Annotated in this window: 116 protein-coding genes and 1 tRNA gene (2 of these 117 running past the window's edge); 46 read left to right on the top strand and 71 right to left on the bottom strand. The window is 34.0% G+C overall.

Annotated features, from left to right (window positions below; translation table 11 throughout):
* The 5 genes from KWG70_RS14080 to KWG70_RS14060 form a co-directional block, all read right to left on the bottom strand.
* On the bottom strand, positions 1–793 hold the 5' end (the start) of the coding sequence (locus KWG70_RS14080; RefSeq protein ID WP_394801636.1) for a BamA/OMP85 family outer membrane protein. Its footprint begins 1,796 nt before the window's first position; 793 of the gene's 2,589 nt are visible here — the first part of the coding sequence; it begins with the start codon at positions 791–793; its stop codon lies off the left edge, out of view.
* Complete coding sequence (locus KWG70_RS14075) at positions 765–1,505, bottom strand: isoprenyl transferase (RefSeq protein ID WP_230936681.1); 741 nt, start codon at positions 1,503–1,505, stop codon at positions 765–767. The genes KWG70_RS14080 and KWG70_RS14075 overlap by 29 nt, the downstream gene beginning before the upstream one ends.
* On the bottom strand, positions 1,506–2,195 hold the full coding sequence (porG, locus tag KWG70_RS14070) for a type IX secretion system protein PorG (RefSeq protein WP_230936680.1): 690 nt from the start codon (positions 2,193–2,195) through the stop codon (positions 1,506–1,508). It abuts the gene before it with no gap.
* 98 nt (positions 2,196–2,293) lie between these two features.
* Entirely contained in the window at positions 2,294–3,169 is an 876-nt protein-coding gene (locus KWG70_RS14065; protein WP_230936679.1) for an NAD kinase, read from the bottom strand.
* Position 3,170: 1 nt separating this feature from the next.
* Positions 3,171–3,827 (bottom strand): CBS domain-containing protein, encoded by a 657-nt coding sequence (locus tag KWG70_RS14060; protein WP_230936678.1) that lies wholly within the window; start codon positions 3,825–3,827, stop codon positions 3,171–3,173.
* An 89-nt stretch (positions 3,828–3,916) separates the two neighbouring features.
* Between KWG70_RS14060 and KWG70_RS14055 the strand changes: the two genes are divergently transcribed.
* The 6 genes from KWG70_RS14055 to clpX all read left to right on the top strand — a co-directional run bounded on the left by KWG70_RS14055 (position 3,917) and on the right by clpX (position 9,564).
* Positions 3,917–4,630, top strand: a complete 714-nt coding sequence (locus KWG70_RS14055; RefSeq protein ID WP_230936677.1) for a pyridoxine 5'-phosphate synthase — start codon at positions 3,917–3,919, stop codon at positions 4,628–4,630.
* Positions 4,631–4,847: 217 nt separating this feature from the next.
* Positions 4,848–5,615: an alpha/beta fold hydrolase gene (locus KWG70_RS14050; protein WP_230936676.1), complete on the top strand. Its 768-nt coding sequence runs from the start codon at positions 4,848–4,850 to the stop codon at positions 5,613–5,615.
* A gap of 17 nt (positions 5,616–5,632) precedes the next feature.
* A complete protein-coding gene (locus KWG70_RS14045; protein WP_230936675.1) occupies positions 5,633–5,980 on the top strand; it encodes a phage holin family protein in 348 nt (115 codons plus the stop codon).
* 128 nt (positions 5,981–6,108) lie between these two features.
* Positions 6,109–7,431, top strand: a complete 1,323-nt coding sequence (gene tig / locus KWG70_RS14040) for a trigger factor (RefSeq protein ID WP_230936674.1) — start codon at positions 6,109–6,111, stop codon at positions 7,429–7,431.
* 172 nt (positions 7,432–7,603) lie between these two features.
* A complete protein-coding gene (clpP, locus tag KWG70_RS14035; RefSeq protein ID WP_230936673.1) occupies positions 7,604–8,278 on the top strand; it encodes an ATP-dependent Clp endopeptidase proteolytic subunit ClpP in 675 nt (224 codons plus the stop codon).
* Positions 8,279–8,331: 53 nt separating this feature from the next.
* Positions 8,332–9,564, top strand: coding sequence for an ATP-dependent Clp protease ATP-binding subunit ClpX (clpX, locus tag KWG70_RS14030; RefSeq protein WP_230936672.1), 1,233 nt, complete (start codon positions 8,332–8,334; stop codon positions 9,562–9,564).
* Positions 9,565–9,840: 276 nt separating this feature from the next.
* On the opposite strand, the gene KWG70_RS14025 is transcribed toward clpX, so the two are convergent.
* The gene (locus tag KWG70_RS14025) at positions 9,841–11,070 is read right to left on the bottom strand and encodes a hypothetical protein (protein WP_230936671.1); all 1,230 of its coding nucleotides are present in this window, start codon (positions 11,068–11,070) and stop codon (positions 9,841–9,843) included.
* Between the two features lie 136 nt (positions 11,071–11,206).
* A complete protein-coding gene (locus KWG70_RS14020; protein ID WP_230936670.1) occupies positions 11,207–12,727 on the bottom strand; it encodes a GH3 auxin-responsive promoter family protein in 1,521 nt (506 codons plus the stop codon).
* 41 nt (positions 12,728–12,768) lie between these two features.
* Here KWG70_RS14020 and KWG70_RS14015 point away from each other — a divergent pair, with 41 nt between their 5' ends.
* Together KWG70_RS14015 and KWG70_RS14010 are read left to right on the top strand one after the other, a co-directional pair.
* Positions 12,769–13,563 (top strand): DUF2797 domain-containing protein, encoded by a 795-nt coding sequence (locus KWG70_RS14015; RefSeq protein ID WP_230936669.1) that lies wholly within the window; start codon positions 12,769–12,771, stop codon positions 13,561–13,563.
* A gap of 72 nt (positions 13,564–13,635) precedes the next feature.
* Positions 13,636–13,869, top strand: coding sequence for a hypothetical protein (locus tag KWG70_RS14010; protein WP_230936668.1), 234 nt, complete (start codon positions 13,636–13,638; stop codon positions 13,867–13,869).
* A gap of 7 nt (positions 13,870–13,876) precedes the next feature.
* Here the strand turns inward: KWG70_RS14010 and KWG70_RS14005 are convergent, their stop codons facing one another.
* The 3 genes from KWG70_RS14005 to pruA form a co-directional block, all read right to left on the bottom strand.
* The gene (locus KWG70_RS14005; RefSeq protein ID WP_230936667.1) at positions 13,877–14,497 is read right to left on the bottom strand and encodes a LysE family transporter; all 621 of its coding nucleotides are present in this window, start codon (positions 14,495–14,497) and stop codon (positions 13,877–13,879) included.
* A 94-nt stretch (positions 14,498–14,591) separates the two neighbouring features.
* Complete coding sequence (locus KWG70_RS14000) at positions 14,592–16,406, bottom strand: T9SS type A sorting domain-containing protein (protein WP_230936666.1); 1,815 nt, start codon at positions 16,404–16,406, stop codon at positions 14,592–14,594.
* 144 nt (positions 16,407–16,550) lie between these two features.
* Entirely contained in the window at positions 16,551–18,176 is a 1,626-nt protein-coding gene (gene pruA, locus KWG70_RS13995) for an L-glutamate gamma-semialdehyde dehydrogenase (RefSeq protein WP_230936665.1), read from the bottom strand.
* Between the two features lie 139 nt (positions 18,177–18,315).
* On the opposite strand from pruA, the gene KWG70_RS13990 reads away from it, so the two are divergent.
* Positions 18,316–19,320, top strand: a complete 1,005-nt coding sequence (locus KWG70_RS13990) for a DUF6695 family protein (protein ID WP_230936664.1) — start codon at positions 18,316–18,318, stop codon at positions 19,318–19,320.
* Here the strand turns inward: KWG70_RS13990 and apaG are convergent.
* Together apaG and KWG70_RS13980 are read right to left on the bottom strand one after the other, a co-directional pair.
* Positions 19,317–19,703: a Co2+/Mg2+ efflux protein ApaG gene (apaG, locus tag KWG70_RS13985; RefSeq protein ID WP_230936663.1), complete on the bottom strand. Its 387-nt coding sequence runs from the start codon at positions 19,701–19,703 to the stop codon at positions 19,317–19,319. The two genes, KWG70_RS13990 and apaG, sit on opposite strands and share 4 nt — an antisense overlap.
* Before the next feature lie 113 nt (positions 19,704–19,816).
* A complete protein-coding gene (locus KWG70_RS13980; protein ID WP_230936662.1) occupies positions 19,817–21,178 on the bottom strand; it encodes a pyridoxal phosphate-dependent decarboxylase family protein in 1,362 nt (453 codons plus the stop codon).
* A 92-nt stretch (positions 21,179–21,270) separates the two neighbouring features.
* Here KWG70_RS13980 and KWG70_RS13975 point away from each other — a divergent pair, with 92 nt between their 5' ends.
* A complete protein-coding gene (locus KWG70_RS13975; protein WP_230936661.1) occupies positions 21,271–21,798 on the top strand; it encodes a cysteine dioxygenase in 528 nt (175 codons plus the stop codon).
* On the opposite strand, the gene KWG70_RS13970 is transcribed toward KWG70_RS13975, so the two are convergent.
* Entirely contained in the window at positions 21,795–23,051 is a 1,257-nt protein-coding gene (locus KWG70_RS13970) for a type IX secretion system plug protein (protein ID WP_230936660.1), read from the bottom strand. The two genes, KWG70_RS13975 and KWG70_RS13970, sit on opposite strands and share 4 nt — an antisense overlap.
* A gap of 166 nt (positions 23,052–23,217) precedes the next feature.
* Here KWG70_RS13970 and KWG70_RS13965 point away from each other — a divergent pair, with 166 nt between their 5' ends.
* From KWG70_RS13965 to nqrF, 6 genes are read left to right on the top strand one after another with little or no spacing between them, the layout of a single operon-like run.
* Positions 23,218–24,567 (top strand): Na(+)-translocating NADH-quinone reductase subunit A, encoded by a 1,350-nt coding sequence (locus KWG70_RS13965; RefSeq protein WP_230936659.1) that lies wholly within the window; start codon positions 23,218–23,220, stop codon positions 24,565–24,567.
* 38 nt (positions 24,568–24,605) lie between these two features.
* Positions 24,606–25,853 (top strand): NADH:ubiquinone reductase (Na(+)-transporting) subunit B, encoded by a 1,248-nt coding sequence (locus KWG70_RS13960; protein ID WP_230936658.1) that lies wholly within the window; start codon positions 24,606–24,608, stop codon positions 25,851–25,853.
* A gap of 2 nt (positions 25,854–25,855) precedes the next feature.
* Positions 25,856–26,605, top strand: coding sequence for a Na(+)-translocating NADH-quinone reductase subunit C (locus KWG70_RS13955; RefSeq protein WP_230936657.1), 750 nt, complete (start codon positions 25,856–25,858; stop codon positions 26,603–26,605).
* A gap of 4 nt (positions 26,606–26,609) precedes the next feature.
* Positions 26,610–27,254: an NADH:ubiquinone reductase (Na(+)-transporting) subunit D gene (locus tag KWG70_RS13950; RefSeq protein ID WP_230936656.1), complete on the top strand. Its 645-nt coding sequence runs from the start codon at positions 26,610–26,612 to the stop codon at positions 27,252–27,254.
* A gap of 42 nt (positions 27,255–27,296) precedes the next feature.
* Positions 27,297–28,013 (top strand): NADH:ubiquinone reductase (Na(+)-transporting) subunit E, encoded by a 717-nt coding sequence (nqrE, locus tag KWG70_RS13945; RefSeq protein ID WP_230936655.1) that lies wholly within the window; start codon positions 27,297–27,299, stop codon positions 28,011–28,013.
* Position 28,014: 1 nt separating this feature from the next.
* Positions 28,015–29,325, top strand: coding sequence for an NADH:ubiquinone reductase (Na(+)-transporting) subunit F (gene nqrF, locus KWG70_RS13940; RefSeq protein WP_230936654.1), 1,311 nt, complete (start codon positions 28,015–28,017; stop codon positions 29,323–29,325).
* A 96-nt stretch (positions 29,326–29,421) separates the two neighbouring features.
* Here the strand turns inward: nqrF and KWG70_RS17885 are convergent, their stop codons facing one another.
* The 5 genes from KWG70_RS17885 to KWG70_RS13920 form a co-directional block, all read right to left on the bottom strand.
* The gene (locus KWG70_RS17885; protein WP_262910635.1) at positions 29,422–29,550 is read right to left on the bottom strand and encodes a hypothetical protein; all 129 of its coding nucleotides are present in this window, start codon (positions 29,548–29,550) and stop codon (positions 29,422–29,424) included.
* A gap of 3 nt (positions 29,551–29,553) precedes the next feature.
* Positions 29,554–29,955 (bottom strand): cupin domain-containing protein, encoded by a 402-nt coding sequence (locus KWG70_RS13935; protein WP_230936653.1) that lies wholly within the window; start codon positions 29,953–29,955, stop codon positions 29,554–29,556.
* Positions 29,956–29,958: 3 nt separating this feature from the next.
* Positions 29,959–33,075 carry a S41 family peptidase gene (locus KWG70_RS13930; RefSeq protein WP_394801637.1) on the bottom strand — a complete coding sequence of 1,039 codons (3,117 nt, stop codon included), beginning with the start codon at positions 33,073–33,075 and terminating at the stop codon, positions 29,959–29,961.
* 147 nt (positions 33,076–33,222) lie between these two features.
* A complete protein-coding gene (locus KWG70_RS13925; protein WP_230936652.1) occupies positions 33,223–35,517 on the bottom strand; it encodes an FdhF/YdeP family oxidoreductase in 2,295 nt (764 codons plus the stop codon).
* Positions 35,518–35,607: 90 nt separating this feature from the next.
* A complete protein-coding gene (locus KWG70_RS13920) occupies positions 35,608–37,092 on the bottom strand; it encodes a M28 family peptidase (protein WP_230936651.1) in 1,485 nt (494 codons plus the stop codon).
* 187 nt (positions 37,093–37,279) lie between these two features.
* On the opposite strand from KWG70_RS13920, the gene KWG70_RS13915 reads away from it, so the two are divergent.
* From KWG70_RS13915 to KWG70_RS13905, 3 genes are read left to right on the top strand one after another with little or no spacing between them, the layout of a single operon-like run.
* Entirely contained in the window at positions 37,280–38,149 is an 870-nt protein-coding gene (locus tag KWG70_RS13915; RefSeq protein ID WP_230936650.1) for a DUF4846 domain-containing protein, read from the top strand.
* Positions 38,150–38,169: 20 nt separating this feature from the next.
* A complete protein-coding gene (locus KWG70_RS13910; protein WP_230936649.1) occupies positions 38,170–38,547 on the top strand; it encodes a Na(+)-translocating NADH-quinone reductase subunit F in 378 nt (125 codons plus the stop codon).
* Positions 38,548–39,582 (top strand): FAD:protein FMN transferase, encoded by a 1,035-nt coding sequence (locus KWG70_RS13905; protein ID WP_230936648.1) that lies wholly within the window; start codon positions 38,548–38,550, stop codon positions 39,580–39,582. It abuts the gene before it with no gap.
* Here the strand turns inward: KWG70_RS13905 and KWG70_RS13900 are convergent.
* Genes KWG70_RS13900 through map form a run of 3 tightly spaced genes read right to left on the bottom strand, consistent with a single transcriptional unit; the run spans position 39,579 to position 41,481 of the window.
* Positions 39,579–40,346 (bottom strand): class I SAM-dependent methyltransferase, encoded by a 768-nt coding sequence (locus KWG70_RS13900; protein ID WP_230936647.1) that lies wholly within the window; start codon positions 40,344–40,346, stop codon positions 39,579–39,581. The two genes, KWG70_RS13905 and KWG70_RS13900, sit on opposite strands and share 4 nt — an antisense overlap.
* Complete coding sequence (locus KWG70_RS13895; RefSeq protein WP_230936646.1) at positions 40,346–40,663, bottom strand: cupin domain-containing protein; 318 nt, start codon at positions 40,661–40,663, stop codon at positions 40,346–40,348. The genes KWG70_RS13900 and KWG70_RS13895 overlap by 1 nt, the downstream gene beginning before the upstream one ends.
* Positions 40,663–41,481: a type I methionyl aminopeptidase gene (gene map, locus KWG70_RS13890; RefSeq protein WP_230936645.1), complete on the bottom strand. Its 819-nt coding sequence runs from the start codon at positions 41,479–41,481 to the stop codon at positions 40,663–40,665. Before map ends, KWG70_RS13895 begins: the two co-directional genes overlap by 1 nt.
* A gap of 127 nt (positions 41,482–41,608) precedes the next feature.
* Here map and KWG70_RS13885 point away from each other — a divergent pair, with 127 nt between their 5' ends.
* Entirely contained in the window at positions 41,609–42,895 is a 1,287-nt protein-coding gene (locus KWG70_RS13885) for an acetyl-CoA hydrolase/transferase family protein (RefSeq protein WP_230936644.1), read from the top strand.
* Here KWG70_RS13885 and KWG70_RS13880 read toward each other — a convergent pair.
* A complete protein-coding gene (locus KWG70_RS13880) occupies positions 42,884–43,297 on the bottom strand; it encodes a BT0820 family HAD-type phosphatase (protein WP_230936643.1) in 414 nt (137 codons plus the stop codon). The genes KWG70_RS13885 and KWG70_RS13880 overlap by 12 nt on opposite strands.
* A gap of 46 nt (positions 43,298–43,343) precedes the next feature.
* Positions 43,344–44,861: a 2,3-bisphosphoglycerate-independent phosphoglycerate mutase gene (gpmI, locus tag KWG70_RS13875; protein ID WP_230936642.1), complete on the bottom strand. Its 1,518-nt coding sequence runs from the start codon at positions 44,859–44,861 to the stop codon at positions 43,344–43,346.
* Between the two features lie 266 nt (positions 44,862–45,127).
* On the opposite strand from gpmI, the gene KWG70_RS13870 reads away from it, so the two are divergent.
* The gene (locus KWG70_RS13870; RefSeq protein WP_230936641.1) at positions 45,128–45,514 is read left to right on the top strand and encodes an ankyrin repeat domain-containing protein; all 387 of its coding nucleotides are present in this window, start codon (positions 45,128–45,130) and stop codon (positions 45,512–45,514) included.
* 67 nt (positions 45,515–45,581) lie between these two features.
* Here KWG70_RS13870 and KWG70_RS13865 read toward each other — a convergent pair whose 3' ends face one another.
* Both KWG70_RS13865 and KWG70_RS13860 read right to left on the bottom strand, forming a co-directional pair.
* Positions 45,582–46,352, bottom strand: a complete 771-nt coding sequence (locus KWG70_RS13865) for a M48 family metalloprotease (protein ID WP_230936640.1) — start codon at positions 46,350–46,352, stop codon at positions 45,582–45,584.
* 26 nt (positions 46,353–46,378) lie between these two features.
* A complete protein-coding gene (locus tag KWG70_RS13860; protein WP_230936639.1) occupies positions 46,379–47,113 on the bottom strand; it encodes a M15 family metallopeptidase in 735 nt (244 codons plus the stop codon).
* Positions 47,114–47,277: 164 nt separating this feature from the next.
* On the opposite strand from KWG70_RS13860, the gene KWG70_RS13855 reads away from it, so the two are divergent.
* Together KWG70_RS13855 and KWG70_RS13850 are read left to right on the top strand one after the other, a co-directional pair.
* The gene (locus KWG70_RS13855) at positions 47,278–47,703 is read left to right on the top strand and encodes a GNAT family N-acetyltransferase (protein ID WP_230936638.1); all 426 of its coding nucleotides are present in this window, start codon (positions 47,278–47,280) and stop codon (positions 47,701–47,703) included.
* A 48-nt stretch (positions 47,704–47,751) separates the two neighbouring features.
* Positions 47,752–47,827 (top strand) — tRNA-Gly (locus KWG70_RS13850).
* Between the two features lie 27 nt (positions 47,828–47,854).
* On the opposite strand, the gene pepE is transcribed toward KWG70_RS13850, so the two are convergent.
* A complete protein-coding gene (pepE, locus tag KWG70_RS13845) occupies positions 47,855–48,562 on the bottom strand; it encodes a dipeptidase PepE (RefSeq protein ID WP_230936637.1) in 708 nt (235 codons plus the stop codon).
* A gap of 114 nt (positions 48,563–48,676) precedes the next feature.
* Here pepE and KWG70_RS13840 point away from each other — a divergent pair, with 114 nt between their 5' ends.
* The 8 genes from KWG70_RS13840 (at position 48,677) to KWG70_RS13805 (ending at position 58,449) form a co-directional block, all read left to right on the top strand.
* On the top strand, positions 48,677–49,489 hold the full coding sequence (locus KWG70_RS13840; RefSeq protein WP_230936636.1) for a carboxypeptidase-like regulatory domain-containing protein: 813 nt from the start codon (positions 48,677–48,679) through the stop codon (positions 49,487–49,489).
* Positions 49,490–49,514: 25 nt separating this feature from the next.
* On the top strand, positions 49,515–50,243 hold the full coding sequence (locus tag KWG70_RS13835; protein WP_230936635.1) for a carboxypeptidase-like regulatory domain-containing protein: 729 nt from the start codon (positions 49,515–49,517) through the stop codon (positions 50,241–50,243).
* Positions 50,230–51,030, top strand: coding sequence for a carboxypeptidase-like regulatory domain-containing protein (locus KWG70_RS13830; RefSeq protein ID WP_230936634.1), 801 nt, complete (start codon positions 50,230–50,232; stop codon positions 51,028–51,030). The genes KWG70_RS13835 and KWG70_RS13830 overlap by 14 nt, the downstream gene beginning before the upstream one ends.
* An 86-nt stretch (positions 51,031–51,116) precedes the next feature.
* Positions 51,117–51,617, top strand: coding sequence for a DUF6702 family protein (locus tag KWG70_RS13825; protein ID WP_230936633.1), 501 nt, complete (start codon positions 51,117–51,119; stop codon positions 51,615–51,617).
* Between the two features lie 23 nt (positions 51,618–51,640).
* Entirely contained in the window at positions 51,641–53,938 is a 2,298-nt protein-coding gene (locus KWG70_RS13820; RefSeq protein ID WP_230936632.1) for a M1 family metallopeptidase, read from the top strand.
* A gap of 110 nt (positions 53,939–54,048) precedes the next feature.
* A complete protein-coding gene (locus KWG70_RS13815) occupies positions 54,049–54,336 on the top strand; it encodes a Sec-independent protein translocase subunit TatA/TatB (protein WP_230936631.1) in 288 nt (95 codons plus the stop codon).
* A gap of 115 nt (positions 54,337–54,451) precedes the next feature.
* Positions 54,452–55,960, top strand: a complete 1,509-nt coding sequence (locus tag KWG70_RS13810) for a S8 family peptidase (protein ID WP_230936630.1) — start codon at positions 54,452–54,454, stop codon at positions 55,958–55,960.
* A gap of 203 nt (positions 55,961–56,163) precedes the next feature.
* Entirely contained in the window at positions 56,164–58,449 is a 2,286-nt protein-coding gene (locus KWG70_RS13805) for an ATP-binding protein (RefSeq protein WP_230936629.1), read from the top strand.
* A 2-nt stretch (positions 58,450–58,451) separates the two neighbouring features.
* On the opposite strand, the gene KWG70_RS13800 is transcribed toward KWG70_RS13805, so the two are convergent.
* The 12 genes from KWG70_RS13800 to kynU all read right to left on the bottom strand — a co-directional run bounded on the left by KWG70_RS13800 (position 58,452) and on the right by kynU (position 68,798).
* Complete coding sequence (locus KWG70_RS13800) at positions 58,452–59,093, bottom strand: O-methyltransferase (protein ID WP_230936628.1); 642 nt, start codon at positions 59,091–59,093, stop codon at positions 58,452–58,454.
* Positions 59,093–60,175 (bottom strand): amidohydrolase family protein, encoded by a 1,083-nt coding sequence (locus KWG70_RS13795; protein ID WP_230936627.1) that lies wholly within the window; start codon positions 60,173–60,175, stop codon positions 59,093–59,095. Before KWG70_RS13795 ends, KWG70_RS13800 begins: the two co-directional genes overlap by 1 nt.
* A complete protein-coding gene (locus tag KWG70_RS13790; protein WP_230936626.1) occupies positions 60,176–60,541 on the bottom strand; it encodes a PaaI family thioesterase in 366 nt (121 codons plus the stop codon).
* Positions 60,542–60,589: 48 nt separating this feature from the next.
* Positions 60,590–61,123, bottom strand: a complete 534-nt coding sequence (locus KWG70_RS13785) for a 3-hydroxyanthranilate 3,4-dioxygenase (RefSeq protein ID WP_230936625.1) — start codon at positions 61,121–61,123, stop codon at positions 60,590–60,592.
* A gap of 162 nt (positions 61,124–61,285) precedes the next feature.
* A complete protein-coding gene (locus tag KWG70_RS13780; protein WP_230936624.1) occupies positions 61,286–62,068 on the bottom strand; it encodes an SDR family oxidoreductase in 783 nt (260 codons plus the stop codon).
* Entirely contained in the window at positions 62,069–62,566 is a 498-nt protein-coding gene (locus KWG70_RS13775) for a PsbP-related protein (RefSeq protein ID WP_230936623.1), read from the bottom strand.
* 52 nt (positions 62,567–62,618) lie between these two features.
* On the bottom strand, positions 62,619–63,455 hold the full coding sequence (locus tag KWG70_RS13770) for a hypothetical protein (protein WP_230936622.1): 837 nt from the start codon (positions 63,453–63,455) through the stop codon (positions 62,619–62,621).
* Between the two features lie 33 nt (positions 63,456–63,488).
* A complete protein-coding gene (locus KWG70_RS13765) occupies positions 63,489–64,928 on the bottom strand; it encodes an aldehyde dehydrogenase (RefSeq protein WP_230936621.1) in 1,440 nt (479 codons plus the stop codon).
* Positions 64,929–64,981: 53 nt separating this feature from the next.
* A complete protein-coding gene (locus KWG70_RS13760; protein WP_230936620.1) occupies positions 64,982–65,710 on the bottom strand; it encodes a DUF6090 family protein in 729 nt (242 codons plus the stop codon).
* 3 nt (positions 65,711–65,713) lie between these two features.
* On the bottom strand, positions 65,714–66,118 hold the full coding sequence (locus KWG70_RS13755) for a RidA family protein (protein WP_230936619.1): 405 nt from the start codon (positions 66,116–66,118) through the stop codon (positions 65,714–65,716).
* Positions 66,119–66,127: 9 nt separating this feature from the next.
* Entirely contained in the window at positions 66,128–67,528 is a 1,401-nt protein-coding gene (locus KWG70_RS13750; protein WP_230936618.1) for an FAD-dependent oxidoreductase, read from the bottom strand.
* Between the two features lies 1 nt (position 67,529).
* Entirely contained in the window at positions 67,530–68,798 is a 1,269-nt protein-coding gene (gene kynU / locus KWG70_RS13745) for a kynureninase (RefSeq protein WP_230936617.1), read from the bottom strand.
* Positions 68,799–68,923: 125 nt separating this feature from the next.
* On the opposite strand from kynU, the gene KWG70_RS13740 reads away from it, so the two are divergent.
* Complete coding sequence (locus KWG70_RS13740) at positions 68,924–69,343, top strand: (4Fe-4S)-binding protein (RefSeq protein ID WP_230936616.1); 420 nt, start codon at positions 68,924–68,926, stop codon at positions 69,341–69,343.
* A 159-nt stretch (positions 69,344–69,502) separates the two neighbouring features.
* On the opposite strand, the gene KWG70_RS13735 is transcribed toward KWG70_RS13740, so the two are convergent.
* Complete coding sequence (locus KWG70_RS13735) at positions 69,503–70,195, bottom strand: hypothetical protein (RefSeq protein ID WP_230936615.1); 693 nt, start codon at positions 70,193–70,195, stop codon at positions 69,503–69,505.
* 75 nt (positions 70,196–70,270) lie between these two features.
* On the opposite strand from KWG70_RS13735, the gene KWG70_RS13730 reads away from it, so the two are divergent.
* Positions 70,271–71,065 carry a class I SAM-dependent methyltransferase gene (locus KWG70_RS13730; protein WP_230936614.1) on the top strand — a complete coding sequence of 265 codons (795 nt, stop codon included), beginning with the start codon at positions 70,271–70,273 and terminating at the stop codon, positions 71,063–71,065.
* Here KWG70_RS13730 and KWG70_RS13725 read toward each other — a convergent pair.
* The 4 genes from KWG70_RS13725 to KWG70_RS13710 all read right to left on the bottom strand — a co-directional run bounded on the left by KWG70_RS13725 (position 71,062) and on the right by KWG70_RS13710 (position 75,411).
* Positions 71,062–72,642, bottom strand: a complete 1,581-nt coding sequence (locus KWG70_RS13725; protein ID WP_230936613.1) for a T9SS type A sorting domain-containing protein — start codon at positions 72,640–72,642, stop codon at positions 71,062–71,064. The genes KWG70_RS13730 and KWG70_RS13725 overlap by 4 nt on opposite strands.
* 98 nt (positions 72,643–72,740) lie before the next feature.
* Positions 72,741–73,403 (bottom strand): peptide-methionine (S)-S-oxide reductase MsrA, encoded by a 663-nt coding sequence (gene msrA / locus KWG70_RS13720; protein ID WP_230936612.1) that lies wholly within the window; start codon positions 73,401–73,403, stop codon positions 72,741–72,743.
* A gap of 131 nt (positions 73,404–73,534) precedes the next feature.
* The gene (locus tag KWG70_RS13715; RefSeq protein WP_230936611.1) at positions 73,535–74,314 is read right to left on the bottom strand and encodes a zinc ribbon domain-containing protein; all 780 of its coding nucleotides are present in this window, start codon (positions 74,312–74,314) and stop codon (positions 73,535–73,537) included.
* 2 nt (positions 74,315–74,316) lie between these two features.
* Positions 74,317–75,411, bottom strand: a complete 1,095-nt coding sequence (locus tag KWG70_RS13710; protein ID WP_230936610.1) for a Nif3-like dinuclear metal center hexameric protein — start codon at positions 75,409–75,411, stop codon at positions 74,317–74,319.
* A gap of 53 nt (positions 75,412–75,464) precedes the next feature.
* Between KWG70_RS13710 and lpxK the strand changes: the two genes are divergently transcribed.
* A complete protein-coding gene (gene lpxK, locus KWG70_RS13705; RefSeq protein ID WP_230936609.1) occupies positions 75,465–76,481 on the top strand; it encodes a tetraacyldisaccharide 4'-kinase in 1,017 nt (338 codons plus the stop codon).
* Here lpxK and KWG70_RS13700 read toward each other — a convergent pair.
* The 7 genes from KWG70_RS13700 to KWG70_RS13670 are packed head-to-tail and all read right to left on the bottom strand — an operon-like array spanning position 76,478 to position 83,803.
* Positions 76,478–78,709: an ATP-binding protein gene (locus tag KWG70_RS13700; RefSeq protein WP_230936608.1), complete on the bottom strand. Its 2,232-nt coding sequence runs from the start codon at positions 78,707–78,709 to the stop codon at positions 76,478–76,480. The two genes, lpxK and KWG70_RS13700, sit on opposite strands and share 4 nt — an antisense overlap.
* A 51-nt stretch (positions 78,710–78,760) precedes the next feature.
* Positions 78,761–79,756: a type I glyceraldehyde-3-phosphate dehydrogenase gene (gene gap, locus KWG70_RS13695; RefSeq protein ID WP_230936607.1), complete on the bottom strand. Its 996-nt coding sequence runs from the start codon at positions 79,754–79,756 to the stop codon at positions 78,761–78,763.
* Positions 79,756–80,634: a lipoyl synthase gene (lipA, locus tag KWG70_RS13690; protein ID WP_230936606.1), complete on the bottom strand. Its 879-nt coding sequence runs from the start codon at positions 80,632–80,634 to the stop codon at positions 79,756–79,758. Before lipA ends, gap begins: the two co-directional genes overlap by 1 nt.
* A 51-nt stretch (positions 80,635–80,685) precedes the next feature.
* Positions 80,686–81,942 carry an Nramp family divalent metal transporter gene (locus tag KWG70_RS13685; protein WP_230936605.1) on the bottom strand — a complete coding sequence of 419 codons (1,257 nt, stop codon included), beginning with the start codon at positions 81,940–81,942 and terminating at the stop codon, positions 80,686–80,688.
* Entirely contained in the window at positions 81,942–82,490 is a 549-nt protein-coding gene (locus tag KWG70_RS13680) for an RNA polymerase sigma factor (RefSeq protein WP_230936604.1), read from the bottom strand. The genes KWG70_RS13685 and KWG70_RS13680 overlap by 1 nt, the downstream gene beginning before the upstream one ends.
* On the bottom strand, positions 82,481–83,593 hold the full coding sequence (locus KWG70_RS13675; protein WP_230936698.1) for a glycosyltransferase: 1,113 nt from the start codon (positions 83,591–83,593) through the stop codon (positions 82,481–82,483). Before KWG70_RS13675 ends, KWG70_RS13680 begins: the two co-directional genes overlap by 10 nt.
* A 6-nt stretch (positions 83,594–83,599) precedes the next feature.
* The gene (locus KWG70_RS13670) at positions 83,600–83,803 is read right to left on the bottom strand and encodes a membrane or secreted protein (RefSeq protein ID WP_230936603.1); all 204 of its coding nucleotides are present in this window, start codon (positions 83,801–83,803) and stop codon (positions 83,600–83,602) included.
* A gap of 167 nt (positions 83,804–83,970) precedes the next feature.
* Between KWG70_RS13670 and aqpZ the strand changes: the two genes are divergently transcribed.
* Positions 83,971–84,657, top strand: coding sequence for an aquaporin Z (gene aqpZ, locus KWG70_RS13665; protein WP_230936602.1), 687 nt, complete (start codon positions 83,971–83,973; stop codon positions 84,655–84,657).
* A gap of 68 nt (positions 84,658–84,725) precedes the next feature.
* On the opposite strand, the gene KWG70_RS13660 is transcribed toward aqpZ, so the two are convergent.
* The 4 genes from KWG70_RS13660 to KWG70_RS13645 all read right to left on the bottom strand — a co-directional run bounded on the left by KWG70_RS13660 (position 84,726) and on the right by KWG70_RS13645 (position 88,507).
* Positions 84,726–85,520: an anti-sigma factor gene (locus KWG70_RS13660; RefSeq protein WP_230936601.1), complete on the bottom strand. Its 795-nt coding sequence runs from the start codon at positions 85,518–85,520 to the stop codon at positions 84,726–84,728.
* Positions 85,521–85,523: 3 nt separating this feature from the next.
* Complete coding sequence (locus KWG70_RS13655; RefSeq protein ID WP_230936600.1) at positions 85,524–86,063, bottom strand: RNA polymerase sigma factor; 540 nt, start codon at positions 86,061–86,063, stop codon at positions 85,524–85,526.
* A gap of 240 nt (positions 86,064–86,303) precedes the next feature.
* The gene (gene murB / locus KWG70_RS13650; protein WP_230936599.1) at positions 86,304–87,317 is read right to left on the bottom strand and encodes a UDP-N-acetylmuramate dehydrogenase; all 1,014 of its coding nucleotides are present in this window, start codon (positions 87,315–87,317) and stop codon (positions 86,304–86,306) included.
* Complete coding sequence (locus tag KWG70_RS13645; RefSeq protein WP_230936598.1) at positions 87,317–88,507, bottom strand: pyridoxal phosphate-dependent aminotransferase; 1,191 nt, start codon at positions 88,505–88,507, stop codon at positions 87,317–87,319. Before KWG70_RS13645 ends, murB begins: the two co-directional genes overlap by 1 nt.
* A gap of 109 nt (positions 88,508–88,616) precedes the next feature.
* Between KWG70_RS13645 and KWG70_RS13640 the strand changes: the two genes are divergently transcribed.
* Entirely contained in the window at positions 88,617–89,972 is a 1,356-nt protein-coding gene (locus KWG70_RS13640; RefSeq protein ID WP_230936597.1) for an aspartyl protease family protein, read from the top strand.
* Positions 89,973–90,005: 33 nt separating this feature from the next.
* Here the strand turns inward: KWG70_RS13640 and KWG70_RS13635 are convergent, their stop codons facing one another.
* On the bottom strand, positions 90,006–90,431 hold the full coding sequence (locus KWG70_RS13635; protein ID WP_230936596.1) for a DUF1573 domain-containing protein: 426 nt from the start codon (positions 90,429–90,431) through the stop codon (positions 90,006–90,008).
* 187 nt (positions 90,432–90,618) lie between these two features.
* Between KWG70_RS13635 and KWG70_RS13630 the strand changes: the two genes are divergently transcribed.
* The gene (locus KWG70_RS13630; RefSeq protein ID WP_230936595.1) at positions 90,619–93,246 is read left to right on the top strand and encodes a valine--tRNA ligase; all 2,628 of its coding nucleotides are present in this window, start codon (positions 90,619–90,621) and stop codon (positions 93,244–93,246) included.
* A 451-nt stretch (positions 93,247–93,697) separates the two neighbouring features.
* Here the strand turns inward: KWG70_RS13630 and rodA are convergent, their stop codons facing one another.
* The 6 genes from rodA to purH form a co-directional block, all read right to left on the bottom strand.
* Positions 93,698–94,978: a rod shape-determining protein RodA gene (gene rodA, locus KWG70_RS13625; protein ID WP_230936594.1), complete on the bottom strand. Its 1,281-nt coding sequence runs from the start codon at positions 94,976–94,978 to the stop codon at positions 93,698–93,700.
* Positions 94,978–96,948, bottom strand: a complete 1,971-nt coding sequence (mrdA, locus tag KWG70_RS13620) for a penicillin-binding protein 2 (protein ID WP_230936593.1) — start codon at positions 96,946–96,948, stop codon at positions 94,978–94,980. Before mrdA ends, rodA begins: the two co-directional genes overlap by 1 nt.
* A complete protein-coding gene (locus KWG70_RS13615) occupies positions 96,945–97,451 on the bottom strand; it encodes a rod shape-determining protein MreD (protein WP_230936592.1) in 507 nt (168 codons plus the stop codon). The genes mrdA and KWG70_RS13615 overlap by 4 nt, the downstream gene beginning before the upstream one ends.
* Positions 97,444–98,265 carry a rod shape-determining protein MreC gene (gene mreC, locus KWG70_RS13610; RefSeq protein WP_230936591.1) on the bottom strand — a complete coding sequence of 274 codons (822 nt, stop codon included), beginning with the start codon at positions 98,263–98,265 and terminating at the stop codon, positions 97,444–97,446. Before mreC ends, KWG70_RS13615 begins: the two co-directional genes overlap by 8 nt.
* 19 nt (positions 98,266–98,284) lie before the next feature.
* Positions 98,285–99,313: a rod shape-determining protein gene (locus KWG70_RS13605; protein WP_230936590.1), complete on the bottom strand. Its 1,029-nt coding sequence runs from the start codon at positions 99,311–99,313 to the stop codon at positions 98,285–98,287.
* 66 nt (positions 99,314–99,379) lie between these two features.
* Complete coding sequence (purH, locus tag KWG70_RS13600; protein WP_230936589.1) at positions 99,380–100,912, bottom strand: bifunctional phosphoribosylaminoimidazolecarboxamide formyltransferase/IMP cyclohydrolase; 1,533 nt, start codon at positions 100,910–100,912, stop codon at positions 99,380–99,382.
* A 177-nt stretch (positions 100,913–101,089) separates the two neighbouring features.
* Here purH and KWG70_RS13595 point away from each other — a divergent pair, with 177 nt between their 5' ends.
* The 4 genes from KWG70_RS13595 (at position 101,090) to KWG70_RS13580 (ending at position 104,348) form a co-directional block, all read left to right on the top strand.
* Complete coding sequence (locus KWG70_RS13595; RefSeq protein ID WP_230936588.1) at positions 101,090–102,343, top strand: ABC transporter permease; 1,254 nt, start codon at positions 101,090–101,092, stop codon at positions 102,341–102,343.
* Positions 102,344–102,433: 90 nt separating this feature from the next.
* Positions 102,434–103,681, top strand: a complete 1,248-nt coding sequence (locus KWG70_RS13590; RefSeq protein ID WP_230936587.1) for an ABC transporter permease — start codon at positions 102,434–102,436, stop codon at positions 103,679–103,681.
* A gap of 15 nt (positions 103,682–103,696) precedes the next feature.
* Entirely contained in the window at positions 103,697–103,948 is a 252-nt protein-coding gene (locus tag KWG70_RS13585; protein WP_230936586.1) for a hypothetical protein, read from the top strand.
* A gap of 1 nt (position 103,949) precedes the next feature.
* Entirely contained in the window at positions 103,950–104,348 is a 399-nt protein-coding gene (locus KWG70_RS13580; RefSeq protein WP_230936585.1) for a hypothetical protein, read from the top strand.
* Here KWG70_RS13580 and KWG70_RS13575 read toward each other — a convergent pair.
* Positions 104,345–104,800, bottom strand: coding sequence for a GAF domain-containing protein (locus KWG70_RS13575; protein WP_230936584.1), 456 nt, complete (start codon positions 104,798–104,800; stop codon positions 104,345–104,347). The two genes, KWG70_RS13580 and KWG70_RS13575, sit on opposite strands and share 4 nt — an antisense overlap.
* Before the next feature lie 73 nt (positions 104,801–104,873).
* On the opposite strand from KWG70_RS13575, the gene xrtF reads away from it, so the two are divergent.
* From xrtF to KWG70_RS13550, 5 genes are all read left to right on the top strand, one after another.
* Positions 104,874–105,425: an exosortase family protein XrtF gene (gene xrtF, locus KWG70_RS13570; protein WP_230936583.1), complete on the top strand. Its 552-nt coding sequence runs from the start codon at positions 104,874–104,876 to the stop codon at positions 105,423–105,425.
* Positions 105,418–105,846, top strand: a complete 429-nt coding sequence (locus tag KWG70_RS13565) for an exosortase F system-associated membrane protein (RefSeq protein WP_230936582.1) — start codon at positions 105,418–105,420, stop codon at positions 105,844–105,846. Before xrtF ends, KWG70_RS13565 begins: the two co-directional genes overlap by 8 nt.
* A gap of 57 nt (positions 105,847–105,903) precedes the next feature.
* Positions 105,904–106,317, top strand: coding sequence for an HYC_CC_PP family protein (locus KWG70_RS13560; protein WP_230936581.1), 414 nt, complete (start codon positions 105,904–105,906; stop codon positions 106,315–106,317).
* 73 nt (positions 106,318–106,390) lie between these two features.
* Positions 106,391–108,631, top strand: a complete 2,241-nt coding sequence (locus KWG70_RS13555) for a TonB-dependent receptor (protein WP_230936580.1) — start codon at positions 106,391–106,393, stop codon at positions 108,629–108,631.
* A gap of 8 nt (positions 108,632–108,639) precedes the next feature.
* Positions 108,640–108,993 (top strand): heavy-metal-associated domain-containing protein, encoded by a 354-nt coding sequence (locus tag KWG70_RS13550; RefSeq protein ID WP_230936579.1) that lies wholly within the window; start codon positions 108,640–108,642, stop codon positions 108,991–108,993.
* Positions 108,994–109,026: 33 nt separating this feature from the next.
* Here the strand turns inward: KWG70_RS13550 and KWG70_RS13545 are convergent, their stop codons facing one another.
* The 9 genes from KWG70_RS13545 to KWG70_RS13505 all read right to left on the bottom strand — a co-directional run.
* Positions 109,027–109,665 (bottom strand): DUF6090 family protein, encoded by a 639-nt coding sequence (locus KWG70_RS13545; protein WP_230936578.1) that lies wholly within the window; start codon positions 109,663–109,665, stop codon positions 109,027–109,029.
* A 170-nt stretch (positions 109,666–109,835) separates the two neighbouring features.
* A complete protein-coding gene (groL, locus tag KWG70_RS13540) occupies positions 109,836–111,473 on the bottom strand; it encodes a chaperonin GroEL (protein ID WP_230936577.1) in 1,638 nt (545 codons plus the stop codon).
* 25 nt (positions 111,474–111,498) lie between these two features.
* Positions 111,499–111,774, bottom strand: a complete 276-nt coding sequence (gene groES, locus KWG70_RS13535) for a co-chaperone GroES (protein ID WP_230936576.1) — start codon at positions 111,772–111,774, stop codon at positions 111,499–111,501.
* 150 nt (positions 111,775–111,924) lie between these two features.
* Positions 111,925–112,281 carry a preprotein translocase subunit SecG gene (secG, locus tag KWG70_RS13530; protein ID WP_230936575.1) on the bottom strand — a complete coding sequence of 119 codons (357 nt, stop codon included), beginning with the start codon at positions 112,279–112,281 and terminating at the stop codon, positions 111,925–111,927.
* A 5-nt stretch (positions 112,282–112,286) separates the two neighbouring features.
* A complete protein-coding gene (locus tag KWG70_RS13525; protein ID WP_230936574.1) occupies positions 112,287–113,237 on the bottom strand; it encodes a hypothetical protein in 951 nt (316 codons plus the stop codon).
* A complete protein-coding gene (locus KWG70_RS13520) occupies positions 113,238–113,738 on the bottom strand; it encodes an LptE family protein (RefSeq protein ID WP_230936573.1) in 501 nt (166 codons plus the stop codon).
* Between the two features lie 3 nt (positions 113,739–113,741).
* Positions 113,742–113,939, bottom strand: a complete 198-nt coding sequence (locus KWG70_RS13515; RefSeq protein ID WP_230936572.1) for a hypothetical protein — start codon at positions 113,937–113,939, stop codon at positions 113,742–113,744.
* A gap of 97 nt (positions 113,940–114,036) precedes the next feature.
* Entirely contained in the window at positions 114,037–115,302 is a 1,266-nt protein-coding gene (locus tag KWG70_RS13510; protein WP_230936571.1) for a sigma-54 interaction domain-containing protein, read from the bottom strand.
* Positions 115,303–115,311: 9 nt separating this feature from the next.
* Positions 115,312–115,343, bottom strand: the final stretch of a protein-coding gene (locus KWG70_RS13505; protein WP_230936570.1) for a hypothetical protein. 931 nt of this gene lie beyond the right edge of the window; only the last 32 of its 963 coding nucleotides appear in the window; its start codon lies off the right edge, out of view; its stop codon occupies positions 115,312–115,314.

Here is a 115,343-nt window from a genome sequence, read left to right as displayed (position 1 = left end):
TCTCTTTATAAGCATCAATAAGTGTGATTAAATCCTCTTCATACTTGTCTTTGATATATTTAGAGCGTTTTAAAATACGAATTGGATTCTTTTGCTTTGTATTCTTCATGGCTTTTCTCAGTTTCTTGTCAGAAACTTTATCATTACCATTAAAGATGATTTTATTAATTTTTACTTTTTCACCTTTGTCAATGTAAATCAACATATCTACTTGACTCTTTTCTATAGAATCATTCTCTACAGCTTTTGTATTAACGGTTACTTTCGTATTTAAATACCCTTTCTTTTTGTATTTATTAGTAATGTAATTACGTGTAGTTGTGATTAAGTTTTCGGTAACTTTAGAAACACCTTTAGATAGGTTGTTTTCTTTTTTTAGCTCTTCTATCTTACCTTTCTTTACACCCTGAATATCAATATTATTTAACTCGGGAAGATCAATAAGGTTGATTTCTAAAAAGGCTTTATTGCCTTCTGTTTTTGCTAAATAGACATCAATACTACTAAAGAGGTTAGAATCCCATAGCTTTTTAATAGCGTTACTAATTTGTTCACCAGGAATGACGATTTCCTCACCAATCTTTAGTCTAGAAAATGAGACAATAGTTCCAGGGTTATAACTCGTATTTCCTGTTACAGTAACTTCCTCTAAGATATATTTTTTACCTTGGTTAAAATCTGATTGTTGCGCAACTACTATATTAGAAGTAATAAAAATAAATGCTAGGAGTAGTGGCTTAATATATGTTTTCAAAAGTAAGTAATTAGCTAAGTTGTTCACTTGTTTTTCCAAATCGTCGTTCTCTATTTTGATAATTTATCAAAGCTTCATAAAGGTCCTTCTTCTTAAAATCAGGCCAAAGAATGTCTGTAAAATATAATTCGGCATAAGCAATTTGCCATAACAAAAAGTTGCTTATCCTTTGTTCACCGCTAGTTCTTATTAACAAGTCTACGTCTGGTAAATTATGCGTGTAAAGATGCTTATTTATAATTGATTCATCAATACTTTCAACAGAAATTATATTATTTTTAACTTTATCTGTTAATTCTTTTATAACCTTAACAATCTCTTCTCTAGAGCCGTAACTTAGGGCTAGAGTGAGTGTCATGTGTGTATTATTTTTGGTTTTATCTATAACTTCTAACAGCTCCTGATGTGCTTTTTTTGGTAAATCTTTAAGATTTCCAATAGCTAAAAGGCGAATGTTATTGTCTTGAAGTGTTTTGATTTCCCTTTTTAATGATTTAACTAGAAGTTTCATAAGTGTTTGAACTTCCAGTTTAGGGCGTTTCCAATTTTCAGTAGAAAAAGCGTATAGCGTTAAATTTTTAATTCCAATTTCGGCACTAGCTTCTACAACATCTCTTACAGACTTCGTCCCATTTTCGTGACCTATTACCCTTAGCATCCCTTTTTGTTTGGCCCAACGGCCATTACCATCCATTATTATGGCGACATGATTAGGAAGTTTATCGGTTAATATTTGATCTTTCAAATTCATTTAAAAATTGCAATAACAAGGTCTTTGACCAAATGTATAAGTTAATGTAAAACCAGTAAATACATACCAGTCGTTACTATTTGTATTACCAAAGGAAAATACCTCTAATTCTTTTGCATCAGGAACACTGCCATCTATTTCATCTGAAAAGGTATAACGTGCGCCAACCTCAAAACCTAAAATTAAATGATTAGTGATGTTACTTTTAATACCAAGTGTCATAGGTATTCCAAAAGCCCAGCTATCTGTTCCTTCGGCTGTATACTCACCTGCCGCATTGAAAAAATAGTTTGGGTGTTTTGCTGTAGATATTCCTGAATATATATATGGTGTTACTTTTAAATCTCCTTGGTGTAAATCAAAATCCCAAAAGGTGAACTCCATACCTGCAGAAATCTCCAGTAAATTAGTATCGAAGAAATAATCACGTTCTATACGTCTAGGGTCATCAGATTTTTCATCGTAGCCTTTTAAATCAGAATAAATAATTGAAACTCTCCATGAATGTCTCGGGCTGCGATTCCATTTTAAAAGTAAGCCTAGTGTAGCCGTATTAGGGTTGATGTAGTTCGTACGACCTACATCACCAATAAAATTACTTCCACCAGCAAATACACCAACTTCATAGATTTGAGCCTGGCTTTTTTGCGCGAAACATATACCCAATAAAAATAAGATTAAATACCTCATAAATTTTTAAAAGTTTGCAAATATAATAAATATGAATTGCCTACGGTAATTTGTGGCAAATAGTCTTACAGAAAACAGATTTTATAAGGTTTTATTGTTTAATTACGTTTGTCTTCGCCCCAGAGCATTTTCTTTCTGAGCGTATCAATAAAGCTTTCATCTAAAAGCTCTACCATTTTAACTTTAAAGTTGGCTTTCTTTATGGTGATTAGGGTAGCGTTTGATAAAGTGACTATTCGTGAGTCTAATGACATTAAATGTTGATCTTCTCGACCATCTACTCTTAATTGAATAGTGGTATCATCTGGAATAACTAAAGGTCTTGCATTTAAGTTGTGAGGCGCAATAGGTGTTAGGACAAAACTATTGGCTTCCGGTGTTATTACTGGTCCTCCACAACTTAAAGAGTATCCTGTAGAACCAGTTGGTGTGGCCACTATGAGTCCATCTGCCCAATACGATGTCAAATATTCATCGTTTAAATGGGTTTCTACGGTAATCATCGAGGTTGTATTTTTCCGACTTACAGCAATTTCATTAAGCGCAAAATTGGTGACTTTTAAGTCCTCATTCCCTGGATTAGTTTCTACACTCAACAATGTGCGTTCTGAGGTTTTATAATTTCCATTTAAAATATGCGTAATGGCAACTTCAATATCATCGGTTTGAATGGTGGCTAAAAAACCAAGCCGACCTGTATTGATGCCAACAATTGGAATAGAAAGATCTCTTACATAAGTAATAGCCCGTAAAATCGTACCATCTCCACCAACACTAATCAAAAGATTGTAACTATTGTCCAATTCGGTGAATTTTTTAACAGCTGGATTTTGTTTTATACCATCATTTAATTCGTTAAAAAATGATGCTTCTATATGAATGGAAACTTGATTCTTGTGAAGTACATCGATAAGATCTTCAAATGATTTTAAAGGTTTCTCTGGATAATACTGACTGTAAACGGCTACCTTCATACTATATGTCTAAGTATTTTTTTAGGTATTCTGAGCGATCCTTGAGGTTTTCAAGGTGTGTGTCTTCCTCATGACCCGAAATAATATTATAACTATAGCGTCTAAAGGTTTGAATCACATCATTGAGTCCAGAATTACCAATTTTTAAAGTAATTTGGACAACGCCACTGTCCATTCGAGATACAAAAGCACCTAAAATTTTTGCGTCGTTTGATTCAACGATCTGGCTAATTTCACTAAAGGAATAATCCTGAATGCCTTTTTCAACAATAAGAATACCTCCAGGCTCGGCAAAGAAAGGCGTTTCATTAAATAAACCTATAATATCATTAAGTTCGTAATAGCCCAGATAATTATTATGCTTATCTAGAACTGGCATGATATTACAAGAATTTTGTGCAAATGTTTCCAGTACATCCAACCAGTTGGTGTCAGATCTCACAAAGAAACCATCTAGAGCATAATTACAATCAGCAATCGTTTTTTGAGACTCAAAACAATGGGCATCAGTTTCAGATATACAACCTTGATACGTACGATTATTCTCAACAGGAATATGGGAATAGGTCAATTCATTAAAAATCAATTGAACATCACTCACCTTATCATTTATATTGAGTGGTTTTATATCGTTAATAATATATTCTCGTAATGGCATAGTCTTGTAAAATTCTAATCAAAATTAATTAAAAATAACCACAATTAAGGTTGAAGGACTTTGTATTTTTGTAATCAAATTACAAAGTTATGACCAAGTTAAGTGTAAATATCAATAAGATAGCAACCTTGAGAAATTCTCGTGGTGGAAACACACCAAACGTTGTTCAATTTGCCAAAGATGTGCAGCGATTTGGAGCCGAAGGTGTTACTGTGCACCCAAGACCAGATGAACGCCATATAAAATACCAAGATACACGCGATCTAAAGCCAGAAGTTTATACCGAATTTAATGTGGAAGGAAATCCAATACAATCCTTTATGGATTTGGTGCTCGAAGTAAAACCAACACAAGTTACTTTGGTTCCAGATGCTGTAGATGCCTTAACATCTAATGCTGGTTGGGACACTATAAATCATAAAGCGTTTTTGACCGAAGTCATTTCAGAATTTAAATCCAATGGCATTCGTACGTCCATATTTGTAGATCCTGTTTTGGAAATGATAGAAGGAGCTAAAGCTACAGGAACTGATCGTATCGAATTATATACTGAAACCTTTGCGCATCAATATGGTTTAGGAAATGAAAGCGCGATTGAACCGTTTACAAAAGCTGCTGAATTATCTAATAATATAGGATTAGGTGTTAATGCTGGGCATGACTTGTCATTAGATAACATTAAATTTTTTAAACAGAACATTCCTGGTTTATTAGAAGTATCTATTGGTCATGCTTTGATTTCTGAAAGTTTATATTTAGGTATTGAAAACGTAGTACAAATGTATTTAGAGCGACTTAAATAAGCGAGATATTAGTATTATAACGCTGTAAATACGAGTTCTGGGATATCAATCCGAAGAATAAATGAAGAAAAGCTTCGGAAATAGGAGAACTGTGTTCGACGCGAAGTTTTCAAATTGGTTTTTAGTTGTAAACTGAAAAATTCCTTGGCTTGAAAATGTCTTTTTTGGTTCGTTTTTTGGACAAGCAAAAAATGAACGTAAAAACTTAAACTTTTAAATGAATCTACACTCAAAAATTATAGGACAAGGACAGCCTTTCGTTATTCTTCATGGTTTTTTAGGGATGTCCGACAATTGGAAAACACTAGGCAATAAATTTGCTGAAGCCGGTTTTGAAATGCATCTGGTAGATCAACGTAATCATGGACGTAGCTTTCATAATGACGAATTTAATTACGAGGTTTTATCTGAAGATCTTAAGCGTTATTCTGATGTGCATCAACTCGAAAATATGACCTTACTAGGTCATTCTATGGGCGGAAAAACAGCAATGCTTTTTGCGTCAGAATATCCAGACTTGGTCTCAAAATTAATGGTGGCAGATATTAGTCCGCGCTTTTATCCTGTACATCACGATGCTATTTTAGCCGGATTGAGTGCCTTAGATTTTAATGACATTAAAAGCAGAGGTGCTGCAGATACATTCCTTTCACAATATGTTTCCGAACCTGGTGTGCGCATGTTCTTGCTTAAAAACTTGTATTGGATAGAAAAGGGGCAACTCGGACTTAGAATTAACCTTGATGTTTTAAAAGAGAATGTCACCGAAGTTGGAGAAGCCTTACCTATACATTCTAAATTTGAAAACCCGACACTCTTTTTGAGAGGTGACAAAAGTGAGTATGTGATGTCAACAGATGAGAAGCTTATCAAGCAGCATTTTCCGCTTGCAGCTATTGAAACCATAACCAATGCTGGTCATTGGTTGCATGCCGAAAACCCAAAAGACTTTTACGAAGCCGTTATAAATTTTGTAACTTCATAAACGTAAATCAAGATCTTATGAACCTTATTATTAGAATATTACTCACCGCTGGTATCGTAATGATTTTAGCTCATTTTCTACCAGGTGTTGGGCTTCAAGGCTATCAATCGGCCATTATCGTAGCTGTAGTTTTAGCATTATTAAATGCTGTTGTAAAACCTATACTTATCATTTTAACTTTACCTATTACCATTCTTACTTTAGGCTTGTTTCTATTTGTGATTAATGCGTGCATTATTCTACTAGCGGATAAATTTATAGATGGTTTTGGAGTGAATGGGTTTTGGACAGCCTTGCTGTTTAGTATCTTATTATCTATCTCACAATCTATTGCCTATTCCTTTTTAAAAGAGAAGAAAAAGTAGACACAAAATCAGTTACTTAAACTATTGTTGGGTTGCAAAAAATATCGTATTTTTGCAGCCCTTTTTAATACCTCGTGTGTATTAAAAACATAAAATGTAAATACCCTTTTGGGTTTAGAGTAGATACAATGAATATTACAAGAGAAAACATCGATGCATTAAATGCAGTGGTAAAAGTAGACATCGCTAAAGAAGATTATAGCGATAAAGTAGAAAAAATATTAAGCGATTACCGTAAATCGGCTAATATCCCAGGTTTTAGAAAAGGTCATGTACCAATGACTTTAGTGAAAAAGCAATATGGTAAAGCGGTTTTAGTTGATGAGGTAAACAAGCTTTTACAAGATGCTTTGGGTAAATATTTAACCGAAGAAAAATTAGACGTTTTAGGTAACCCGTTACCAAAACCTCAAGATGATTTAGATTGGGATTCTGATGCCTTTTCTTTTGAGTTCGAATTAGGACTTGCGCCTGATTTTGAGGTAAACTTAAAAGGTAAAAAAGCCATCACTCATTACAACATCGTTGCCGATGATAAAATGTTAGATAATCAAGTAGAGCATATTAGAAAACAATATGGTAAAATTGTTTCTGAAACAGAAGTAGCTAAAGACTCTGAAATTACTGGTGTTTTTGCAAATGAGGAAAAAGAGATCAATAATTCTACAATGATCACTTTAGATAAGTTTAAAGGAAAAACGACAGAAAAGAAATTTATTGGTGCTAAAGTTGGAGATGTCATCACACTAAAAACTAAGGGGTTGTTTAATGACGATCATGATCTTATGACATTCTTAAAGGTGTCTCATGATGATGCTCATGGTTTAGAGATTGAAGTGACATTTACAATCAATGAGATCAACTCAAGAGAATTAGCTGATTTGGACCAAGAATTATTTGATAAATTATTCGGACCAAAAGCAGTGACGTCTGTAACAGAATTGAAAGCTAAAATCAAAGAAGATTCTGAAAAGCAATTTGCACAACAAGGTGATCAAAAACTATTAAATGACGTTACTGAATATTTAGTTGAAAACACAAAATTTGATTTGCCAGCAGAATTCTTACAGAAGTGGATGCAAACTGCAGGAGAAGAAGTAATGGATGCAGAGCAAGCTAAAGAAGAATACGAAAAGTCTGAAAAAAGCATGCGCTACCAATTAATTGAAGGTAAAATCATTGAAAAGCATGACCTTCAAGTGTCTTTTGATGATCTTAAAGATCATGCTAAAGAAATGATCAAAGTACAAATGGCGCAATTTGGACAAACAGGTTCTAGTGATGAAGAGTTAGAAGGTATTGCTGCAAGAATCTTATCAAATAAAGATGAGGTAAAGCGCTTATCTGAGCAATTGATGAGCACTAAATTGTTAAATCTTTACAAAGCCGAAGCAAATCTTAAGACAAAAGAAATAACTTACGACGATTTTGTAAAAGAGTTTTATAGCTAAACCCATAATGGGTATTATGCTAAAAGAAGTAAGAGCCAAGATTTGATATTTGAGTATAGGCTAATGCTATTTTGTTAAATAGAAGAAATAATATTATAAATTAGTATCTTTGAGCGTAAGACTTCACCGTCTTACGCTTTTTGTTTACATTAAAAAAATTTGAAAACTATATATGGATTACGGAAAAGAATTTGAAAAATTCGCAATAAAAGATCAAGGTATTAGCAGCACATATTACAATAAAATCATTAGTAGTATGTATCCAACAGCATTAACGCCTAATATCATTGAAGAACGTCAGATGAACATCGCTATTTTTGATGTATTCTCTCGTTTAATGATGGATCGTATTATTTTTATGGGTACAGCGATCAATGATCAAGTAGCCAATATCATTCAAGCACAATTACTGTTTTTAGAAAGTACAGATGCATCTAAAGACATTCAAATATATATCAATTCACCAGGAGGAAGTGTTTACGCAGGTTTAGGTATCTATGACACAATGCAGTTAATTAAACCAGATGTAGCTACTATTTGTACAGGTATGGCAGCGTCTATGGGAGCTGTGTTATTATGTGCTGGTGAAAAAGGAAAGCGTAGCGGATTAACACATTCACGTGTGATGATTCACCAACCGTTAGGAGGTGCGCAAGGTCAAGCCAGTGATATCGAAATTACGGCTCGTGAAATATTAACCCTTAAAGAGGAGTTATATAAAATCATTAGTAAGCATTCAGGTCAGGATTACGACAAAATCTACGAAGATAGCGATCGTGATTATTGGATGAAAGCTGATAAAGCTAAAGAATACGGAATGATAGACGAAGTACTATCAAGAGGATAAAAAGAACAAATGCTTGATGTTTCCGTTGGAAATGTGAGGCTTTAAAATGATTTATGGCAAAGGAAGAATTAGAATGTTCGTTTTGTGGACGAAAAAAACCGGAAACCAATCTGTTGATTGCTGGTTTAGATGCACACATTTGTGATCGATGCATCGAACAAGCACACGGTATTGTTCTAGAAGAATCTAAGCAGTCTGATAATGCAGAGTTGTCATCAGAGTTAATGCTTAAAAAACCACAGCAGATTAAAGCTTTTCTTGACGAGTATATTATTGGCCAAGAACACACCAAAAAAGTGATGTCTGTTGCAGTTTATAATCACTACAAACGTTTATTGCAACCACCAACAGATGATGATATTGAAATTCAGAAGTCAAATATCATTATGGTAGGACAAACAGGAACAGGTAAAACCTTAATGGCAAAAACTGTGGCAAGAATGCTTAATGTACCTCTTGCTATTGTAGATGCTACTGTTTTAACCGAAGCAGGTTATGTTGGAGAAGATGTTGAAAGTATTTTAACACGTTTATTACAAGCAGCAGATTACAACCTAGAAAAAGCCGAGCGTGGTATTGTGTTTATTGATGAGATCGATAAAATTGCTCGTAAGAGTGATAATCCATCTATTACTAGAGACGTTTCAGGCGAAGGTGTGCAACAAGCCTTATTAAAGTTGCTTGAAGGTACTGTTGTTAATGTGCCACCAAAAGGAGGGCGTAAACATCCAGACCAAAAATTTATTGAAGTTAATACAGAGCATATTTTATTTATTGCTGGTGGAGCGTTTGATGGTATAGAGCGTGTGATCTCTAAGCGATTAAATATGGCTGCTATTGGTTATAAAGCATCTCATGATGATGAAATAGCCGATCCCGATAATATGTTGCAGTATATCATTCCTAAGGATTTAAAAGACTTTGGATTGATACCTGAAATTATTGGTCGACTTCCAGTACTTACTTATATGGATCCGTTAGATGGAAATACATTAAGAGCCATTTTAACCGAGCCTAAAAATGCCATCATCAAGCAGTATAAAAAATTGTTTGCTATGGATGATATTGAATTTGCTATTACCGAAGGTGCTTTAGAATTTATCGTGAATAAAGCTATAGAGTATAAGTTGGGAGCAAGAGGTTTGCGTTCGCTTTGTGAAGAAATCTTGACCGATGCGATGTTTGAAATGCCAAGTTCAAATGATAAAAAACTTAATGTGACTAAGTCTTATGCAGAAACCAAGCTTACCAAGACGAAGCTTAAAAAGCTAAAAGCGGTCTCATAAATAATAGATTTCAGAATAATATAAAAAGAAACCACTCTTTCCCGAGAGTGGTTTTTTTATTAGGATTTAAAAACTAATATTGCTAAACAATATTTTGAATATTTTTTTACAATTTTAAGTCCTTTTCAAAAAGTTTTTTTCTTAAAGACTTCGTAAATATAACTGCAATAACTTCAGAATAAAAACGACTTTACTTGCTTTTGGATGAACATCAATAATACTCGTTGTTCGGGAAAAAATAGTGTTGTTCGTCGATGTTTTAAAAGTTAGAGATGACTAGTCATTGCTAACAGCCGATATTTTTGTCGATAATTTTAAAGTCTCTTTATAGATAATAGCATCGGTTTTATAAGATGAAAATCTAGACTCAAATTTTTCGAAACCATTTTTTAATACTTTAATAGAGTAACGCTCGTAAGCTTTCACTTTAAAACTATAAAAGGCATCAATCTCTGTAACCTGTCGTTCGATCTCATTTCCGTCTACATCAAATAATACAACAGTTGAATTAGGAATAGGTTTATTGTTTTCATTCACAACCACACCTTGTAACTGTTGGTAAATAACATTAGCTTTGAAACGATACATATCAAAACTACCTTTCCCTTGTTTTTTATTCGAAGCGAAAAATCCTTTGTCTTCGGTTGTAAACATAAAGGCAATTTCATCGAATTCGGAGTTTACATTTTTTCCTAAATTTCGTGGCGTTTTAATATCTTCTGAAATAGAACTTACAAAAATGTCAAAACCACCAATACTCTCATGTCCTTTAGATGAAAAGAATAATTTTTTCCCATCTTTTGATAGATGCGGAAATTTATCATCAAACCTTGTATTTATTTTTGGTCCCAAATTAACAGGATCATTTAAAGTTCCATCTGGATTAATTTGAGCGACATATAAATCGAAACCACCAAAAGAGCCTGGCATATTTGATGAAAAATATAATTCGGTTCCATCAAATGAGACATGCGGGTTTTCGATAGAGTAGTTGAGGTCGCTAATGGCTAGCTCTTGCTCATTTATCCAATTACCATTGGAGTCTTTTTCTAAAAAAGCTTTATATAATTGGTAATTCTGAGAGTTTTCACGTTTACTTCTTGTGAAGTACATGGTTTGTTCATCAGGAGAAAAGGCAACTTGACCTTCATTATCTTTTGTGTTGATAATTCTCGAAAAGAACAAAGGGTTCTTTACCGAGCCGTAAGCATCAACATCAAGACAGAATAACTCTAAGTACGGTTCGTTGGTATGTTTATCTATACCATTTCCTAGTCCGCCAATTTTTTTAGAAGACACCATAATCAATTTGTTTTTGAATACAGCTGAAGGAATCTCAGAATATTTTGTGTTTACTTTTGAAGTATAGACATAAAATTCAAGTCCGCTTCTATTGAGTTCATCAAAATGTTTAGGATCGTTACGATTACCATCTAAGTTTGAGATCGTAGGTGAAGATACCATACAAAATAATATGGTAAACACCGTGAGGATAGGCGTTTTCATTGTGAGGGTTTTGGGATTAATTACATTTAAAATTATAGTCAAAAATATAAAAAATCTTTTTTTATGACATTTATTAGATAAAACTATGCGTAAATCCGACAAATTTAGAGGCTGTGCGAATTTTACCGATGAATGACTATGAGGTAGTATTAAGGCTCAATAATTCGTCGATATACTCTCTACTGTTAGATAATCTAGGAATTTTATGCTGACCACCCAATTTATCATGCCGCTTGAGCCAATCATAAAATAGACGTTCTCTAGCCATATGAACTGTTGGCATATTTAAGGTCATATTATTGAGGCGTTTAGCTTCATAATCTGAATTAAGTGATTTTAGTTTGGTATCTAGAAGTTCGTTAAATGCCTTGAGGTCTTCAGGTGGTGTTTTAAATTCAATGAGCCATTCGTGTGATCCTTTATCTTTTCCATTCATAAAAATAGGAGCAGCCGTGTAATCAACTATTTCAGCATTAGTTGAAAAGCAAACCTCTCTTAGGGCATCTTCGGCATTTTCAATAATCAATTCTTCTCCAAAGGCATTAATGTGGTGTTTTGTTCTACCAGAAACTTTTATACGATACGGACTTATAGATGTAAATCTTACCGTGTCACCAATTTTATAACGCCAAAGTCCAGCATTAGTTGTAATGATAACGGCGTAATTCTTACCAATTTCAACTGCACTCAAAGGAATAATCTTTTGATTAGCTGTTCCGTAGGTATCCATAGGAATGAATTCATAGAAAATTCCATAATCCAACATCAAGAGTAACTCACTGCTATTATTTTGATCTTGGATTGCGAAGAAGCCTTCAGAAGCATTATAAATTTCGTAGTATTTAAAATCAGGTTTAGGTAAAATAGCCTTGTATTGATCAACATAAGGTACAAAACTCACACCACCATGAAAATAGACTTCTAAATTTGGCCATATATCAAACAGGTTGTCTTTTCCGGTTGTTTCTAAAATAGTATTGAGTAGCACAAGCATCCAAGAAGGAACACCAGCCAAACTGGTTACGTTTTCATTTCGGGTTTCTTCAACAATGGCTTTCATCTTTACTTCCCAATCACTCATTAAAGATACTTTACTGCTAGGTGTGCTACTAAACTCAGCCCAAAAAGGCATATTATCTATAAGTATAGCTGATAGATCGCCAAATACGGTTCCGTTCTCTTTGTATAGTTCTTTACTGCCTCCTAAGCGTAAACTTTTTCCAGTGAACAATTGCGAATCTTCATTATTATTGAGATACATACAGAGTAAATCTTTACTTGCAGCGTAATGACAATCTTCTAATGATTCTGTACTTACAGGTATGAATTTGCTTTTAGCATTAGTTGTCCCACTAGATTTTGCAAACCACTTGATTGGGTTGGGCCAAAAGATATTGTGTTCTCCTCGGCGAGACCGTTCAATCATATCTTGACAATCTTCATATGAAGAAATAGGAATGCGTTCACAAAAGGTGTCATAAGTGGAAATAGATGCAAAGTCATACTTTTTGCCAATTTCAGTATCCTTTGCGGTTGAAAGGAGCTGAAAGAGTAATTCGTTTTGCACTTCATTTGGGTATTTTAGGAACAATTCAATTTGATGGAATCGTTTTTTTAAAAACCAGGAAGCAATAGAATTTACTAATGGAATCGGCATTTTTATAGTATCTTTAAGTTTTAAAAATAATACTTTTTTTTATGTTTTATCAAGGTGTTTTAACAAAAATGCAAACAGAGCTAGCTGAGCCAATTCAATATTATTTGATATTAGAAAATGATTTCCTGAATATGAATCAGTTATTGAATAAAACCATTACAATGGAGTTTGTAAAACATCAATGTTTAAAATGCGGATTAGATAAACCTATTTATCGCCAAGGGTTTTGCAAAGAAGATTTTTTTGATATTCCGCAAGCGGGAGATTGGATTATGCGACCAGAATTAAGCACTGCGCATCTAGGTAAAGAAGATCGTGATTTAGAATATGAGAAGAAAGTTCAATTACAACCTCATATTGTATATCTTGCCAATTCTAGTAATGTAAAAGTTGGTGTGACCAGAAAAACTCAAGTACCAACACGTTGGATAGATCAAGGTGCACATGAGGCTATTGAAATTGTAGAGGTGCCTAATAGATATCTTGCTGGAATTACTGAAGTAGCATTAAAAGACCATGTTGCAGATAAAACCAATTGGCGAAAAATGCTTAAAAATGATAATGAAGATGAAAATTTAGTCGAATGGAGAGAGCGCTTAAAAAAATATATTCCTCAAGAAGTTAAAGATTATTTTATTGCTTCAAATACCGAAACAAATCTTGAGTTTCCAGTGCATAAATACCCAGAAAAACCTAAAAGCCTTAATATCGAAAAAGTAGGAACATATACAGGGAAGTTGGTAGGTGTTAAGGGGCAGTATCTTATTTTTGAAGATAATACTGTTTTTAATGTTCGTGCTAATGAAGGCTTAGTTGTTAAGTTCGTTATGCACTAAAGATTAACGTAATTTTATAAAGCTATTTTTGTTTCAAAGGCCTGTTGTTTAGTATCTTGTAAATAAAACAACATGAAATTCCCAGTACTATTTTATGTCGTAGTTACCACATTGTTGTTAGTGACAATCACAATTGCAGCAGCAATGGATATGCCTTTAAATTGGGTGTTCTTTTTAACATGTATAGGTCAGGTTTTTGTTGTAATAATGGTCTACAAAGTATTAAGAGATAATTATACAACCGAAAAAACTTTTAAAGATTTTTATGAAGATTACCCTATTGGTGATGTTGACAATTACAGATAAAGCAATTTTATAAACTCAATTTTATAGCTTGAGCGATACCGATAACAATTAATAATATACCTGTTACTTTATTAATTACCAAGGTGATATTTTGAACTTTGTTTTTTATGGCGATACTAAATTTACTATAGAGATATAATGTTAGTAGCTTGCCTAAGTATACTCCTGCAAAAAACAGAAATAATACAAATAGAGGAGAACCTAATGATAACATAAGATCATTATTGTTAATTATTCCGAAGGCAACAATCCAATAAATCAAAACCGGAGGGTTTAAAATTCCTAGAAGAAATCCAGTAGCATATTTAGATGATGTTAGTCTCTTCTTTCTAGACGATTTTTCCTTATTCTTTTTAAAAATTAAAAAGCTGCCTACTGCCATTAAGATTACAACAATTACAATTTGAATCCACATATTTTGATCAAAGAAATCTCTAACAATCATATTACAGTGTAACGCATAATAAGAAAGAATGACTTCAGCAATGCCAGCTGCTATTGCTATTTTAAAAGCCTGTTTAGCATTTTGCTTAATGGTTGTATTAATTACAGCAATATTGGATGCACCCAAAGGTAATGCGCCAATTACACTTGCTAAAACACCAATTATGAAGTATATAAATATCATGAGGTATTTGTAGAGGTAATGACAAAATACTTACATCATATTTTGAAATTATCTAAAAAAAAGAAACCCTTTCAATTTAGAAAGGGCTTATTTTTTACTTTACAATAATCTTTGTTCGGTAGTTATAATTGTCTTTAGATTCAAGATTGAGAATATACATTCCCGAATCTAAATTTAAAGGGATTGAAGATCTTCTATCTAATGTTTGATTAGAAGAAAAAACCACTTTTCCAGTAATATCAATAATAGAAATATTGACATCATCTAGAATTCTACTGCTTAGTATTGTTATTTCATTTTCAATTGGATTCTTCTCAATCTTAATTGATGTTATCGTTTCAAAATCTGTATTTGATAGTGTTTGTTGAAAAATCTCAGTAAGTGCAAAAGCCACATTTTCCTCGGTGAGTTCAACATGATTTTCATTATCATCTGGCATATACCAATTCACAAAAGGTGTATTATTTAGTGTGTCTCCTGTTCCACCTGGATCACCAAGGTTAATATCATGATACCAATTAACTTCATTGTTGGTGATTTCTAAAGCCATTCCACTTACTGAAGGGATAAAGCTAAACTTATCAATAGCTAAAGACATTAAAAAACTATCAATTAAAGGGTCACTTCCTAATCCAGATGTAAATGCACCAAGATCAAAAAGTCCACCTGATGCTGCATCTACACCATCTGAAAACGTTGGTGCTTGTGCATCAATCTCTACATCAACTAATGTTATAAATCCAAAAATTAAAAAGCCTTCAACAAAGACTTTGCTTATCAATTGAGGCCCATCTGCTGTTGCCGGTGTTAAATTAATATTGATATCTGCATTAGTTTGTGGTAATGGAGAACCTGGAATTTCTAGATTTTCGATGGCTAAAGCTGGAAAGCCAGTTGTTACATCTGTAGTGCCGTCGCCAGCTTTGTAAGGTGAGCCAATACCACTTCCATTAATGATGGAGACATTTCTTGTGTTTTGAGGAAATCCAGTTGATGTCAAACTATTGATACTACTTTCAAAAACTGCTCTATAAGGATGAGCTTCTGGTAATAACTTTGTAGGGTCAAAATCAAATTCACTACCATCCATAAGATGAGCTTCGAAATGATCAACTAACAATTGTCTTGCAGCTGGTGATTTTAATAGTCCGTTTACAATACCTTGTAATTCAACAACGTTTAAATCGTCACCTAAACCAAATCCTAGAAAGTTAAATTGATGCTGAAAGCCTAATGGGACATTTGCACCAAGATGAGGAGAATCAAATGACATCCATAATCTTGTTTCATGATCTTGAGCGTCATCTTCCATGAAATTCAATGCAAAACGAGAGATTAACCCACCCATGCTTGGGCCAATAATAACTAACTCCTCGTCACCAACTTTATCAGCATTTAACGTGTTAATTAAATCTACAAGTAACATTGCATTACGCTCTATAAAATCTGCGCCACCATTCACAAGCGTGCTTCCAGGGTAATCGAGTTCGTCAATAACCATATCGGCATTATTGTCTGTAGCATCATCAATATTTAAAAGTGAATTATCATCAAGCCTAAAGTAAGACGGGAAATTTAAAATAACAACATCATATCCTTGAGCCCTAACTAAATCGGCTAAATTTTCAGGACCTGAAGACCCAGTAAAGTCTAATAAACTATATAGACCAGCAATGGTTCTGGTATCACCTGGATCAAATCCATCTACCAAAATAATTGGTTTATCCAAAACACCAGTGTCGGTATCTAGAAATACTTCGTATTCTCCCAAACCAGCAAAATTAGTGACTTCACTATTGATTGCGGTATATGCACTTAAATCTGCAGTAAGTGTCGATTCAAACTCAACTGTTTGAGCTTGGATACAGAAAGGGAATAATAATAAAATTAGAACGTATTTTTTTATCATAATCGATTAATTGATAGTTGCGACTAACAAGATACAAAGTTTCGTTTAGTTAATTATGTGTTATCAAGTGATTTAAGATTAAAAGCAAAAAAAAATCCTCAAACTGTAACATTTGAGGATTGTAATATGGAATTGTGTGAGATTTTATCCTAAGAATGGATAGCGATAATCTGTTGGTGTCACAAACGTTTCCTTTATCATTCTTGGTGATACCCAACGTAATAAATTAAGTGCGCTACCAGCTTTGTCATTTGTGCCTGAAGCTCTAGCACCTCCAAAGGGCTGCTGTCCTACAACAGCTCCAGTTGGTTTGTCGTTGATATAGAAGTTCCCAGCACAGTTTTGTAATGTTTTAGTTGCTTCCTGAATAGCGTATCTGTCTGTTGCTAGTACAGCTCCTGTTAATGCATATTCGCTAGTGTCATCAACCAGCTTTAAAGTTTCAGAATATTTGTCTTCGTCATATACGTAAATAGTGATTACAGGACCAAATAATTCTGTGCACATGGTTGTGTATTTTGGGTTGCTAGTCACAATAACGGTTGGTTCTATAAAATAACCTTTGCTTTTATCGTAATTTCCACCAACGATGATTTCAGCATCCGAATCATTTTTAGCGCCATCAATGTATGATGCTAGCTTATCAAAAGAACCTTCATGAATAACAGCAGTGATGAAATTATTCAAATCTTCAGGAGATCCCATTTTAAATGACTTAACATCAGCAATAACACGTTCTTTTACTGTATTCCATAGGTTGGAAGGAACATAAGCTCGCGAAGCTGCACTACATTTTTGTCCTTGGAATTCAAAAGCACCTCTAGTGATGGCTGTTGCTACTTGAATTGGGTTTGCTGTTTTGTGAGCGATAATAAAGTCTTTCCCGCCAGTTTCTCCTACGATTCTAGGGTAGGTTTTATAGTTATGAATATTGTGTCCAATTTTCTTCCAAAGCTCTTTGAAGATGAACGTAGAACCTGTAAAATGTAATCCAGAAAAATCTGGGCTGTCCATAACTGTATCAGTAATCATTACAGGGTCTCCAAATACCACATTAATAACACCATCAGGAACACCAGCTTCTCTAAAAACATCCATAATGATTTTGGCTGAAAATATTTGACTATCACTAGGTTTCCAAACTACAACATTTCCCATCATAGCCATACATGCTGGAAGGTTTCCTGCAATAGCTGTAAAGTTAAAAGGTGTTACGGCATAGGTGAATCCTTCTAGTGGTCGATATTCCAATCTGTTCCAAGCACCACTAGTGCTTTCTGGTTGTTCATGATAAATATCTGTCATGAACTGTACATTAAAGCGTAAGAAATCAATTAACTCACAAGCTGCATCTATCTCAGCTTGGTGAACTGTTTTAGATTGCGCAATCATAGTTGCTGCATTAATTTTTGCTCTATAAGGTCCAGCGATTAGTTCGGCCGCTTTTAAGAAAATTCCAGCACGTTGTTCCCAAGGTAATTGAGACCAAGTTTTTCGTGCTTCTAATGCCGTTGCAATAGCTTCCTCTATATGAGATTTTTCTGCTAAATGGTATGTTCCAACAACGTGTTGATGATCATGAGGTGCCGACATGGTTTTTGTGCTTCCTGTTGTCACATCTTTTCCGTTGATATACAATGGTACATCAATTTTAGTGTTCCACATGTCTTTGTAAGCAGCTAATACTGCTTCGCGCTCAGGAGATCCTGGAGCATAAGATTTTACGGGCTCATTTATAGCTACTGGTACGTTGAAAAATCCTTTTCCCATCTTAAAATTAGGTTTAAAAATTGCTTATTATTTTGAAGGTGCAAAGTTACGATTTTTTGACGACTAATGACTAAATGACTATTAAAACAAGCTTAAAATACTGCATAAATTTTTGTAAGTTGCCACTAATTCTATTCATATGAACGACGGAATCATTCTCACACTTGCCTATCCAGAAACTATTGTCTCTCATGCCAAAGAGTGGTACTCTCCATTTTTGCGGTTTTTATTTGTTGGTAGTAGAAATCATGTGAGAGCTGGTCATGCAGCATTAGTACTTATAGATAAGTCTACAGGAGTTTTAGAATATCATGATTTTGGCCGCTATATCACAACATCTCCATACGGACGAGTAAGGGGGAAAGAAACAGATTTTGAACTTAATTTCCCTATACAGGCAACTATTGAAAAAGGTGAAATACAAAACCTAAATGAGATTTTAAAATTTTTGGCAACACAACCAAAACTCACTCATGGTGAAGGAAATATGTATGCTTCGGTTTGTAAGACGATAGATTATAAAAAGGCAAGAACATATATAACAAATGAACAAAACAAGGGATTTATTAGGTATGCTGCCTTTATAAAACAGGCCTGTAATTGTGCGCGTTTTGTTACAGACGTTTTAATTGCCAGTGTTACTAATAAGAAAATCAAATCTTCACTTATTAAATCAAAAGGATTTACACCAAGTACGATTGGTAATGTGGTTATTGCAGATACCGAAGATTTTATATATAAGGTGTCTGAAGTTGGTGATATTTCAGAGTTTGATTCTACTGTTAGAAAAGAAAATCGCCGTTTATTTTTAGATGTACTTAAGGGGCATCGTCCAAGTGTAATAGGAACTTTAGAGCCCAAACATAATGATATAAAAAGTGATCATGCACAATGGTTAAGCGGAATAGGCACAGGCGCTTGGTTTGAGTTGCATCATATTGGGAGTCATGAGGAATTTCGTTTTAGACGTATTTCCCCTTATGGAAATGTTGATTGTGATGGTATTTATAGAGTGTCTTCAGAAGGTTTTAGCTTTGAAAAAGCATATAGATTTAGCCATTATTCAAATTGCCAATTCTTACATATCTATCAAGATGATGATATATTTAGGTTTGAATACTTAAAAAAGTATAGCGAATCTTAGTTGAGTGCAAAAGGAGCACTTAATTTAAATGAAGGAATAATCACCTTAAACTTATTGGTGTTTGTAAAATTAACCATGTTATAGTGACCTTGCATTGCCCCAAAAGGAGACGTTAATAAACAACCTGAATTGTAGGTGTGAGATTCTCCTGGTTTTAAAACTGGCTTTTTACCAATAACACCTTCACCTTCTACAATATCAACATTATTGAGAGCGTCGAGTATTCTCCAGTATCTTGAATTGAGTTGTACAGAATCTTTACTTTGATTTTCAATAGTTACTTTATAGCCAAAAGCAAAGTGCACTTTATAATTTTTATAAAATGTACCTTCAAATGATGTTTCTACAGAGATCTTAATCCCACTTGTAACTTGTTGAACCATGAAGTGTTGAAAATAATAGCTTACAAAAATAATTAATTTCCAACTAAATTGGAGACTTTTTTAAAATTAAGCAAAATTTTAACAGGTTTACGATATTCAACCGATTAACGGGTTTAAATATCAGTTGAAACTGCAAAATCTTCAATGGTTTTAAAAAAGTTGATAATGTCTTTTTCTTTTAATACGCTATTAATGGTGACCATTCTTACAAAATCTTGATCATTAAAATTTCCGAAACCAACCATGAGTTTGGCATTTTCATATAGCGCAGTACATAATTTTTTTGCAGGAATATCCTTGTAATTAAAACATACTGAAATTGAATCTTCAAAGCTGTATAATCTATAATCTGGGTGATTATTGATATAGTTTCTTGCAACTTCGGCAAGCTTGAACTGATGATTAATTATGGTTTTTAATCCGTTATTGCCAACAGACTTCCATAAGGTCCAAAGCTTTAATGCATCATTTCTTCTACCACATTGAAGTGATGTTTTTCCGAGATTAAAATCGTCATCGTTGGTTTGATAAAGATATTCTGCTTCATTAGAAAACGATTCATATAAATGTTTTTTGTCTCTAGTTACTATAATTGAACAGCTTAAAGGCGTGCCTAACATTTTATGAGCATTAAAGCTAAACGAATCTGTATGCGCAATGCCATTCACTAAATGCTTGTGGTCATCACTAAAAATCACACCACCACAATAGGCACCATCTAGATGTAACCATACGTCATACTTTTTACAGACTTTACTTATGTTGTCAACAGAGTCAAAAGCACCTAGAACTGTAGTTCCCGCCGTGGCATTTACAAAAAACGGCTGAAATCCTTGTTCGATATCCTTTGAAATTTTAACATCTAAATCTTCACTTAGCATTTCGCCTCTATCATTAGTTTTGATTGTGCGTACTTGTTGTCTTCCAACTCCAATAAAAGCAGCGTTTTTTGCAATAGAATAATGAGAAGCTTCAGATGTATAGAGTGTCATGGTATTGTTTATACCTTCGTTTTTTGCCGAAGGATTATACTTGTCTCTAGCCATCAAAACTGCCATGTAGTTGCTCATAGATCCTCCTGGAGCAAAAGTGCCATCTGCAACATCTGGATATCCAATTATATCACAAATTTTTTTAAGTAGTATTTTTTCAATCCCAACTTGAGGTCCAGCAACTTTATAGGTATACATACTATTGTTGAGCATAACAGCTAATAAGTCTCCAAGTGTTGCTCTAGGGATTCTTCCGCCAAATAATTGATTAAAAAATGAGGTTGATGCTGTTTTAGGTGTATGCTTTATAATATCTTTTAATATAGATTTAAACTCATCGTCTATTGTTGGCTCATCATTAAGTTGAAGATCTAAAGTTTTATAAAGTGCTTTTGTATCGACAGGAGCAGCCACAGGCTGATTTGTTTCTTCGGAAATTAAAAGCTCTGCAAGTTCTGTGAACAATGATAAATCGTTATGCATTTGTAGTGATGGGTCTTAAATTTTGGCTTGTGTAAATTTATTCCTATTTTTCGGAATAATATGAAAATCCCCTAAAAGATCAAATTCATTACTTGAAATCCCAAGAAAACATTCAGCAACTGATAGCGCTTTTGTCGCAATCTTCAATTGAAGATTACAATGCTATACTCAATAATTTCAATTTTAATTCAATAGATTTTAAACCTTTTGAAAGTTGGTCTCAACAAAAGTATACACGTAATTGTTTGTATAGAGATGTCAATTTTGAAGTTATTCTTTTATGTTGGGAAAAGGGCCAAGAAACAGCAATTCATGGTCACGATGGTGAAGATTGTTGGGTATTCCTTTTAGAAGGCGAAATGGAAGAGGTGTTTTTTAATATGGAGGATCAGCATTTAAAAAAAGTTGGATCGCAAAAGGTTTTACCACATCAGCTCACCTTTATGAATGACAACATAGGGTTTCATAAATTAAAGAATAGTTATGAAGGCAAATCTATTAGTTTGCATGTCTATGCACAGCCAATAGAACATTGTGTGTCTTATAATGAAACCTCTCAGCAATTTATCGAAAGACAATTAACTTACGATACCGATAAGCAGCTTATTGTTAAAACTTAATTGGTAATATTAACCGAATTCGCTTCACCAAAACCAATAAGTTGATCAAAGCGAGCGCCTAGGTCTCTGTAATACACTAGAACTTTATAGTTGTTTTCAGTTTGCCAAAAATCACCGCTAATTTTTCCCTCATCGAGATTTCCATCTTTATCTACTACAACATATTTGTAGTTATAGAATCCTTGTTTGAGTTTTATAATAGCCTCATAGCGGCCAGAACTACTATCAAATGATAGTTTGTTTAAACCCTCCTCTAAGGCATAGTTATTAAAGTTGCCATAGACATACATGCTTTCGCCATCTTCAAGTTTTGGGTGAAGGATTGAAAAATGAACATTAGTATAATCGGCTTCAATATCTACGTCGTCAGTGTCTAAAGCAGTAATCAAAAAATTACCATTAATGTCTGGGTTGTATGTGTAAGGTTGGCTATATCTTGGTCCGTCAAGAAACAAATAACTGTGATAAATATCTTTTAGATCAATAAACTGAACACCAACGTTAGCACCTCTAACATCTTTGGTTTCAAAGAAACGAAATTCATTACTTGCCCAAAATGCAGTTTCGGTAGTGTATTTATATATCAGCTCTTTTCCAATAGTATATTGAGGTTTAATATCTGTAATCGCTGTGCGTAAATTATTATTTTGAATAATTAAGGTCTTAACAGTTTCTTTTGGATTGTTTAAATTCAATCCGCCAGAATTTATGATAATATCAACACTTTGTTTACTTTCAATATACTTTACATCTCTAGATCTTTTAATATCTAACCCAACACCAACTTGTTCTTTGTAAATCATAAATTTCCTAGAGAAGACTAATTCTTCATCTTCATTAAAAATTGAAATGATATAGTTACCAGATTTTGTCAAGCCACGTGTTTGCTTATTAGGAATTTGCAAATCATAATGAGAATACAACTGATAAGCATTAAATGAGTTTTGGTAATTAACAATCCTGAAATTGTCAAAGCCAGTCATATATTCCATTTTCACCAGATTGGATCTTGTCCAGTCATAATTATAATGTTCAATCGTGTAATAAAAGTCGGGTTCATCAGTAGTAAGAACATCAAATTCTAAATGAAATGCTTCACCTAATCTAATGATAGGCAATTGACCTTGAGAAGAGGTTCGGCTTTTAAAAGTGATGGTCTTTATATACTCTGGAGGATTGACTTCTTCTACTTGAGAAAATCCTTGTCCTGTAAAAAGTAAGGCTAATAGAAAATAATAGATGTTCTTAATCATTAATAATAGTTTGATATGTAAAGATAAACAAAATCTGTGCCTTAATATTGCGTACGTTATTTAGAATCTTTAAAAATAACAAACTTAGAAAGTCAGACTGTTTTATTACGTGGTAAATTCGTAAATTTGCACCGATTTTTAGACAACTAATTTCAATATAAAGCGTATGTCAAAAGACATTAAAATTAAAAAAGGTCTGGATATAAAACTTGTTGGTGAAGCTGAAAAAACAGTTGAACAAGCCATTATAAGTAATTTCTGCACTATCAGACCTGAAGATTTTCACAGCGTTATTCCGAAACTTGTAGCCAAAGAAGGAGCTACTTTAAAAGCAGGAGATGTTATCTTTTATGATAAGTCTAATGAAGACATAAAGTTTGTGTCTCCGGTTTCAGGAACTGTGGTAGAAGTACAAAGAGGTCCTAAGCGTCGTATAGATGCTATTAAAATTCAAGCAGATAAGGAGCAATCTTTTAAAGATTTCGGAGCCTTTAATATGGATTCCGATACTGCAGCTGTAAAAGCTCATTTGCTAACTTCGGGTTGTTGGCCTTTTATCAAGCAAAGACCTTATGATGTTATTGCAAATCCAGAAAAATCGCCAAAAGCGATTTTTATCTCTGGTTATGCTTCAGCACCTTTAGCAGCAGATTTAGATTTTGTTTTATCAGGAAAGGAAGCAGAGTTACAAGCTACTGTTTCGGTCTTATCTAAATTAACTGAAGGTCAGGTTCATATTGGTATTGGGTCTAATAACTCACCATTAGCAGGTATGAATGATGCAGTAATACACAAAGTGTTTGGTCCTCACCCAGCTGGAAATGTTGGTACACATATTAACAAAATAGACCCAGTAAATAAAGGAGAAACAGTTTGGACAATCAATGCTCAAGATTTAGTTGTGATTGGTGAATTGTTACTTACTGGGAAATTCAATCCAGAACGCGTTGTTGCTTTGGCAGGTTCTTCAGTAAAGAAACCAAGATATTTCAAAACTAGAATTGGAAGCGAGGTTGCAACAATGGTTTACGATAATGGCGTTGAGAAAGACGGTAATGATCGTATCATTTCTGGTAATGTATTATCTGGAAAGCAATTGAAACCAGATGGAAGCCTAGGTTTTTACGATAATGTAATTACTGTGATACCTGAAGGTAATGATTATGAATTATTTGGTTGGAATAAGCCCATTTTTAATAAGGTATCGACGTCTAGAGCGTTTACTTTTTCTTGGTTAAACCCAAAGAAGAAATACGATTTGAATACTAATACTAATGGTGAACACCGTGCTTTTGTTGTCACAGGTTCCTACGAGCAAGTATTTCCTTTAGATATTTATCCAATGCAGATTTTAAAGGCTTGTATGTATCAAGATCTAGATGAAATGGAAGCTTTAGGAATGTACGAAGTGGCTCCTGAAGATTTTGCTTTAACAGAATTCATATGTGTGTCTAAACAACCACATCAAGATATAATAAGAAAAGGATTAGACTTAATGCTTAAAGAAATTGGATAATTATTCATTTTTCAAAGTAAAATGAAAAATATAAACAAATGGGTTTAAAAAGTAACTTACATAACTTAAAGGAAAAATATAAAGGGACCAAAATGGCTCCGGCGTTTAACGCAATCCATACCTTTTTATATTTACCAAATGAGACCACACATAATGGAACTCATATAAAAGCAGCAGATGATTTAAAACGTACCATGAACATCGTTATTATGGCATTGGTACCTTGTTTAATCTTTGGAATATTTAATGCTGGATACCAACATTATTTGGCTTTAGGAGAAATTGAAGCAGCTAATGGATTTTTAGGATCTTCATTTTGGACCATGGACAACCTAATTGTTGGTCTGTGGCAAGTATTACCATTAGTAGTTGTTTCCTATGGAGTAGGTCTTGCAGTAGAATTTGTTTTTGCCGTAATAAAAGGACATGAAGTAGAAGAAGGCTATTTAGTAACAGGTATGTTAGTACCATTAATTGTTCCTGTTGATACACCATTATGGATGCTCGCTGTAGCTGTTGTTTTCGGTGTTGTCATCGGTAAAGAAGTATTTGGAGGAACTGGAATGAATATTCTAAACCCAGCCTTAACAATTAGAGCGTTTTTATTTTTCGCATATCCTACTTGGATGTCTGGAGATAAAGTATGGGTTCATGGTGCAAAAGCAAGAGATGAAGCTATAGCTGTTGCAAAAGAAGCTGGGAGTTCTTTAGAAGGCTTAGATGCTATTTCAGGTGAAACGATTTTAGGAAGCCTAGCTCAAAACAAAGGTCTTTTAGATCATAGTGTTATGGATATGTTCTATGGAATTATTCCTGGCTCAGTTGGTGAAACATCAACCCTATTAATACTTTTGGCTGGATTGTTCTTAATCTTTACTAAAATAGGAAGCTGGAGAATCATGTTATCTTCTGCTATTGGAGCATTAGTAATGGGATTAATTTTTAATGGTGTTATAAGTTCTGGATTGATTACTGAATCTAGTAAATTTTATGGATTGATGAGTACTGAGTTCTGGCATCATTTACTAATAGGTGGTTTTGCTTTTGGTACAGTTTTTATGGCTACAGACCCAGTAACAGCTTCACAAACTAATAAAGGAAAATGGATATATGGATTCTTAGTTGGGTTTATTTCAATTATGATTCGTGTATTTAACCCAGCCTACCCAGAAGGTGTAATGTTAGCCATTTTACTTATGAATGTATTCGCTCCAACTATTGATCACTATGTGGTTCAAGGAAATGTAAAACGAAGATTGAAACGTCTAAAAGTTAAAACTGCTTAACGATGGAAAAAAGAACAGATAAAAATTCATATACCGTAATATTTGCAATAGCAATGGTATTGGTTGTAGGGGCTTTATTGGCATACTTAGCGTCATCATTGAAACCTACAATTACAGAAAACGAGCGCTTAGAGAAACAGCAAAATATTCTCTACGCCATGGGAATTAATGAAAACGAGGGTACAAGTGCAAACTTTGTTTCTACAGATGATGCTCCTGAATTATTTGATAAATACATCAAACAACAATTAGTTGTAGACTATAATGGTCAGGCAACCGAGAATGACCAAGCCTATTTAATTGATGTGAAAAAAGAACAAGCTAAAGCTAAGGATGGTGGTGTTAGACAATTGCCTTTATTTGTTGGAGAAGATGAGAAAGGTAAAAAGTACTATATCGCTCCAATTAGAGGAAAAGGGCTTTGGGATGCAATTTGGGCTTATGTTGCTATGGATGAGAATATGATTGTTCAAGGTGCTTATTTTGATCATAAAGGTGAAACTCCAGGTTTAGGAGCTAACATTAAGCAACGTTTTTTTATGGATGATTTTATAGGTGAACACTTAATGTCTAATGGAACTTTTAAAGGCATTAATGTGGCTAAAGGTAATGCAGATCCTAAGAATAATGATAAAACAGATAATGAGGTAGATGCTATTGCAGGAGCAACCATTACAGGTGATGGTGTGTCAGCAATGATCCGAAAAGATTTAAAGCTTTACGTACCTTATTTTAAAAATTTAAAACAATAATCATATGGGCTTACTTTCAAAAAAAGACGCAGCTTTAATTAAAGACCCTTTAGCAGATAATAACCCAATTACAATACAAGTACTTGGTATTTGTTCAGCTTTAGCGATTACTGCAGAATTAGAGGCATCAATTGTAATGTCTATATCAGTATTGTTTGTATTAGGTGTAGGTAACGTGGTGATCTCTTTAATGCGAAACATCATTCCTTCAAAAATTAGAATTATTGTACAGCTAATTGTAGTTGCTACTTTAGTAATTATAGTGGATTTGGTACTAAAAGCTTTTGCTTATGAACTGAGTAAGACACTTTCCGTTTTTGTTGGATTAATTATTACCAACTGTATTATCATGGGACGTTTCGAAGCCTTTGCTTTAGGTAATGGACCATGGAAGTCCTTCTTAGATGGTATTGGTAACTCATTAGGATATGCTGTGATATTAATTATCGTTGGATTCTTTAGAGAACTTTTAGGCTCTGGAACTTTATTAGGTATACCAGTATTAGGAGATCCTATTGAAAAAACAGGATTATATGCCTTAGGGTATGAGAATAACGGATTTATGTTATTATCGCCAATGGCATTAATTGTTGTAGGTATTATCATTTGGATACAACGTACAAGAAATAAAGATTTAGTAGAAGATTAAATAAGTGTCATCCTGTAGTTTCAGGATTTCAAACTCAAGAATATGGAACATATAGAATTATTTTTCAAATCAATATTTATAGACAACATGGTATTTGCTACATTCCTTGGGATGTGTTCTTACCTTGCTGTATCTAAAAAAGTGTCTACGGCTGTTGGACTTGGAGCTGCAGTAATTTTTGTATTAGCAATTACAGTTCCTTTAAACTGGTTGTTAGATCAATATATTTTACAGCCAGGTGCATTATCATGGATGGGACCAGAGTATGCAGATTACGATTTAAGCTTCTTATCATTTATCATGTTTATTGCAACCATTGCAACCATGGTACAATTGGTAGAGATTGTGGTAGAAAAATTCTCACCTTCGTTGTATAACTCACTTGGTATTTTTTTACCATTAATTGCAGTAAACTGTGCCATTTTAGGTGGATCATTATTTATGCAATCTAGAGAAATAGCAACACTTGGTTTAGCCTTAAATTATGGTGTTGGATCTGGTATTGGATGGTTTTTAGCAATTTTAGCAATTGCCGCAATTCGTGAAAAAATTAGATATTCAAGTGTTCCACCAGCATTGAGAGGTTTAGGAATTACATTTATCATCACAGGACTTATGGCTATTGGCTTTATGAGCTTTGGAGGAATGTTGACTGGAGGTGATGAAGAGACAGAAGAAAATAAAACAGTTGAGACTAAAGTAACTCCAACTGAAGATGACAATACAGAATTGGCTAACAACACTAAAATAGTAGAATAGTATGATTTTAGCAGCAGGAACATTAGGAACAGTAATAGCTACAGTAGCAGCTTTCTTATTAGTAACATTAATATTAGTTGCACTATTATTGTTTGTTAAACAAAAACTATCACCTTCTGGTCCAGTAACGATCAAGATTAATGGTGAAAAAGAAATACAAGTAGCTTCGGGTGGTACCTTGTTATCAACTTTAGGAGGTGAAAAAATATTCTTACCATCTGCTTGTGGTGGAGGTGGAACATGTATTCAATGTGAATGCCACGTTCTTTCTGGTGGAGGTGAGGCATTGCCTACAGAAACACCACATTTTAGTAGAAAAGAATTGAAACATGGCGCTCGTTTATCGTGCCAAGTGAAAGTAAAACAGGACATGGAAATTACTATTCCTGAAGAAGTTTTCGGAATTAAGAAATGGGAAGCGGTTGTAGTACGTAATTATAATGTAGCCTCATTTATTAAAGAGTTTGTAGTTGAAATTCCTGAGGATATGGGTTACAAAGCTGGTGGTTATATCCAAATTGAAATTCCGCAGTGTGAAATAAAGTATTCTGATATGGATATTACTGCGCATCCTGAAGAGCATGAAACACCTGATAAATTTCAAGCAGAATGGGATAAATTTGGTCTTTGGCCATTAGTAATGAAAAATGATGAAGTAGTGGAAAGAGCTTATTCTATGGCTTCTTATCCTGCTGAAGGACGTGAAATTATGTTAAACGTTCGTATTGCGACACCACCATGGGATCGCGCTAAAAATGGATGGATGGATGTAAATCCTGGTGTAGCATCATCTTATATTTTTGCTCAAAAACCAGGTGATAAAGTAGTGATTTCAGGACCTTACGGTGAATTCTTTATCAACGAGTCTGAAAGTGAAATGTTATATGTAGGAGGTGGAGCTGGTATGGCACCAATGCGCTCTCACTTATATCATCTATTTAGAACTATTAAAACTGGACGTAAAGTAACGTATTGGTATGGTGGGCGTTCTAAACGTGAGTTGTTCTATATCGAACACTTTAGAAAATTAGAAAAAGACTTCCCTAACTTTAAATTCTATATGGCTTTATCTGAGCCTTTGGAAGAAGATAATTGGAAAGTGAAGACCGATATTAATGATGAAGCTGGTGATGGTTTTGTTGGATTTATCCATAACTGTGTAATTGATAATTACCTTAATCATCACGAAGCACCTGAAGATATTGAGTTATACTTCTGTGGTCCTCCATTAATGAACCAGGCCGTTCAAAAAATGGGAGAAGACTTCGGTATTCCTGATGAACATATCAGATTTGATGACTTTGGTGGCTAGGTCGTAAAGCGACTTATCATTATAATTATCACTTCGCAATTATTGCGAATATCATATAACAAAAAACCAACTCTGTAAAGTTGGTTTTTTGTGTCTTTAAGCGTCATCCTTAAGAGAATCTTCTTTATTGTCTTGTTTCATTTTAATATAGCCCGCAACTAATCGTATCCCTAGTCTAGCACATAGAATAACAGCAATTACTACAACAATATCAAATCCGTTCATTTCTTATTTATATTCTATAATCAAAAAAACTGCTGTACTATCACCAATGTTTAATACTTCATGTACAGAGATCTCATTTTTACTAAAGCTATAGCCAGTAGGAACATTGACTTCTTTGGTGCCAGTGGTATCTTTAATTCTAAATCTGCTTCCGGCTATTGTGTACCCAAAATGCGGATTGTGATAATGTTTTTCATGACCAACTCCAGGTGCGAATGTACATTTTAATATTCGAGTCTTTACATTATCCTCAAGAACTTCGCAAACCGCCTCATTGTTCCAGCCTGCTTCTAAAGGATCTGGTAAGCTATTTCGATTTTTGCAATTAACTATAAGTAGTAAAATACATAGATACGTTACAGATCGAATACGTTTTGTTGAACATACATCAAAGCCTTTAATCATTCATTAGTTTTTTAAATCCTTCATAATATCTTCTATGGCCTTATCTAACTGAGGTTGATTTCCTGATAAGCGATCTTTAAAATCTTCTTTAACATAAATGTCAGGTGTTACTCCTGTAAATTCTAGATTGTCCCCACTCAAGGTGTAACAACCCCAAGATGGTAATCTGTAGAAAGAACCATCTACTAAGCCAGCACCTGAAGTGAAAATAATCCAACGGTATGTTTCTGTACCAATAACTTTACCTAATCCTAATTCTTTAAAACCAGCAGATGTAACTTCGGCGTCACTAAGTGTTTGTTCGTTTACTAAAATAATAATAGGCTTTGCTGCTGGACCAAAATTGGGTTGAGATGCCAATTTTCCTTCACGATATTTCCATTGTGCATACGGTTTTTGAGATAAAAATTGCAACACATCATCATGGACATTTCCTCCAGTATTATTCCTCAAATCTAATATCAGCGCCTTTTTATTATAAGCTTCTGAAACCATTTCTCGCTTAAAGTTATTTAATTCACCGCCTCCCATATTTTTCATGTGAACGTAAGCAATTTTGTTTTTACTCATACGATCGACATAAGATTGATTGTTGGCAACCCATTCGTCATATAATAGACCTCTTAAATTACCTGATGAGATGGGATGAATATTTACTGTTACAGATTGATTATTTCTGCTAAATGTTAATCGAATCTCGCTGTCCCTAGATGGCTTGCTAAAATAACGTTCTCTATTCATTTTAGTGTCTACAGCTCTACCGTTTACATGAGTAAGTATATCACCAGGCTTGATGTCTTTTCCAGTAACATCAGCAGGACTTTTAGAAACAACACGTTCAACCATATAAGGATTGTCTTTTGAAAATTGAATACCTGTTTCTAGTGTTCGACTACCATAATAGGTGTTATCTTCTTGTCCAAAAGATCTAAATCCAAAATGAGACGTGTTTAATTCACCTAGCATATCATTAAATAATAAACTCAATTGAGAACGTTTTGTAATGTATGGTAGAAATGACGCATACTTATCTCTTAATTTTTGCCAGTTTTCACCATGGAAGTTTTCATCGTAAAAATTAGATTCGAAACCAGCCCATGCTTCATAAAACATTTGGTTAAATTCATTGATCAGATTTTTCTGAAATGTGGCATCCATTTTAATTTTAGTAAGTTTATTGGCACTAAGATTCACTGTATGAATGGCACCATTAATCAACATATATTGACTTTTCTTTACAACTTTAGTTTGAAAGCCTCTAGTGCGTTGTGTTCCTACTTTTTCGGTTTTATTGTTTTCAAAAGGCTTGATTGTGGTTCGCCATAGATTAAAAGTACCTTTATCGTGATTGGAAAAATAATAGACATATGTTGTATTGTCTTTGCTTATAATATCTGTACCGCCTTGTTGTCCAAAATTAGGGCCTATGCGTTCCAACCGATCCATTAATCCTACTTCATTAATAACAACTGGAGTAACTGTTTGCTCTTCTTTTTTGTCTTTGTCTTTAGACTCTTCTTCTTTTTTTTCTTCTTCTTTAAAGAGTTCGTCAAATTTATCTAGTCTATAAGGTGCGTCATATTTGTCTAACGCCATTCTATAGATATGAACGCTATTGTTTCCTCTTGGGAAACCTGGTTCGGTTAAATTAGATTCGAAGAATATATATTTACCATCTGAAGACCATACAGGATTTGATTCGCTTACGCCTGTATTGGTTAAGTTGATTACTTTTTTTGATGGAATATGATAGGTGAAAATATCCAATTCAAAATTGCGATAAGCATTGTAAAGTAGATAGGAATCATCTGGAGAAAAATACGCAGCACCTGCATATAAAGCCCAAAACTCATCCTTTACTACTGTTGTGCTTTTAAAGGTTTTTAAACTCATAAGTTTGAGTTCATCCCTGCCACTTATATAACAGGCATTTTCTAATTTGTGGTCTAAAACAATATTGATATTATTTCTCGCTTCATTGGTCAAACGTTTTTCAGTGCCATCTCTATCTGCAGAAATTGTATAAAGATTGCTATATCCATTGGACGTTTGATTGTAAATAAGTGTTCTACTATCTTTTAACCATTTCACTTCAAGAACACGCTCGTCTGGAGTTGTATTTAGTTTTTTTATAAATTTTCCTTTTATATCTGAAACAAAAAGTTCTCCGCGAGATATAAATACCATTTTTTTATTGTCGGGCGACACGTCAAAATAGCTAATATTATCTTTTATTTTAAAATCTTGTGATTTTGAAAGGGTGTTATTTTTATTAATACTAATGGCAACTTTTTGTGTTTTATTATTTGCAACATCATATAGATGTATTTGATAATCTTTAGTGAATACAACTTTTTGTCCGTTAGCACTTACCTGAGGTCTGCCAATAGAGCTTTTGAACTTTGTTAGTGCTGTTTTAGTAGTATTAGAGAACGTGTATAAGTTATATTCGTCATTGGCTTCATCTGATGCAAAGAAAATAGTTCCATTTTTATCTATGGTTGCCCACATATCCTTACCTCTATAGCTAGTATATTCTTTATAAGTTCCTGTTTTTGGGTTGTATGATTTGATATCTGGATTGTAATCACCTTTATACCGTTTACGATGTGTGAAGTTTTTACTTTCCCAACTTTCATTAAAGAATACTTCTCCTGTAGACGGATGCGTAACGACATTATGCACATTATTGAAGTAATGCTCAAATAATCGTTTGGGTGTACTTCCATCTACTGTAACGCTATAACCAGAAAATCGGTTGTAACGCGACGATGTAAAATGGATTTGTTTTGAGTCCCATGACCAACTATCAACATCATCTGCAGCATCATGAAAGGTGAGTTGTTTGATCTCACCACCATGTATAGGCATGATATAAACATCCTTATTACCATATTGCGTTGCACTAAAGGCAACCCATTTACCATCAGGTGAAATACGTGGTAATGTTTCTTCACCTTTCATGGCAGTTATACGCAAGGCTTCACCACCTGATGAAGGGATTTTCCATAGATCACCATCATAACTAAAAACTATAGTTCTGCCATCAGGAGATAAGGTTGGATCGATTTGGAAATAAGCGTCTTGAGCATAGATATTTCCGCTAAAAAACAAAGACATGAAAATGAGAAGTAATTGATGTGCTTTCATAATGTTGATTGTTATTTTGGTATTGTGTTTTATATACTTGGTGATTGACAAGTGTAATTTAGTCATCAAAATTTATTTTAAATAGATTTCTGTCCATTTTAACTATTCACTATAATTTTAGGTTTTTTCTATGGTGACAATAACACTTTTAGATGATGGTGTTTTTGCTGTATGTGCATAACTATCTATTGGTACCAATACATTAGCTTCTGGAAAATAAGTGGCACAACAGTTTTTGGGAATTTTATATGGAATAACTTTAAAATTATGAGCAGTTCGAATGACATTGTTAAACTTGGACGTAATACTAACTATGTCTTTTGATTTCAATCCTTTATGTTCCATATCTTCTGGGTTCATAAAAATAATTCGACGTTCATTAAATACACCTCTGTAACGATCGTTTAAGCCATAAATAGTGGTGTTGAATTGATCATGGCTTCTTATGGTAGTCATTATAAATTCACCGTTTTTTAATTTCCAATCGGGTAATTTATTAATAGAAAAATGAGCCTTTCCTGTTTCGGTTTTAAAATGTCCTTGTCGTGCACCATTTGGTAAGTAGAATCCTTCAGGGCGTTGCAATTTATTATTGTAATCCTCAAATCCAGCAACTACCTCTTCAATATCATCTCTTATGAGTGCATAGTTGTCTATGTAACGAAGCCAGTCTATTGTTGACTTTTCCTTTAAAGTTTCATGAGCAATATTACAAACAATAGCAACTTCACTTTGAAGCTCGGTTGAACACGGCTTGAGTATTCCTTTAGTAGATGAGACAATTCCCATTGAGTTTTCGACACTTTGTAATTGTTCCTTCCCGTTTTGAATATCCTTTTCAGAGCGTGCTAAACATGGGAGAATGAGTGCTTCTTTTCCTGTAACTAAATGTGATCGATTTAATTTAGTACTCACATGAACTGTTAAATTACAGTGCCCTAATGCTTGAGCAGTAAATACTGTATCCGGAGCCGCAGAAATAAAATTTCCACCCAAGCCAAAAAAGACTTTTGCTTTTTTCTCATGCATTGCCTTAATAGCATCTACAACAGGATAGCCATGCTTTACTGGTGGTTTGAAATTGAATTTAGCTTCGATTTTATCTAAAAATGCTTGAGGAGCGGCTTCCCATATGCCAACAGTACGATCACCTTGAACATTAGAATGCCCTCTTACAGGACATGTTCCTGCGCCTTCTTTTCCAATACTTCCTTTTAAAAGAAGGATATTTACAAACTCTCTAATATTGTCCACGGCATTTTTATGCTGTGTTAGTCCCATTGCCCAACAAATAATTATTTTATCCCGATTGATAATTAAATCGACAATCTCTAAAATAATAGCTTCTGAAACACCAGAAAGTTTAACACACTCGTCAAAATCATATGTATTTAGATCTGAAATAAAATCAGAATAAAAACTCGTGTTTTTTTGAATGAATTCATGATCAAAAATAGTACTACTATGTTCTTCAGCTTCTACCAATTTTAATAAAATAGCTTTAACTAGAGCAACATCTCCGTTAATCATGACTTGTGCAAATACATCGGCAATTTTGGTGCCTCCCGTGATGATTTTTTGTGGACTTTGCGGATTTACAAACTTTATCAAACCAGCTTCAGGTAATGGATTTATAGCTACAATCTTTCCGCCATTCTTTTTGCATTTCTCAAGAGCAGTTAGCATTCTTGGATGGTTAGTTGCAGGATTTTGTCCTACGACTAAAATCAACTCTGCTTTGTAAATATCATCAAGCTTTACTGAGCCTTTTCCAATGCCTAGTGTTTCGGTCAAGGCTTTACCGCTTGCTTCATGACACATATTTGAGCAATCAGGAAGGTTAGAAGTACCATAGGCTCTAACAAACAACTGATATAAGAAAGCAGCTTCGTTACTTGTTCGACCAGAGGTGTAGAAAATGGCCTCATCTGGCGAATTCAATGTGTTAAGATGTTCTGCTACTTTTTTATAGGCATCAGACCATTTAATGGGTTTGTAATGTGTAGCGCCTTCAGAAAGATACATAGGCTGAGCCAATCGGCCAGATTTTCCAATGTCGAAATCGGACAACTTTGCGAGATCATCTATGCTGTTTTTGCTAAAAAAGGCCTCGTCAATTGTTTTATTTTGAGCTTCTTCAGCCATGGCTTTGAGACCATTTTCACAATACTCACCTAATGAGGAACGCTCATCGTCTGGATCTGGCCAAGCACACCCAGGACAATCGAATCCACCTTTTTGATTTATCTTTTTTGATATTTCAAAAGCTGTTTTAGCATCCATGTACTTTAATGCATGTTGTATAGCCGAAGCAACTGCTGGTAAACCAACACTATTTGTAGCTGGTTTTTTAAGTTTTAAGTCGGTGAATTTTTCTGATGTTAATGCCTTTTCAGAAGATGATGAACTCATATGCCTTTCTTATAGGATAAAGATACTAAGTTTTTACTCTAGATAAGTATAGATTTAAACTTAGGATTCAATCATATATTTTAAACTGTTTTAGTTTTTATACAGTTCTTTTGATGCACTTTCATATTTATCGCCTACTGTCCATGTTGGAGTTTTTGGATCATTTCCAATATGACGTCCAGATAAGACATAGGCTCTAAAAAACTTAAGTAAGTAATCGTAGTCTAGACTATCGGCTTCATCACCTGGTCTGTGATAGTACTTGGTAACATCACCATTAAAAGCCTTAAACCCTAATGAAAATGTTGGTGCGGGAATTCCTTTTTTTGCAAACTGCACATTGTCACTTCGGTCAAATAATCCTTGTTCGGGAGCTGGATCATCAATAGCAGTTAAGCCAAAAGCAGTAGCAGCATCTTTAATATGTTGTGAAGCTGTGGTTCTTGGTAATCCTATGATTGTAGCCAAAGAGGTGTCATTGTAGCCAGCATTATCACTATTAAAGCAATAGACCATTTGATTAAGAGGGAGCACTGGATTTTCGACATAGAACGTACTGCCTAAGAGCCCTTTTTCTTCTCCAGTAAATAATATAAATAGTGCCGAACGCTTTGTAGGATATTTAGCTAAATTCTCAGCAATACTTAATACTGTCGTTGTACCAACAGCATTATCTCTTGCTCCATTATAGATAGTATCGCCAGTTTGGTCTGGTGTACCAATTCCAACATGATCATAATGCGCAGAATAAATAATAAATTCATTTTTAAGGTTGGGATCTGAACCCTCAACCATTCCTATGACATTTTGAGACATAACAATCTCTTCTTGTTTTTCACCAATAGATACCGATGTATAAATGTCTTTTAAAGCGCTCAACTCATTAGCCATATTGTAATCTTTATCCAATATCCAAACATGTGAGATTTGGTCGTCATTTTGGTTGTCATCTCCAGCAATCATTAATTTTGAGGTATTAAAATTATGGTCAATAAATCCCCACATATTGTCACTTGCATTTAAAAGTTCTAAGATGGCAACAACACCATATTCATCTGCTAATTTTTGCTTTTCTCTTCTCAATTCGAAGGCAGCTCTTGTGTCTTTTTTTTCTTCACTTCCAGCTTTAATGATAATGACTTTTCCTGTTAGGTTTTTTCCTTCATAATCTTCAGCCATACCATAGTTTAAGTAAACAGCATCATCAATTTCTGTAAAAATTGGAGACGGAAATACAAGTGCATAATCTTTTATCTCTTTAGTATTGATCTTTATGCTAACTTCGGAAGGAGGAGACACACGTTTTAACTTTATATCTTGATAATAGGTTCCAGTTTTAGGATTAGGTTGAACACCATAACTTCGCATAGTATTAGCCAAGTATGAGGCAGCTATTTTATTTTCAGGAGTTCCTGTTTCTCTACCTTTAAGTAAATCATCTGCTAAAAAATAGATGTGTCCTTTTATGGTTTCTTTACTTGTAGTTTCGATAACTTTTGCTTTTTCGGTCTGCGCAAAAATCGAATTGGTAAACGAAAATGTCAGAGCAATTAAAATAAATAGTTTTGATCTCATCATGTCTTAATTTAATAATTATGTAAGTTGTTAGTGAACTTAATCAAGTATTAAGTTTTAAAAGTATATTTTAGTTTGATTAATACTATGTGCCATTTCATTTTTGAAGACACTATAGTCAATGTTTAAATTTACACTTTTTTATTTGTTGAATAACAAAGCTATAGGTGTTAGCGTTAATGATATTATGAAAAAATTTTCACTTGCCATTTGCATTCTAGCGTCTCTTGTTGCTTTAGCATTTCAGTTAAAACCTGTAAAAAGAGTGGCTCATACATTCAAAGCAAGTTTAGACACACCAAGTTTAATTAACAAAGACAGTCTAACAATACGATCACGAGTTAATGTTCCTGAAGGTTATAAACGTGTAGTATACGCTAAAGGAAGCTTTGAAGACTATCTCAGAAATTATAAACTAAAGCCCTTTGGAAGTAAGATTATAAATTACGATGATACCGAGTATTTCTGGCAAGGAGGTCATATTGGAATTTTAGAGATACCAGTGCCTAAAAACGGATTACAACAATGTGCAGATGCGCTTATTAGAATTAGAAGTGAGTATCTGTGGAAAAACAATAGAAAGGATGAAATAGGCTTTAATTTTACGTCGGGTCATTATTGTTCATGGAATAAATACGCTGAAGGTTATCGACCTAAGGTTAATGGAAGTAAAGTCACATTTAATAAAACAGCACGTGTTGATCATTCCAAAGCCAACTTTTACAAGTATTTAAATTTGATTTATATGTATTCTGGAACATTATCACTGTATAATGAGCTTTCAGAAATTAAAGATGTTAGTACATTGAAAATTGGTGATATGCTCATTAAAGGAGGAACGCCTGGACATATTGTTATGATCTGCGATGAGGTCATTAATGATCAAGGAGAAAAACGTTTTTTATTGTTTCAAGGTAACACACCAGCACAGAGCGTTCACTTAGTTAAAAATCTTGAAGATTCTAATATTTCCCCTTGGTATCAACTTAAAAAAGATGCAGTAATACCAGTGTCTAATTATACATTTGACAGTTCAAAATTTGTACGATTTAAATAGCAAGTTCGTATCTTTGCACTATGAGTACACCCTTAACAGAGCAAGAGCTTCATAATCTGGCAATGAATCACGTTGGAAAGGATCTTGAACAGCGCGGATTTGAATTTGTTGCGATTAACAGCAAGCTGAAACGGCATCCGCAGTTTGTTTGTATTGATAAAAACAGCCAATACTTTTTTGTGATTGTGAGAGCTGTCAAACTTCCTGAAAACCCAAATAACTATGATGTTGTTTGGATGGAAACATTTAAAAAACATGCTTACGATAAAGATGCCAAAGTGTTATATGCTGGTGTAGGATTAGGGAATCCAAACGGTGAAGATTTACCTGTGTATTTAAACGAAGATTATCTTATAGAATACAATGGCATTCAAGTATTAGAACCTAACTTAAATTAAATGAAACCATTATTGCTACTACTGCTGTTTTTTGTTATCTTTTCTTGTAAAGAAAACTCTAAAGAGGTTGTTCAGGACAACCTAAAAGTAGAGGTTCAAACACCACAAAACACTAAATTATCTGGACCTGTTTTTGGCACAACATACAATGTGATTTATCATTCTGAAATCGACTATACCAAACAATTTGATAGTTTGTTTGCAGTAGTGAATCAATCGATGTCTACGTATATTGCTGATTCTGAAATTTCAAAATTTAACCGAAATGAACCTTATAAAGTTGATACACATTTTGAAACTGTTTTTCTAGCTTCTAAAGACGTATATAAGTATACTGATGGCGCTTTTGATCCAACAATTGGAAATGTTGTTAATGCTTGGAGTTTTGGTGCTGATAAAAATAAATTTTTAACAGATAGCACGACGATTGATAATTTGATGCGTTCTGTAGGTTTAGATCAGGTAGAGCTAGTTCGTAATAGAGCAGGAACTATTAGGATTTTAAAACCCAAAGACACATATTTAGAATTTAATGCTATTGCCAAAGGTTACGGTGTTGATGTGATTGGAGAATTTCTAGAGCGTAAAGACGTTAAAAACTATTTAGTAGAAATAGGAGGCGAGATTCGTGTTAGAGGTAAAAACATGGAAAAAGATATACCATGGAGAGTTGGTTTGGACGAACCGCGTTTTGATGGTGGCCAATCGGTTTATAAAGCTTTAAGTTTGAAAGACGAAGCAATGGCAACTTCTGGGACTTACCGAAAATTTAAAGTAGATGAGAATGGGAATCGTTTTACGCACATCATTAATACAAAAACAGGATATCCTAGTAAAACTAATATTTTGAGTGTTTCAGTTATTACTAAAGATTGTATGACTGCAGATGCCTATGCTACTGCATTTCAGGCTATGGGAATTGAAAAAGTGACTCACTTTTTAAAAACACGTCCCGAATTTAAAGTGTTTATCATTTTTGAAAATGAAGACAAGGAATTAGAGGTCTTAAATCTGAATAATTTCCCCGAGAATTAAGCCTTATAGACTACAGGAATAACTTCTCCTTTTGCTAAACAATATTTTTCAATGTCTTCTTTAGAAAGTTGAGCGGTATAGTCTACTTCTTCAACTTTAAATCCTATACTGCGCAATTTGTCAAAATAATCACGACCATAAACTCGAACATGATCATACTGACCGAAGATTTTTGCGCGTTCCTTTTTATCAGTAATTGTATTATCTTCAAAAGTATGCGCTCGTGAAAGGTCTTGCGGAATTTGGAATACACCATAACCACCAGGCTTTAAAACACGAAATAATTCTTGCATCGCTTTCGTGTCATTTGGTATGTGTTCTAAAACATGATTACACAAAATTATGTCGTAACTATTGTCTTCAAAAGGGAGATTGCAAATATCAGCTTTGATATCGGCAATAGGTGATTCTAAATCTGTGGTAGTATACTCCAAATTTTTGAGCTTTTTAAAACGTTTTAAAAAACATTGTTCAGGTGCGAAATGCAGCACTTTTTTTTCTGCAGAAAAAAAGCTTGTCTCATTTTTTAAATATAACCATAATAGTCTGTGACGCTCTAAACTAAGTGTTGAAGGTGATAGTACATTATTGCGTTGATTCCCATAACCATATGGTAAAAAACTTCTAAATCCTTTGCCATCGATAGGATCTATAAACTTATGTCCTCTTAACAAAAAAGCTAATATAGGGCGTGCCACATAACTTAGTCTTATTAATAAAGGTCTAGGTATAGTATTTAAAATTATTTTGAAGAGCTTTTTCATTACTTATAATCTTCCCTTACAGGAGAAAATACATCTGTAATTTTACATGCGGTTAATGCCTTTCCTGAATGTTCAATATTTGAAGGTATAATGACTAACATTCCTGGAGTATAAACTTTAGTTACATTATCGATGGTCATTTGAAATTGACCTTCGGTTACCATAGAAATTTGTTCGTGAATGTGAGAGTGTATTGGTAATTCGGCTCCTGCTTCTACCTCCCAAAAAGCAGTTGTTGTATGTGCACTATGAACAAAACGTGCTTTAAAACCTGTAATGATTTCTTTTTGCGGGATATTTGAAATTTCAATAGTCATTATAATACTAGAGCTTCTTTTCTAAACCTATCTTCTTCATCACTTTCAATTCCTAATGCTTCATGCACATAAGCGAACGTTGATAATATTTCTGGTTTTCCATCAATAATTGCAATATCATGCTCAAAATGAACACTTGGCTTACCATCTTGAGTGACAATGGTCCAACCGTCTTTTAATTGTTTTACTTTATGTGTTCCACCATTAATCATAGGTTCTATTGCTACAACCATACCTTCAATAAATTTCTTACCACGACCTCTACGACCATAGTTAGGCATTTCAGGATCTTCATGCATTTTACGACCTATACCATGACCAACTAATTCTCTAACAACACCATAACCATGTGCTTCACAATATTGTTGAATAGCATAACCAACATCTCCAACGCGATTACCTATTTTAAATTGCTCAATACCAACATAGAGAGATTCTTTAGTCACTTGAATTAGTTTTTTTGTTTCAGGAGCAACATCTCCAATTTCAAAAGTATAGGCATGATCACCGTAAAAACCATTCATTAACGCTCCACAATCTATTGAGACAATATCACCATCTTTAAGAGGAATGTTGGTTGGCAGGCCATGAACTACAGCTTCATTTACACTACATAATAAAGTCGACGGACAATCATACAAACCTAAAAAACCAGGTACAGCACCTTGTTCTCTGATAAAATCCTCAGCAAGTTTGTCTAATTGCATTGTTGTAACACCTGCTTTTACTTCTTTTGCAAGCATTCCTAAGGTTTTTGAAACGACCAATGCACTTTGACGCATTAACTCAATTTCTTCTCTTGTCTTAACTATAATCATGTCTAAAAAATATGCGCAAAGATACTTAAAATTAAAATGTAATTCTTTTTTACTGAAATATGATATTTGACAGTTTTTAAGTTTATATTCTACTGTAATTTTGTATTGTAGAAAAAGACGGGAAATCATGTATAAATCGGTAACAGCAGAAGACGCAGTAAAAGTTATAAAATCTAATAGTCGTGTGTACATTCAGGCAGCAGCTGCAGCTCCTCAAACACTTATAAAAGCTATGACGGCAAGACATGAAGAGCTAGAAAATGTTGAGGTTTGTCAATTGCATACCGAAGGGGAAGCACCATATGCAGATCCAAAACTTAGTAAAAGCTTTCATGTCAATTCATTTTTTATAGGAAAGAACGTGAGACATACATTAAAAGCAGGAAACGGATCGTACACGCCTGTGTTTTTAAGTGAGCTACCCTTATTATTCAAAAGAAATATTATCGATTTAGATGTGGCATTAATTCATGTATCCGTTCCAGATAGACATGGTTATTGCTCCTTAGGTGTATCGGTAGAGGCCACTTTGGCTGCGATTGATAATGCAACATATGTGATCGCTCAAATCAATACACAAATGCCTAGAACTCATGGAGCAGGAATTATTCATGTATCTGAAGTAGATTATTTTGTAGAATCTGATGAGCCATTACCTATACATCATATGGCCGAACCATCAGAAGTTGAAAACAGAATTGGTAGTTATGTTGCTAACCTGATAGAAGATAGAAGCACATTACAGATGGGAATAGGCAGTATCCCAAATGCCGTATTATCACGTTTAACAGATCATAAAGACCTAGGACTACATACAGAAATGTTCTCTGATGGTGTTATTGATTTAATTTTAAATGATGTTATCAATGGAAATTATAAAGGAATTAACAGAGGAAGAGCATTAACCACTTTTTTAATGGGTTCTAAACGTTTGTATGATTATGTAGACGATAATCCGTTTGTAGAAATGAGGGCTTCTAATTATACCAACGATGTTTCGATAATAAAGCAGAACCCTAAAATGGTAGCTATTAACTCGGCTATAGAAGTGGATGTCACTGGTCAAGTATGTGCAGATTCTATAGGTCCGAATATCTATTCAGGTGTTGGAGGTCAAATGGATTTTATTAGAGGCGCTTCGTTAAGTGAGGGTGGGAAAGCTATCATCGCCTTGCCATCTGTTACAAAATCGGGTATTAGTAGGATTGTTCCATCATTAAAACCAGGTGCAGGTGTAGTCACTACCAGATCTCACGTGCATTATGTAGTGACCGAATATGGTGTTGCTAATTTATACGGAAAAACGATAAAAGAGCGTGTCAAGGCACTAGTAGATATAGCTCATCCAGAGCATAGAGAGTATATTGATAAAACGTATTTTGAATTAATTAGTGGTAAGCGATTAGCGCTTTAAAAAGGAAAAGAAACCTTTCTTTTGTTTGGTGGCTTTTATATTTGGTTCTTCATTGGTGATGAGATGATAGACTTCTCCCCAACCTAAAATTCCACCTATGTTTCTATCGTCTATATAAATATCTGCATAGATTTTTCTACTAACTGAATTGTCATATTTTTCTTCTGGGAAACTCTGATTTACAGCATAGAATGTAATGCCATTATCTTTGCAAAAAGTAACGGCTTCCTCTAATTTTGAACCACTTCTGTAAGTCCAGAGGATAAGCCTGTGACCATCGGCTTGCAAACGCTTCATGGTTTCAAATGCGAAAATACGAGCTTTACCAACTTTTGGGTAGGCATCTTCAACAATAGTACCATCAAAATCTATGGCTATAACTAGTTTGTCTTGAAAATTCATTTACTAATCTTTGTAATGCTTCAAAAGTACAATTTTCAAAATTAATTTAAACCAAAGGTTCTTGAGTCATAGACTCTGGCTGCTCAATCCCCATAAGTTTGAGAATTGTAGGTGCTATGTCACCCAAAATACCATCTTTAATAGTCAATTTTTCATTATCTATTAAAATAATAGGAACAGGGTTAGTTGTATGTGCTGTATGAGGCGAACCATCTGGATTGATCATCGTCTCACAATTCCCATGATCTGCAATTAAAATGGTAGAGTAGTCGTTATCAAGAGCAACATTTATAACTTCTTTTACACATTGATCTACTGCTTCACAAGCTTTAATTGCCGCTTCCATAACTCCAGTATGACCTACCATATCTCCATTTGCAAAGTTAAGACATACAAAATCCACGTCGCCTTTTTTTAGTTCAGGAATAAGTGCATCTTTTAATTCAAAAGCGCTCATTTCTGGTTTTAAATCGTAAGTAGCAACTTTAGGAGAATTTCTAAGTATTCTTGTTTCGCCTTTAAAAGGAACTTCTTGTCCGCCAGAGAAGAAAAATGTCACATGCGGATACTTTTCAGTTTCAGCGATTCTAATTTGGGTTTTATGATGCTTTTCAAGAACTTCACCAAGTGTTTCAGTGAGATTATCTTTGTTGAAAACGACGTTAATTCCATGATAGGAATCATCATAATTTGTTAGAGTAACATAATGTAAATCTAACTTATGCATATTTTGCTCATGAAAGTCGGCTTGTGATAATGCTTCGGTCAATTCACGACCTCTATCTGTTCTAAAATTGAAAAAGATCACAACATCACCATCTTTTATTTGAGCGATAGGTTGATTTTCCTGATTAACCATAACGATAGGTTCAATGAATTCATCAGTGACATTTTTATGATAACTATTTTCAATAGATTCTGTAGCAGAATGCGATCGTTCTCCCAAACCATTAACTAGTGCATCATAAGCAAGTTTAATACGTTCCCAGCGTTTATCTCTGTCCATGGCATAGTATCTCCCAGTTACTGTGGCTAGTTCTGTATTTGTGTTTTTGATATGCGTTTCTAAAGATGTAATAAAACCGAATCCGGATTTTGGATCAACGTCTCTACCATCTGTAAACGCATGAACATAAGAGTTCTGTATTCCAAAATCATGGGCAGCATCAATTAAACCAAATAGGTGATTGATGTGAGAATGCACACCTCCATCACTCACTAATCCTAAAAAATGAACAGGTTTATTATGATCTTTAGCATATTGAAAAGCGTCAATAAGTACAGATTCATTTCTTAGAGTATTGTTTTTTACGGCTAAGTTTATTTTAACTAAATCTTGATATACAATTCTTCCTGCTCCAAGATTCATATGACCAACTTCACTGTTACCCATTTGACCTTCGGGCAAACCAACATGTAAACCATCTGTTCTTAATGTTGCATGAGGGTAATTGTGATACAACGAGTCAATATATGGAGTTTTTGCATGATCAATTGCTGAAACTTTTGGGTCTGGAGACATGCCCCAACCATCCAAAATCATTAAAATAACTTTTTTATTCATTGTTAAGGAATATTATAAAATCAAAGATAAAAGTTTAATGCTTTTTATCTGTATATGGGATTACAAAATATAATTAATTATCAATCAATCAATTAATGTTTTAATTTGAGTTAGCTTGTAAATGGACAATGTTAATATCTTAACAGATTTGTTTACAAACAGTTAAATAAATGTTATTAAAGATTTTTTTGTGTAACACTTTAAATTTTATGTCGTCTCTTTATTATAATCAAAAAACTAAAATCAATTAATTAAAATCTTTCATCATGAAAAAATCAGCAGTAATTATCGCAATCGCATTAGGATTTTCTTTTACATCTTTAAATGCAACAAACGACATTGTAACACCTTCTACTTACGAAACTACAGTAACTAAAAGAGTTGTAGATCCATTTTGTGTTTCTATTATCAAAGGAGATTTAGAAACCGTAAAAAAATTAATAGAGTTAGGTCAAGATGTAAACAAGAAATCAAATGGTTTGACTCCTGCAATGTATGCAGCTAAGTATAATAGATTAGATATTTTAAAACTTCTTGTAAAGGAAGGCGCGAAATTAAATTTAAAATCATCTAAGGGAATGACAGCAAAAAAATATGCTGAACTTTCCAATGCTAAAGATGCTCTAGCTTACATTAAGGGGTTAGAATCTTAAACGAGAAGTTTCTAAAAATTAGAAACAATTATTTGAGTTAGTTAGTTTGAAAATGCACTTTAATCAATTAAAGTGCATTTTTATATTTTTTAATAGATTCTCTAATTTTTTCTTTTCTGTTTTCAGGATCTGGATGGGTACTCATACGTTCAGGAACACGATTAGGTCCTGCAGCTGCTTTAAGTATTTCCATAACGCCAATCATTTCTTCAGGATCAAAACCAGCTTTGATCATAAATTTAACACCTAGATCATCACTTTCCAATTCATCATCTCTACCATTAGTTAGTAATGTGTTTTGACCAATACCGCTTACTAGACCTCCAATATCACCACCAACAGATCCAGCTGTTGCTAAACCTTGCCAATATTCGCTTTCTGCAATACGTTCGGCGCTATGACGACCTAAAACATGACCAATTTCATGACCTAGAACACCTGCGAGTTGTGATTCGTTTTCAAGTTTTGAAAATAAGGCAAACGTGATATAAATTTGTCCTCCTGGTAATGCAAAAGCATTAATTGTATTGGGATCTGCTAATAAATGAAACTCATAGTTATATGGTGTTTCTTTAGCAATGCTACTATTAACTAATCTATTGCCAATATCATCAACAAGTGCTTGGTATTGATTATTTGGATGCATACCTCCATGTTGAGCCTCCATTTGAGGAGCACTAGCTAAACCAATTTGTATTTCTTTATCGGCCGTCATTGAAATCGTTTGCATGCGACCAGTATATGGATTTTCTTCTCTCTGACTGCAACGTTTTATAACGAAAAAGAGAGCTATGGCAACGCCAATAAGCAATCTCACTTTTAAATTTCTTCCTCTCATGATTGTAATAATTAGTGATTATAAATTTACAAAAGTTCTGGATTTATATCCAAAATATTTTGATTCAGGTAATTAGCTATAAACTCTTCAGAAAAATAATCTGCTCCCATCAATTGTTCTGAAGTAATAATATCTTTAATATTTAATTTTAAATAGGTATCTAAATATGGTTTTGAAAGTGGTTTATAGCTGTAATGCCAAGGTTCATATTTAAACCCTTTGCGTTCTTTCTTATCAGTGTATACGAGATAGAAACCAAAATCATTGGCATGCTCATCCATCCACTCTTTAAATTTAGAAAACACACCATCACCTTCAAAATGATTAGGGTTTAATACACGACGTGGTTGTTTGACATTACTGTCAATAAGATCGAGATCGGTTCCCCAATGATGACGAGATGTTCCTGGAATTGTAGAGTACTCTATAATTTTCTTAATGTTTTCAATTGGACTTAACCCATTATTGGAATTTTGTTTATACTTTCTTTCCCAAATTCTATTTTGGTGATTAAAGCCTCTATAACTAGACACAACTTGTACACGAATGTCACTTTTTAAAGCAGCTGCAGATAGTTTTAAAAAAGCATCATTGGCCTCTTTTCTTAAATTAAATCCATTACCATATAATTGTGGTTTGCCTTTTCCAATGAGTTCCTCATACGATATTAATGTTGTTGCATCCTGAAATGCCAACTGCGGGAAAACCGATATACCTATTCCAGTTAGGGATGTTATTTTAAAAAAATGTCGTCTATTCATAATGCTTTAAATAGTACATAATATGTGCCACTTTTTAATTTAAAATTTGTTTAATTTTTAGTCTTTTGATTAGACGCTATTTTTATCACTTCCTGCTTAAATTTGAAACCCTTTGTGTATCAAACTTAAGCAAAAATATTTATCTTCACTTAAAATATCTATCTATGTCATTTCAGTTTAAAATACTCGAAAAATCACAAATAAATGATGTTGTTCCTTTAGTTCAAAAGCTTAATGAGTTTAAACTTTCCGAAGCGTTATTGAAAGAACGTTTTGCTGAAATGGTTGCACAAAATTATGAATGTGCCGTTATTTATGATAATGAAAAACTTGTTGGTGTTTCTGGATTATGGTTTTGTACTAGACACTATGTTGGAAAAACAGTGGAGATTGATCATGTTTATATTGAAGATGACTACCGAGGTAAAGGTTTGGGGAAACAGTTTTTAGATTGGATTTATACATATGTTAAAACAAAAGGATGTACTACTGTAGAATTAAATACTTATGTTCAAAATTATCCTTCTCATAAGTTTTATTATAATGAAGGTTTTGAAATTTTAGGATATCATTTCTTGAAAAAGTTCTAATAATCTTTCCCTGAAAGAAAAAAGATAGTTTATATTTGCGCCCAGAATGCGAGAGTAGCTCAGTTGGTAGAGCGTCAGCCTTCCAAGCTGAATGTCGCCGGTTCGAACCCGGTCTCTCGCTCCAAAAGCTTCATAATATTATGAGGCTTTTTTATTTTAAATGATTGAGCTGTGTTCCAGATTTTACTTCGTAAGGCGCTTTGTTGTATTCAAAAATTCTAGCGTCCAATGGCCCTTTTAAAACTATTGAATCTCCTTTAACTTCTAGCCAACTGCCTTCTCGAATCCCAACAACAGGTTGCGTATTAAATTTATGAAACTCCTTTATTCTGGTCTCTCTTGTTTCGCCCATGTGCTTACTTGTTGGGTCTGGATCTAAATAATGCGGATTGATATTAAAAGGTACAAATCCAAAGGTTTTAAAACTTGGAGGGTATACAATAGGCATATCGTTGGTAGTACTTACTGTAAGACCACAGATATTACTTCCTGCACTTGTGCCTAAATAAGGCGTTCCATTTCTAACTGCAGTTTTAATGGTATTTATGAGATCATTTTTATAAAGTTGATTTACCAATACAAAGGTGTTTCCACCACCTGTAAATATACCTTTAGCATTTTTAATGGCTTCTTTCGGATCGTCAAATTCGTGAATACCAATCACTTTTTTGTCAATTTTTTTGAATGCTGTATTTACTTTTAAAGTATACTCATTATGTGTGATGCCTCCAGGTCTAGCATATGGGATGAATATGATTTCAGAAGTTTGCTTAAAAAAATCACCTAACTCTTCCAGTAAATACTCTAAGGGTTCTCCACCATGAATAGTTGAAGTGCTTGCGATGATAATATTTTTCATTGATCGTAATTTGTTGTAAATTTAGGTAAAGGATTAATTTAACAAAAGTTTAGTGAGTCTTTATTAATAAATTAAGTTTTCAAATCATTTCTTTACTTAACTAAAATATCAACTATGAAAAAACTACTACTCTTATGTATAGCACTAACATCTTTTTTGGCAATATCCCAAGACATTAAACGTGTAAAAGTTGATGGTAAAATTATTGTCGAAGGAGACGATGTAGAAGGAATAACTGTATTTAATACGTCGTCAAATAAAGGTGTAATTACTAGTGAAAATGGAGAGTTTACTATTGAAGTAGCATTAAATGATTTTATTGAGTTTAGAGCTTTGCAATATCAAAATTTTGACCTTCAAATTAGTGAGGCCATTATAAAATCAAAACGGATGCGTGTGTTTTTAATAGAAGAAATTAACAAGCTTGATGAAGTTTTGGTTTTAACCAAAGGGCTTTCGGGTGATTTAAGCACAGATGTATCTACAGTTAAAACATTTAATCCAAAACTGGATGCCCTTTACTTTGGCATAAAAAAAAGTGATGAATATGATTTCTCTGATGATGAACGCTCCCAAATAAAAAATGAGGCTATCCATTCACAATCTAAAACGATGGTCAATGGCCTTAATGTAGTTAATGTAGTTGACCAATTATTATTGCCGTTGTTTAGGAGTAAGATTAAAGACAAGAAAGATAAAGGTGTTCCAGATGTACCAGTAAGTTCTATTAAATACTATTTTGGTTCAGAATTTATAATAGATAATTTTAATATACCAGAGTATCGTGTAGAAGAATTCATACAATTTGTTGAAGACGATAAAGCCTTTGATGTGAGCTTATTAAATTATGGCAAAGAGCTAGAGTTTTTAGAAGTTCTAAATAAAAAAAGTAAAGAATTTTTAAAGAAAGATAGTGATAAGGAATAAACTTTTTTTCTTTTTACTGATCGTTTTGTTTTCTTCAGGATTAGTTGCACAAACTAAAGATATTTCGGGCAAAATTGTAGCTAGTGGTGATCTCGTTGGTATTCATATCATAAACAAAACAGCCAGTAAATTTACTATTACTAACGATAAGGGAGTGTTTGAGATTCCTGCAAAGCTAAACGATACAATTATGGTGTCTGGTGTTCAGTATAAGCCAAAAGAAGTTATTGTTACTGATATTATCATGCAAACCCAATCGATGATTGTAAACCTTGAGGATAATGTGAATTTGCTAGATGAAGTAGTTGTTGGAAAAGTACTTACTGGTGATCTGATGTCTGACATTGAAAACACAGAAGTTAAACGGGATATTAATTTTTATGATGTAGGCATCCCAGGATATACTGGGCCTAGAATGAAACAAAGCGAACGACGATTATATGAAGCAAAAAGTGGTGGTGGAATTGTGCCTTTAAATCCATTGATTAATTGGATTTCTGGACGAACAAAGCGATTAAAAGAACAAATTAAACGTGAAGAACTGAATAAAGCGGTAGATCAAGTTGAAGCTAAATTTTCTGAAATGCTTTTCGATACTGATACTTTGGATGCTACCAAACGAAAAGAATTTTTTTATTTTAGTGGAGATGATCCAAAATTTTTACCACTCAGTAAAACAAAGGATGAAATAAAAATGCTAGAGTTTTTAAAGGAAAAACTCAAAAAATTTAAACGAAGGCTTGAAAAAGATTGAGTATATATTATTTTTAATTTTTGCAGTGTTCAGTTGCAACTACAATAATGCTCAATCCATACAATTAAAAGGAAAGGTTGTGGCGAGCTCAGATTTGGAAAGCATCCACGTGCTTAATATTACAGCTCAAAAGTTTACTGTTACTAACGATAAAGGAGCGTTTGAAATCCCAGTAAAACTCAATGATACACTTTTAATTTCTAGTGTTCAGTATATACCTCAAAGCTTTGTAGTTACCAAAACAACCTTAGATATGAAATCTGTAGTCATTACACTTACTGATAGAGTTAATGAATTAGATGAGGTCGTTGTTGGTAAAGTTTTAACAGGTAATTTGTCTTCAGATATCGAAAATAGTGATGCGAAACGCGATATCAATTTTTATGATGTCGGGATACCTGGCTATGTTGGAAAACAAAAAACCCAAAAAGAGCGTAAATTATATGAAGCCGATGCTGGCAAATCAATAGTTATAGCACCACTGTTTGTTGGGATTAATATTCATAAAATCCTAAATAAAATTTCGGGTCGAACAAAAAAACTCAAACGCGCTGTCTTACTTGAAGAGCAAGATAAGTGCTTAAAAAAAATGATGGCTGAGTTTTCAGATTTGTTGTTCGAAAACTATGAGATAGATACACAATTAAAAACAGAGTTCTTTTATTATATTTCTGATGATCCAAAATTCACAGGGCTATGTAAAGGTAATAATAGCTTAAAAACCTATGAATTCTTATTACATAAACTTTACACATTTAAAGATGTTGATGAAGAGACAAAAGATTAATACTTCAAAAACTTAAAGATATTATTAACATTTTTTAAGGTAAAATAATTTGGTAAAATGGCTATTTTTACCACTTATTGATTGTTATGAACTTTTTAAAGGTCACTTTACTGGCTATTATTTTTCCTTTTGCAGCAACAACTGCTCACAAATATTATGTGAGTGTGACTCAGGTGAGCTACGTAAAAGAGAAAAAAGCGGTTCAAATCATTTCTAGAATCGATATTGCCGATTTAGAGTTGACACTTCAGGAACGCTATGATGAAAGTATTAAAATGACTTCTGTTGACGAGAAACCAATCGTTGATGAGTATGTCAAAAAATACTTAAACCAAAAAATTGAGATCAAAATTAATACTCGGGAAGTCGCATTCAACTATATAGGTAAAGAATATGATAATGATATAGTGGTTTGTTATTTGGAAATTGAAAACATTGACAAGATAACCACTATAGAAATGAGTAATACTGTGCTTTTTGATGCATTTCCGAAGCAAAAAAATGTCGTAAAAACGAAAATAAATTCCAAAGTCAATAATTTGATATTTACTAAAGACGATACGAATCAATACTTAAATTTTAAATAAATCAACCTTTTTTAATAACAGCTATGAAATTAGTAAAATACCTTTGTTTATCTATTGCATTTATTTCCTTCAATGCAATAGCACAAGATCAAGAGCCTGAGCCACAAACTGGTCATACGAACCAGAACAAGTTTAAACAGCTCTATGATGAATTTTCCACTCCAAACATGTACAGAACAGGTTCTGGAGCTCCCGGTCCAGCGTATTATCAGCAACAGGCCGATTACAAGATGGACATTGAGATCAACGATGATACGGCTGTATTGAGTGGTAATGAAACGATTACCTATACAAATAATTCTCCAGATGAGTTGAGTTACTTGTGGGTGCAATTAGATCAAAATGTGCGTCAGAAAGATTCACCTTCAAGAGATATCAATTCAAGTAGAATTACACCAGCAATGTCACCTTCAAGATTTACGTCATCTTATATGTCTGAGCGTTTTGATGGTGGATTCAATGTGGAGAGTGTGAAAGGAACAGATGGTAAAGCGTTACCTCACATGATCAATCAAACCATGATGCGAGTTGAATTGCCAAAGCCAATGAAAACGGGAGATAAATTTTCTTTTAGTATTAAATGGTGGTACCAAATCAACAATCATGTGACTGATGGCGGACGTTCTGGTTATGAATTATTCCCTGACGGAAATAGAAACTATGTAATCGCTCAGTTCTACCCAAGAATGGCAGTTTATAACGATGTTGAAGGTTGGCAAAATTCACAATTTTGGGGACGTGATGAATTTGCATTACCATTTGGAAATTTTGAAGTGAATATTACCGTTCCAGCCGATCACTTATTAGATGGTACTGGTAAGTTGACCAATAGAAAAGAGGTGTTTTCAAATGATATGATGAAGCGTTACGAGAAAGCCAAAAAGTCATATAAAGAACCTGTTGTTATTTCTACTCAAGATGAAGCAGAAGCCAGAGAAAAGGGGCGTTCAAATAAAAAGAAAACCTGGAAACTCTATGCAGAAAATGTAAGAGACTTTGGATTTGCTACATCTAGAAAATACATATGGGATATGATGGCTGTCAAAATAGGCAATAAAGATGTAATGGCAGTATCACTATATTCTAAGGAAGGAAATCCACTTTGGGAACAATGGTCAACTAAAGCTGTAGCGAGTACATTAAAATCATATTCGCGTATGACATTTGATTACCCATATCACAAAGCAATTTCAGTTCACGCAAGACGTCAAGGAATGGAATATCCAATGATTTGTTGGAACTATGGAAGACCTGATAAAGATGGTAATTATGACGATCGTACCAAATATGGAATGATGAGTGTAATTATTCACGAAGTAGGGCATAACTTCTTCCCAATGATTGTTAATAGTGACGAACGTCAATGGACCTGGATGGATGAAGGTTTAAATACTTTTATGCAGTATGTAGCCGAACAAGATTTTGGCGAATGGTATCCTACAGCTTTATCGCCAGGAGATGATAAGTACCCATCACGTCGTGGACCTGCTAAGAATATCACAAGATATATGGGAGGAAATCAGGACTATATTGCTCCAATCATGACAAAAGGTTTAAATACATATCAATTTGGAAATAATGCCTATGGGAAACCTGCTACCGCATTAAATATCTTGAGAGAAACAGTAATGGGTCGTGAACTATTTGATTATGCATTCAAGGAGTATGCTAACCGATGGATGTTCAAACACCCAACACCTGAAGATTTTTTCCGTACCATGGAAGATGCTTCTGCATTTGATTTGGATTGGTATTGGAGAGGTTGGTTCTATACGACAGATTGGGTAGATATTGGTCTTAAAGAGGTTAAAAAGTACTATGTGACTTCAGAACCAAATCAATATGCCAAAAACTACGCTTCGAGCAGAAATATCAATTTGGATGAGGTGGAATTGGTATACTTAGTTGAAGAGGGAAGTGAGGAGTTTGATGAAAAATTACGTAAGGGAACATCAGCAGATAATTCGCCAACTTTAAAAGAGTATATGATGGATAACTTTACTGCCGAAGAACGTAAAAGCATCAAGCAACCTAAGTATTTCTATAATATTACGTTTGAGAAGCCAGGCGGATTAGTAATGCCAATTATTGTTGAATTTACTTATGCTGATGGTACTTCAAAAACAGAAACATATCCTGCTCAAATTTGGAGATTTAATGATAATGAAGTAAGCAAAGCCGTTGCTTCTGAAAAAGAAATTATATCTATAAAAGTTGATCCAAACTTAGAGACTGCAGATATTGATACGTCAAATAATTCGTGGCCAAGAGAAGTGAAAGAAAGTGATTTTGACAAATTCAAAAACAAAGTAAAAGGATAATCAATTCTTTGAATACATATAAAAGCCGATATTATAATATCGGCTTTTTTTAACTCCATAATTTATATAAATAGTATATGTAATAACAAACAACTCATTATATTTGCATCGTGATACAACAAGCTACATTATTATTTATTGGTACTACAGAGATTCTTTTTATTCTTGTTATTGTAGTCATGGTATTTGGTGCAGATAAAATACCTGAAATAGCTCGTGGCTTGGGTAAAGGTATGCGTATGCTAAAAGACGCATCTAGTGATATAAAATCTGAAATCACTAAAAGTGCCGAAAAACAAGGTATTGATTCGAGTGTTACAAAAGAGATCACTCAAGAGATTAATAAAGTAAAGGATGATCTTGAAGACTTTACAGGTTCTGTGCGTCGAAATCCCTAATTATCGAATTCATAATTTGTGTTTATTTTTTCAATGAAAATCGCAATTTTTTATGCGAATACATTTTGATTATTTAATATATTTAGAAAATCATTAACCATCTAAATTATATTAAATGAAAAAAATGTACTTAAAGGTGTTGCTACTTATAGCAATTACCATGGTATCTTGTTCTAAAGAAGATACTAGTATTGAAATCGAATCTCAAGATATTCAATTCCCCAAAGACCCACTTACCGTTGATCAAATCAATAGCCGTATTAGCCAAACCATTCGTGAAACAGGCGACTTTGATTGGAGTAAAGAAGATGCACACTTTTTATGGAGTGCCGTTGTTCATGGACAAAACGTATTAACCATTGGTTATGGAAATGAAGGCCAAAGTTTTAGTGAAGCAAGAGACTCAGAATTGGAAGCCAAAAAGAATGGCTTAATAGACATTGTAGCCGATAATGAGAAAATAGATAAAACAGACCTCATACTTGTAGAGCAAGATATTTTAACAGTTATAGATATTGGTGTCGAACATATTGAAACAATCATTGCACTTAAAAAACATAAAGATGTTCGTTATTTAGAGCCTAATGGTTATAATCTATTTAGTTTCAATGAAAATGCTGAGCGTTCAAGTTCAGGTTGTGATAAAAATGGCGATTATATTAATCCTGCTCATTATTCAACAATAAGCCCTAATAATGCACAAGTATCTTGGCATTTCGATGAGCATAACATTCAACAAGCATGGAACTTATCAACAGGGTCTGGTGTTACTATTGGCCTCATAGATACAGGTGTGTCTCAATCCCAATCCTTATTAAATTCTTCTGGGATAAATGATGGCTATTCCAATGGTCGTTTTGTTCAAAAATATGGAACATTTATAGACTCAGCTTGGTGGTGGTCTAATAATTATGATGGTCCGCACGACAAATGCGGTCATGGTACAGCTATGGGGTCAACTATGGCTTCGCCTCGTAATGATAATGGCATGCCAGTTGGTGTTGCTTATAATGCCAATTTAGTAGCTTATCGTGCAACAGAAGATGTATTATTAAATGATTATCACGAACGTAAAGGCGTGTCTAAAGCTTTAACACAATTAGGAAATAGAAGTGATGTGAAAATTATCTCTATGTCTATAGGATATGTATGGTCTATAGGAAATATAAAAGACGCCGTAAAATATGCTTATAGTAAAGGGAAGCTGATATTTGCAGCAGGAGGAACATCAACAAGCTTTACAAATGGGTTTGGAGTGATTTTTCCAGCGACTATGAGTGAAACTGTGGCTGTAACAGGCGTTGATGATGGTAGTAATTATGAGCGTTGCGACACGTGTCATAGCGGAAGTAAGATTGACTTTACCATTGTAATGGAAGGCGATAATAATACGAGTAAAGCACCTCCAGTATTAGGGTTTTATAATGGTGATCGTCGTTATACAGGTGGATCGTCTGTAGCAACTGCTACTACGGCTGGAATAGCTGCTTTAGTATGGTCCAGACATCCAAGTTGGAGTAGAACACAAGTGCTCAATAGATTGAAGCAATCGGCCGATTTTTATCCATACAAAAATGGAAGCTTTGGCTATGGAAATATTGATGCTTTACAGGCCGTTCAATAAAACGTTTGATTTTTAATTAATGAAAAACCTCTTCATATTTTGAAGAGGTTTTTAAATACCCTTTAAAATCAATGTGCATTTCATCGATTTTGGTTTTCGTTTTGTGAAGTTTATCCGATAAAAAAGTGTATTCAACGATTATTTTGTTGTAACTAAGCTACTATGAGATACTTTGTCCTTCCCAAATTAACTTAAATTGATATATGAAAGCAAACCTACTCTGCTGTTTTCTGTTGTGTTCCCTTCTGTCTTTCAGTCAAACAGAACGAGATATTATCAAAAAAATTGATAGTATCAACGATCGTGCATTATATCATTATAACAATAATGACCTTGCAAAATCCTTCAACTTATTTAATCAGGCTATTAAACTATCAGATTCAATAAATGATAGCTACGGAACAGCATTGGCTAATTTTACCATTGGTAAGATTTATAAATTTATGCATGAAGACAAAAAAGCAAAAGCCAGCTTTAATACAGTTATTGAAGCGTCAAAAAAAGAAGGCGATAATTTTTTATTAGCGAGTTCGTATTTGAAGTTAGGTCAAATGTATATGCATAAAATACCTCCAACAGATGCGATACAGTATTTTGAAAAGGCTATTTATTACGGTAATAAATACAATGTAAGAGATCAATATAATGCCGATAAGAGAGATGAGGTCTTATTTGATATAAGATTAAACTTATCTAAACTATATATTAAAACTAATAATCTTCCCAAGGCATTAGTTCATTTATCAAGAGCAGAAAGCTGTTTGGCATATATTGAAGATCAAGGGTTTTCTAAAGCGCGATGGTATTTCATTCAAGGTGAATATTTTATTGCTAAAGAGCTATATAATAGTGCCAACTTATCATTATTAACTGCAGCAGATCTTTTGGAGCATCATAATTCGATTGATTTTGAAAATAAAAATGAATTACTAAGTAATATCTATAAGAAAGTATCAACAACATATGCGTGGTTAGAAAACGACAAGCAGGCTTATGAGGCATTGTTAATGCATAACACTTACAGAGATAAATACATTAATGAGGAAAAGATTAGACAGGGCATTATTGCAGAATCAAGATTTTCTATTGAAAACTACAAAAATGTAGCTCAGTTAGCTAATAACGAGAGAATAGAGCAATTAGTGAAGAGTAATAAGATCAAAAATGTAAATGTCATCATAACCATTACTGTATTTTTATTATTTATCTCCTTATTGACAATGTATAGAAGTTATGTGTCTAAACGTAAGTTAAGTCATATTTTAGAAGCCAGAAACAAGCAATTAGAGGTGGCTAAAAATCAAGCCGAAAAATCATCCGAACTAAAAAGTAATTTTATTTCCAATGTGACTCATGAATTAAGAACACCACTATATGGTGTTGTAGGATTAACGTCATTACTTCTTAAAAATAATGACCTTAGTGCTAAAGATACTAAGTTTCTAAAATCGTTAAAGTATTCTGGGGATTATTTACTTAACTTAGTTAATGATATTTTGCAGATAGGAAAAATCGAATCTCAAAAAATAGAACTAAAAAATGTCACTGTTAATATTAGAATGTTGATAGAAAATCTAGTGAATTCTTTTGATTATAGATTAGAGGAAACCAATAATCAAATACAGATTTCAATAGATAAAAATATTCCCGATTTCATCAAATGTGATAATGTTCGCTTGTCTCAGGTTTTAATAAACTTAATTGGAAATAGCATTAAGTTCACTGAAAATGGAAAAATAGATGTTAGAGTAAAACTTTTAAATACTAGTGCAGATAAAGTCTCATTAGGCTTTGAAATAGAAGACAATGGTCCAGGAATTCCGAAGGAGAAACAGCGATTGATATTTGAAAACTTTTCTCAACTAGATAAAAACAGCAATACTAATTATCAAGGGACTGGATTAGGATTACCAATTACCAAAAATATCATAGAGTTGTTTGGAAGTACCTTAGAAGTCGATAGTGAAACAGATATGGGTACTACATTTAGTTTCGAATTGACTTTTGAAATAGATAAGGATGCTAAAGTTGAAAAAACGAAAGCTAAAAAAGCAAAAGGCAAAGCAATATCTCTAACTAAAAAGTATAAAATATTAGTTGCCGAAGATAATAAGATCAATCAAATCGTTACTCAAAATTTACTCCAACGTGAAAACTATGAATGCGTGGTTGCCAAAAACGGATTAGAAGCTTTAGAAGCTCATCAAGACACCGGTTTTGATTTAATTTTAATGGACATCAACATGCCAGTTATGAATGGAAATGAATCCACTAAAGCTATCCGTGAATTTGATGATGAAACACCAATTATTGCCTTAACTGCAGCAGATATTGAACAGGTGAAAGAAGATTACAAGGGAATAGGTTTTGACGGAATTATCACAAAGCCGTTTGATAACTATGAATTTTTCCAAACCATTTCCGAGCACATTCAGAAGAGAAAACCTTCCGGTGATCAACCAGAATTTAAACTTGAAAAGGTGTCGTAAGACTACTTTTTTCTGCTTATAGTCAATCCATCTCGTATAGGAAGTAATACAGTTTCAACGCGTGTATCATTCTTTAATAAAGTATTGTAGGCTAAAACCGCTTTGGTCGAATGATCTTTAGTATTAACTGGCTCAATAACTTTTCCATGCCACAATACATTGTCTGAAATAATAACACCTCCAGTGTTTAACTTGTCAATTATTAAATGGAAATAATTAACATAATTGGGTTTGTCTGCATCAATAAATACAAGGTCAAAGGTCATGTCCAATGTTGGTATAATATCAATCGCACTTCCTAAATGCTGATGAATTTGCGCGCCAAAAGGTGATTTGTCAAAATATTTACGTTGAAAATCTACGAGTTCTTCATTAATGTCTATAGTGTGTATGTCGCCATTACTTTGCAGGCCTTCAGCTAAACATAAGGTTGCATAACCCGTAAATGTTCCTAATTCTAAAATGGTTTGCGGTTGTATAAGCTTAGAAATCATACTCAGTACACGACCTTGATAAGGTCCACTAAGCATAATAGGCTGTAATATTTTCTGATAGGTTTCTCTGGTGAGTTGTTGTAGTAATTCTGGTTCGTCTTGAGAATGTGACACCACATAGTCATCTAATTTTTCTGGAAGAAAATGCATTATCCTAATATTCTATTTACCAATTTATCTTTAGCATTTTGATCATCACCACAAAGCCATTGAATGACATTGTCTTCCCAAATAGCATCGCGTTCTGTTTCAGTTATAATATCACGTTCTATTGCTAGATCTAGAATCTTTCCAGGATAAGACGACTGCTTTTCACTTTCCATTTCACCTAAAGGGTATGGGTCATCTAATCCCATTAAGACTTGTTTAGACGTTTGGTTTTTAATTAATAACTGTAAACCACCAGTATCATGAACTAATGTATCAAAAAAGATGTTTGGATGTCCTACGGCCTTTCTTGGGTGACTCTTCCCTTCAAATAGATCTGGTCGTCCATCAAAACCTTGAATACGTCGCCCTAAATTAATTTGAGCTAACTGCCCACCATGAGCAAAGCATGTACGCATATTTGGATACTTATCTTGATAGCCATTTAGAGTTAAAAAGTGATAGGCATCGGCACATTGTGCTAACATCCAAATCAAATGAAAACGCCAAGACGTGTTTTCTAGTTTGATAAATTTTTCACCATCATAAGGGTGTATTTCTACCGCAAGATTATATTTATTAGCCAATTCAAAAATGGGCTCATTCTCTTCATCAAAAATACAACGCCAAGTTCCTATAGTATCCATATAATGTGTAGGTAGACACAATAATTGCATTCCTAATTCTTCTACACAACGCTCAATTTCCCAACAAGCACCTCTAACAAATCCAGGATGAACTACAAATCCACAGGTAAATTTACTCGGGTTTTCATGTTGAATTTTGGCATTAAAATCGTTTTGAAAGCGTAAGGCTTGTTTCATTTCTTCTACGCGTAATCCATTTCCGTAGAGTTGAGATAAGTTTAAAACAACCGCATGGTCAATATTAAAGCGTTCCATCCATGCGAGTTTTTCATTTAAAAAGAAACTCGAATCTGTAATTGGACGATTCCAGTCTTTTTGAAGCATGAATTTTCGATCTTTGTCTACCCAAAAAATTCCTTTGTCTTTCATAAACTGAGGAATTTCCTCAGGATAAGGAAGTAGGTGAGAGTGGCCATTTATGCGAAGTTTTCTTTTCATTTATAGTTTAGGTTTTAGACATATCATTGTGGCTTGCATTGTTGCATAGATTAGGTCTTGATTTTCATTGGTAACAACACCTTCGCAAAACGTAAGTGTATTGCCAGATTTGATGACTGTACCCTTAGCTATGATTTTATCGGTTTCAGCAGCTCTAATAAAGTTAGTTTTAAACTCTACAGTGAGTACATCAGATCCCTCAGGCATGGTGCTTAAGGCAGCATATCCACAAGCTACATCTGCAATACTTGTCATCACACCTGCATGAAAATAACCATGTTGTTGTGTTAACGTGTCATTTAAAGTACACGAAATCTGTACATGTCCTTTTGTGATAGAAATCAGCTCAGCACCAAGGGTTTTCATAAAACCCTGATTGTAAAAACTTTGTTTAGCGACTTCTATCATAAGGTATTAATCTAATTGAACTTTTTTTGGAGGCTGCATCACTTCTCCACAATTAGGGCATGAGCGTTTATCTGTATCGCCATAATATTTATCAAATATTTTTGGCATATCTGTTTCAATATTGTCTAATGTAAAATCCTCTTCATATAATTTTGTAGTACAGTTTTCACAAAACCACAATAAGGCATCCTGAACACCTTCTTCTCTTGGATATTCAATCACAAGTCCAACAGTATTAGCACCTCGTTGTGGAGAATGCGGAACTTTTGGAGGTAATAAGAACATCTCTCCTTCTTTTATATGTATGTCTTTTGGAGTGCCTTTATCAATAACTTTAAGGGTGATATCACCTTCTACTTGATAAAAGAATTCTGGAGTTTCATTATAGTGATAGTCTTTTCTGCTGTTGGGTCCACCAACAACCATCACAATAAAATCACCATCTTTCCAAACCACTTTATTACCAACAGGTGGTTTGAGTAAGTGACGATTGTCTTCAATCCATTCTTTAAAATTTATTGGCGAAACTAATTTACTCATGGTATTATTTTTTTGGCGTTCCCTTATCAGGTCAGGCTTTCCGCTATATCTTTTTTACGTGTTCTCACGATGCTTAAACAACGATAAAAAGGATGTCGCTTCAATCCTTAACGCGAATTCATCAATTCAATAAAATTAATAATAAAAAACGGAATTATTGGCTTACAAAGATTTTGTTCGTCCTCCATCTACCGGAAGGTTAATTCCGTTAATATAAGCAGCACGCTCACTAGCTAAAAATGTAATGGCATCTGCCAATTCTTCGGGTTTAGCAAAACGTTTAGCTGGTACGGCATTTTTCATGGCATTGGCAGCTTGTTCTTCGGTGTGTCCTGTTTTGGCCGATTTGTTTTTTATGATTTCTGTGAGACGCTCTGTTCCGGTGGCTCCGGGAAGCACGTTGTTTACCGTAATTCCAAATTGACCAAGTTCATTAGCTAATGTTTTACTCCAGTTGGCTACTGCACCACGAATGGTATTGCTTACACCTAAGCCATCCAAAGGTTGCTTTACAGAGGTAGAGATCACATTAATAATACGACCAAAGCCTTCACCTTTCATAAATGGAACAACAGCTTGTGCTAAGACATGATTACACTTTAAATGTTGCGTGAATGCGTTTTCAAATTCCTCAACTTCAGCAGAAAAAACAGGACCGCCTTTTGGGCCACCTGTATTATTAACTAATACATGAAATCCGTGATGCTGATTGATATAAGCTTCCACACGTTCTTTTAGAGCGCTCGGATTAGAAAAATCGGCAACAATATAATCATGATGCCTATGTTGAGGTAGTTGCTCAAGCGTAGCCTTGAGCTTGTCTTCATTTCTTGCAATTAGTGTCACTTGAACGCCTTCTTCGGCTAAGGCTATAGCAGTAGCCTTACCAATTCCTGCTGTGCTACCACAGACTAATGCATATTTATTATTTAATTCTAAATTCATTTATTTTACTTTAAAACTAGTTATGATTTTATCGCTTGTTTTAAGATAGTCGTCATAGCTCGAACTAAGAGCAGAAAATGTAAGTATGTACATGACTTCTTCTTTGTAAATAAGGACTTGTTTAAATTTTAGTTTATTGCCAGATACGTCACCACTCAATACAATGGTATGTTGTTTATTGTCACCTGTACTTTCAATAACCTTTCCATTTTCAATCATTGCTTTTGTTTGGTTTATTGAAGACTCTACATATTGGTCCATCGAAACATTTGCTCCCTTTAGGCTTTGTATGATTAAATTAATGTTTTCTTTGAATTTATCGCCTTCAGTCAACGGAGAGTAAATAAAAAATGTCGTCTGCATTTGACCAGAATCATCAAATATCCAGTTATCAGGATATTTTATACTGTAAGTCTCGTTTTCAAAATTGGTCCAGTCTTCTTGGCAAAATGAGATATTAATAGTTAATAAAAAGAAGAGTAAAATTAGTTTTTTCATGGGTTGTTTATTTTTAGTCAAAGTACATAAATTATTCAATGATGTATGTGTGTTATGTGTTATTTTTTGAATGCCTTATCCGATAGGTTCTTAATATGACTTCAAGTCTTGCAGGTTTTATCTTTAGATCTTCAAGGCTTATTTTAAAAAATCTATCGTCGGCGTCATAAAATGTGAGGTGAGCTGTTGATGATTTCCCCATACCTTCATAAGTTATAGCGTCTTCATAAATCTCAAACCAACTAATTTTAGGTTCAGAAACTAACTGTATACCGTTATTGTCTATCGTAATTTGAACACTGTTGTTAAACGTTTTTTTAATAGACATGAACGCCAAAGAGCCGCCAGTAGCTAATAAAAAGCTTCCTATAATATAGCTTTTAATACTATCATCAAAAAGCAGTGCAAAACTGATTATTACCGTGACAATTCCAAATAAAAGAATAAATATGCTATGCTTTTTAGAATAGTAAATTTTAGTCACTGAGGGAACCGACGGGTCTTCTTCATAAATATCATCTTCACGAAACTTATAATCAAGTGCATCTAATTTCAGTTGATCTTTTTTGGATCTAATTTCTGTTTTTTCAAAAACGTGTCCATCAGCCCAAATCAATTTTTCTTCAATGGCTCTTTTTTTTAATTCATGAACATTTCTCACGTGTTCAAAAGCCCAAATACGCCATTTGGTAATTAGGATACTCCAGATAAGCCACCCTAATCCTAAGCCTAAAATAATAGCAATAGCAATCATCCAACTCGGAATAATGTCTTTTTTAGATAAAAAAACAGCAAGAGCAGGACAACCAATTAGGCATAATATTACTGGAACATTAATTGTTAAATGTCCTCTTTTAATGGCTTTATCTACAGAAACGTCTTGCTTCAAAATATACTTTACAAAAGTCTTTCATGGTTGAAGTTAGTATTTTATGCATACATTTTTAGCTTCGGTAAAAAAGCGTAAGGCTTCAAAACCACCTTCACGACCTACTCCAGAAGCTTTTACACCTCCAAACGGTGTCCGTAAGTCACGCATCATCCACGTGTTTACCCAAACAATTCCAGCTTGAAGTTGATTGCTCATACGCATAGTGCGTTTTAAATCGTTGGTCCAAAGTGTTGCTGATAAACCGTATTTAACCTTGTTGGCCATTTGTAAGACATCATCTTCACTGTGAAACGGCATAATAGTGACCACAGGTCCAAATATTTCTTCTTGGTTGACTCTGCATTCATCATTTGGTACTTCAATAACCGTAGGTTCTAAATAATATCCATTTTCAAACCCATCAACGACAACGTCATCACCACCACACAAAATAGTTCCGTTTTCATCTTTAGCAATTTGAATGTAGTCTTTGACTTTTTCTAAGTGAGGTTTTGATACTAGAGCACCTATGTTTGTGTCAGGTTGAGATGGATGACCAACTTTAAGTTGCTTCACTTTTGCCACAAAATCGGTTTTAAATTTGTCATAGATAGAAGCTTCTACAAAAATCCGACTTCCACAAAGGCAGATTTGCCCTTGATTAGCAAATGACGAACGAACTGTTGTGTTGAGCATATCATCATAATCGCAATCGGCAAAAATGATATTTGGATTTTTCCCGCCTAATTCTAAAGACAACTTCTTAAACATTGGAGCAGCAACTTTAGCGATATGAGCACCTGTTGCAGTTCCTCCTGTAAAAGAGATAGCTTTGATGTCTGGGTGTTCAATAATAGCTTGACCTGTAGAACCTCCAAGACCATGAACAATATTGAGGACACCTTTTGGTAGTCCTGCTTCATTACAAATTTCGCCAAGCAGATAGGCAGTCATTGGAGTTACTTCACTAGGTTTTGCAACCACACAATTGCCAGTGGCTAATGCTGGTGCAATTTTCCAAGTAAAAAGATATAACGGAAGATTCCAAGGGGAAATACAACCTACAACACCAATGGGTTGACGCAAAGTGTAATTGATAGCTTGTTGACCAACACTTTCATGGCTTTCACTAGCGAATTGAGTAATGGCATTTCCGAAGAACCTAAAATTACTTGCCGCTCTTGGGATGTCTACTGTTTTAGCTAAACTAATAGGTTTCCCGTTGTCCTTGCTTTCAGCTTCTGCAAAACGTTGTAAGTTGGCTTCGAGTAATTCTGAAATTTTAATAAGAATGCGACTGCGTTCCTCTAAAGTGGTTTGCGACCAACTTGGAAAGGCAGATTTTGCTGCTATATATGCATTTTCAACATCGTCTTTATCTGAGTTTGGAATTTGTCCGTAGATTGTCCCATTGGAGGGATTATAATTATCTATCCAATTATCTTGAATTGGATTATGAAAATTGCCGTTGATGTAGTTTTGGATGTTCATTACAACTCAATTAGATCGTTAATTTGCTAATTCGATGACTAAAATTAAGTCTTTTATTTTGTTTGTAATGAATCAATCTCATCTTTATTTAAACGGGAACTAATTAAGGCGTCTACTTTTTTGATTTGGTTGATCGTATTATTAAACTGATATGAAATTTCACTTTCAATACTTTGTATGATTACAATATTATTTCTAAACCCTAAAGACTTTAAAGTCTCAAATGATTCTATGTGCAATGTATTAAAGTCGACATCATCTTTCAAGGCTTCAAAGAAATTATTAATTTTTATATCAATCCCTTTTTCAGAAATGGTTTGAAGATCATATTCCATGATTTTTAGTTCTGACAGCTCCTTGTTAAGTTCAGAAAAACTGTCATCATGCAAATTGATATAATTGATGAGATTAGTTTGTGTGAATGTATAGGATGTAGATCTAAAAATGTCGGCGAGATAATTTTTTAGCTTAGCTTGTTGGTTTTCTATGGAATCGCTGGCTAAGAATACATTAAAATTCTCTAAAGTTTGATCAAGATTTTCACGATACTCATAATCTGAATTTAGATCATCTAGATTTAATCGATTCTCTTCCTGTAGTTTTTGTAAGAGTACTTTTTCGTTCTTCTGTGCTTTTAAATTTTCATTCCAGTTATTGATTCCTAATGCAATTAAAATACCTATAACGACAAGTAGAATCTCACCAATAGCATATTTGAGATACTTAGCTGTTTTGCCTTCCGAGAGAAGTGATCTACGAATATGTCTAAAGAATTTTATCATTAATTATGACGTCTTATAGGCCATCACCTTAATCTCAACCACCAAATCTGGATGCGGTAATTGATGTACTGCAACGGTTGTACGTGTTGGTCCTGTGGCTTTGTCAAAAAATTCTGCATAGGCTTTATTGTAACCTGCAAAGTCATTCATATTTACTAAAAATGAAGTGACATCTACTACATCTTTAAGCGATGCACCAACTTTAGCTAAATTCTTTTCTATGTTTTTTAATACTTCGCGTGTCTGGGTTTCAATATTGAGACGTTTGGTGCCCATCTCATCAATAATGTCTACGCCAGCAATAGTATTATCTGGTCTACGTGAACTCGTGCCTGAGACAAAAATAAAATCGCCAACTTGCTTTACATGTGGATAAGCGCCTCTTGGTGTTACTGTGTTTTCGCTCATAATATAGTTTTAATGATGAAGTGTTTTTGCTATTTTGTCTTCATCTAATATGTTTTCGGTTTCTTTTTTTACTTTTTCTAAAAGGTCTTTTAAATCATCAGAAGGTGAAATCACACCATCATCCAACATATTTAAAATAGCTTTGTCTTGTGCTCTTCCTCTAAGCATAGCCTCTCTATAACCAATATGTTCATTAAAAGTGACCAAACTATACTTTGATGAGTAGTCATTTGGAAATTCTTTTTCCAAAGCCATTTCAATTTTGCGTTTCTCTTGAAAAATGGGATTAGCCACATGATCTTTCATTTCATGAAAGTTATCAATGGCCAGATCTGCAATGGCGTCTGTATCTTTCTTCCTTGTTTTTTCATAAGCTGTAAATACAGTTTCCCAGTTACCTTCATGCTTGTCTAAAACGGCATCAAATTCTACAACATCCTCAAAAGAAGCGTTCATTCCTTGTCCGTAGAAAGGAACAATCGCATGAGCAGAATCTCCCATAAGCAAGGTGTTGCCTTTATAATGCCAAGGCGCACATTTTACAGTTCCTAAAGGTGCTGTTGGATTCTCAAAGAAATCTTCAACAAGATTTGGCATGAGTTCTAGAGCATCTGGAAATTCTTTTTGGAAAAATTCGGTAACCATTTCTGGCGTCGTCAAATTATTGAAATTGTACTCGCCTTCATCATAACTTAAAAAGAGCGTTACGGTAAAGCTACCATCTAAATTGGGCAAAGCTATGACCATGAAATCACCTCTAGGCCATATGTGCAATGCATTTTTGTATGTTTTGTAATCACCAGTTTCCGTAGGAAGAATAGTGAGTTCTTTATAACCATGTGTTAAGTAATTTTGAGAAAAACTAAATAAAAATTTTCGCTCTAAATAGTAGCTTCTTCTCAGTGCCGAACCAGCGCCATCTGTTGCAATAATGGCATCTGCATCTTCTATAAACTCATCTTTGGTGTCATAATCTTGAAATAGAGCTGTTGTGTTTTCAAAATCAACAGACAAACATTTTTTATTAAAATGAATGGTAACATTATCGTGTTTTTCGGCTTCGTCTAGTAATAATGCATTTAAGCCACCTCTTGAAATGGAGTTGATGTATTCGTGGTCTCGTCCGCTATAATTTGATAAAAATGTATTGCCCTCTTTGTCATGAAGCATTCTGCCGTTCATTGGAATGCAAAGCGCTTCTACTTTGTCTTCGATTCCGACCAATTTCATAGCCTTATTGCCACGATCAGAAAATGCTAAGTTGATTGAGCGCCCAGCTGAGATATCAGTTTTGCGTAAATCGGGACGCATTTCATAAACAGTGACATTGTAGCCACGCTGTCCCATGCGTAAAGCGAGTAAGCTTCCGCAGAGTCCTGCACCAATAATAAGTATGTTTTGTTGTTTCATTTTAATTCAAAATCGTTTTCAAGCGTTCTACAAATTGATAAATATCTGTATAAGAATTATAAAGTGGGACAGGAGCGCATCTAATCACATCAGGCTCTCTCCAATCGGTTATGATTCCAGCTTCCGTAAGCTTATTATGCAAACGTTTATCGGCATTTTTTACTTGTATTGAAAGTTGGCATCCACGTTCATCAGGATTGCTTGGTGTGATGATTTTAATATCTGAATTATTGAGTTCATTTAGCAAGAATTCAAAATAGCCTGTTAACTGTTTTGATTTTTTACAAAGTACATCAAATCCAGCATCTGCAAACACATCTAGTGATGCTCTAATTGCAGCCATTGAAAGAATTGGCGGATTACTTAGTTGCCAACCTTCGGCACCTGGTAATTGGTCAAATTCATCACGCATTCTAAAGCGTGTTTGTTTATTATGAGACCACCAACCTGTGAAGCGGTTGAGTTCTTTATTATAAGCATGACGCTCATGAACAAACGCACCAGATAAACTGCCTGGCCCAGAGTTTAGATATTTATAACTGCACCAAACGGCAAAATCTGCTCCAGAATCGTGAAGGTCAAGTTTTACATTTCCTGCGCCATGAGCGCAATCAAAACCAACAACACAACCATGTTGATGACCTAATTGAGTAATTCGTTTTAAATCAAAAAATTGTCCTGTGTAATAATTGACACCTCCAATCATGATAAGTGCAATCTCATCACCTTGTTCTTTCAGTATGGTCTCTAGATCATCATAATTAGCTAGCTCTTCACCTTCGCGCGCTTTCCAAAGAATTAAACCTTCCTTATCATCATAACCATGATGACGCAATTGTGATTCTACAGCATATTTGTCACTTGGGAAGGCATCGGCTTCTATTAATATTTTGTAACGTTTAGGAGTTGGTTGGTAAAAACTCACCATCATAAAATGAAGATTTGCAGTTAATGAGTTCATCACTACAACTTCCAAAGGTTTGGCGCCAACAATGTTGGCCATAGTTTCTGTTAGAAACTCATGATAGTGTAACCAAGGATTTTTGCCTTCAGTATGACCTTCTACACCTAGGCTTGCCCAATCATCTAATTCTTGATTGATATAATCTTTTGTGATTTTTGGTTGCAATCCTAACGAATTTCCTGTCATGTAAATGAGTTCATTGCCGTTGCTGTCCTTTGGCATATGAAACTTATTTCTATAAGATGAAAGTTGGTCATTCTGGTCTTGATACTCAGCAAATTCAGGACCTAATTGATAATTAGACAAGGTTTTTAGTTTTATGTTGTCTAACAAAAATAAGGATTATATGTCAGGAAATGAAGTGATGAAAGCGCCATTTTTAGTGAGAAAAGGAAATACTTTTTTAGTATCTTTAAAGAAATCATAACGATATGGGAAAGACAAAAGAGTATAGTAATGGTGAAGTCACAATAGTTTGGAAACCAGAAGCGTGTATCCATTCTGGTATTTGTGTAAAAGGCCTAGGAGCGGTATTCCAACCTAAAGAACGACCATGGATTAAAATTGATGCGGCATCCACTGAGATTTTAGTGAACCAGGTGAAAGCTTGTCCTTCAGGCGCATTGAGTTATTATATGAATGACGAACAGAATAAAGAAGCAGAAACTTTAGAAACTAAAGTTGAAGTGCTTGAAGATGGACCACTTTTGGTGTATGGGACATTAAAAGTAACACATAAAGATGGTCGTAAAGAGACAAAAAACAGAACGACTGCATTTTGTAGATGTGGTGCATCACGCAATAAACCTTATTGTGATGGTACACATACCAACGAAGGTTTTAAAGGCTAGTTAAAAGTAAAAAGCGCTTCAACTAAATGCAGTTGAAGCGCTTTGAATATATATGGACGCTAACGCGGAATATTATACTTTATATACGTCCATTAGTCGTGAGTTGGATGTTGTCATTACAACAATTAATCAACTTTAATATTTTTTTAAGACTTTCTGTTACTTAATCTTAATGTTTGAAAAGTAGAGATTGAAGTTTCCATCGGCCATTTTATGATCTTTTGCTATTTTGATACCGTTAAACTCCTCATAGTTTTCAAAGGTAGTTGTCATTGATGGTTCTTCTTTATTTCCTTCTCTAAACACCCATTCTCTAATGATATAGTCATTATCATAAAAAATATCGTAGGCATCACCAGGTGTATAACCACCTTCGTTTCCATAGGTAAGTACAATTTTATTGAGTTCGGTTTTTGAGATTGGAGCGACTTCCTTCACTGGATCTGATATGGTTGTGCCTTCATCCCAAACCAATTGAAACGGAACCAATAACCAGTATTTATCATTGATAAAACCTTTATCAATTTTTTCATAATTAGGATTCAATATTGTGTCTCTCGTATACATTGTAATTGAATCCATACTTACAGTTGAAACAACATAATTATGTTTTGGTTGCCAGGACCAACGCCTTTCAAAATGATTTTCGCCTCTATCGACATTAAACGTAAATTCAATTTGGTTTACTTTTTCCCAATTTTCAAAGCCATGAGCTTGTGCAATCTTCTCAGCTACAGTTAATTCCTTTTTTTCTTCGGAAATGGTCTCAGGAGCTGTGTTTTGGTCTTTAGTTTCAGTTTTGCATGATGCTAGTAATATACATAAGCATAAGATGGTAAGTAGTCGTGTCATTTGTTTTTTTGTAAAGGTATGACAATCTTTACATTTCAGAAGTTATTATTATTTTAGAGTTTTAAACTAAAGTCTATGAGTAAAGATCATTTTGAAGTCAACAGAACTACCTGGAATGAAAAAGTAAAAGTTCATTCTGAAAGTGAAATGTATGATTTAGAGGCGTTCAAAAACGGGAAATCTTCATTAATGACCTATGAATTAGAAGCACTTGGAGATGTTAAAGGGAAATCATTATTGCATTTACAATGCCATTTTGGCCAAGATACGTTGAGTTGGAGCAGGTTAGGAGCAAAGTGCGTTGGTATAGACCTAAGTGATGAAGGCATAGCGCTTGCCAAATCTTTGAATGACGAGCTAAATTTAGACGCAAAATTTACATGCTGTAATGTTTTGGATACGTCTGAGTATATCAAAGAAAAATTTGATATTGTATTTACTTCTTATGGCGTGATAGGTTGGTTACCCGATTTAAAACCTTGGGGACAAATGATAGCAGATCGATTACATAAAGGAGGAACATTTTACATAGTCGAATTTCACCCAATCGTTTGGATGTTTGATTACTTAGATGGAAAATCAATTATGAAGTATGGTTACATGCAGGATGATGCTATTTATGAAGAATACGAAGGCACCTATGCTGATGAGGGTTCTAAAATGGTTAGTAAAGAATATGGTTGGAACCATGGATTGAGTGAAGTTATAAATGTACTTATTGAAGCTGGATTAAAAATTGACTATTTGAATGAATATGATGAAAGCCCATATAATGTATTGCCAGACCTAGTAAAAACTAAATCTGGCAACTATGTAACAAAGGATAAACTATACCCTCTTCTTTTTGAAATTAAAGCGACTAAACTCTAGTTTTTTACAATCAATTTTGAACCTAAAGATTGCTCATTAGTATAAAAAGTAACTAAGTAAGAGCCAGTTCTTAAACCAGATAAGTCTATTGACGATTGCTCATTATTGATAGCGATTGTTTTTACACGCTGTCCAAGAATACTATGAACTTTTACTTCTGAAAGTAGAATAGTAGATTCGAAGTTTAAAAGACCAGTAGTTGGATTTGGATACAACTTTACAGTAATAAATTCTTCTTCAGAAACACTTAAAGCATCATTTGTTATTTCGATGTTTCTTGAGGTATTGTAGAATCTATTTGGAGAGCTCATTGCCGATGTTGGACCTACAGAATAAGTAACTGTATAGTTGCCAACAGCAGAGGCAGACGTATCTATAATTCCTGTGTCTTGGTCTATTACTAATCCAGCAGGTGTACTGAGGTAAATTCCACCTGATATACCATTTGTTAATGAAGGCGTTGGATCAACATCAGTAATGTCATAGCTAGCGGCATCATAATCAAATTCTGAAAAATTATCATAATGAATACTCAAGTATTCTAAAATCACATTGGCATAATCGATAGCAAAAGGGTCTAAAGTGTTAGGCATAGCATCATAAGGACTTCCTAAATCTCTAAGGCGACTGTTCACTTGGATCGAAATACCATCAATATTCCCGCCTCCGCCAGTACTTGCAGGGCCTCCAGTTCCATCTCCAGAACCATGTCTTCTGTTATTGTAATCATTTCCGTCATCATAAGAATGAGTTAATGGCATAGTGTCGTCACAAACATCATTACCATAATTTGAATTGCTTGGAACAGCTCTGTAACCAGAACTTACACCACATTCTTGATAACTTGTTTCTGAACCAGATGGATCGATACTATTATAATAGGTGCCTGGAGCATTTTGGAATAATTGTCCCAAGCTATTGTTTCCTCTAGCTAACTCCTCGTAAGACAAGCCATTTATGTTGTTATTAATTAAGTTATAGATTGTAGATTTGTCAATGATTTGAGTGCTGTTTAAATCACTAGTATTAAGTTCTGATGCAGTAATGTTATATCCAATTTCAATTCTAGGAACTGTATGGTCATGACCGTGCAAGTCAATATAGAGGCCTTTGCCCCAATTTGCTTCGACACTAGCACTAGCATCATTAATGAAATAATGAAAATCACTCCAGTAAGAAGCTGCATGACTATTTCCACATGACCCTGCACTAGGCATACCATTTGGATCCATTTTAGATCTGTGAAGATTGTTTATTATAATATGGGCATAGCCACCTGTTTGCGCATATAGTTCGTCTTGAATTCGACGTATAAGTACATCTGTATTGACATCTCTATCATTGTTGCCACAAGTCCTGTCTGGTAAATTAGAGTCATCGTCAGGATAAAATACACCACCAATGGTTTCTCCAGATTGTAGTATACCTCCATGAGGAACAGCGATTATAATCGGTAGATTTCCTGGGATATATTCTATGTATTGATTTGGATTTGAATACATTGGTACACCAGGAGTTTGCGCATAGACTACACAAGAGAGTAATGCAAAACATAGTAGGTAAGTAATTTTTTTCATCGTAAAAGTATTTTGAGATTTGGGGTAATCTTTAAATTACTGAGTCGTCAAAATACATTTTATATCGACAAAAATCCAAATTTAATCGACGAAATACACTAATGTTCAGATTTTTCTTTCAAAACCTCTGGCATTTTTGCTTTAAATCTATTTAATCTTGGAATAGATACATTTCTAATATAGCTTTGATTAGGATGTAATTTTTCATAATCTTGGTGGTAATCTTCTCCCTTCCAAAACTTTTGAAATGGATATACTTCAGATGCGATTTTGGCATTTAATTGTTTTGCTAAAGCAGCTTTTTTCTCTTCTATTATTTTCTTTTGAGCGTCATTTTGATAAAAAATAATGGAGCGGTATTGTGACCCTCGATCTGGTCCTTGTCCATTAACTTGTGTAGGATTTTGAGATGCAAAGTATACATCGACTAAGGTTTCAAAACTAACTACTTTTGGGTCGTATATAATTTCTACGGCTTCTGCATGACCAGTTCTTCCTGTATTGCTAAGTTCATAGGTTGGATTTTCGGTAAAACCTCCTGAGTATCCGCTAATAGATTCTTCAACACCTTTTACGCTCTCATAAATGGCTTCGACACACCAAAAACATCCACTGGCAAAGTAGGCTCTGGCTTTTCCATCTTTTATAGGAACCTCAATGGGTTTGGCATCGATGACTGCTTGTTGTTTTTTGCTGACTTGAGCATTATTTTGACAGCTAAATAATACGACAACGGCTAAGGTACTTAATAGTCTTTTCATAATGGTTTCTTTCTTTTTCAATAGGTCGAATAAAGATAAGAAACCTTAAAATTAAGTTTGTGAAAGTTTTATTAAAATGAAAAAGCCTTTATCGATTAAGATAAAGGCTTTGTTCTAAAGTATTGTTAGGATTAAAGTTTAGCAAACATTTTCTCCATTTTTTCTTTTTCTTCTTGAGCCAATTGTGCATCAACTAGAATTCTACCACTATGTTCATCTGTAATTACTTTTTTACGAGATGCAATTTCTACTTGAATTTGTGGTGGAATAGTAAAGAAGGATCCTCCAGATGCTCCTCTTTCAATTGGTACAACTGCTAATCCGTTCTTCACATTATTTCTTATACGTAAGTAAGCATTTACTAAACGCTCATCTAATTTCTTTTGGAAATCTGCAGATTTTTTAATTAATGCTTCTTCTTCTTTTTGAGTTTCTGCTAGGATAGCATCTAACTCACCACGTTTATGTTTTAAGTGTGTTTTACGATCTTTAAGACGATCTTTTGTCTCGTCGATCACTTCTTTTTTCTGCTCTATTTGAACTTTAAATTCTTTGATGTGCTTTTCAGCTAGTTGAATTTCTAATTCCTGAAACTCAACTTCTTTAGTTAAAGAATTGTATTCTCTGTTATTTCTAACGTTCTTTTGTTGCTCTGTGTACTTTTTGATAAGCGCTTTGGCTTCTTCAATTAAGTTCTTTTTTGATTTAATTTGATCGTCAATTAAATCAAGATTCGTCGCTAACTTTTCAAGTCTCGTATTTAAACCTTCAACTTCATCTTCTAGGTCTTGAACCTCAAGAGGTAGCTCACCTCTAACGTTTCTTATTTCATCTACTCTAGAATCGATTAATTGTAAATCATAGAGTGCTCTTAATCTATCTTCAACAGATGCTTCAGCTTTTTTTGCCATAATTATAAATACTTTACCGGATTTGTATTCGTCGTTGATAAAACGACTGCAAAATTAGTGATTTTTTTTGAGAGATAGTCTACTAAAAAGTTTTTTGTGAACTGTTCACTCTCATAATGTCCAATATCTGCCAAAATAATGTCACCTTCGGCCGAAAAGAAATCATGGTATTTTAGGTCGGCCGTAATCAAAATGTCTGCTCCAGCACGTTTAGCAGCAGAGATGGCAAAGCTTCCTGAGCCACCTAAAACAGCAATTTTTTTAACTGTATCTTTTGTAATTTGAGAATGCCTAATACAGGACACCTTCATTTTTTCTTTTAGAAATTCAAAAAACGATGTTGTCGTTTGTGCATTTTTGAGTTCTCCAACCATTCCCATACCAATATTTTGGTCATAATTATCGAGAGTAGTGACTTCAAAGGCAACCTCTTCATAAGGATGCTGTTCAAATAGTGTCTGTAGTAGCTTTGATTCTATGTGTTTATTAAATGTTACTGAAATTTGAATTTCTTCTTCTTGATGTAATTCACCTTTTTTTCCTAATGTAGGATTTGAAGCTTCATTTCCTCGATATGTTCCTATGCCTTGTGCATTAAAACTACAGTTGTCATAATTACCAATATTTCCAGCACCTGCTTTAAATAGTTGAGCTCTTAAAGCATTTGCATTTCCGAGGGGAGCATAGGTCGTCAATTTTTTAATGGTCCCTTTTTGCGGAATTAATATTTGCTTGTTCTCTAATCCAAGTGTATTACAAATAATATCGTTAACGCCTTTGAGAGCGTTATCTAGAGCTGTATGGATGGCATAAATTGCGATATCATGTTTAATGGCTTTTAAGACTGTTCGTTCTACATAGGTTTTTCCGGTAAGTGATTTCAAACCTTTAAAAATAATAGGGTGAAAGCTCACAATAAGATTACAATTGTTTTCAACAGCTTCATCTACAACAGCTTCTAAGGTATCTAAGGTGACCAAAACTCCTGAGACTTTAGCTTTTTTATTGCCTACTAAGAGTCCGACATTATCAAAATCTTCTGCATAAGCTAAAGGCGCCAAATTTTCTAGATAGGTTATCACATCTTGAACAATCATATTATTTATGGTGTTAAGTTTAAAAACAAATATAAAATATTAACTTCGTTCTAATGAAGCTACTCAGAAAAATACTTTTTCCTTTTATTCCTATTTATTATTTGGTGACTTGGTTACGAAACAAGTTTTATGATTTAGGCTGGTTCTCTTCAAAATCTTATGATATCCCTGTAATTTGTGTAGGTAATTTAAGTACCGGAGGTACGGGAAAAACACCAACAACAGAATATATTATTGGTTTACTAAAAGAAAAGCAATATCAATTAGCCATTTTAAGCAGAGGTTATGGGCGTAAAACTAAAGGGTTTGTTCTAGCAGATGAACATGCCTCCGCCGAGACTATAGGCGATGAGCCTTTTCAGTTTTATAATAAATTTAAAGGCCATGTGTCTGTTGCTGTTGATGAAAATAGACAGCATGGGATTGAGACTTTACAATTGATGAAGTCACCTGAAGTAATTGTATTGGATGATGCTTTTCAACATCGCAAAGTGAAGGCAGGTTTTTATGTTTTGTTGACAGCCTATGGTGATTTATATAGTAATGACATTGTGTTGCCAACGGGTAATTTAAGAGAGCCTAGAGCCGGAGCGAAACGTGCCGATTGTATTGTGGTGACCAAATGCCCTACGTCGTTATCATCTTCGGAAAAAGAACATATCACGCAGCAGTTAAGACCATTACCGCATCAGAGCGTTTATTTTAGTGCGATATCTTATTCAGAATATATTTATAACGGGTCGGATCGTTTTCCGCTTCAACATTTAATAGGAAAGACTATTACATTAGTAACAGGAATAGCAAATCCTAAATCATTATTAGATTACCTTAGGTCTAAATCTATAGATTTTGAGCATTTAAAATTTAAGGATCATCATGTGTTTTCTACTTCAGAAATTGATGTATTGAGGCAAAAGGAAGTTATTTTAACAACCGAAAAGGATTATATGAGGCTTCAAGATAGTTTTGATGCTAATACCTCGCTGTTGTATTATTTGCCTATCACTTTTCAGATAGATAAAAGTGATGCGTTTGATACGGAAATCATATCATTTATAAGCTCTTTTTAGAACGAAGATGCTGTGTTTTGATTGGCTGCAAGCACTTCATAAAGTTTCTTTTCAAAATCTTCTTGCTTGAATGGTTTTGAGATAATATCATCAAACCCTGCTTCGTCAAACTCATGCATTTTATCCTCTAGTGTTACAGCGGTTAAGGCAAAAATAGTTAACTCTTTATCAAAAGTTCTAATGATTTTAGTGGCTTCTAATCCGCTAATGCCAGGCATATGGATGTCCATCAAGACCACATTGTAAGTGTTTTCCTTGACTTTCTCTACAGCTGCCTCTCCATTATCTACGATATCACATTCTAGATTCATTTTATTAAGAATCTTTTTTGTGATCATTTGGTTGATCTTATTGTCTTCAACAATCAAGATCTTAATGTTACTAATGTCCAATTTGCTAATGTTTTTAGAATAGTCTTCTTTTTCGATTTTAACAGTTTCTGGAGCGTAGGTTAATGGAATCTCGAAGAAGAATGTTGTTCCTTTTCCAAGTTCACTTTTTAAGTAGATTTTTCCTTTTAATATTTCAATAAGACCTTTTACGATTGACAGACCTAAACCTGTTCCACCATATTTCCTATTGATCTGTATTGAGCCTTGGGAGAAGCTCTCAAACATATTGTCTTGTTTTTCTTTAGAGATACCAATACCATTATCTTCGATTTCAAATCGTAAGGTATAATCGTTTCCTTTATTGGCAATACTATAAACTCTAACCCAGATGTCTCCATCTTTTGTGAATTTGATGGAGTTACCAATAAGGTTTATTAGAATTTGAGAAATTTTAAGGTTATCACCAATGAACGTTTCTGGTAAGTCTTTTTGGTAATCATAATGCATGATTACATTATTATCTAATGCCGAGTTATTAAGAGCAGAGCATACGTTTTCAACCTTAGTTTTAAGATTGAACAATACAGGGTCTAACTCTACTTTATTGGCTTCGATTTTATTAATTTGAAGGATATCATTGATAAAGGTCAATAGATAATCTCCTGAGAATTTTAACGATTTTAAATGCGGAATTTGCTTTTCACTTGGTTCTTCCTCTAACAACATATTTGTTAAACCTGTAACAGCATAAAGTGGAGTTCTTAACTCGTGCGTTACGGTAGACAAGAAATTAGCTTTAGTTTTTGAAGCAAGCTCGGCTTTTTTCATGGCTTCAATTAAATCATCATTTTTTTCTTGAAGCATATTGTTTGACTTCAATCTAATGTTATTGTTCTTATATAAGGACAATGTCAATAGCGATAGAATAGTAATTAAGGCAATACTTAAAATAGTTGTAATCTTAGCTAGATTACTGTCAGATTCTTGATCTTCGACTTGCTTTTTTAGTTTCTGAAATTCGGCTGCGTTGTACGTGCTTATGCGTTCTGCTCTTTTTTCAGGAGATAGATTTGCACGTTCTATATTTAAGATAGAATCTGAAAACTGCACATGTTTTTGAAGGTAATCATGCGCTTGTTCAAAATTCTTATCATTTTCATATATAGCGCTTAAAGTAAGGTAACCCTCATTAATATTTTCTACTGATTTCTCGGCTTTTGCAATTTGTAAACCTTCATCAGCAAGGGCGATACCTTGTTTATTGTTTCCTAATTTATCTAATGCTTTTCCATTGTATATTAAAGCATTGGAGAGAATCGTATTTTGATTGTTTTTCTTTGCAGAAACAATCGTGTTCTCAAATAATGCCTTTGCTGTTTTGTAATCTTTTAAGCTTAAATGAATTTTAGCTTGAGTAAGAGTTACTTCTGGAATTTTATTTTCCAGATCTTCTTCCTCAAAAAGTGTTTTGGCAGATTTTAAATACTCTAAGGCATCTTTATATTCTTTCTTACTGGCATGAAGCGTACCTCTAATACTATATGTAATGGCGAGATTGACATCATCATTTAATTCTCGTTGTATTCCAGCTGCTTTAGTAAGAGATACTAATGCTTTGTTGTATTCGTTGACAGTGAATTGAAGTTTTCCAATTTTAGTGTGTATAATCCCTTGACTCTTTTTATCATCTATGCTAACAGCAATATCTAATGCACTTTCAAGATTATCTTTAGCATTAAAATAATCACCACGTTCTCTATCTAAATCCGATTGAGCAATGGTGTTTTTAATACGCATTTTTAACACGTCAATATCCTCAATATCATTAGATTGAGCAAATAGTGCGCATGAAAAACTTATTAAAAAAGCAACTATGTAATACTTAGTTTGGGACATATTTGGCCACTTTCATTTGAACAAATATAAATATTTATTCGATAAAAGACACTATTTCATCGATAAATTGCAAATTAAATCTAAAATTCTACTTGAATACCCAGTTTCATTGTCATACCAGCCAACAATTTTTATCATATTTCCTATAACAGAAGTCATTTGGGCATCAAATATACAGGAGTGCGAATTACCAACAATATCAATTGATACAATTGGATCTTCAGTGTATTGAAGAATATGTTTTAGATGTGTTTTAGATGCATTTTCAAAAGCCTTATTAATGTCTTCAATGGTCACTGTTTTTTCAACGTTAAAAGTGATATCTGTTAAAGAACCATTTGCCACAGGAACTCTAATTCCACAACCACCAATTACATCGGATAAATCAGGAAAAATCTTAGTTAGCGCTTTAGCGGCTCCAGTTGTTGTGGGAACAATAGATTGTCCAGCGGCTCTTGCTCGGCGTAAATCTTTATGCGGTTGATCATGTAAGCTTTGATCTGTAGTGTAGGAGTGAACCGTTGTAATATAAGCTTGCTTTACACCACAAAGCTCATGTATTACAGAAATCATTGGTGCGGCATTGTTTGTCGTGCAGGAAGCATTAGAAAGAATGAGCTCATTACCATCTACTTCATTGTCATTAACACCCAAAACAACTGTTTTAATGTCATCTTCAATAGGAGGAACAGATAAAATTACTCGTTTAGCACCATTATTAATATGATGCATCAAGTCAGTAGACGTTTTAAACTTTCCTGTGGATTCAATCACAAAATCGACATCAAAAGGAGACCAATTAATAAGTTTAGGATGACTACAGTTGAGTAGTGGGATAGATCTATCATTTAAGGTAATGTGATCTTGAGTATAAGAAATATCATGTGTAGAAACCCCATGAATGCTATCATATTTTAATAAATGACTGAGTGTTCGAGCATCTGCCAGATCATTGATGGCTACAACTTTAATATCGTCTCTGTTTTCAATAAGCCTGAACACTCTACGGCCAATACGACCAAATCCATTAATAGCGACACGAATCATTAATTAATATGTTTTTGAGCTTTGTAAGACGATCGAACTAAGGCACTACTTTCTACGTGACGAAATCCTAATTTTAAACCAATGTCTTTGTATTCGTCAAATTGATCTGGTTGAATAAATTGTTTTACAGGTAAATGTTTTTTACTTGGCTGTAAATACTGTCCAATAGTCACAACGTCTACGTCATTTTCTCTCAAATCGTGAAGTGTTTCAATTACCTCTTCACGTGTCTCTCCTAGACCTAACATGATGCCAGATTTAGTGCGACGTTGTCCTTGTTGTTTTAAATATTTGAGCACAGACATGCTTCTATCGTATTTTGCCTGTATACGAACGTCTCTTGTGAGTCGTCTTACCGTTTCAATATTATGAGATACGACTTCGGGAGCAACGTCAATAATTCTGTCGATATGTTGTTCAATACCTTGGAAATCTGGGATAAGTGTTTCAAGCGTTGTTTCTGGGTTCATACGTCTTACAGCTTTTACCGTTTCACTCCACATGATACTTCCCATATCTTTGAGGTCATCTCTATCAACACTTGTTAAAACCGCATGCTTTATACCCATAATTTTGATTGAGCGTGCTACTTTTTCAGGTTCATCCCAATCCACCGTTTCTGGTCTACCAGTTTTTACACCACAAAATCCACAAGAACGCGTACACACGTTTCCTAAGATCATAAAAGTGGCAGTGCCTTCTCCCCAGCATTCACCCATATTAGGACAACTTCCAGAAGTGCAAATTGTATTGAGTTTGTATTTATCTACCAGTCCTCTTAACTCGGTATATTTTTTCCCAGTAGGAAGTTTAACACGAAGCCATTTTGGTTTTGGTTGACGAGGTACTACAGGTTTTGATTCGGTATTTGTATCCATCTACATTAATTAGAGACAGCAAAGATACGAAGTATTCTATTAATTTTTCTCTTAAAGTAATTGAGTTAGCCAATCATAAAATTGAATAAACATATCTTTATTTAATGCGATATACCAAATGCTAAATCCCACCAAAAATAAAAGCCCTAACCAGCTTAAAATATGGATACCTGTTGATGGTCTCCATTCTTTAGGTGTATGACGACTTGAGATTAATACGTAATTCGCAATAGCGTATAAAGGAGCAGTAATAAATGATAAAACCGTAGCAATAGTTATTAGCAACGCCATATCAGATTTGAATTTGAAGAAAATAAGAATGGTTCCAGAGATCAAAATTAAAATCCATACTAAGTAAGATCGCTTCATTTGATTACCAAATAAGAGTTGAGTTGTTTTGACCATAGCTCTTGGTGACGCATCTAGTGTTGTAAGGGTTGTGCTGAACATGGTCGTAAAAGCTGCAATGCCAATAATGAGATAAGACCAATTTCCTAAGCTTTTAGTATACATTGAAATGAGCTGATTTGAAAACACATCAGCTTTTCCACTAAAGTTTTCTCCACTATTAAACATGACCAAGGCGCCTAAGGCCAAAAAGCCTAATCCAAGTATAATCGTAGCAAAATAACCAACGTTGAAATCAAAAAGTGATGATTTTACACTAAAATCAGTGTCTTCTTTTTTCTTTTCTATAGCCCAAAGTGAATGCCAAACGGAAATGTCTAAAGGTGCTGGCATCCAGCCCATAAATGCAATTAGAAAGCCAAATTGCATAGCATTTGGAAACACTTGCGTTAGTGCTGTTGGTTGTGTAGAATTTTTAAATGCAAAACAAACAGCAACTATGGTACTTAGAGTTAGTGTAACAATGATAAACTTCATGAGTTTATCGAGAAAACTATATTTACCAATAATCAAGATAACAAAGCAAATACTAAGAATAATAACGGTCCATATTTTCGTAGAAATAAAATCTCCAAAAATTGATTCAGCTAAACCAGCTGTGACAATAGTTACAGCAGTTTGAATAGTGAACATTGTAGCAATAGTCAAAATGAAATAGGCTATAAGTACACCTTTCCCCAATTTTTTGTAACCATCTAAAAGTGTCTCTCCTGTAGCCATTGCATAGCGTGGACCAAATTGAAAAAACGGATATTTAAAAATATTGACTAGCAATAGGGCCCAAATCAATCCAAAACCAAAATCAGCCCCAGCTCTTGTAGATTGTACAAGATGGGAGACACCAATGGCTGCGCCTGCAAATAATAATCCCGGACCTATTTTTTTAAGACTGAAAGACATTACTTTTTCTTAATAATTTCGGCAAGCAGCTTTTTAGCTCTTAACAGTTTTACTTTTACATTGTTGATAGGTTCATCTAAATGTTTTGAGATTTCTTTATAGGTCAACTCTTGAAAATATCTCAGATTAATGACCTCTTGATAATGAGGTTTTAGCTTCTTAATATCTCGTAGTAGCTTTGCTAAATTTTGTTCTGTTATTAGTTTATCTTCAGGTGAAGGAGATTCGTCAATAATCGTATAATAGTCATCGTCTTCATTAGCGTTTGATCGACTAGATATTGTAGATTTTTGCTTTCGTACCAAATCGATATGAATGTTCTTAGAAATGGTTACAAGCCATGTTTTAAATTCATATTTGTCATTATACGTATGAATTTTATCAAAAGCTTTAGAGAATGTTTGTATGGTAATATCTTCAGCATCGTTTTCATTTTCGGTACGCTTCAATTGAAATCCATAAATAGTGTTCCAAAAGGTGTCTAATAGAAAATTAAAAGCGATTTGATCATTTTCTTTAGCCTTTTCTATCGCGTCTTTTACTTCCAATGTTGAGGTTTTGATGAGAGATTTTTTATAAATATAAAGAATTGAAAAGTAATTAGAAATAATTCAAGAAAAGGAATGAATAAGATCAAATCTTTTTCTTTGAGCTTAGCAGCTGCAGAATAGAGTGTTGCATATTGAACAATAAATCTTAAGGAAATGAGTCCCACAACAATTTGCCATTGATGTAGTATAATTAATAATATAATGGAAAGGCCCCAAAATAGAAATTGCGAACAATAAAATAAGGCTAAAAGCACTTTATGCTTTAGTTTATAATGAGAAGCCGTACTCACGTGTCTACGTTTTTGAAGAAACCATTCTGAAAATGTATGCTTTGGAATCGATTCTGTAAAACTTTGTTTGGCAATACAAATGGCAGTGTTTTTTTTGCTTGCTACCTGATTTACAAATAAATCGTCATCGCCAGACAGTACTTTCATGTGATCCATAAAACCATTGGCTTCAAAAAACAGTTCTTTCCTATAGGCTAGGTTTCTGCCAACTGCCATATATGTTTGTCCTAATAAGGCATAAGAAAAATATTGAACAGCGGTCATAAAGGTTTCAAACCTAATAAGTAAATTGAGTAATGACCCTTTGATTTTTTGATAAGGTCCATAACCTAAAACAAGTGTTTTTTGGGAATCAAAGCGTTCACTCATTTTGCTAATCCAATGCTTAGATGTTGGCCTGCAATCGGCATCAGTAAATAAAAGAGTATTGTATTTTGCAGCTTTTATGCCTAGTGTTAATGCGTATTTTTTATTTCCCCAAAATACTTCTATAGGTTTTACATTAACTATTTTAATGTTTTCATGATCTTTACTAAATGCTTGCATCACTTGTAATGTATCATCTGAAGAATTATCATTGATGAGAACTATTTCAAAGCTTGGATATGCTTGAGATAATATTGACGGTAAATTGGTTTTTAGGTTTTCAGCTTCATTCTTTGCACAAATAATGACTGAAACAGGTTGGTTTTTAACTGAAGTCTTTTTTTGTTTTACTGAAGCAAATTTTCCGAAGATAAATCCGTAGTAAATAATTTGAATAGCTACAATAGCAATAAAAACGTAAAAGAGTACGTCAAAAAGAAGCAACAATGGTTAGGAGTGTTGAGGTTCGTTACAATTTTCGAACTGGTCTGGTGTTTTTCCGCAGAAGCCACAAGCTTCCCCTTCTTGGTTAAGCATTGGGTTTTGACTAGCACAAGTGCCAGCAAATTTACCGTCTTTTTTTGCCCATATTTTAATTGCAATTCCAGCAACGCTTAAACCTAAGAGTACTAAAGTTATTAGAATGAGTTTCATCTGCTTCTGGTTATTTTTTGTTTGTGCAAAGATAAAAATTTTGAATGTTTTTAGTCCTTATTATGAATACTAATTATAGGAAGCAAAGACAAATATGTGACCTTGTTAATTGTTTAAGTGTCTTATAATTAATAAATTAATCTTTTTACTAACTAATATTAATTATTATGAAAAAATTATTAGCAGAGTTCTTTGGAACATTTTGGCTTGTTTTTGGAGGTTGTGGTAGTGCAGTTTTTGCTGCTGCTTATCCAGAATTAGGAATTGGTTTTGCTGGCGTGGCATTGGCTTTTGGTTTAACAGTGTTAACAATGGCCTATGCTGTTGGACATATATCTGGAGGACATTTTAATCCTGCAGTCTCTTTAGGACTGTGGTCGGCAGGAAAATTTCCAGCAAAAGACCTCATTGGTTATATTATTGTTCAAGTTATTGGAGCTATAGCTGCAGCTGGTGCTCTTTACCTTATTTTAACTGGTAAATCTGATTTTGTAGATATAGGTAGTTTTGCCTCTAATGGTTATGGTGACCAGTCACCAGATGGTTATAGTATGATGTCTGTGCTTATTGCTGAATTTTTATTGACATTATTCTTTTTGTTAATTATTTTAGGGAGTACCAATGTAAGAGCTCCTAAAGGTTTTGCTCCAATTGCTATTGGTCTTGGATTAACTTTAATTCATTTAATAAGTATTCCTATTTCTAATACTTCTGTCAATCCTGCGCGTTCAACAAGTCAGGCTATTTTTGCAGGTGGAGAATTTACGTCACAATTATGGTTGTTTTGGCTGGCTCCTATTGCTGGTGCTATAGTGGCTGGATTCATTCACAAGGCATTTTTTGATAAAGAATAAATAACGATCCATAAAAAAAAGCCACTTTAGTCATCCTAAAGTGGCTTTTATATTTGTTTAAATAACTGTTAGTTATTTCGATTCTTTAATTCTATTTCTGCAACAGCTTCATCAGTTTTGTCAGCATTTTCTTTTGGTCCAATTGTAATACTTAACCCTAAAGCATTTTCCATATAAGGTACAGATTGCATGTTTTTTTGTGAAGGGTCAAGAATACCAAGGCTTACAAAATGATCTTCCATTTCAGCCCAAAGGTGAATAAATTGATCTTCAGATAACTGAGGTAAAGAAACAACATCAATCATAGATGTTTTTTCAATAGCATTTATATACGCTACTGTTTTTAAATCTTTAGCACGAGCATTTCCTCTTAACACATATTTTTCAGTTTCAGGATTATTTAACTTCATGAACTGACGCATTAAATTGTCAAGCTTTTTGTTATTGTCTTCAATATCACTTCTCAAATCAAAAATTTCGTCAACAACAACTTGGTTTTCTTTGATTAATTCTTGATTTTGTTGGTACTTCATATAGTAACCACCAGCAAAAAGAAGAGCGACAATACTAGCAGCAATGCTATACCAAGGCGTTCTTCGTCTTGGTCTTTCAAGTGTAATTACAGGAGTGGCTTCTTCTTCTAATTCATTTTTGATGTTATCTAAAACAAATTTAGGAGCTTCTACAGCATCAGCTTTGGCTAAAATCTCAAGATTATCTTGCAATCTCAGATATTCGCTTTCCACTTCTGGATAGGTCTCAATAAATTGCTCTACTTTCAGACGTTCTGAAGCAGATATTTCATCTAGTATATACTTGTCAAGTAAACCAGATTGAAAAAAAGTATGTAATTTTTTTTCCATTTCTTAATTTATTTCTGGATCGTAAACCTTTTTTAGTTCTCTCAATCCAATTTTTAATCTAGACTTTATAGTACCTAATGGTATATCAAGCTCTTCACTTGCTTCTTGTTGGGTCATTCCCTCAAAAAACAAGGCTTTAAGGACTATTTGATACTTCTCATCTAGCCGTGCAACATGCTCCTTTAAATCCAAGACATCTTGGTTTAAACTTGCTGTTGGTAAGATATATACGTTTGATTTATCGATTTGGACTTCTTTTTCAAATCTATTGTTGAAACTTCTTAATTTATCTATAGCTGTATTTTTCGCAATTCTGAAGAGCCAAGTAAATAATTTGGCCTTTTTAGAATCGTATTTTTTAGAATTTTTCCAAACCTTCACAAATGTTTCTTGAAGGGCATCTTGTGCTAGTTCTTCATTAGTTGTAACTTTTAAGATAACACCATAGAGGCTATCTGCATAATTTTCGTAAAGAAGATTGAGTGCTTTTTTATCGCCTTTAGCGAGTAATTCTACAATTTGTTGTTCTATTGAAGTGCTCAAAAACTAGAAATTAAAATTTTATTAAAAAAAATGAATTTTAAAACGTCTAAAAATAAATTTCATCCGTATATAGATTAAGTTGGTAAAATTAGTAAAATAATACCAAAACAGAATTTAATCCATTTAACATATAATTTCTGTGGAATAGAATTTTTTCTTCCTAAAGGAAAATTGATTAATAGCATTTTCAAAAAACTATTCTGTAGTGAACAATAGCCTCATTTATTTGAGGCTTTTTGCTTATATAATATTAACTTCTGCTTCTATGTTAATATCAAAAATACGAGCAACTGTCTCTTGAATTAATTGTGATAACTCTAAAATATCATTTCCGCTTGCACCACCATAATTTACCAAAACTAAAGCCTGTTTTTTGTGTACCCCATAATTATCAAAAGTTTTACCTTTAAAACCAGCATGTTCAATAAGCCAGCCAGCTGGAACTTTAACTTCTTTATCTGAAACGATATAATGTGGAGCATCAGGAAAATTCTTCTTGAATTTTAAAAACTCAGATTTTGAAATGATAGGATTCTTAAAAAAACTACCCGAATTCCCTATCTCTTTTGGGTCAGGGAGTTTGCTCTCTCTAATAGCAATTACTGCTTTAGACACATCCTGAATTGTTGGCTCAGTAACCATCATAGCTTGCAATTCTGAAGTGATAGCGCCATAGTTAGTATGTAATATATGTTCCTTGGCACTTAAATTAAACATAACGCTAGTAATAATATACTTCCCTTTAGCCTGTTGTTTAAAAATAGAATTTCGGTAATCAAATTCACAGGTATCTTTAGTAAAGGTTTCGACCTCTAAAGTTTCTAAATTTAGAGCGTTACAAGAGTGAAAAACATCTTTTAATTCAACTCCGTATGCACCTATGTTTTGAATTGGACTTGTACCAACATTTCCAGGAATAAGAGATAAGTTCTCTAAGCCGCCAAAATCATTTTCAAGTGTCCATAATACAAATTCATGCCAATTTTCACCAGCTAGACTTTGTACTAAAACCTCATTATCAGATTGAGAAATAATCTGTTTTCCTTTTAGGTTTAAATGAATAACAAGAGCATCAATATCCTTTGTAAGCAACATGTTACTACCACCTCCCAAAATAAATTTTTTCGGATATGCACTTGAGGTATAGATATCCTTTAATTCTTCAATAGATGATACCGAAACAAATTGCTTTGCTTTAACATCAATTCCGAAGGTATTGTATGGCTTTAGAGATATGTTATGTTGTATATGCACTAATCTTGGTATACTTTAAGGGCTTCTTTTAAAATATTTACAGCCTTTACAAGGCTCTCAGTATTAAGAACGTACGCGATACGTATTTGATTTAAACCAACACCAGGCGTGCTGTAAAAACCTGCCGCAGGAGCTACCATTACAGTTTCATTATCGACATCAAAAGATTCTAACAGCCATTGTGCAAAGGCATCTGAGTTTTTTATAGGTAATTGCGCAATGCAATAAAAAGCGCCTTTAGGATTGGCAACTTGAACGCCTTCTATTTTACTTAACTCTTCAATTAGAATATTTCGACGCTCTACATACTCAGCAATCACATCATCAAAATAACTTTGTGGTGTATCTAATGCAGCTTCACTAGCAATTTGAGCAAGAGTTGGCGGACTTAAACGCGCTTGAGCAAATTTTAAAGCTGTTTTTATGACGTCTTTATTCTTCGAAACTAAACATCCTATTCGAGCTCCACACATGCTATAACGTTTTGAAACAGAATCTATAACGATAGCATGGTTTTCTAGACCTTCTTCTTGTAAGATAGAGTAATGTGTAGCGCCATCATAGGCAAACTCTCGATAGACTTCATCAGCAATTAAAAATAAATCGTGTTTTTTTACAATATTGGCTAATTTTTTTATTTCTTCTTTTGAGTAGAGATATCCTGTTGGATTTCCTGGGTTGCATATAAGTATTGCTTTGGTTTTTGGTGTGATTAGTTTTTCAAACTCTTCTATTGGTGGTAATGCAAAATTATTTTCAATTTTAGAGATTACTGGAACCACGTTTACTCCAGAAGCTGTTGAGAATCCATTATAGTTAGCATAGAAAGGCTCTGGGATAATCACTTCATCATCTACATCCATAATACTTCCAAAAGCAAATAATAAAGCTTCACTGCCTCCAGTTGTAACAATAATATCATCATGTTTAACATGAATGGCATTATTTGCATAATAATTAGCGATTTTTTGGCGATAAGCCTCAGACCCTTCAGAACGACTGTAAGCTAATATGTCTATTGTGCTCTCTCTAATAGCATCAAGCGCAACTTTAGGCGTCTTAATATCTGGTTGACCAATGTTTAAATAATAGATATTTTTACCTGCTTTTTCAGCTTTTTCAGCAAAAGGAACTAATTTACGTATTGGAGATTCTGGCATAGAAACTCCTTTTTTGGAAATCGTTGGCATGTTTATTTATTTTGATGGTAAAGTTCTGAAAATTATCTTAAATTTTATTTAAAAAATTGATGTAAAAACTAAACATCTATTAAAGATTTGTAACTTGTTATTAATACTTATGATTTTTTCCAAAAGAACATACGCACTTATTCTGTTATTCGTAATGAGTTTTAGCTTTTCATTTGGGCAAGGTGATTTTAACTTGCCAAAGCGGAAAACTGACAAGATACGATTTCAACTTATTAATAATCTGATCATTATACCCGTTGAAATCAATGGTGTTAAATTATCTTTTTTACTTGATACAGGTGTTAGTAAGCCGCTTTTATTTAACATAACGAATACAGACTCTCTGCAAATTAATAACGTGGAGACTATTTTTATTAGAGGTCTTGGAGATGGAGAATCTGTTAAAGCACTTAAATCAAATAATAATTTCTTTAAAATTGGAAATGCGGTTAATATAAATCAAGATGTATATGTGGTTTTTGACCAAAATATAAATTTCACACCGAGATTGGGTGTTCCTGTTCATGGAATTATTGGTTATGATCTATTTAAAAACTTTGTTGTTGAAATAAATTATAGATCTAAATATTTAAAACTCCATAGAAAGGATGTTTATCAGTATAAACCCTGTAAAAAGTGTGAGACTTTTAACCTGTCCTTTTTTAATAATAAGCCTTATATGGATTTAAAAGCCAGATTTGGTGATCAAAATGTACCCATAAAATTGCTCATTGATACAGGTAGCAGTGATGCGCTATGGTTATTTGAAGATGAGTCTAAAGGCATATCCACAACTCATCACAACTATTTTCATGATTTTTTAGGAAGAGGATTGAGCGGTAACGTTTATGGCCTTCGGTCTATTGTGAAATCGTTAGATCTAAAGAATTTTAAGCTAAATGATGTTAATGTTGCTTTTCCAGATTCGTCGGCGATAACCTATGCAAGACGCCATAAAGAAAGAAATGGTAGTATTGGTGCTGAAATGCTTAGGCGTTTTAACCTAATAGTTGACTACGGAAACTCTAAAATAACTTTAAAAAAGAACTCAAATTTTAAAGCAGGATTTCAGTATAATAGAAGTGGTATTGTATTGGAACAAACAGGAGTTAGAGTTGTTAGAGAGCGTTCTAATAATAATATACTAGATTCTTATGGACAAAATAGAGATAAGGTAAATATTGATATTGTTAGATCATATCAATTTAAGCTAAAGCCTGCATTTACTATTGTAGATATAAGAAAAGGTTCTCCGGCTGAGCGTGCTGGATTAAAAATAGATGATGTTGTTCTAAGTATCAATGGAAAAGAGGCACATCTCTTGAAGCTACAGCAAGTTATAGGGTATTTTAGAGAGCGTCCGGGAAAGTCGGTAAGACTTAGAATTGAGCGAAATAAAGAAATCATGAATTTTGATTTTAAACTCGAAGATGTCTTTAAAAAAAAGAACTCTCTAGATAAATAGAGAGTTCAGTTAATTTATATATAATGTAGCCTCTTATTGCTCCATTACACTTTTGTTTTTCTTTTCTAATACACTTGTTTTACTTGGGTCAACAACTAAACCTTTAATTTTCAAGGCTACAGTTGGAGTGTCAGCATTAGAAGTTACAGTAATTGTTTTTCTAATAGGATTAACTCTATTAGTATCGTACTTTACTTCGATTTCTCCAGTCTCTCCTGGTAAAATAGGACCTTTTGGTTTCTTAGGCACTGTGCAGCCACAAGTTGACTTTACATTAGTTATTATAAGTGGTGCATTTCCTGTATTAGTAAATTCAAATACTCTTACACCATCCGAACCTTTTTCTATGGTTCCATAATCAATAACATCTGTTTTAAATTCAATTTTAGCTACCTTTTCTTGGGCATAAGCTCCAATGCTTAAGAATGCTACACATAAAATTATTACTAAATTTTTCATCATTTTAATTTTAAATTGATACTATCAAAACTACTTACTTTTTGTGATTCCGCAAAATAAATTAGCCGTATGACCATATAATTAACATTAATTACAGTTTAGTTGGTCATTATTTCTTTTAATCATTTCGCAAAAAAAGAAATATAAGTACTTTTGTCAGTTATAAAGCAAAAACAATACCAAACGCATGGGCATTCCATCAAAATATTCAGCAGAATCAGTAGAAACTAAGTGGTACAACTACTGGATGACACACAATTACTTTCATTCTACACCAGATGAAAGAGAGCCATACACCATTGTTATTCCTCCTCCAAATGTAACAGGAGTACTACATATGGGACATATGCTGAATAATACCATTCAGGATGTACTTATCCGTCGTGCACGTTTAAAAGGAAAGAATGCGTGTTGGGTTCCAGGAACAGATCATGCATCTATTGCTACTGAGGCAAAGGTTGTAGCTAAGCTAAAAGCCCAAGGTATAGACAAAAATGACTTATCCCGTGAAGAATTTTTAAAACACGCTTGGGAATGGACCGAAGAGTATGGAGGCGTAATTCTTGACCAACTAAAAAAACTAGGATGCTCCTGTGATTGGGATCGTACAAAGTTTACCATGGATGATGATATGAGTGAGGCTGTAATCAAAGTATTTGTTGATTTGTACAACAAAGGCTTGATATATAGAGGATACCGTATGGTTAATTGGGATCCTGAAGCTAAAACAACATTGTCTGATGAGGAGGTAATTTATGTTGAAAAGCAAGGTTTTCTCTATTACATTACATACCAAGTTGAAGGAAGTGATGATACCTTAGTTATTGCTACTACTAGACCTGAGACTATTTTTGGTGATACAGCCATTTGTATAAATCCAAATGATGAGCGTTTCACGCATCTAAAAGGTAAAAATGCTATTGTACCTATTTGTGGAAGAGTGATTCCTATTATTGAAGATGAGTATGTAGATGTTGAGTTTGGTACGGGTTGTCTAAAAGTGACACCTGCGCATGATGAAAATGACAAAGTTTTAGGAGATAAACATCATTTAGAAGTCGTAGATATATTTAATGAAGATGCCTCACTTAATAGCTTCGGAATGCATTACGAAGGACAGGATCGTTTTGTAGTAAGGAAAGCAATAGTAAGGGAGCTCAAGGAGGCAGACAAATTAGTTAAAACCGAAAATTATACCAATAAAGTAGGAACGTCAGAACGAACTAAAGCCATAATAGAACCGCGTTTGAGCGATCAATGGTTTTTAAAAATGGAAGATCTGGCAAAACCAGCTTTAGATGCTGTGCTAACGAATGGAGACGTAAAACTATTTCCAAAGAAATTTGAGAACACGTATCGTCATTGGATGGAAAATATTCGTGATTGGAATATTTCACGTCAGTTACTTTGGGGACAACAAATTCCTGCTTATTACTATGGTGATGGTAAAGAGGATTTTGTGGTGGCCGAAACTATAGATGATGCACACGCTTTAATTAAAGAGAAAGGGATTCGTATTGAGCGAGAGGATATTCGTCAGGATTCTGATGCCTTAGACACATGGTTTAGTTCATGGTTATGGCCAATGAGTGTGTTTGATGGTATTCGAGATCCTGAAAATGAGGAAATCAAGTACTATTATCCTACAAATGATTTAGTAACAGGACCAGATATATTGTTTTTCTGGGTGGCTAGAATGATTATTGCAGGATATGAATATAAAGACCAAAGACCTTTTGAAAATGTATATCTCACAGGATTGGTTAGAGATAAGCAGCGTCGAAAAATGTCTAAATCTCTAGGAAATTCGCCAGATGCTTTAAAATTGATTGAAGATTACGGTGCAGATGGCGTTAGAGTAGGCCTGTTGCTAAGTTCTGCAGCCGGAAATGATTTGATGTTTGATGAAGATTTATGTCAGCAAGGAAAGCAGTTTGCTAATAAAATCTGGAATGCCTTTAGATTAGTCAAAGGCTGGGATGTAGATGATACGATTATTCAGCCCAATTCAAGTAAAATAGCGATAGAATGGTTCGAATCTAAATTTCAAAAGACCATTGCAGATATTGAAGATCATTTCAGTAAATATCGATTAAGTGATGCGCTAATGGCAACTTATAAACTGATTTGGGATGATTTTGCATCATGGTTATTAGAAATTATAAAACCAGCGTATCAGCAACCTATTGATGCGAAGACCTTAGAACAAGTTATTGTGTTATTTGAAGATATTTTGAAAATACTACATCCATTTATGCCATTCTTAACCGAAGAGATCTGGCAATATATTGAGGAACGCTCACCTGAAGAGGCTTTAATTATTGCTAAATGGCCAGAAACAAAAGCGATTAATGAGAGCTTAATTTCTGAATTTGACTTTGCTTCTGAGGTGATTTCTGGCATTAGAAATATTAGAAAACAGAAGAATATTGCTTTTAAGGATGCGATTGCATTTTCGGCTGTAAATAACGAAAATGTTTCGACTAGCTTTGATGAGGTGATTTCTAAACTAGGAAATCTAGAAAGTTTTGAGTACATCAATGAATCTATTGATGGTGCTTTAACCTTTAGAGTAAAATCTAATGAATATTTTATACCTATGGAGGGCAGTATTGATGTTGAGGCTGAAGTAAAGAAGCTTACCGAGGAATTGAATTATACTGAAGGCTTCTTAACCTCGGTACAAAAGAAGTTATCTAATGAGCGCTTTGTTAATAATGCGCCCGAACAAGTTGTTGCCTCAGAAAAGAAAAAAGAGGCAGATGCTTTGGCTAAGATAGAAACCTTAAAGTCAAGTTTGGCCAGTTTACAATAGTCAAACATCTTATAAAACATTAAGGAGCCTGTATGGCTCCTTTTTTATTATAAATTTTATTTATGTTTATCATAAAAAACATAAATAAAAATATATGGAATTATATTCGGATCTTTACTGTATAAATTAGAGATTGTCAAATTGTTGGTGTGAGAGATGTCTAAATTGTCAATGGTCGAATTAGTCTCATAATTTCAGATAATTCTAGAATCTCACATCTCATGCTCGAATTTGAAGTTAAGTTTTTTTAGAGTCTTAATTTTCAGACAAAAGCAGTTACAAGACACTAGGTATTACCACTAACTGATTGATTGATATAGTTAGGTTGTAAGCAAAACAGTTTTTTAGTGGTATTAAAGCTATACCTAGTGTCTTTCTTCCTATAAAGAAAAAGAAAAAGTTAAGTTGTATTGAAAAGGCTGTCTAACTATTGTAGAGGCAGCTTTTTTTATTACCACTCGTTAATTTTATTGCTATCTAATTTTATAAAAATAAAAAGTAGTATAGTAAAACCCCAAAGACCCGATCCTCCATAGCTAAAGAAAGGTAAAGGAATCCCAACTGTTGGAATTAAGCCCATAACCATACCAGTATTGATGGTAAAATGAATAAAAAAAACAGAAGCTACGCCATAGCCATAAACACGGCTAAACTGGGATTTTTGGGATTCGGCTAGATATAATATTCGTATAATTAATGCCATAAATAAAATCACAACTAAAGTGCTGCCAAGAAATCCCCATTCTTCACCAACAGTACTAAAAATATAATCAGTTTCCTGTTCTGGTACAAACTTACCAGTAGTTCGCGTACCTTGTAAAAAACCTTTACCAAAAAGCCCACCAGAGCTTATAGCTTGTTCAGATTGAATAAGATTATAAGCTTCTTCTTTTTTCATTTTTTCTAATAGAACAGGGTCTTTTTCTAGACGTAGCCACAGACTTATTCTATTTTGTTGGTGTGGTTGTAATACATGTTTATAAAATAATTTCACACCTGCTGAAAAGGCTATGCATACTAAAAGGAGAACTATAGATTGTATAAGAGAACTGCGTTTTTTCCTTCTGAAGAAATAAACGATAATGAGAACAATAACAGAAACAACAGCAGCTGTTATGAGTCCAAATTTTAATGCTAAAACTGCAAGCACTATGGTTGATAGGGCAATAATCAAATAGACTTGTTGTAGGCCTTCCCTGTAAAATACGAAAAAGAAAGAAGTGTAAACTAAAGTACTTCCAGCATCATTTTGAAGTAAAATTAAAATAGCTGGAACCATAATTATCGCTACAGCTCTCAGTTGATCCTTTAGTGAATTCATATTGGTTTGCAAGTCGCTCATGTACTTTGCCAGCGCTAGAGCAGTGGCGAATTTTGCAAATTCACTTGGTTGTATAGTCATACTACCTATACCATACCATGAACGCGCACCATTTACATCTTTTCCAAAGATAAAGAGTCCAACAAGGGCAAGCATGGCTGCTATATAAATAATACTGGCAAACCGTTCATAGAATTTAGCTTCTAAAGAGAGTATAAGAACAATTAAAACAAAGGTAAGTCCAATAAAAACAAGGTGCTTTCCATAGAGCTGACTCATGTCAAAATAGCTAGTAATTTCACCTTCGTGAGATGCTGACAAAATATTTAACCAACCAAAACCTACCAACAGTAAAAACAAAACAATAGTAATCCAATCAAATCTAAAACCTCTATGATTTTCTCTATACATTACTTCTGATTTGGTTGGTTTGCATTTATTCTAATAGAATTGCTCAGATCGTCATTCTCTAGTTTTTCAACTTTATCTGCAACAACTTTATCTACAACCTGAAGTGTTGTTTCTCCGTTGATTTTAAAAGGTTCACCAGAATATGGTTTTGCATACTCATTCTCTAAGCTATGCGTTAAAATCCAATGCTCCATATCTGTTCTGGTAATTTCGCCTTTAATATATTTTTCAATCATCAAGCTTGCCATTCGTCCAGCGAAACGACTTCCCCAATATCCGTTTTCAACAAATACTGCGATAGCAATTTTTGGATTGTCTTTAGGAGCAAAGGCCACGAAAATAGAATGATCGGTTAGTTGTGTTTTTACACTATCAATTTTGATGAAATTTTCGGCAGTTCCAGTTTTTCCACAAATATCAATCCCAGGAATTCGAAGGGTTGCTGCAGTTCCTTTGTTGTATACATCAAACATTCCTTGTATCACAGGTTCAAAATGCCTTTTGTCTATTGTCGTATATTTTGGTGTTGTATATTTCGTATCAATAGTTTCGCCTTCAATGTCTTTAATGATATGTGGTGTGTAATAATAGCCGCGATTTCCAATGGCAGCCGCCATATTAGCAAGTTGAATTGGTGTCGCTTCAACTTCACCTTGACCTATAGCATTTGAAACAATATAAGTTGATCCCCAACGATTATCACCATAAGCTCTATCATAGTAATCTCCATCAGGGATTCTACCTTTTTGTCCAACAGGTAAATCATAGCCTAAGTAATTTCCTAGTCCAAAACTTTTGGCATGTTTGGCCCATGTATTCATAGCATTCCCTGCATCATCGTATTTGTCGACTATTTTACGATAGGCATTTACAAAATAGGCATTACAAGATTGTGCAATACCATTATTCATGTCTACCGGACTTTTATGATGGTGACAACCTGTAAGTTTTCGGCTTCCATAGTAATATCCCATTCTACAAGTCACTTTGTCGCCAGTATTGATAACGCCTTCTTGTAAACCAATTAATGCATTAATCACTTTAAAAGGGGATCCAGGAGGGTATTGGGCTTGAAGACCTCTATCAAAAAGGGGTTTAGCTATACTATCTCTAAATAGTTGTGTGAAGTTTTTTGAACGTCCGCGTCCAACCAATATATTTGGATTATAACTAGGCGCAGAAACTAATGCTAAAATTTCCCCATTACTAGGGTCAATAGCAACAATCCCACCTCTTTTATTGGTCATTAATAATTCGCCATACTGCTGTAAGTCAGAATCAATCGTAATTTTAATGTCTTTTCCTGGTTGAGGTAAGGTGTCATAACGGCCCTCTTTATAAGGGCCAATATTTTTATTGAATCGATCTTTTTGAATAAACTTGATGCCTTTGACACCTCGAAGAATATTTTCATAAGATAATTCTACCCCTTGCTTACCAATAAGGTCTCCCATTTTATAGTAAGGTTGCCTTTCTATAATTCGCTGGTTAACTTCTCCAATATCACCTAAAACATTGGCGCCAATAGATGTTCTATAGTCACGCAGAAATCGTTTTTGAATATAGAACCCTTTAAACTTCCGCATCTTTTCTTGAAGCACCGCATAATCGGTTTTGGATAACTGCGGTACAAACACTGAAGGTAATCGTGGTGAGTAATTTTTTGCTCTGTTGTATGTTTTTTTAAAGTCGTCTTTAGAAATCTTTAATAGTCTACAAAATTCTAAAGTGTCTAATGGTTCAACTTCTCTTGGAATAACCATGACGTCGTAAGAAGGCTGATTAGCAACTAGTAGTTTGCCATTTCTATCATAGACATAACCACGTTTAGGGTAGTCATATACTTTTTTAATCGCACTATCCTCAAAAAGATTATAGGCTTGCTTATTGTATACTTGTAAATAGAACAAGCGAGCAATAAATACAAGTCCAACAGTAACTACGGTTAATAAAAGTAGAAGTTTTCTCATCGTTGTTTATTACTAAAAAGTACTGAAATTAATACGCAAAGTATAATCGTAAAGATACTTGAAAATAACGTTTTCTGTAATATTAAAATTATGTTCGAAATGTTAAAAATTTCCATGGTGAACATAATAAAATGATGAATCGCTATTAAAATTGAAAAGTAGATCAATCGGTTACCAAATTCGGTATTATTGAACTTCATGTTTTGATGTTCATATACCATACCAAAGGCAAACTTCAATACTGCTGGTCTTATAAATGCAATAGTGACACAAGATGCGGCGTGAACACCACCTGAATCAGAAAAAATATCTACAAATAATCCCAACATAAAGCTCATAAAAATAAAAAGAGAACGGTTATTGTTTACCGGAAATAATAAAATGAAGAGTATGTATGGGTAAGGATTGATATTCCCTAAAAAGTTAATGTTATTAAATAGTAAAGCCTGCACTAATACAAGTACAACAAACCTAATGATGCTATTGAAATTTAAACTAGTCATCAACAGGGTTTTCTAAGAGTTTTATTTCATCGGAATCCAAATTCTCTATGATATAGACATGAGATAGATTGGTCATATCATTAAATAATTTAATGTTAACGATATAAGTGTCACCGCTAATATCTAGTTCGAAATTATCTACAACGCCTATGGGAATACCTTTAGGAAATATAGAAGATTTTCCACCAGTTACGATAGTGTCTCCTTCTCTTACAGGTGCAAATTTTGAAATATCAGTCAGTTGAACAATTGAAGATGACTTTCCATCCCATTCTAATGATCCAAATTGATCTGAAGTTTTTAGCTGAGCGTTAATTTTACTTTTTGTGTTTAAGATGGAAAGCACTCGAGCATAACCATTAGATGTATTGTCAATAATACCTACTATACCTTTAGATGTAATAACACCAAAATCTTCTTTAATACCATTTTTTTCACCTCTATTAATGGTCAAATAGTTTTTTGACGACGCATAATTATTATTGATAATTCGAGCTGATTGTATTTTATAACGTCCACTGTAAGATATACTATCTATGATTATTTTACTTGTAGAATCTGAAGCGTTAAAAACTTGAGATCGTAATCTGTTGTTTTCTTCAATGAGAATATCATTTTGTGTTTTCAGATCAAAATAGTTAGAGACCCCACTGGCTTTGTCATAAATACCACCAGTTATAAAATTAGCAGAATTAATAAACTTGCTTTTGTGGTAAGAATGTGATTGTATGGTTAGTGCTAAAGAAATACCAAACAGCAACAGAAACAAAAGGGACGTTTTGTTTCTAATGACAAAGTTGATAATTTGTTGCATGCGATGTAGGTGTTCTCAGTTATTTAATCAATACACTTTTAAATTTAGCAAGGTTTTTAAGTGTAATTCCAGTACCACGAACAACAGCTCTTAAGGGATCTTCAGCAATGTAAACAGGTAAATCTGTTTTTTGAGATAGACGTTTGTCTAAGCCTCTAAGCATCGATCCACCACCTGCTAAATAGATACCTGTATTGTAAATATCAGCAGCTAATTCTGGAGGTGTTTGTGATAAAGTTTCCATCACAGAATCTTCAATTCTTAAAATAGATTTATCTAATGCTTTTGCAATTTCTCTAAAAGAAATCTGAACTTGTTTTGGTTTTCCTGTTAATAGATCACGACCTTGAACACTCATTTCTTCTGGTGGAAGATCGAGGTCTTCGGTAGCGGCTCCAATTTGGATTTTTATCTTTTCAGCAGTGCGATCACCTACATAGAGGTTGTGCTGTGTACGCATGTAGTATATAATATCATTAGTGAATACGTCACCTGCTACTTTTACAGATTTGTCACAAACAATTCCTCCAAGAGCAATTACCGCAATTTCAGTGGTACCACCTCCAATATCAACAATCATGTTTCCTTTAGGTTGCATAATATCGATACCAATACCAATAGCAGCAGCCATTGGCTCATGAATTAAGTATACTTCTTTACCATTAACACGCTCACAAGACTCTTTTACTGCTCGCATTTCTACTTCTGTAATTCCTGATGGAATACAAACGACCATACGAAGAGCAGGCGTAAATAATTTCTTTTTCAAAGCAGGAATATTTTTAATAAACATGCTTATCATTTGCTCTGAGGCATCAAAATCGGCAATTACACCATCTTTCAAAGGTCTAATCGTTTTAATGTTCTCGTGTGTTTTACCTTGCATCATGTTGGCTTCTTTACCAACGGCAATGATTTTGCCAGAAATTCGGTCTCTGGCAACTATAGACGGACTATCAACAACAACTTTGTCATTGTGGATAATAAGTGTGTTTGCAGTTCCTAAATCTATGGCTATTTCTTCGGTTAAGAAATCAAAAAATCCCATTCGCTATTCTAATATTATGAGGTCGTTATTGTTCTAATTTTTTGGTGTGTTGTAAATGTAATAAAATTAATGCTTAAAATGGCGTGTTCCTGTCATTACCATCGCTAAATTATTTTCATTACAATAATCAACGGTTAATTGGTCTTTAATAGAACCTCCTGGTTGAATCACAGCAGTGATTCCTGCTTTATCTGCAATTTCTACACAATCTGGAAACGGGAAGAATGCATCACTAGCCATAACAGCACCTTGTAAGTCGAAGTTGAACGACTGTGCTTTATGAATTGCTTGGTTAAGTGCATCTACACGACTTGTTTGTCCTGTACCGCTGGCACACAATTGTTTGTTTTTTGCTAAAACAATTGTATTAGATTTGGTATGCTTGCAAATTTTTGAGGCAAATATCAAATCTTCTAACTCATTTTCAGTAGGTTTATTGTTGGTTACATGCGTTAAATCTGCAGTGCTATCGGTTTTGTTATCTCTATCTTGGACTAGAACACCATTTAGACAGGTTCTTACAGTAGTTTTTGGAAACTCTATATCATGTAGAATTAAAAGTATTCGATTCTTTTTTCCTTTTAAAATCTCCAGCGCTTCTTTAGAAAATGAAGGAGCAATAACAACTTCACAGAATAAAGAATGTATTTTTTCGGCGGTTGCTTTATCAATTTCAGTATTGGCAATCAAGATACCACCAAATGCAGAAACAGGATCACCAGCTAGTGCGTCTACATAAGCTTGATGAATCGTGTCACGCTGTGCAAAACCACAAGCATTGTTGTGTTTCAATATAGCAAAGGTTGGTGCTTCACCTTTAAACTCGTTCATTAGATTAACAGCTGCATCAACATCTAAAAGGTTGTTATAGCTTAATGCTTTTCCGTGGAGTTTAGTAAACAAGTCGTCAAAATTTCCGAAGAAAAATCCGCGTTGATGTGGATTCTCACCATAACGCAATACTTGTCCATTTGTTTCACTAATTTTAAGTGAAGCAATCTCATGATCTGCATTGAAATAATTAAAAATTGCAGAATCGTAATGTGATGATACATTAAAAGCCTTAGCTGCAAATCGTTTTCTGTCGGCTTCAGAAGTTTCTCCGTTTTGAGATTTCAGAAGGTCTAGAAATTCAGAATAGTCATCTACAGAAGATACACAAATCACATCTGCATAATTTTTGGCAGCAGCCCTAATCAATGAAATACCACCAATATCAATTTTTTCAATAATATCTTGGTTGGAAGCGCCTGAAGCTACTGTTTTTTCAAAAGGATATAAATCAACAATAACTAAATCGATTTGAGGAATATCAAAGTCAACTAATTCTGCAACATCACTTTCGTTATTTTGTCGGTTTAAAATACCTCCAAATACTTTTGGGTGCAATGTTTTTACGCGTCCGCCCAAAATAGAAGGATAGGAAGTAACATCTTCAACAGGCACGACATTTATGCCTAAGTCTTTAATGAATTTTTCTGTACCACCTGTAGAATAAATGGTTACATTTTGCTGATCAAGTTGTTTAACAATAGGTTCTAATCCGTCTTTGCTAAAAACTGAAATTAAAGCAGATTTAATGGTTTTGTTGTTGCTCATTGTTGTGTTGTTGTCGTTGTGTTTCGGTTATTAATCGAAGTTGTGAAAAATTAAAGCCCAAAAATACGCAATATCAAGAGTTAATGTAAATGGAAATAGTAGTTTATTTAAGTTTTTTGTAACAATAAATTGTTGAAAACCTAGTATCTTTCAATTTCAAAAAACCAATCCCATAGAATGCTCGTTTATTTAAGGTTATTTAAGGAAAGTTTTTCTTTTGCCATCAATGCATTACGTAATAATAAGCTTCGTACGTTTTTGTCGCTTTTGGGAATCACTATTGGTATTTTTTCAATCATTGCAGTGCTAGCTGCCGTTGATTCTTTAGATAGAGATATAAAAGAACAGTTGAGCGGTTTGGACAGTAATACGATGTATTTAGCGAAATTTTCGTTTGGCCCTAGTAATGTACCAAGATGGAAACGTTTACAGTTTCCTGAAGTCTCCTACAATGAATATAAGTATTTAAAATCATCGCTTTCAGATGCCGAGCATGTTGCCTATCAGTTATTTGTGAGACGAGAGACGGTTAGGTATGAATCAAATACTGTGAGTAGTGTTAATACGGTTGTGGTAAGTGATGAATTTGATGATATTCAAGCGTTACAGTTTTCTAAGGGTCGTTTTTATAGTGAATCAGAATCGAATACTGGTAAACCTGTTATTGTTATAGGAGATGAAATTGCGAATTCACTTTTTGGCGAATTAGAACCTATTGGTAAAAAAGTAAGATTGTATGGTCAAAAATTTACAGTAATAGGAGTTGTTAAAAAGCAAGGGTCTGGATTGTTTGGTGATAGTAATGATATTTCTATTTTTCTGCCAGCAAATTATGTGAGAAATCGTTATGGCGATAACAATAAAAACATGAATCATATTGTGATTATAAAGCCTAAAGGTAATGCAGATGTTGATGAATTGAAGGCAGATGTGGTTCAAAAAATGAGAGCCAGACGCGGTTTGAAACCTGATGAAATAGATTCATTTTTCATTAGTGTAATCTCAGGATTACAAGATGCCATAGATGGTATTATTTCAACATTGAATATTATTGGTTGGATTATAAGTGGATTTTCTCTATTGGTTGGTGGCTTTGGCATCGCTAATATTATGTTTGTGAGTGTAAGAGAACGTACAAACCTTATTGGTATTCAAAAATCCTTGGGTGCTAAGAATAGATTTATTTTATTTCAGTTTCTATTTGAAGCTGTGATTTTGTCGCTTCTTGGTGGTTTGATTGGTGTAGTCATGGTGTGGCTTGGCTCATTAATTGCCAATGCTGCTATTCAAGATTTTTCTTTTGTACTGTCATTCACTAATATATTTTTAGGATTCGGGTTATCTTCATTGATAGGCTTAATATCTGGTGTTATTCCTGCGATATCGGCATCTCGATTAGATCCAGTAGAGGCTATTAGAACAGGAATGTAGTATTCTTATAAAAATAAGAAGCGTTTGATGTAACAATATAGGTTAGACCACGTCTTACAATTATAGTCTTATAAATTTAAACTAATTCTTATGCTCGTTTATTTAAGGTTATTTAAAGAAAGTTTTTCGTTTGCAATCAATGCTTTACGAAACAATAAGTTGCGTACTTTTTTATCTCTATTGGGAATTACCATAGGGATTTTTTCAATTATAGCAGTACTTGCAGCTGTAGATTCTCTCGATAAAAGTATCAAAGATCAATTGAGTGGTTTGGACAAAAACACCATGTATCTTACTAAATACTCTTTTGGACCAACAGAAGTACCGAGATGGCAGCGTGAAAATTTTCCTCAAGCAGAGCATGACGATTACCAATTTATAGAACGAAATGTGCCAGATATAGCTGCGATTGCTTATGTGATTTTTGGCAGCTCTGAAAATATTAAATACGAAGGTACAACAGTTACAGGAGTAGATATTACGCCTATTTCTGATGGTATTTACGAAATTGAAAATTTAAAAATAGCTGAAGGTCGCTTTTATACGGAAGCCGAATCTAACTCCGGTTCAAATGTAATGGTAGTTGGAAGTGCTACTGCCGAGAATTTATTTGGAACTGTAAACCCAATAGGTAAAACTGTTCGAGCCTATGGACGTAAAATGACTGTGATTGGTGTATTGAAAAAAGTAGGAACTGGGTTAGGTGATTCTCCTGATGAGAAAGCATATGTCCCAGCCAATTTTGTGCGACAATTTAAAAATGGAGGTGCAGATGGTTTACCAGGAGCTGTGATTATTAAACCAGAAAAAGGTGTTGACATAGGTGCTTTCGAATCGGTTTTAAAACAAAAATATCGCGCATACAGAGGCTTGAAAGCTGACGAGCCCGATAATTTTTTCATCAATAAAATTTCAGGATTTACAGCATTTATAGACGGTATAATAGCAACACTTAATATGATAGGTTGGATTATTAGTGGCTTTTCACTTCTTGTTGGTGGTTTTGGTATCGCTAATATTATGTTTGTAAGTGTACGTGAACGTACAAATCTTATCGGTATTCAAAAATCCTTAGGCGCAAAAAATAAATTTATCATGTTCCAATTTTTATTTGAAGCAGTAATTTTATCTGTGTTAGGTGGTTTAATAGGAATTATTTTGGTGTGGCTGATATCTTTTATAGCTACAGCTGCTTTAGATTTTGAATTTGTATTATCTTTCTACAATATATTTTTAGGATTTTCATTATCCACATTTATTGGCTTAATCTCTGGAGTGATTCCTGCATTAACTGCATCACGCCTTGACCCTGTGGAGGCCATTAGAACTGGAATGTAAATAAAACGCAATCATATGTCTGATACAAATTCTCGAAAAAGTTTTTGGTGGTATTTTATAAGAGTAACCATATTAACTATAGTGTTTTTTGCTGCTGTGTTGATATTAAGTGATTTTAACTATGGACTGAACAAAACTGTAGGTTGGGCATGGGATTTATCTAATATAAGATTTTGGTTAGGTGTATTGCTTTATTTCAGTATTGCTTTTGGTTTTTTGTCTTTGATAACAGCTCTTGTGATGAAAATATCTAAGCTTACGCAATAACATGGGTGTCAAACCTAAAAGAACGTTTAGTTGGTTTCTAGAGCATGGTATGGTCTATCTGCTCTTGATTTATATTATTTTCTTTTTTTCTGTAGGCGGTTTGTATCCGTTTAATACATTTGGATTAAATAGAACAGTAGGTTGGTTATGGGATATAAGTAATGTAAGATTCTACTTTCCGTTCTTTCTTTTAGTTTATCTTTTGGGAAGTATAGTGTTGGTCTTGCTTAAAAGAAAAACAAATAAAATAATAGCCTTATTCTTTCTTGTTAGTATTGCAATGAGTACAATAATGAATAGCTTTGGATATTATGAGGTCGAAGCTATTTTGAGTTTACTCTCCATGATTGTATTCGCCGTACTGTTTTTTAAAGCGCTTTTTGCAAAAAAAATAGTTTAAAGTAGTCCTGCTACTTGCTCACAAACAAATTCTAAAAAACGTTCATCTGCTTCAGAAAAAGGATCAGGCGTGTTGGAGTCGATATCAATCTGACCAATATTTTCACCATTCACAAAAATAGGAATCACAATTTCAGCTTTTACAGTAATACTGCAGGCAATATAATTATCTTGAGCAGCGACGTCGGGAACGACAAAATTTTCATTAGAAACCGCAACTTGACCGCAAATCCCTTTTCCGAAGGGAATAATAGTATGATCGGTAGGTTCACCAACATAAGGCCCTAATTTGAGTTCGTCCTTATCTCCGTTTTTAAAATAAAACCCTACCCAATTATAATAATCTATATGGTTTTCAAGAAGTTCACATATCGCTAATAAGCGTTCATCTATGGTTTGACTGGTTTGCGATACAATAGTTTCAACTTGAGGTTTAAGGCTCTCGAATGTCATAGGTTTCAAAAATTTTGGTAAAAGTATTTAAAAAGTACTATTTCTAGATTCATTTTGTATAATTTTAACTCGCATGAAAGCACTTCTTATAAAATATAAGTCTGTCGTAAAGTTCATATTGACCTTTCTCACTGTTTATTTTGTATTAACGTTAGCGTATAAATATTATTTAGATTTCTCAGATGGATCAAAGTACTATCCCGATTATATGACAAATCTGGTTGCTAAACAAAGTGAATCACTTCTAGAAACCTTTGGCTATGATACGGCAGTCGTACCTCATGAGGATCAACCTTCAATGAAATTAATAGTTAGAGGGAAATATGTGGCCCGAGTTGTAGAGGGTTGTAATTCGATTAGTGTTATCATTTTATTTCTTTCGTTTATTATTGCTTTTGCTGGTAAGTTTAAAACGACATTTATGTATATATTAGCTGGAAGTGTTCTTATTTATTCGGTGAATGTATTCCGAATCGCTATTTTATCTATTGGCTTATATAATTACCCTTGGCGAAAAGCTATTTTGCACAATGCTATTTTTCCACTAATCATTTACGGAATGGTGTTTTTATTATGGATGTTTTGGGTGAGTCGATTTTCAAAACTAAAAAAGAGAGATGCGTAACCCTATAACTTACATAGTGCTGATGGTGCTTTTTGCATTGCTGGTTTTGATTCGCGTTTTTGAAAACGAACTGTTTTACGACCCATACCTATTATTTTTTAAAAATGACTATTTGCATATGGATTATCCAAGGCGAGAGATTTTGAAATTATCACTATTTACAACACTTCGCTATATTTTGAATTCAGCAATTTCCGTTGGAATCATATATATATTCTTTAGAGATAAATCGATAGCGAAGTTTTCTACATTGGTGTACATTATAGCTTATGTTATCTTGATGGCATTCTTTCTTTATTTTGTCATCAATCCAAGACAGGAAGATTATTATTTGTTTTTTAACTTCAGACGCTTCTTGATTCAGCCTATACTTTTATTGCTGTTAGTGCCTGCGTTTTATTATTATAAGCTTAAGCAATGATGTGTTAATCATTACTTAAAGAAGAGGCAGTTTATACTTTTTTTATAACTTTGTAGCATGTTAAAACAAGTTTTTCACAAGATAGGTTCTATGGTAATGGCACTGCTGTTATTATTTTCTACGGTATCTTTTACTGTAGAAAAGCATTTTTGTGGAGATGTTTTAATAGATGTTGCCGTATTTAGTGATGTCGAAAAATGTACAATGGAAGCTTTTGAGATCGAGCAAGAAAAAATCACAAAAATGTCGTGTTGTAAGGATACGATTGATATTGTTGAAGGTGTTGATCAATTAACATCGAAGACTATAGATGATTTAGATGCCGATCAGCAACTGTTTTTAACATCGTTTATACATAGTTACAACGCTTTGTTTGAGGTATTTCCCAAACAAAATGTTCCTCATAAACAGTATTCTCCTCCAAACTTGATTGAAGACATACAGGTTCTCGATCAAGTGTTTCTAATTTGATACCATACAGTATTACAGATTTTTAAAAGACTGAAACTTTCAGTCTATAATTGTATGATATCAAAACAAGATAATGAAACATTTTATATATATAATATTATTGTTTCCTCTACTCTCACTTTCTCAAGATAAGATTGAAGGTGTGATTTTGGAAGCAAATACAAATAATGAGACCATACCATTGGCAGGTGCTAATGTGTTCTGGCTCGACACATCTGTTGGAGCAGTAACAGATATCGATGGAAAGTTTAGTTTGGCTTACCAATCTAGTTATACCAAGTTGGTGATTAGTTATGTTGGTTATACAACCGATACACTAACTATTACATCACCAAAATACATTAAACACTATTTGAATCTCTCAAGTGAATTGGGAGAGATTACTGTTACAGGTAGAAAGCAAACAAGTGCAAAATCGTACTTGAATGCGCAAAATATTACAACGGTAAGTAGTGCCGAGTTGCTCAAGGCAGCCTGCTGCAATCTATCTGAAAGTTTTGAAACAAACCCTTCGATAGATGTTAATTTTTCTGATGCAGTTACAGGTACACGTCAAATTAAAATGCTAGGCTTAACGAGTAAATATATTTTAATTACAACTGAAAACATTCCCTCAATACGAGGTGCGTCTCAGGCTTTCGGATTAAGCTTTATTCCTGGAACATGGGTAGAAAGTATTCAAATCACTAAAGGCGCTGGGAGCGTTGTAAATGGTTTTGAAAGTATTGCAGGACAAATTAATGCCGAACTTCAAAAACCATCAATTGATGATAAACTCTTTGTGAATCTTTATGGTTCTGTAAATGGTAGACTTGAGTTAAATACTCACATAAACACAACCATTAGTGATAAATGGAGCACAGGCTTATATCTACATGGTAATATAAGAGATAGAAGATTTGATAAAAATGACGACGGTTTTTTGGATGTACCGCTTAAAAAACAGATTAATGTGATGAACCGTTGGCAATATACCAATCCCGAAAAGGGATTAGTTAGTTTTATCAATGTTCGCTACTTAAATGATAATAATCAAGCAGGACAAGTGAGTTTTGATCCAGATACTGATCGATTGACTACCAATGCTTGGGGAAGTGAAATTGATACCGAACGCTTTGAAATCTCAACCAAGTTTGGTTACGTTAACCCAGAAGTACCTTGGCAAAGTCTTGGTGTACAGCTGGCTTATAGTCATCATAGTCAAAACTCTTATTTTGGATTAAATACCTATGATATTAATCATAATAGTGTCTATTCTAATGTCATTTACAATACCATTATTAGTGACTCTAGGCATAAAATAAAAACAGGACTTGGTTTTACCTATGATCATTATGATGAGTTTGCCTTAAATACCGAGTTTGAACGTAGTGAACGTTCGGCAGGCGCTTTCTTTGAGTATGCCTATGACGACTTGGATAAACTAACCTTAACGGCAGGTTTGCGCTTTGACACGCATAACTTGTTAGGTGAATTTATCACACCGCGTTTACATGCAAGGTTTACCCCTTGGGAAAAATCGGCTTTAAGAGCGTCAATTGGCAGAGGGAAGCGTAGTGCCAATATTTTTGCCGAAAATCAAAATATTTTTGCAACCTCTCGAGCAATTAGTATTTTGAATACCGATGGAAATATCTACGGATTAGATCCTGAAATCGCATGGAACTATGGTATATCATACCTTCAAGGTTTTAATCTCTTTGGAAGAAAAGCAGATGTGATTTTAGATTTTTATAGAACCGATTTTAAAAATCAAGTCGTTGTTGATTGGGAAAACCCGCAACAAGTAAATTTCTATAACCTTGAGGGCGATAGCTATGCTAATAGCTTTCAAATTGAATTGAACTATAACGTATTTGAGCATTTCGATTTTAGAACGGCATATAAGTACTATGATGTTAAAACAGACTATATATCTGGTAAGTTATCAAAACCATTAATTCCGAAGCATCGATTTTTTGCGAATGCATCTTATGAGTTACGCAATGAAGTTGATGAAATTGCCAAATGGAAGTTTGACATAACGTATAATTGGTTGAGTGAGCAACGTTATGCATCTACAGCATTAAACCCTATAGAATTTCAGTTACCAAACGAATCACCAACTGTAGGAACTTTAAACGCTCAAGTAACCAAAGTGTTTTCTCCTAAATTTGAAGTATATTTAGGTGGTGAAAATATCACTAATGTAAGACAAAGCAATCCAATTTTAGGTGCAGACGACCCTTTTGGACCAAATTTTGATACGACATTTGTATATGGCCCAATTTTTGGAAGTATGTATTATGCAGGATTGCGATTTAAAATTAAATAACAATTAAAATGAAAAAGATAATAGTAGTACTAGCTATACTAGTCACAACAGTAACATTTGCACAAAATAAAAATGCCAAAGCTTCATTAGAAGTAGATGGTGTGTGTATGATGTGTAAAGATCGTATTGAAAAAGCCGCCATTAGAACTAAAGGTGTAAAGTCTGCAATTTGGAATGTAAAGACGCACGAACTCAAGTTAATTTTTGACGAGCGTAAAACCAACTTAGAAACGATAAGTAAGAAAATTGCTTCTGTTGGTCATGATACTAAAACGATAAAAGCTACTGATGAAGCTTATAATTCGGTACATCCTTGTTGTAAATATAGAGACAAAGAGGTGGTCGATGATCATGACAATTAATAGTAAAAAGCCTGGATTTAATCTAGGCTTTTTTTATTTCAAAACTTTCAAAATACTATCACAGCTATTTATACCTCGTTGTGTAGCATCTCTTTTTATCATAAAGGAACCACGTACGCTTTGCATAATGTTTTTTAGAAGTTTCTCATCCGTAAAAGGTGATTTGCCTTCTCGCATCAAATCGTAATCGGTATTATATATAAAATAGCGTCCTAAATAGTCTTTATTAATGGCTTCCTGACGTTGATACGCTTTTTGGATGTCTTTATATATAGAGTAGTGTTTCAATATATCTGATTTCAGTTTAAAATCATTCATTAGTTTTAAATCTCCCGAATTCACTAAGGTTTGATGTGTATAGTCTTTAGGGGTAAAGTTTGTGAGATTGGCTATGTTGTATACACCTCTTAATTTGGTTGGTTTTTCAGGATCATTAGAGCCAAGAACAGGAATAAGCGTACCACAAAGTTCAATTTTTTCGTTGATTTTGACGAGATTGGCTTCTAATTGTATTTTATCGGCTTCTATATCTTGTTTAAGATTGTTGATATATTGTGCTTTTTGAGCATTATTGGCGGTATTCTCACCCCATTTACTCATTGCAAAAGCCAATGATATTCCAATAATTACAATGAGTATTTCGCCAAAGGCATAGACAAGCTTTTTTTTCATGATGGATTGGTTTGTCTTAAAACTATGAAATTTATTCAAAAGAAAAGCCCTTGATTTTTCTCAAGGGCTCTTTTTGTGTATAATTAACCTATTTCAGCAGTTACTTATTAAACTCACCTGTAACTACATTTTATACATGTGAGTAAGTCGTTGCATGTTGAGGCTCTCGACTACATCATACCTGGCATTCCGCCTCCCATTGGTGGCATTCCACCTCCGGCAGGTGCGTCTTCTTTAATATCTACTAAAGCACATTCGGTAGTTAAGATCATTCCAGAAACAGATGCCGCATTTTCTAATGCAATACGTGTTACTTTCTTAGGATCTATAATTCCAGCTTTAAGCATATCTACATACGTTTCAGTTTTTGCATCAAAACCAAAGTCTTTTTTACCTTCTAAAACCTTATTGATAACAACAGAACCTTCACCTCCAGCATTTTCAACAATAGTTCTTAATGGAGACTCGATAGCTCGTGCAACGATTTGAATACCTGTAGTTTCATCAAGGTTTTCAGTCGTGATTTTTTCTAATACTTTTATGGCTCTTACCAAAGCAACACCACCACCAGCAACAATACCTTCTTCAACGGCAGCTCTTGTCGCATGCAATGCATCGTCAACCCTGTCTTTCTTCTCTTTCATTTCTACTTCAGAAGCAGCTCCAACATATAAAACGGCAACACCTCCAGCTAGTTTAGCTAAACGTTCTTGTAATTTTTCTTTATCGTAATCGCTTGTAGTCGTTTCGATTTGAGCCTTAATTTGGTTCACTCTAGCCTTGATGTCAGAAGACTTCCCAGAACCATTAACAATGGTTGTGTTATCTTTATCTATCATTACTGACTCGGCAGTACCTAACATACTTAAATCGGCATTTTCAAGAGAGAAACCACGTTCTTCAGAAATCACTGTTCCTCCTGTTAATATAGCAATGTCTTCAAGCATAGCTTTACGACGATCACCAAATCCTGGTGCTTTTACAGCAGCAATTTTTAATCCACCACGTAATTTATTGACTACTAATGTTGCTAAGGCTTGACCCTCTACATCTTCGGCAATAATCAATAACGGACGACCAGATTGTGCAACAGGTTCTAGTATTGGCAAGATTTCCTGTAAGTTTGAAATTTTCTTATCAAATAATAAGATATATGGATTCTCTAGATCAGCAATCATTTTATCAGAATCTGTTACAAAGTAAGGCGAAAGATAACCTCTATCAAACTGCATTCCTTCAACTACATCTACATAGGTGTCAGTTCCTTTTGCTTCTTCTACAGTAATGACACCCTCTTTGCCAACTTTGTCAAACGCTTTAGCTATTAAATCACCAATAGTGTTATCGTTATTTGCAGAAATAGATGCTACTTGCTTAATCATTTCTGAGGAGTTGCCAACTTTCTTAGATTGCTTATCCAAGTCGTTTACAATAGCTTCAACCGCTTTATCTATACCACGTTTTAAATCCATTGGATTGGCACCAGCAGCTACATTTTTCAATCCTTCTTTCACGATTGCTTGTGCTAAAACAGTAGCTGTTGTTGTTCCGTCACCAGCAAGATCGTTGGTTTTAGAAGCGACTTCTTTTACCATTTGAGCTCCCATATTTTCAAGTTCATTCTCTAGTTCAATTTCTTTAGCTACAGAAACACCATCTTTTGTTACCTGAGGTGCGCCAAATGATCTACTAATAATTACGTTACGACCTTTTGGTCCTAAAGTTACTTTTACTGCATTTGCTAATGCATCGACACCACGTTTCAATCCGTCACGTGCTTCAATATCAAATTTTATGTCTTTTGCCATTTTATTTTTAGTTTTTAAGTCTTAATTAAACAATTGCTAGGATATCACTTTCACGCATGATGATGTAATCTTTACCTTCTAACTTTAACTCTGTTCCAGCATACTTTCCGTAGAGAACAGTATCACCAGATTTTACTGTCATAGGCTCATCTTTTGTGCCTTTACCTACTGCGACAACCTTTCCTTTTTGTGGCTTTTCTTTAGCGTTGTCTGGAATAATAATCCCTGAAGCGGTTTTAGTTTCAGCCTGCATAGGCTCAATAAGAACTCTATCTGCTAATGGTTTAATGTTTATGCTCATGTTATGTAAGTTTTTTTAATTATTTGATTGTGATTAACGCTAAAGCGTTATGCGAAAAATGTGCCAATGAAATTTTACTGACAAAGTTGCAGAAATAAAAAATGCCAACTGTTACGGTTGGCATTTTATATATATGGTTTTGTTTCCTAATTAGCTTCCAGTAGAATCTGCCGGATTAGCAATATCGTCAGATGATGTACTAGGTGTTGATACAGGTGTTGTTGACTCTGTACCATTTTCAGTATTTATTTTAGAGTCTTCAGAACCACCAGCACCAGGGATCGCAAAATTTGATGCTAGGATAAGTGCTAACAATAAGGTTGCTAAAGCCCAAGTACTCTTATCTAGAAAGTCTGTTGTTTTTTTAACACCTCCTAATTGTTGAGTGCCACCTCCACCAAATGATGAAGATAATCCACCACCTTTTGGGTTTTGTACCATAACTACTACGACGAGTAAAAATGAAACTATAACGATTAGGATTAAAAATATAGTAAACGTATTCATTAGTTCTATGTATTATTTTCTTGTAATTCTTTTACTGCTTTAATTTGGTCTGCAAAGAAACCACTTTTTTCTGGATATTTCAAACTTAAAATTTTATAAGATTGAATCGCCTTTTCATAATTGTGTTGTTCGAGGTAAATTCGAGCTAAAGTCTCAGTCATAAGCCCATCATGAGCGACTTTGTCACTAGTGTCAATATTGATTTTAGGTGTGTCTTTAGAAGGTACAATTTTAGGGTTACTCTCTAGGAATTTATCTATAAGTTCAAATTTCTTGCTTACTATAACAGATTTGTCGTCTTTAGATTCTTGCTCTTTGTCTTCCGAAATTGGCTCATCTTCAGTGCGTTCTATAGGTTTAAAGCTCGTGATTTTTAACCACTCGGTAAACGAATGTGTTTCAGTTTTATCAAACTCTAAAGGTTTTCCTATTTGAAGTTTTTCTTTAGCCGTTTCCTCTATACGTTTGGCGTCAATATCGATAATCACTTGTTCGGGTGTAGTATCGGGTAATGATAAAAAATGTGCCACCTCTTCAGGTTTTACCTTTTGTTCAAAAAGGTGAGGGTCTAGAACGCCTTCAGTATTTTTAATGTGTTCTTTTAAGGCATCATCGATAGTCACACTTTTATCTACCGAAATATCATCTATGTCATTTACAGTAATCGCTTTGAGATGCTCTGAGTTTTGCTTGATGATCTGTGAGATCTCATTTTGGTTAAAGGCTTGAGACGTTATATAATCAAACAAAATACTTCTATCTGTGGTGTAGGCAGCAGTTGTTTTTAATTCTTGATTGTATTTGTAGCTTTCCTTGTTTTTAAGTCCTTTTAAATATAGAGCTCTTGCAGATTGAAAGTAAGGATATGTATTGGTAAGTGCATACAATGCATCGGTTTGCGCAGTGCTAATATGTTGCGGATTTTGAAGTATGTATGTGAAATCTTTAATATTCATTTACCATTTAGCTAGTGTTGCATTAAAAATGTCTTGAGTTAAACGTTCAAAAATTTCTTCATGAGCCGTGTCTTTTAGAGCGCCTTGTAAGAGTGAACTTCCATCATAGTCGAAGAAGAATGAAAAGCGTTGTTCAAATTCTTCGTCGGGTTCGTTTTTATCAAATAGTCTAACATTTACAGCAACAGTTAATCGGTTTTGAGCAGCTGTACTATTGGCTTGAGCTGTTGTAGGAGAAATTCTGTACTCGACAATTTCACCTTCGTATACTAAGTCACCATTTGTGGTTGTTAAGGTTAAATTGGTTTGATTGACGATTAAATCCTGTAAAGCTAAGGTAAAGTCACGATCAAAACCTGGCTCAATTTGATTAGCATTATTAATAAAATAATTGACCTGAAAGGTTTCAGCCTTCAAATCCTGAACACCCGTAAACGAATAAGGTCCGCAACTAAAAAGTAGCAGAGATAATACTAAGACTAGATATTTAGTGTATTTCATTAATTAATACGTATTAGGACGTTTCATTGCTATAAATGCATAAATGTAACCTGCTTTATCGGCGACATCAAAATCAACACTAATTAATCTATAGCCTTGATAGTGTTTCTCATTAATCATTTCTTCGGCTTCTTTTCTAATCGCTTCAGAGCTATTTCTTCCAAACGATTTTCGAATCATAAATATTTCTACTGCCTTCATTTGTATTTTGTCGTTTTCTTTTGTCAAATGTAAGCAACCACAATTAAAAAGAACAGGAGCATTTATACTTTATTATGGTTGATGTCATAAACTTTTCTTAAAGATCGTATTGTTTTATTTTTCTATACAATGTACGTTCACTTATACCAAGTTCGGCTGCTGCTAATTTGCGTTTACCTTGATGGCGTTCAAGTGATTTTTTGATAAGTTCTAACTCTTTGTCTTGTAAAGATAGTGTTTCTTCTTCTTCGATTTCCTCGGCAAAATGATATTTGTCTTGGTTTTTATCGTCGGGATCAAAATGATCTTCAGTCTGTTCAGGAATGGCTAAAATCTCCATGTCTTCGAACTCCTCAGAGCTTGTGTCTTTTTGAGGATCGCCGTATATCTTTTGAATCAATCCTTCATTATCCTTTTGAACGTCTGAAGCATTGCCACTTTTCATAAGTTCCATGGTAAGTTTCTTAAGGTCGTTAAGATCACTTTTCATATCGAAGAGTACCTTGTAAAGAATTTCACGTTCGTTACTAAAATCACTTTCAGCTTTGGAGGTATTGATCACGGCTGGAAGGTTACTACTTCCACTAGGTAAATATCCTTGTAGAGTAGAAGCGCTAATCGTTCTGTTTTGTTCTAGTACCGAAATTTGTTCAGCTACATTTCGCAACTGACGAATATTCCCATTCCAGCGATGTTTTTGTAAAATACTCACGGCATCATCATTTAATTTGATGGTAGGCATTTTATATTTTAAGGCAAAATCACTGGCAAATTTTCTAAAGAGTAAATGAATATCTTCCTTACGTTCACGAAGTGGAGGGATATTAATATCAACAGTACTTAGTCTGTAATACAAGTCTTCACGAAACTTCTCCTTTTTGATAGCTTCAAACATGTTGACATTAGTAGCAGCGACAATTCTAACATTGGTTTTTTGAACCTTACTAGACCCTACTTTTATAAATTCTCCATTTTCAAGTACACGTAATAAACGCACTTGGGTGGTGAGTGGTAATTCACCCACTTCGTCTAAAAAAATAGTGCCACCATCGGCCACTTCAAAGTAACCAGATCGTGTTGAGGTTGCTCCAGTAAAGGCGCCTTTTTCGTGTCCGAATAATTCACTATCGATAGTACCTTCAGGAATAGCGCCACAGTTCACGGCAATGTATTTACCATGTTTACGATGGGATAGTTGGTGTATGATTTTAGGAATACTTTCCTTACCAACACCACTTTCACCAGTAACCAATACCGAAATATCGGTAGGTGCAACCTGTATCGCTTTTTCGATAGCTCGGTTAAGTTTTGGGTCGTTTCCTATAATTCCGAAACGTTGTTTTATAGCTTGAATGGATTCCATTAATTTGTTTTATTGTTCGTAATAGTTGTAAGTGACAGATT

The organism is Psychroserpens luteolus (assembly GCF_021032705.1).
Lineage (GTDB): Bacteria > Bacteroidota > Bacteroidia > Flavobacteriales > Flavobacteriaceae > Psychroserpens > Psychroserpens luteolus.
The sequence above is the reverse complement of the archived record's forward strand: the minus strand, read 5'-3'. Positions and strand labels throughout refer to the sequence as shown.

Bases quoted from the DNA above. Each gene is read 5' to 3' on its own strand.
- KWG70_RS14075 (WP_230936681.1), bottom strand. From the start codon at position 1,505: ATGAATTTGAAAGATCAAATATTAACCGATAAACTTCCTAATCATGTC.
- porG (WP_230936680.1), bottom strand. From the start codon at position 2,195: ATGAGGTATTTAATCTTATTTTTATTGGGTATATGTTTCGCGCAAAAA.
- KWG70_RS14065 (WP_230936679.1), bottom strand. From the start codon at position 3,169: ATGAAGGTAGCCGTTTACAGTCAGTATTATCCAGAGAAACCTTTAAAA.
- KWG70_RS14060 (WP_230936678.1), bottom strand. From the start codon at position 3,827: ATGCCATTACGAGAATATATTATTAACGATATAAAACCACTCAATATA.
- KWG70_RS14055 (WP_230936677.1), top strand. From the start codon at position 3,917: ATGACCAAGTTAAGTGTAAATATCAATAAGATAGCAACCTTGAGAAAT.
- KWG70_RS14050 (WP_230936676.1), top strand. From the start codon at position 4,848: ATGAATCTACACTCAAAAATTATAGGACAAGGACAGCCTTTCGTTATT.
- KWG70_RS14045 (WP_230936675.1), top strand. From the start codon at position 5,633: ATGAACCTTATTATTAGAATATTACTCACCGCTGGTATCGTAATGATT.
- tig (WP_230936674.1), top strand. From the start codon at position 6,109: ATGAATATTACAAGAGAAAACATCGATGCATTAAATGCAGTGGTAAAA.
- clpP (WP_230936673.1), top strand. From the start codon at position 7,604: ATGGATTACGGAAAAGAATTTGAAAAATTCGCAATAAAAGATCAAGGT.
- clpX (WP_230936672.1), top strand. From the start codon at position 8,332: ATGGCAAAGGAAGAATTAGAATGTTCGTTTTGTGGACGAAAAAAACCG.
- KWG70_RS14025 (WP_230936671.1), bottom strand. From the start codon at position 11,070: ATGAAAACGCCTATCCTCACGGTGTTTACCATATTATTTTGTATGGTA.
- KWG70_RS14020 (WP_230936670.1), bottom strand. From the start codon at position 12,727: ATGCCGATTCCATTAGTAAATTCTATTGCTTCCTGGTTTTTAAAAAAA.
- KWG70_RS14015 (WP_230936669.1), top strand. From the start codon at position 12,769: ATGTTTTATCAAGGTGTTTTAACAAAAATGCAAACAGAGCTAGCTGAG.
- KWG70_RS14010 (WP_230936668.1), top strand. From the start codon at position 13,636: ATGAAATTCCCAGTACTATTTTATGTCGTAGTTACCACATTGTTGTTA.
- KWG70_RS14005 (WP_230936667.1), bottom strand. From the start codon at position 14,497: ATGATATTTATATACTTCATAATTGGTGTTTTAGCAAGTGTAATTGGC.
- KWG70_RS14000 (WP_230936666.1), bottom strand. From the start codon at position 16,406: ATGATAAAAAAATACGTTCTAATTTTATTATTATTCCCTTTCTGTATC.
- pruA (WP_230936665.1), bottom strand. From the start codon at position 18,176: ATGGGAAAAGGATTTTTCAACGTACCAGTAGCTATAAATGAGCCCGTA.
- KWG70_RS13990 (WP_230936664.1), top strand. From the start codon at position 18,316: ATGAACGACGGAATCATTCTCACACTTGCCTATCCAGAAACTATTGTC.
- apaG (WP_230936663.1), bottom strand. From the start codon at position 19,703: ATGGTTCAACAAGTTACAAGTGGGATTAAGATCTCTGTAGAAACATCA.
- KWG70_RS13980 (WP_230936662.1), bottom strand. From the start codon at position 21,178: ATGCATAACGATTTATCATTGTTCACAGAACTTGCAGAGCTTTTAATT.
- KWG70_RS13970 (WP_230936660.1), bottom strand. From the start codon at position 23,051: ATGATTAAGAACATCTATTATTTTCTATTAGCCTTACTTTTTACAGGA.
- KWG70_RS13965 (WP_230936659.1), top strand. From the start codon at position 23,218: ATGTCAAAAGACATTAAAATTAAAAAAGGTCTGGATATAAAACTTGTT.
- KWG70_RS13960 (WP_230936658.1), top strand. From the start codon at position 24,606: ATGGGTTTAAAAAGTAACTTACATAACTTAAAGGAAAAATATAAAGGG.
- KWG70_RS13955 (WP_230936657.1), top strand. From the start codon at position 25,856: ATGGAAAAAAGAACAGATAAAAATTCATATACCGTAATATTTGCAATA.
- KWG70_RS13950 (WP_230936656.1), top strand. From the start codon at position 26,610: ATGGGCTTACTTTCAAAAAAAGACGCAGCTTTAATTAAAGACCCTTTA.
- nqrE (WP_230936655.1), top strand. From the start codon at position 27,297: ATGGAACATATAGAATTATTTTTCAAATCAATATTTATAGACAACATG.
- nqrF (WP_230936654.1), top strand. From the start codon at position 28,015: ATGATTTTAGCAGCAGGAACATTAGGAACAGTAATAGCTACAGTAGCA.
- KWG70_RS17885 (WP_262910635.1), bottom strand. From the start codon at position 29,550: ATGAACGGATTTGATATTGTTGTAGTAATTGCTGTTATTCTATGTGCT.
- KWG70_RS13935 (WP_230936653.1), bottom strand. From the start codon at position 29,955: ATGATTAAAGGCTTTGATGTATGTTCAACAAAACGTATTCGATCTGTA.
- KWG70_RS13930 (WP_394801637.1), bottom strand. From the start codon at position 33,075: ATGTCTTTGTTTTTTAGCGGAAATATCTATGCTCAAGACGCTTATTTC.
- KWG70_RS13925 (WP_230936652.1), bottom strand. From the start codon at position 35,517: ATGAGTTCATCATCTTCTGAAAAGGCATTAACATCAGAAAAATTCACC.
- KWG70_RS13920 (WP_230936651.1), bottom strand. From the start codon at position 37,092: ATGAGATCAAAACTATTTATTTTAATTGCTCTGACATTTTCGTTTACC.
- KWG70_RS13915 (WP_230936650.1), top strand. From the start codon at position 37,280: ATGAAAAAATTTTCACTTGCCATTTGCATTCTAGCGTCTCTTGTTGCT.
- KWG70_RS13910 (WP_230936649.1), top strand. From the start codon at position 38,170: ATGAGTACACCCTTAACAGAGCAAGAGCTTCATAATCTGGCAATGAAT.
- KWG70_RS13905 (WP_230936648.1), top strand. From the start codon at position 38,548: ATGAAACCATTATTGCTACTACTGCTGTTTTTTGTTATCTTTTCTTGT.
- KWG70_RS13900 (WP_230936647.1), bottom strand. From the start codon at position 40,346: ATGAAAAAGCTCTTCAAAATAATTTTAAATACTATACCTAGACCTTTA.
- KWG70_RS13895 (WP_230936646.1), bottom strand. From the start codon at position 40,663: ATGACTATTGAAATTTCAAATATCCCGCAAAAAGAAATCATTACAGGT.
- map (WP_230936645.1), bottom strand. From the start codon at position 41,481: ATGATTATAGTTAAGACAAGAGAAGAAATTGAGTTAATGCGTCAAAGT.
- KWG70_RS13885 (WP_230936644.1), top strand. From the start codon at position 41,609: ATGTATAAATCGGTAACAGCAGAAGACGCAGTAAAAGTTATAAAATCT.
- KWG70_RS13880 (WP_230936643.1), bottom strand. From the start codon at position 43,297: ATGAATTTTCAAGACAAACTAGTTATAGCCATAGATTTTGATGGTACT.
- gpmI (WP_230936642.1), bottom strand. From the start codon at position 44,861: ATGAATAAAAAAGTTATTTTAATGATTTTGGATGGTTGGGGCATGTCT.
- KWG70_RS13870 (WP_230936641.1), top strand. From the start codon at position 45,128: ATGAAAAAATCAGCAGTAATTATCGCAATCGCATTAGGATTTTCTTTT.
- KWG70_RS13865 (WP_230936640.1), bottom strand. From the start codon at position 46,352: ATGAGAGGAAGAAATTTAAAAGTGAGATTGCTTATTGGCGTTGCCATA.
- KWG70_RS13860 (WP_230936639.1), bottom strand. From the start codon at position 47,113: ATGAATAGACGACATTTTTTTAAAATAACATCCCTAACTGGAATAGGT.
- KWG70_RS13855 (WP_230936638.1), top strand. From the start codon at position 47,278: ATGTCATTTCAGTTTAAAATACTCGAAAAATCACAAATAAATGATGTT.
- pepE (WP_230936637.1), bottom strand. From the start codon at position 48,562: ATGAAAAATATTATCATCGCAAGCACTTCAACTATTCATGGTGGAGAA.
- KWG70_RS13840 (WP_230936636.1), top strand. From the start codon at position 48,677: ATGAAAAAACTACTACTCTTATGTATAGCACTAACATCTTTTTTGGCA.
- KWG70_RS13825 (WP_230936633.1), top strand. From the start codon at position 51,117: ATGAACTTTTTAAAGGTCACTTTACTGGCTATTATTTTTCCTTTTGCA.
- KWG70_RS13820 (WP_230936632.1), top strand. From the start codon at position 51,641: ATGAAATTAGTAAAATACCTTTGTTTATCTATTGCATTTATTTCCTTC.
- KWG70_RS13810 (WP_230936630.1), top strand. From the start codon at position 54,452: ATGAAAAAAATGTACTTAAAGGTGTTGCTACTTATAGCAATTACCATG.
- KWG70_RS13805 (WP_230936629.1), top strand. From the start codon at position 56,164: ATGAAAGCAAACCTACTCTGCTGTTTTCTGTTGTGTTCCCTTCTGTCT.
- KWG70_RS13800 (WP_230936628.1), bottom strand. From the start codon at position 59,093: ATGCATTTTCTTCCAGAAAAATTAGATGACTATGTGGTGTCACATTCT.
- KWG70_RS13795 (WP_230936627.1), bottom strand. From the start codon at position 60,175: ATGAAAAGAAAACTTCGCATAAATGGCCACTCTCACCTACTTCCTTAT.
- KWG70_RS13790 (WP_230936626.1), bottom strand. From the start codon at position 60,541: ATGAAAACCCTTGGTGCTGAGCTGATTTCTATCACAAAAGGACATGTA.
- KWG70_RS13785 (WP_230936625.1), bottom strand. From the start codon at position 61,123: ATGAGTAAATTAGTTTCGCCAATAAATTTTAAAGAATGGATTGAAGAC.
- KWG70_RS13780 (WP_230936624.1), bottom strand. From the start codon at position 62,068: ATGAATTTAGAATTAAATAATAAATATGCATTAGTCTGTGGTAGCACA.
- KWG70_RS13775 (WP_230936623.1), bottom strand. From the start codon at position 62,566: ATGAAAAAACTAATTTTACTCTTCTTTTTATTAACTATTAATATCTCA.
- KWG70_RS13765 (WP_230936621.1), bottom strand. From the start codon at position 64,928: ATGAACATCCAAAACTACATCAACGGCAATTTTCATAATCCAATTCAA.
- KWG70_RS13760 (WP_230936620.1), bottom strand. From the start codon at position 65,710: ATGATAAAATTCTTTAGACATATTCGTAGATCACTTCTCTCGGAAGGC.
- KWG70_RS13755 (WP_230936619.1), bottom strand. From the start codon at position 66,118: ATGAGCGAAAACACAGTAACACCAAGAGGCGCTTATCCACATGTAAAG.
- KWG70_RS13750 (WP_230936618.1), bottom strand. From the start codon at position 67,528: ATGAAACAACAAAACATACTTATTATTGGTGCAGGACTCTGCGGAAGC.
- KWG70_RS13740 (WP_230936616.1), top strand. From the start codon at position 68,924: ATGGGAAAGACAAAAGAGTATAGTAATGGTGAAGTCACAATAGTTTGG.
- KWG70_RS13735 (WP_230936615.1), bottom strand. From the start codon at position 70,195: ATGACACGACTACTTACCATCTTATGCTTATGTATATTACTAGCATCA.
- KWG70_RS13730 (WP_230936614.1), top strand. From the start codon at position 70,271: ATGAGTAAAGATCATTTTGAAGTCAACAGAACTACCTGGAATGAAAAA.
- KWG70_RS13725 (WP_230936613.1), bottom strand. From the start codon at position 72,642: ATGAAAAAAATTACTTACCTACTATGTTTTGCATTACTCTCTTGTGTA.
- msrA (WP_230936612.1), bottom strand. From the start codon at position 73,403: ATGAAAAGACTATTAAGTACCTTAGCCGTTGTCGTATTATTTAGCTGT.
- KWG70_RS13715 (WP_230936611.1), bottom strand. From the start codon at position 74,314: ATGGCAAAAAAAGCTGAAGCATCTGTTGAAGATAGATTAAGAGCACTC.
- KWG70_RS13710 (WP_230936610.1), bottom strand. From the start codon at position 75,411: ATGATTGTTCAAGATGTGATAACCTATCTAGAAAATTTGGCGCCTTTA.
- lpxK (WP_230936609.1), top strand. From the start codon at position 75,465: ATGAAGCTACTCAGAAAAATACTTTTTCCTTTTATTCCTATTTATTAT.
- KWG70_RS13700 (WP_230936608.1), bottom strand. From the start codon at position 78,709: ATGTCCCAAACTAAGTATTACATAGTTGCTTTTTTAATAAGTTTTTCA.
- gap (WP_230936607.1), bottom strand. From the start codon at position 79,756: ATGATTCGTGTCGCTATTAATGGATTTGGTCGTATTGGCCGTAGAGTG.
- lipA (WP_230936606.1), bottom strand. From the start codon at position 80,634: ATGGATACAAATACCGAATCAAAACCTGTAGTACCTCGTCAACCAAAA.
- KWG70_RS13685 (WP_230936605.1), bottom strand. From the start codon at position 81,942: ATGTCTTTCAGTCTTAAAAAAATAGGTCCGGGATTATTATTTGCAGGC.
- KWG70_RS13670 (WP_230936603.1), bottom strand. From the start codon at position 83,803: ATGAAACTCATTCTAATAACTTTAGTACTCTTAGGTTTAAGCGTTGCT.
- aqpZ (WP_230936602.1), top strand. From the start codon at position 83,971: ATGAAAAAATTATTAGCAGAGTTCTTTGGAACATTTTGGCTTGTTTTT.
- KWG70_RS13660 (WP_230936601.1), bottom strand. From the start codon at position 85,520: ATGGAAAAAAAATTACATACTTTTTTTCAATCTGGTTTACTTGACAAG.
- KWG70_RS13645 (WP_230936598.1), bottom strand. From the start codon at position 88,507: ATGCCAACGATTTCCAAAAAAGGAGTTTCTATGCCAGAATCTCCAATA.
- KWG70_RS13640 (WP_230936597.1), top strand. From the start codon at position 88,617: ATGATTTTTTCCAAAAGAACATACGCACTTATTCTGTTATTCGTAATG.
- KWG70_RS13635 (WP_230936596.1), bottom strand. From the start codon at position 90,431: ATGAAAAATTTAGTAATAATTTTATGTGTAGCATTCTTAAGCATTGGA.
- KWG70_RS13630 (WP_230936595.1), top strand. From the start codon at position 90,619: ATGGGCATTCCATCAAAATATTCAGCAGAATCAGTAGAAACTAAGTGG.
- rodA (WP_230936594.1), bottom strand. From the start codon at position 94,978: ATGTATAGAGAAAATCATAGAGGTTTTAGATTTGATTGGATTACTATT.
- mrdA (WP_230936593.1), bottom strand. From the start codon at position 96,948: ATGAGAAAACTTCTACTTTTATTAACCGTAGTTACTGTTGGACTTGTA.
- KWG70_RS13615 (WP_230936592.1), bottom strand. From the start codon at position 97,451: ATGACTAGTTTAAATTTCAATAGCATCATTAGGTTTGTTGTACTTGTA.
- mreC (WP_230936591.1), bottom strand. From the start codon at position 98,265: ATGCAACAAATTATCAACTTTGTCATTAGAAACAAAACGTCCCTTTTG.
- KWG70_RS13605 (WP_230936590.1), bottom strand. From the start codon at position 99,313: ATGGGATTTTTTGATTTCTTAACCGAAGAAATAGCCATAGATTTAGGA.
- purH (WP_230936589.1), bottom strand. From the start codon at position 100,912: ATGAGCAACAACAAAACCATTAAATCTGCTTTAATTTCAGTTTTTAGC.
- KWG70_RS13595 (WP_230936588.1), top strand. From the start codon at position 101,090: ATGCTCGTTTATTTAAGGTTATTTAAGGAAAGTTTTTCTTTTGCCATC.
- KWG70_RS13590 (WP_230936587.1), top strand. From the start codon at position 102,434: ATGCTCGTTTATTTAAGGTTATTTAAAGAAAGTTTTTCGTTTGCAATC.
- KWG70_RS13585 (WP_230936586.1), top strand. From the start codon at position 103,697: ATGTCTGATACAAATTCTCGAAAAAGTTTTTGGTGGTATTTTATAAGA.
- KWG70_RS13580 (WP_230936585.1), top strand. From the start codon at position 103,950: ATGGGTGTCAAACCTAAAAGAACGTTTAGTTGGTTTCTAGAGCATGGT.
- KWG70_RS13575 (WP_230936584.1), bottom strand. From the start codon at position 104,800: ATGACATTCGAGAGCCTTAAACCTCAAGTTGAAACTATTGTATCGCAA.
- xrtF (WP_230936583.1), top strand. From the start codon at position 104,874: ATGAAAGCACTTCTTATAAAATATAAGTCTGTCGTAAAGTTCATATTG.
- KWG70_RS13565 (WP_230936582.1), top strand. From the start codon at position 105,418: ATGCGTAACCCTATAACTTACATAGTGCTGATGGTGCTTTTTGCATTG.
- KWG70_RS13560 (WP_230936581.1), top strand. From the start codon at position 105,904: ATGTTAAAACAAGTTTTTCACAAGATAGGTTCTATGGTAATGGCACTG.
- KWG70_RS13555 (WP_230936580.1), top strand. From the start codon at position 106,391: ATGAAACATTTTATATATATAATATTATTGTTTCCTCTACTCTCACTT.
- KWG70_RS13550 (WP_230936579.1), top strand. From the start codon at position 108,640: ATGAAAAAGATAATAGTAGTACTAGCTATACTAGTCACAACAGTAACA.
- KWG70_RS13545 (WP_230936578.1), bottom strand. From the start codon at position 109,665: ATGAAAAAAAAGCTTGTCTATGCCTTTGGCGAAATACTCATTGTAATT.
- groL (WP_230936577.1), bottom strand. From the start codon at position 111,473: ATGGCAAAAGACATAAAATTTGATATTGAAGCACGTGACGGATTGAAA.
- groES (WP_230936576.1), bottom strand. From the start codon at position 111,774: ATGAGCATAAACATTAAACCATTAGCAGATAGAGTTCTTATTGAGCCT.
- secG (WP_230936575.1), bottom strand. From the start codon at position 112,281: ATGAATACGTTTACTATATTTTTAATCCTAATCGTTATAGTTTCATTT.
- KWG70_RS13525 (WP_230936574.1), bottom strand. From the start codon at position 113,237: ATGAATATTAAAGATTTCACATACATACTTCAAAATCCGCAACATATT.
- KWG70_RS13520 (WP_230936573.1), bottom strand. From the start codon at position 113,738: ATGAAATACACTAAATATCTAGTCTTAGTATTATCTCTGCTACTTTTT.
- KWG70_RS13515 (WP_230936572.1), bottom strand. From the start codon at position 113,939: ATGAAGGCAGTAGAAATATTTATGATTCGAAAATCGTTTGGAAGAAAT.
- KWG70_RS13510 (WP_230936571.1), bottom strand. From the start codon at position 115,302: ATGGAATCCATTCAAGCTATAAAACAACGTTTCGGAATTATAGGAAAC.